The 112,258-nt window shown below is 65.6% G+C and carries 109 protein-coding genes and 1 tRNA gene (1 of these 110 running past the window's edge); 55 read left to right on the top strand and 55 right to left on the bottom strand.

Translation table 11 applies throughout. The annotated features are described in order from the left end of the window. Positions 1 to 201 precede the first annotated feature (201 nt). The gene (locus P0M04_RS09705; RefSeq protein ID WP_259451906.1) at positions 202 to 1,254 is read right to left on the bottom strand and encodes an MBL fold metallo-hydrolase; all 1,053 of its coding nucleotides are present in this window, start codon (positions 1,252 to 1,254) and stop codon (positions 202 to 204) included. 136 nt (positions 1,255 to 1,390) lie between these two features. Between P0M04_RS09705 and P0M04_RS09700 the strand changes: the two genes are divergently transcribed. From P0M04_RS09700 to P0M04_RS09665, 8 genes are all read left to right on the top strand, one after another. Next, entirely contained in the window at positions 1,391 to 1,792 is a 402-nt protein-coding gene (locus tag P0M04_RS09700) for a MerR family transcriptional regulator (RefSeq protein ID WP_259451905.1), read from the top strand. Positions 1,793 to 1,874: 82 nt separating this feature from the next. Beyond that, positions 1,875 to 3,059, top strand: a complete 1,185-nt coding sequence (locus tag P0M04_RS09695) for an isovaleryl-CoA dehydrogenase (protein ID WP_259451904.1) — start codon at positions 1,875 to 1,877, stop codon at positions 3,057 to 3,059. Positions 3,060 to 3,256: 197 nt separating this feature from the next. Then, positions 3,257 to 5,086 carry a bifunctional isocitrate dehydrogenase kinase/phosphatase gene (aceK, locus tag P0M04_RS09690; RefSeq protein WP_259451903.1) on the top strand — a complete coding sequence of 610 codons (1,830 nt, stop codon included), beginning with the start codon at positions 3,257 to 3,259 and terminating at the stop codon, positions 5,084 to 5,086. After that, positions 5,079 to 6,278 carry an acetyl-CoA C-acyltransferase gene (locus tag P0M04_RS09685; protein WP_259451902.1) on the top strand — a complete coding sequence of 400 codons (1,200 nt, stop codon included), beginning with the start codon at positions 5,079 to 5,081 and terminating at the stop codon, positions 6,276 to 6,278. The genes aceK and P0M04_RS09685 overlap by 8 nt, the downstream gene beginning before the upstream one ends. Positions 6,279 to 6,353: 75 nt before the next feature. Further along, the gene (locus tag P0M04_RS09680) at positions 6,354 to 7,022 is read left to right on the top strand and encodes an SDR family oxidoreductase (protein ID WP_259451901.1); all 669 of its coding nucleotides are present in this window, start codon (positions 6,354 to 6,356) and stop codon (positions 7,020 to 7,022) included. A gap of 27 nt (positions 7,023 to 7,049) precedes the next feature. Continuing rightward, complete coding sequence (locus P0M04_RS09675) at positions 7,050 to 8,177, top strand: acyl-CoA dehydrogenase family protein (RefSeq protein WP_259451900.1); 1,128 nt, start codon at positions 7,050 to 7,052, stop codon at positions 8,175 to 8,177. Positions 8,178 to 8,185: 8 nt separating this feature from the next. Then, positions 8,186 to 8,746, top strand: coding sequence for a GNAT family N-acetyltransferase (locus P0M04_RS09670; RefSeq protein WP_259451899.1), 561 nt, complete (start codon positions 8,186 to 8,188; stop codon positions 8,744 to 8,746). 45 nt (positions 8,747 to 8,791) lie between these two features. Next, positions 8,792 to 9,820, top strand: a complete 1,029-nt coding sequence (locus P0M04_RS09665) for an MORN repeat-containing protein (protein ID WP_259451898.1) — start codon at positions 8,792 to 8,794, stop codon at positions 9,818 to 9,820. Here P0M04_RS09665 and P0M04_RS09660 read toward each other — a convergent pair whose 3' ends face one another. Beyond that, on the bottom strand, positions 9,821 to 10,834 hold the full coding sequence (locus P0M04_RS09660) for a zinc-binding alcohol dehydrogenase family protein (protein ID WP_259451897.1): 1,014 nt from the start codon (positions 10,832 to 10,834) through the stop codon (positions 9,821 to 9,823). A gap of 96 nt (positions 10,835 to 10,930) precedes the next feature. Between P0M04_RS09660 and P0M04_RS09655 the strand changes: the two genes are divergently transcribed. Further along, positions 10,931 to 11,830 (top strand): LysR family transcriptional regulator, encoded by a 900-nt coding sequence (locus P0M04_RS09655; protein WP_259451896.1) that lies wholly within the window; start codon positions 10,931 to 10,933, stop codon positions 11,828 to 11,830. Here the strand turns inward: P0M04_RS09655 and P0M04_RS09650 are convergent, their stop codons facing one another. Then, the gene (locus P0M04_RS09650; protein WP_259451895.1) at positions 11,831 to 13,015 is read right to left on the bottom strand and encodes a thiolase family protein; all 1,185 of its coding nucleotides are present in this window, start codon (positions 13,013 to 13,015) and stop codon (positions 11,831 to 11,833) included. 100 nt (positions 13,016 to 13,115) lie between these two features. After that, positions 13,116 to 13,556, bottom strand: a complete 441-nt coding sequence (locus P0M04_RS09645; protein ID WP_259451894.1) for a MarR family winged helix-turn-helix transcriptional regulator — start codon at positions 13,554 to 13,556, stop codon at positions 13,116 to 13,118. Positions 13,557 to 13,688: 132 nt separating this feature from the next. Here P0M04_RS09645 and P0M04_RS09640 point away from each other — a divergent pair, with 132 nt between their 5' ends. Beyond that, a complete protein-coding gene (locus tag P0M04_RS09640; protein WP_259451893.1) occupies positions 13,689 to 14,231 on the top strand; it encodes a PaaI family thioesterase in 543 nt (180 codons plus the stop codon). 4 nt (positions 14,232 to 14,235) lie between these two features. On the opposite strand, the gene P0M04_RS09635 is transcribed toward P0M04_RS09640, so the two are convergent. From P0M04_RS09635 to P0M04_RS09625, 3 genes are read right to left on the bottom strand one after another with little or no spacing between them, the layout of a single operon-like run. Further along, positions 14,236 to 15,036, bottom strand: coding sequence for an SDR family NAD(P)-dependent oxidoreductase (locus P0M04_RS09635; RefSeq protein ID WP_259451892.1), 801 nt, complete (start codon positions 15,034 to 15,036; stop codon positions 14,236 to 14,238). Positions 15,037 to 15,085: 49 nt separating this feature from the next. Then, entirely contained in the window at positions 15,086 to 15,508 is a 423-nt protein-coding gene (locus P0M04_RS09630) for a MarR family winged helix-turn-helix transcriptional regulator (RefSeq protein ID WP_259451891.1), read from the bottom strand. Between the two features lie 49 nt (positions 15,509 to 15,557). After that, positions 15,558 to 16,469, bottom strand: a complete 912-nt coding sequence (locus tag P0M04_RS09625; protein ID WP_259451890.1) for a LysR family transcriptional regulator — start codon at positions 16,467 to 16,469, stop codon at positions 15,558 to 15,560. A gap of 113 nt (positions 16,470 to 16,582) precedes the next feature. Here P0M04_RS09625 and P0M04_RS09620 point away from each other — a divergent pair, with 113 nt between their 5' ends. Further along, positions 16,583 to 17,182 (top strand): FMN-dependent NADH-azoreductase, encoded by a 600-nt coding sequence (locus P0M04_RS09620; RefSeq protein WP_259451889.1) that lies wholly within the window; start codon positions 16,583 to 16,585, stop codon positions 17,180 to 17,182. A 4-nt stretch (positions 17,183 to 17,186) separates the two neighbouring features. On the opposite strand, the gene P0M04_RS09615 is transcribed toward P0M04_RS09620, so the two are convergent. Both P0M04_RS09615 and P0M04_RS09610 read right to left on the bottom strand, forming a co-directional pair. Then, the gene (locus P0M04_RS09615; protein WP_259451888.1) at positions 17,187 to 17,981 is read right to left on the bottom strand and encodes an SDR family NAD(P)-dependent oxidoreductase; all 795 of its coding nucleotides are present in this window, start codon (positions 17,979 to 17,981) and stop codon (positions 17,187 to 17,189) included. Between the two features lie 11 nt (positions 17,982 to 17,992). After that, positions 17,993 to 18,514 (bottom strand): ester cyclase, encoded by a 522-nt coding sequence (locus tag P0M04_RS09610; RefSeq protein ID WP_259451887.1) that lies wholly within the window; start codon positions 18,512 to 18,514, stop codon positions 17,993 to 17,995. 95 nt (positions 18,515 to 18,609) lie between these two features. Here P0M04_RS09610 and P0M04_RS09605 point away from each other — a divergent pair, with 95 nt between their 5' ends. After that, positions 18,610 to 19,512, top strand: coding sequence for a LysR family transcriptional regulator (locus tag P0M04_RS09605; RefSeq protein WP_259451886.1), 903 nt, complete (start codon positions 18,610 to 18,612; stop codon positions 19,510 to 19,512). A gap of 93 nt (positions 19,513 to 19,605) precedes the next feature. Here the strand turns inward: P0M04_RS09605 and P0M04_RS09600 are convergent, their stop codons facing one another. From P0M04_RS09600 to P0M04_RS09590, 3 genes are all read right to left on the bottom strand, one after another. Next, positions 19,606 to 20,562, bottom strand: coding sequence for a S66 peptidase family protein (locus tag P0M04_RS09600; protein WP_259451885.1), 957 nt, complete (start codon positions 20,560 to 20,562; stop codon positions 19,606 to 19,608). Positions 20,563 to 20,744: 182 nt separating this feature from the next. Then, entirely contained in the window at positions 20,745 to 23,507 is a 2,763-nt protein-coding gene (locus tag P0M04_RS09595) for a TonB-dependent receptor (protein ID WP_259451884.1), read from the bottom strand. A gap of 136 nt (positions 23,508 to 23,643) precedes the next feature. Next, positions 23,644 to 25,449, bottom strand: a complete 1,806-nt coding sequence (locus P0M04_RS09590; RefSeq protein ID WP_259451883.1) for an ABC transporter substrate-binding protein — start codon at positions 25,447 to 25,449, stop codon at positions 23,644 to 23,646. A 210-nt stretch (positions 25,450 to 25,659) separates the two neighbouring features. Between P0M04_RS09590 and P0M04_RS09585 the strand changes: the two genes are divergently transcribed. Together P0M04_RS09585 and dacB are read left to right on the top strand one after the other, a co-directional pair. Then, complete coding sequence (locus P0M04_RS09585; protein ID WP_259451882.1) at positions 25,660 to 26,898, top strand: spore maturation protein; 1,239 nt, start codon at positions 25,660 to 25,662, stop codon at positions 26,896 to 26,898. A gap of 29 nt (positions 26,899 to 26,927) precedes the next feature. Next, positions 26,928 to 28,517 carry a D-alanyl-D-alanine carboxypeptidase/D-alanyl-D-alanine endopeptidase gene (gene dacB, locus P0M04_RS09580; protein ID WP_259451881.1) on the top strand — a complete coding sequence of 530 codons (1,590 nt, stop codon included), beginning with the start codon at positions 26,928 to 26,930 and terminating at the stop codon, positions 28,515 to 28,517. 6 nt (positions 28,518 to 28,523) lie between these two features. Here the strand turns inward: dacB and P0M04_RS09575 are convergent, their stop codons facing one another. The 9 genes from P0M04_RS09575 to murQ all read right to left on the bottom strand — a co-directional run bounded on the left by P0M04_RS09575 (position 28,524) and on the right by murQ (position 37,749). After that, positions 28,524 to 29,198 carry a hypothetical protein gene (locus tag P0M04_RS09575; protein WP_259451880.1) on the bottom strand — a complete coding sequence of 225 codons (675 nt, stop codon included), beginning with the start codon at positions 29,196 to 29,198 and terminating at the stop codon, positions 28,524 to 28,526. 126 nt (positions 29,199 to 29,324) lie between these two features. Beyond that, complete coding sequence (locus P0M04_RS09570; protein ID WP_259451879.1) at positions 29,325 to 29,933, bottom strand: M15 family metallopeptidase; 609 nt, start codon at positions 29,931 to 29,933, stop codon at positions 29,325 to 29,327. After that, complete coding sequence (locus tag P0M04_RS09565) at positions 29,930 to 30,835, bottom strand: LysR family transcriptional regulator (protein WP_259451878.1); 906 nt, start codon at positions 30,833 to 30,835, stop codon at positions 29,930 to 29,932. The genes P0M04_RS09570 and P0M04_RS09565 overlap by 4 nt, the downstream gene beginning before the upstream one ends. A 14-nt stretch (positions 30,836 to 30,849) precedes the next feature. After that, positions 30,850 to 31,788, bottom strand: coding sequence for an N-acetylmuramoyl-L-alanine amidase (locus P0M04_RS09560; protein WP_259451877.1), 939 nt, complete (start codon positions 31,786 to 31,788; stop codon positions 30,850 to 30,852). Next, a complete protein-coding gene (locus tag P0M04_RS09555; protein WP_259451876.1) occupies positions 31,785 to 32,741 on the bottom strand; it encodes an N-acetylglucosamine kinase in 957 nt (318 codons plus the stop codon). The genes P0M04_RS09560 and P0M04_RS09555 overlap by 4 nt, the downstream gene beginning before the upstream one ends. A gap of 73 nt (positions 32,742 to 32,814) precedes the next feature. Then, entirely contained in the window at positions 32,815 to 34,347 is a 1,533-nt protein-coding gene (locus P0M04_RS09550; RefSeq protein ID WP_259451968.1) for a glycoside hydrolase family 10-like protein, read from the bottom strand. A 69-nt stretch (positions 34,348 to 34,416) separates the two neighbouring features. Next, entirely contained in the window at positions 34,417 to 35,559 is a 1,143-nt protein-coding gene (locus P0M04_RS09545; protein ID WP_259451875.1) for an acyltransferase family protein, read from the bottom strand. Then, positions 35,556 to 36,821, bottom strand: coding sequence for an MFS transporter (locus tag P0M04_RS09540; protein ID WP_259451874.1), 1,266 nt, complete (start codon positions 36,819 to 36,821; stop codon positions 35,556 to 35,558). The genes P0M04_RS09545 and P0M04_RS09540 overlap by 4 nt, the downstream gene beginning before the upstream one ends. Positions 36,822 to 36,867: 46 nt before the next feature. Beyond that, positions 36,868 to 37,749 (bottom strand): N-acetylmuramic acid 6-phosphate etherase, encoded by an 882-nt coding sequence (gene murQ, locus P0M04_RS09535; protein ID WP_259451873.1) that lies wholly within the window; start codon positions 37,747 to 37,749, stop codon positions 36,868 to 36,870. A gap of 181 nt (positions 37,750 to 37,930) precedes the next feature. Between murQ and P0M04_RS09530 the strand changes: the two genes are divergently transcribed. Then, on the top strand, positions 37,931 to 39,220 hold the full coding sequence (locus tag P0M04_RS09530; protein ID WP_259451872.1) for a serine hydrolase domain-containing protein: 1,290 nt from the start codon (positions 37,931 to 37,933) through the stop codon (positions 39,218 to 39,220). Between the two features lie 100 nt (positions 39,221 to 39,320). Next, positions 39,321 to 40,553: a D-amino acid dehydrogenase gene (locus P0M04_RS09525; RefSeq protein WP_259451871.1), complete on the top strand. Its 1,233-nt coding sequence runs from the start codon at positions 39,321 to 39,323 to the stop codon at positions 40,551 to 40,553. A 44-nt stretch (positions 40,554 to 40,597) separates the two neighbouring features. Here P0M04_RS09525 and P0M04_RS09520 read toward each other — a convergent pair whose 3' ends face one another. From P0M04_RS09520 to P0M04_RS09490, 7 genes are all read right to left on the bottom strand, one after another. After that, complete coding sequence (locus P0M04_RS09520; RefSeq protein ID WP_259451870.1) at positions 40,598 to 40,945, bottom strand: hypothetical protein; 348 nt, start codon at positions 40,943 to 40,945, stop codon at positions 40,598 to 40,600. A 66-nt stretch (positions 40,946 to 41,011) separates the two neighbouring features. Then, on the bottom strand, positions 41,012 to 41,278 hold the full coding sequence (locus P0M04_RS09515; protein WP_259451869.1) for a PAAR domain-containing protein: 267 nt from the start codon (positions 41,276 to 41,278) through the stop codon (positions 41,012 to 41,014). Between the two features lie 2 nt (positions 41,279 to 41,280). Further along, positions 41,281 to 43,326 (bottom strand): T6SS phospholipase effector Tle1-like catalytic domain-containing protein, encoded by a 2,046-nt coding sequence (locus tag P0M04_RS09510; protein WP_259451868.1) that lies wholly within the window; start codon positions 43,324 to 43,326, stop codon positions 41,281 to 41,283. A gap of 1 nt (position 43,327) precedes the next feature. Next, positions 43,328 to 43,825: a hypothetical protein gene (locus P0M04_RS09505; protein WP_259451867.1), complete on the bottom strand. Its 498-nt coding sequence runs from the start codon at positions 43,823 to 43,825 to the stop codon at positions 43,328 to 43,330. Positions 43,826 to 43,867: 42 nt separating this feature from the next. Then, positions 43,868 to 44,782, bottom strand: a complete 915-nt coding sequence (locus P0M04_RS09500) for a DUF4123 domain-containing protein (RefSeq protein ID WP_259451866.1) — start codon at positions 44,780 to 44,782, stop codon at positions 43,868 to 43,870. Further along, positions 44,779 to 47,316 carry a type VI secretion system Vgr family protein gene (locus tag P0M04_RS09495; RefSeq protein WP_259451865.1) on the bottom strand — a complete coding sequence of 846 codons (2,538 nt, stop codon included), beginning with the start codon at positions 47,314 to 47,316 and terminating at the stop codon, positions 44,779 to 44,781. Before P0M04_RS09495 ends, P0M04_RS09500 begins: the two co-directional genes overlap by 4 nt. Before the next feature lie 216 nt (positions 47,317 to 47,532). Beyond that, entirely contained in the window at positions 47,533 to 47,856 is a 324-nt protein-coding gene (locus P0M04_RS09490) for a hypothetical protein (RefSeq protein WP_259451864.1), read from the bottom strand. A gap of 275 nt (positions 47,857 to 48,131) precedes the next feature. On the opposite strand from P0M04_RS09490, the gene P0M04_RS09485 reads away from it, so the two are divergent. From P0M04_RS09485 to P0M04_RS09440, 10 genes are all read left to right on the top strand, one after another. Further along, the gene (locus P0M04_RS09485) at positions 48,132 to 48,575 is read left to right on the top strand and encodes a YchJ family protein (protein ID WP_259451863.1); all 444 of its coding nucleotides are present in this window, start codon (positions 48,132 to 48,134) and stop codon (positions 48,573 to 48,575) included. A gap of 41 nt (positions 48,576 to 48,616) precedes the next feature. Continuing rightward, on the top strand, positions 48,617 to 50,224 hold the full coding sequence (locus P0M04_RS09480) for a carboxyl transferase domain-containing protein (protein WP_259451862.1): 1,608 nt from the start codon (positions 48,617 to 48,619) through the stop codon (positions 50,222 to 50,224). Between the two features lie 10 nt (positions 50,225 to 50,234). Continuing rightward, positions 50,235 to 51,020 carry an enoyl-CoA hydratase/isomerase family protein gene (locus P0M04_RS09475; RefSeq protein WP_259451861.1) on the top strand — a complete coding sequence of 262 codons (786 nt, stop codon included), beginning with the start codon at positions 50,235 to 50,237 and terminating at the stop codon, positions 51,018 to 51,020. Between the two features lie 21 nt (positions 51,021 to 51,041). Further along, on the top strand, positions 51,042 to 52,385 hold the full coding sequence (gene bioA / locus P0M04_RS09470) for an adenosylmethionine--8-amino-7-oxononanoate transaminase (RefSeq protein WP_259451860.1): 1,344 nt from the start codon (positions 51,042 to 51,044) through the stop codon (positions 52,383 to 52,385). Next, positions 52,385 to 53,575 carry an 8-amino-7-oxononanoate synthase gene (bioF, locus tag P0M04_RS09465; protein WP_259451967.1) on the top strand — a complete coding sequence of 397 codons (1,191 nt, stop codon included), beginning with the start codon at positions 52,385 to 52,387 and terminating at the stop codon, positions 53,573 to 53,575. Before bioA ends, bioF begins: the two co-directional genes overlap by 1 nt. A 97-nt stretch (positions 53,576 to 53,672) precedes the next feature. Next, entirely contained in the window at positions 53,673 to 54,377 is a 705-nt protein-coding gene (gene bioD / locus P0M04_RS09460; protein WP_307734395.1) for a dethiobiotin synthase, read from the top strand. Positions 54,378 to 54,396: 19 nt separating this feature from the next. Then, entirely contained in the window at positions 54,397 to 55,425 is a 1,029-nt protein-coding gene (bioB, locus tag P0M04_RS09455; RefSeq protein ID WP_259451858.1) for a biotin synthase BioB, read from the top strand. Between the two features lie 109 nt (positions 55,426 to 55,534). Beyond that, positions 55,535 to 57,544 (top strand): acetyl/propionyl/methylcrotonyl-CoA carboxylase subunit alpha, encoded by a 2,010-nt coding sequence (locus P0M04_RS09450; RefSeq protein ID WP_259451857.1) that lies wholly within the window; start codon positions 55,535 to 55,537, stop codon positions 57,542 to 57,544. Between the two features lie 82 nt (positions 57,545 to 57,626). After that, complete coding sequence (locus tag P0M04_RS09445) at positions 57,627 to 58,568, top strand: 2-hydroxyacid dehydrogenase (RefSeq protein ID WP_259451966.1); 942 nt, start codon at positions 57,627 to 57,629, stop codon at positions 58,566 to 58,568. A 9-nt stretch (positions 58,569 to 58,577) separates the two neighbouring features. Continuing rightward, a complete protein-coding gene (locus P0M04_RS09440) occupies positions 58,578 to 59,492 on the top strand; it encodes a hydroxymethylglutaryl-CoA lyase (protein ID WP_259451856.1) in 915 nt (304 codons plus the stop codon). Positions 59,493 to 59,536: 44 nt separating this feature from the next. Here P0M04_RS09440 and P0M04_RS09435 read toward each other — a convergent pair. Continuing rightward, positions 59,537 to 59,613, bottom strand: a tRNA-Pro gene (locus P0M04_RS09435). An 80-nt stretch (positions 59,614 to 59,693) separates the two neighbouring features. Here P0M04_RS09435 and P0M04_RS09430 point away from each other — a divergent pair. Beyond that, on the top strand, positions 59,694 to 60,326 hold the full coding sequence (locus P0M04_RS09430) for a hypothetical protein (RefSeq protein WP_259451855.1): 633 nt from the start codon (positions 59,694 to 59,696) through the stop codon (positions 60,324 to 60,326). A gap of 6 nt (positions 60,327 to 60,332) precedes the next feature. On the opposite strand, the gene rsmI is transcribed toward P0M04_RS09430, so the two are convergent. Further along, positions 60,333 to 61,241, bottom strand: coding sequence for a 16S rRNA (cytidine(1402)-2'-O)-methyltransferase (rsmI, locus tag P0M04_RS09425; RefSeq protein ID WP_259451854.1), 909 nt, complete (start codon positions 61,239 to 61,241; stop codon positions 60,333 to 60,335). Positions 61,242 to 61,254: 13 nt separating this feature from the next. On the opposite strand from rsmI, the gene P0M04_RS09420 reads away from it, so the two are divergent. The 7 genes from P0M04_RS09420 to P0M04_RS09390 all read left to right on the top strand — a co-directional run bounded on the left by P0M04_RS09420 (position 61,255) and on the right by P0M04_RS09390 (position 65,650). After that, complete coding sequence (locus P0M04_RS09420) at positions 61,255 to 62,496, top strand: penicillin-binding protein activator (protein ID WP_259451853.1); 1,242 nt, start codon at positions 61,255 to 61,257, stop codon at positions 62,494 to 62,496. Position 62,497: 1 nt separating this feature from the next. Next, a complete protein-coding gene (locus P0M04_RS09415) occupies positions 62,498 to 62,857 on the top strand; it encodes a YraN family protein (RefSeq protein WP_259451852.1) in 360 nt (119 codons plus the stop codon). A 56-nt stretch (positions 62,858 to 62,913) separates the two neighbouring features. Further along, positions 62,914 to 63,510, top strand: a complete 597-nt coding sequence (locus P0M04_RS09410) for a phosphoheptose isomerase (protein WP_259451851.1) — start codon at positions 62,914 to 62,916, stop codon at positions 63,508 to 63,510. Next, complete coding sequence (locus P0M04_RS09405) at positions 63,500 to 64,156, top strand: BON domain-containing protein (RefSeq protein ID WP_259451850.1); 657 nt, start codon at positions 63,500 to 63,502, stop codon at positions 64,154 to 64,156. The genes P0M04_RS09410 and P0M04_RS09405 overlap by 11 nt, the downstream gene beginning before the upstream one ends. 25 nt (positions 64,157 to 64,181) lie before the next feature. Then, positions 64,182 to 64,694, top strand: coding sequence for a peroxiredoxin family protein (locus P0M04_RS09400; RefSeq protein WP_259451849.1), 513 nt, complete (start codon positions 64,182 to 64,184; stop codon positions 64,692 to 64,694). Between the two features lie 80 nt (positions 64,695 to 64,774). Further along, positions 64,775 to 65,407 (top strand): hypothetical protein, encoded by a 633-nt coding sequence (locus P0M04_RS09395; protein WP_259451848.1) that lies wholly within the window; start codon positions 64,775 to 64,777, stop codon positions 65,405 to 65,407. 36 nt (positions 65,408 to 65,443) lie between these two features. Then, a complete protein-coding gene (locus tag P0M04_RS09390) occupies positions 65,444 to 65,650 on the top strand; it encodes a hypothetical protein (protein ID WP_259451847.1) in 207 nt (68 codons plus the stop codon). A gap of 21 nt (positions 65,651 to 65,671) precedes the next feature. Here P0M04_RS09390 and P0M04_RS09385 read toward each other — a convergent pair whose 3' ends face one another. The 8 genes from P0M04_RS09385 to P0M04_RS09350 form a co-directional block, all read right to left on the bottom strand. Further along, entirely contained in the window at positions 65,672 to 67,660 is a 1,989-nt protein-coding gene (locus tag P0M04_RS09385) for a helicase-related protein (protein WP_259451846.1), read from the bottom strand. A gap of 103 nt (positions 67,661 to 67,763) precedes the next feature. Then, positions 67,764 to 68,759 carry a lipoyl synthase gene (gene lipA, locus P0M04_RS09380; protein WP_259451845.1) on the bottom strand — a complete coding sequence of 332 codons (996 nt, stop codon included), beginning with the start codon at positions 68,757 to 68,759 and terminating at the stop codon, positions 67,764 to 67,766. An 8-nt stretch (positions 68,760 to 68,767) separates the two neighbouring features. Continuing rightward, entirely contained in the window at positions 68,768 to 69,463 is a 696-nt protein-coding gene (lipB, locus tag P0M04_RS09375) for a lipoyl(octanoyl) transferase LipB (protein WP_259451844.1), read from the bottom strand. A gap of 69 nt (positions 69,464 to 69,532) precedes the next feature. Then, positions 69,533 to 69,799 carry a DUF493 family protein gene (locus P0M04_RS09370; protein ID WP_259451843.1) on the bottom strand — a complete coding sequence of 89 codons (267 nt, stop codon included), beginning with the start codon at positions 69,797 to 69,799 and terminating at the stop codon, positions 69,533 to 69,535. Between the two features lie 60 nt (positions 69,800 to 69,859). Further along, positions 69,860 to 71,836, bottom strand: coding sequence for a DUF6600 domain-containing protein (locus P0M04_RS09365; RefSeq protein WP_259451842.1), 1,977 nt, complete (start codon positions 71,834 to 71,836; stop codon positions 69,860 to 69,862). Between the two features lie 130 nt (positions 71,837 to 71,966). Continuing rightward, entirely contained in the window at positions 71,967 to 72,602 is a 636-nt protein-coding gene (locus P0M04_RS09360; RefSeq protein WP_259451841.1) for a LysE family transporter, read from the bottom strand. 90 nt (positions 72,603 to 72,692) lie between these two features. Further along, a complete protein-coding gene (locus P0M04_RS09355) occupies positions 72,693 to 72,977 on the bottom strand; it encodes an HU family DNA-binding protein (RefSeq protein ID WP_036239618.1) in 285 nt (94 codons plus the stop codon). 108 nt (positions 72,978 to 73,085) lie between these two features. Beyond that, on the bottom strand, positions 73,086 to 73,295 hold the full coding sequence (locus P0M04_RS09350) for a BrnA antitoxin family protein (protein WP_036239616.1): 210 nt from the start codon (positions 73,293 to 73,295) through the stop codon (positions 73,086 to 73,088). 201 nt (positions 73,296 to 73,496) lie between these two features. Here P0M04_RS09350 and P0M04_RS09345 point away from each other — a divergent pair, with 201 nt between their 5' ends. The 3 genes from P0M04_RS09345 to P0M04_RS09335 all read left to right on the top strand — a co-directional run bounded on the left by P0M04_RS09345 (position 73,497) and on the right by P0M04_RS09335 (position 77,788). Further along, positions 73,497 to 74,426, top strand: coding sequence for a DUF808 domain-containing protein (locus tag P0M04_RS09345; RefSeq protein ID WP_259451840.1), 930 nt, complete (start codon positions 73,497 to 73,499; stop codon positions 74,424 to 74,426). Between the two features lie 162 nt (positions 74,427 to 74,588). Continuing rightward, complete coding sequence (locus P0M04_RS09340; RefSeq protein ID WP_259451839.1) at positions 74,589 to 77,069, top strand: TonB-dependent receptor plug domain-containing protein; 2,481 nt, start codon at positions 74,589 to 74,591, stop codon at positions 77,067 to 77,069. 68 nt (positions 77,070 to 77,137) lie between these two features. Further along, complete coding sequence (locus P0M04_RS09335; RefSeq protein WP_259451838.1) at positions 77,138 to 77,788, top strand: glutathione S-transferase family protein; 651 nt, start codon at positions 77,138 to 77,140, stop codon at positions 77,786 to 77,788. Positions 77,789 to 77,827: 39 nt separating this feature from the next. Here the strand turns inward: P0M04_RS09335 and P0M04_RS09330 are convergent, their stop codons facing one another. Next, on the bottom strand, positions 77,828 to 78,295 hold the full coding sequence (locus tag P0M04_RS09330; RefSeq protein WP_259451837.1) for a hypothetical protein: 468 nt from the start codon (positions 78,293 to 78,295) through the stop codon (positions 77,828 to 77,830). A gap of 33 nt (positions 78,296 to 78,328) precedes the next feature. Here P0M04_RS09330 and P0M04_RS09325 point away from each other — a divergent pair, with 33 nt between their 5' ends. The 4 genes from P0M04_RS09325 (at position 78,329) to P0M04_RS09310 (ending at position 83,009) form a co-directional block, all read left to right on the top strand. Further along, positions 78,329 to 79,630, top strand: a complete 1,302-nt coding sequence (locus tag P0M04_RS09325) for an SDR family oxidoreductase (RefSeq protein ID WP_259451836.1) — start codon at positions 78,329 to 78,331, stop codon at positions 79,628 to 79,630. After that, positions 79,630 to 80,094 (top strand): DUF2269 family protein, encoded by a 465-nt coding sequence (locus P0M04_RS09320; RefSeq protein WP_259451835.1) that lies wholly within the window; start codon positions 79,630 to 79,632, stop codon positions 80,092 to 80,094. Before P0M04_RS09325 ends, P0M04_RS09320 begins: the two co-directional genes overlap by 1 nt. A gap of 37 nt (positions 80,095 to 80,131) precedes the next feature. Beyond that, complete coding sequence (locus P0M04_RS09315; RefSeq protein WP_259451834.1) at positions 80,132 to 81,898, top strand: DUF885 domain-containing protein; 1,767 nt, start codon at positions 80,132 to 80,134, stop codon at positions 81,896 to 81,898. A 94-nt stretch (positions 81,899 to 81,992) separates the two neighbouring features. Beyond that, complete coding sequence (locus P0M04_RS09310) at positions 81,993 to 83,009, top strand: zinc-dependent alcohol dehydrogenase family protein (RefSeq protein WP_259451833.1); 1,017 nt, start codon at positions 81,993 to 81,995, stop codon at positions 83,007 to 83,009. A 3-nt stretch (positions 83,010 to 83,012) separates the two neighbouring features. Here P0M04_RS09310 and P0M04_RS09305 read toward each other — a convergent pair whose 3' ends face one another. Continuing rightward, a complete protein-coding gene (locus tag P0M04_RS09305) occupies positions 83,013 to 83,783 on the bottom strand; it encodes a glutaminyl-peptide cyclotransferase (protein WP_259451832.1) in 771 nt (256 codons plus the stop codon). Between the two features lie 71 nt (positions 83,784 to 83,854). On the opposite strand from P0M04_RS09305, the gene P0M04_RS09300 reads away from it, so the two are divergent. Beyond that, positions 83,855 to 84,286, top strand: a complete 432-nt coding sequence (locus tag P0M04_RS09300) for a DUF7684 family protein (RefSeq protein WP_259451831.1) — start codon at positions 83,855 to 83,857, stop codon at positions 84,284 to 84,286. Here the strand turns inward: P0M04_RS09300 and P0M04_RS09295 are convergent. Beyond that, positions 84,271 to 85,335 (bottom strand): NAD(P)H-dependent flavin oxidoreductase, encoded by a 1,065-nt coding sequence (locus P0M04_RS09295; RefSeq protein WP_259451830.1) that lies wholly within the window; start codon positions 85,333 to 85,335, stop codon positions 84,271 to 84,273. The two genes, P0M04_RS09300 and P0M04_RS09295, sit on opposite strands and share 16 nt — an antisense overlap. Before the next feature lie 186 nt (positions 85,336 to 85,521). Between P0M04_RS09295 and P0M04_RS09290 the strand changes: the two genes are divergently transcribed. After that, on the top strand, positions 85,522 to 86,511 hold the full coding sequence (locus P0M04_RS09290; RefSeq protein WP_259451829.1) for an XdhC family protein: 990 nt from the start codon (positions 85,522 to 85,524) through the stop codon (positions 86,509 to 86,511). Here P0M04_RS09290 and P0M04_RS09285 read toward each other — a convergent pair. Beyond that, positions 86,508 to 87,125 carry a LysE/ArgO family amino acid transporter gene (locus tag P0M04_RS09285; RefSeq protein ID WP_259451828.1) on the bottom strand — a complete coding sequence of 206 codons (618 nt, stop codon included), beginning with the start codon at positions 87,123 to 87,125 and terminating at the stop codon, positions 86,508 to 86,510. The genes P0M04_RS09290 and P0M04_RS09285 overlap by 4 nt on opposite strands. Positions 87,126 to 87,223: 98 nt before the next feature. On the opposite strand from P0M04_RS09285, the gene P0M04_RS09280 reads away from it, so the two are divergent. Beyond that, positions 87,224 to 88,126 carry a LysR family transcriptional regulator ArgP gene (locus P0M04_RS09280; protein ID WP_259451827.1) on the top strand — a complete coding sequence of 301 codons (903 nt, stop codon included), beginning with the start codon at positions 87,224 to 87,226 and terminating at the stop codon, positions 88,124 to 88,126. Here P0M04_RS09280 and P0M04_RS09275 read toward each other — a convergent pair. Continuing rightward, on the bottom strand, positions 88,042 to 88,515 hold the full coding sequence (locus P0M04_RS09275; RefSeq protein ID WP_259451826.1) for a hypothetical protein: 474 nt from the start codon (positions 88,513 to 88,515) through the stop codon (positions 88,042 to 88,044). The two genes, P0M04_RS09280 and P0M04_RS09275, sit on opposite strands and share 85 nt — an antisense overlap. Here P0M04_RS09275 and P0M04_RS09270 point away from each other — a divergent pair. The 3 genes from P0M04_RS09270 (at position 88,514) to P0M04_RS09260 (ending at position 90,159) form a co-directional block, all read left to right on the top strand. After that, positions 88,514 to 88,972, top strand: coding sequence for a MerR family transcriptional regulator (locus P0M04_RS09270; RefSeq protein ID WP_371877374.1), 459 nt, complete (start codon positions 88,514 to 88,516; stop codon positions 88,970 to 88,972). The genes P0M04_RS09275 and P0M04_RS09270 overlap by 2 nt on opposite strands. A 10-nt stretch (positions 88,973 to 88,982) precedes the next feature. Further along, a complete protein-coding gene (locus P0M04_RS09265) occupies positions 88,983 to 89,396 on the top strand; it encodes a hypothetical protein (RefSeq protein ID WP_259451825.1) in 414 nt (137 codons plus the stop codon). Between the two features lie 91 nt (positions 89,397 to 89,487). Further along, positions 89,488 to 90,159 carry a beta/gamma crystallin family protein gene (locus P0M04_RS09260; protein ID WP_259451824.1) on the top strand — a complete coding sequence of 224 codons (672 nt, stop codon included), beginning with the start codon at positions 89,488 to 89,490 and terminating at the stop codon, positions 90,157 to 90,159. Between the two features lie 18 nt (positions 90,160 to 90,177). Here the strand turns inward: P0M04_RS09260 and modC are convergent, their stop codons facing one another. The 3 genes from modC to modA are packed head-to-tail and all read right to left on the bottom strand — an operon-like array spanning position 90,178 to position 92,677. Beyond that, complete coding sequence (modC, locus tag P0M04_RS09255; RefSeq protein ID WP_259451823.1) at positions 90,178 to 91,257, bottom strand: molybdenum ABC transporter ATP-binding protein; 1,080 nt, start codon at positions 91,255 to 91,257, stop codon at positions 90,178 to 90,180. Next, on the bottom strand, positions 91,254 to 91,940 hold the full coding sequence (gene modB / locus P0M04_RS09250; RefSeq protein ID WP_259451822.1) for a molybdate ABC transporter permease subunit: 687 nt from the start codon (positions 91,938 to 91,940) through the stop codon (positions 91,254 to 91,256). Before modB ends, modC begins: the two co-directional genes overlap by 4 nt. Further along, the gene (gene modA, locus P0M04_RS09245; protein ID WP_259451821.1) at positions 91,937 to 92,677 is read right to left on the bottom strand and encodes a molybdate ABC transporter substrate-binding protein; all 741 of its coding nucleotides are present in this window, start codon (positions 92,675 to 92,677) and stop codon (positions 91,937 to 91,939) included. Before modA ends, modB begins: the two co-directional genes overlap by 4 nt. A 63-nt stretch (positions 92,678 to 92,740) precedes the next feature. Here modA and P0M04_RS09240 point away from each other — a divergent pair, with 63 nt between their 5' ends. Continuing rightward, complete coding sequence (locus tag P0M04_RS09240) at positions 92,741 to 93,553, top strand: TOBE domain-containing protein (RefSeq protein WP_371877373.1); 813 nt, start codon at positions 92,741 to 92,743, stop codon at positions 93,551 to 93,553. Between the two features lie 47 nt (positions 93,554 to 93,600). Further along, complete coding sequence (locus P0M04_RS09235) at positions 93,601 to 95,445, top strand: patatin-like phospholipase domain-containing protein (protein WP_259451820.1); 1,845 nt, start codon at positions 93,601 to 93,603, stop codon at positions 95,443 to 95,445. A 3-nt stretch (positions 95,446 to 95,448) separates the two neighbouring features. On the opposite strand, the gene P0M04_RS09230 is transcribed toward P0M04_RS09235, so the two are convergent. After that, the gene (locus P0M04_RS09230; RefSeq protein WP_259451819.1) at positions 95,449 to 95,796 is read right to left on the bottom strand and encodes a GFA family protein; all 348 of its coding nucleotides are present in this window, start codon (positions 95,794 to 95,796) and stop codon (positions 95,449 to 95,451) included. Positions 95,797 to 96,129: 333 nt separating this feature from the next. Between P0M04_RS09230 and P0M04_RS09225 the strand changes: the two genes are divergently transcribed. Further along, complete coding sequence (locus P0M04_RS09225) at positions 96,130 to 96,318, top strand: hypothetical protein (RefSeq protein ID WP_281042397.1); 189 nt, start codon at positions 96,130 to 96,132, stop codon at positions 96,316 to 96,318. A 4-nt stretch (positions 96,319 to 96,322) separates the two neighbouring features. Here the strand turns inward: P0M04_RS09225 and P0M04_RS09220 are convergent, their stop codons facing one another. Both P0M04_RS09220 and tssK read right to left on the bottom strand, forming a co-directional pair. Beyond that, positions 96,323 to 97,648, bottom strand: coding sequence for a hypothetical protein (locus P0M04_RS09220; RefSeq protein ID WP_259451817.1), 1,326 nt, complete (start codon positions 97,646 to 97,648; stop codon positions 96,323 to 96,325). A gap of 115 nt (positions 97,649 to 97,763) precedes the next feature. Beyond that, positions 97,764 to 99,104 carry a type VI secretion system baseplate subunit TssK gene (gene tssK / locus P0M04_RS09215; RefSeq protein ID WP_371877378.1) on the bottom strand — a complete coding sequence of 447 codons (1,341 nt, stop codon included), beginning with the start codon at positions 99,102 to 99,104 and terminating at the stop codon, positions 97,764 to 97,766. Positions 99,105 to 99,315: 211 nt separating this feature from the next. Between tssK and tssE the strand changes: the two genes are divergently transcribed. The 3 genes from tssE to tssG are packed head-to-tail and all read left to right on the top strand — an operon-like array spanning position 99,316 to position 102,751. Then, on the top strand, positions 99,316 to 99,819 hold the full coding sequence (tssE, locus tag P0M04_RS09210; protein ID WP_259451815.1) for a type VI secretion system baseplate subunit TssE: 504 nt from the start codon (positions 99,316 to 99,318) through the stop codon (positions 99,817 to 99,819). Between the two features lie 2 nt (positions 99,820 to 99,821). Continuing rightward, positions 99,822 to 101,678 carry a type VI secretion system baseplate subunit TssF gene (gene tssF, locus P0M04_RS09205; RefSeq protein ID WP_259451814.1) on the top strand — a complete coding sequence of 619 codons (1,857 nt, stop codon included), beginning with the start codon at positions 99,822 to 99,824 and terminating at the stop codon, positions 101,676 to 101,678. Then, positions 101,642 to 102,751 carry a type VI secretion system baseplate subunit TssG gene (tssG, locus tag P0M04_RS09200; protein WP_259451813.1) on the top strand — a complete coding sequence of 370 codons (1,110 nt, stop codon included), beginning with the start codon at positions 101,642 to 101,644 and terminating at the stop codon, positions 102,749 to 102,751. Before tssF ends, tssG begins: the two co-directional genes overlap by 37 nt. A 9-nt stretch (positions 102,752 to 102,760) precedes the next feature. On the opposite strand, the gene P0M04_RS09195 is transcribed toward tssG, so the two are convergent. From P0M04_RS09195 to P0M04_RS09175, 5 genes are all read right to left on the bottom strand, one after another. Then, positions 102,761 to 103,480 carry an MOSC domain-containing protein gene (locus tag P0M04_RS09195; protein WP_259451812.1) on the bottom strand — a complete coding sequence of 240 codons (720 nt, stop codon included), beginning with the start codon at positions 103,478 to 103,480 and terminating at the stop codon, positions 102,761 to 102,763. Positions 103,481 to 103,574: 94 nt separating this feature from the next. Beyond that, on the bottom strand, positions 103,575 to 106,709 hold the full coding sequence (locus P0M04_RS09190) for an efflux RND transporter permease subunit (protein WP_259451811.1): 3,135 nt from the start codon (positions 106,707 to 106,709) through the stop codon (positions 103,575 to 103,577). A gap of 10 nt (positions 106,710 to 106,719) precedes the next feature. Then, entirely contained in the window at positions 106,720 to 107,904 is a 1,185-nt protein-coding gene (locus P0M04_RS09185) for an efflux RND transporter periplasmic adaptor subunit (RefSeq protein WP_259451810.1), read from the bottom strand. 10 nt (positions 107,905 to 107,914) lie between these two features. Next, entirely contained in the window at positions 107,915 to 109,120 is a 1,206-nt protein-coding gene (locus tag P0M04_RS09180; protein WP_259451809.1) for a TolC family protein, read from the bottom strand. A gap of 66 nt (positions 109,121 to 109,186) precedes the next feature. Beyond that, positions 109,187 to 109,525: a hypothetical protein gene (locus tag P0M04_RS09175; protein WP_259451808.1), complete on the bottom strand. Its 339-nt coding sequence runs from the start codon at positions 109,523 to 109,525 to the stop codon at positions 109,187 to 109,189. A 171-nt stretch (positions 109,526 to 109,696) separates the two neighbouring features. Here P0M04_RS09175 and P0M04_RS09170 point away from each other — a divergent pair, with 171 nt between their 5' ends. Both P0M04_RS09170 and P0M04_RS09165 read left to right on the top strand, forming a co-directional pair. Then, positions 109,697 to 110,284: a C39 family peptidase gene (locus P0M04_RS09170; protein ID WP_259451807.1), complete on the top strand. Its 588-nt coding sequence runs from the start codon at positions 109,697 to 109,699 to the stop codon at positions 110,282 to 110,284. 1 nt (position 110,285) lies between these two features. Beyond that, a complete protein-coding gene (locus P0M04_RS09165; protein WP_259451806.1) occupies positions 110,286 to 110,906 on the top strand; it encodes a hypothetical protein in 621 nt (206 codons plus the stop codon). A 16-nt stretch (positions 110,907 to 110,922) separates the two neighbouring features. Here the strand turns inward: P0M04_RS09165 and P0M04_RS09160 are convergent, their stop codons facing one another. After that, positions 110,923 to 112,258, bottom strand: partial view of a beta-barrel domain-containing protein gene (locus P0M04_RS09160; RefSeq protein ID WP_259451805.1) — the 3' portion only. 53 nt of this gene lie beyond the right edge of the window; 1,336 of the gene's 1,389 nt are visible here — the last part of the coding sequence; its start codon lies beyond the right edge, outside the window; its stop codon occupies positions 110,923 to 110,925.

Here is a 112,258-nt window from a genome sequence, read left to right as displayed (position 1 = left end):
ATTGTGTTCAGCGTTCTGTGAGATATGTGTGAAAAATATCCTACAGGAAAAGGAAAACGTTTGCTCGTTCAATTTCCTACTAAAAATTGGAACGTTTCTTCCCCTTAGCATGACAAATGATGCCAAGAGTCAACAAAGTGCTGAGAAGTCCAGTTAGATTGTCGTGATTTTTACGACATACATTGGTCTTAATATGTTGTTTTAAGTCAACTTAAAACGCATGACCCCATCGTTGGCAGTTACACGCACGAGGTTACCGTTGTACCAAAGATAATGAAGATGGGCTAACGCCTCGCCGATCGCAAAACTGAGCTGGTGCGCGTCGAGTTGTCGCTTGAACATCAACGGAACAATGTCAACTGCCGACTTCGGCTCAGCACACACGGCGCGGACTTCCTCCAGCCGCGCTACATGGTGCGCGCGCAATTGCGCGATGCGGGTGTGCAAGCCACGGAACGGTTTGCCGTGGGAAGGAAGGACGAGGGTGTCGCCGGGCAGGTCGGCGAACTTGTCCAGAGAATCCAGGTACAGCTGCAGCGGGTTGCCTTCGGGCTCGACGGCGAACACGGAGACGTTCGTCGAAATACGCGGCAACACCATGTCACCCGAGATCAGGATCCGGTCCTGGTCGTTGTACAGCGAGACGTGTTCCGGCGAATGGCCGAAACCGGTAATCACGCGCCATTCCCGTGCGCCAATAACGACCCGCTGGCCATCCTGCAGACGGGTGTACGCCGCCGGCACGGCCGGCACGAGCGACGGGTAGTAATTTTTGCGGCTCTGCATCTGCTCGAGCATGCCCGCGTCGACGAGGCCATGGCGCTGGAAATGCGGGATCGCCGACGGGCCGTCGACGCCGGGCAGCGCGGCGGCCATCATGCGCGCGAAGCCGAACTCGCCGGTACTCGTCCAGAACGGCGCGCCGAACCGGTCGCACAGCCAGCCGGACAGGCCGACGTGGTCGGGGTGACAATGCGTCGCGAACACGCGCAGCAATGGCCGGTTCGCCATTGCGTCCGTGAACAGCCGTTCCCAGGCGGACCGGGTCGCATCGGTGCCGGCGCCGCAGTCGACGAGGGACCAGCCGCGCTTGTCCCCTGCCGTATCGTCCAGCAGCCACAGATTGATATGGTCGAGGGCGAACGGCAGCGGCATGCGCAGCCACGACAGGCCGGGCGCCACGTCCGTGACCGTGCCGAGTGGAGGAATGGCATCGCCGAATGGATAGCTGAGCTGGGCTTCGAGGAGGTTCATGCGGTGGACTTTCGTATTGATACTGGGGCGGGTCGCGTTACAATGCCGCAAACGCTTTGACGTAAACGTAAACGGAAGGCGCAGGCTGTGATTCTAAGCGATTCCGCACCTCGCCACTTTTGACCCGCAGAACACCATGGCCACCACCTACACCATCGCCGAACTGGCACGCGAATTCGACATCACCGCACGTGCGATCCGCTTTTACGAAGACCAGGGGCTGCTCAGCCCGATGCGCGAGGGCCAGGGCGGACGCAACCGTGTCTACACCCCGCGCGACCGCACCCGGCTGAAACTGACGCTGCGCGGCAAGCGCCTGGGTCTGACTTTGTCGGAGATCAAAAGCATCATCGACATGTACGAGACGCCGAAGGACACGGTGGCCCAGATCAACCGTTTCCTGGGCGTGCTGGCGCACCAGCGCGAGACGCTGGAACAGCAGCGGGCGGATATCGAGATGTCGCTGGCGGAAATTTCCGTGCATGAAGAAGAATGCCGCCGACTGCTGGCGGAAGCCGGCGAGAAGGATGCTGCTTGACGTTTACGTTAACGTCACTCCGCGCTATCATCCAGTCTGGCCACGAGCCATCCACCAGACAGACGACGAGAACGAGGACGACATGCTGCATCTCCCTGGCTTGACCTTTGACCATGGCGAAGACATCGCCGCCCTGCGCGAAGCTGTACAACAGTTCGCCGCGAGCGAAATCGCCCCCCGCGCGGCCGAGATCGACCGCACCGACCAGTTCCCGATGGACCTGTGGAAAAAGATGGGCGAGCTGGGCCTGCTCGGCATCACCGTCAGCGAGGAATACGGCGGCGCCAACATGGGGTACCTGGCGCACATCGTCGCCATGGAAGAAATCTCGCGCGCATCGGCCTCCGTCGGCCTGTCGTACGGCGCGCACTCGAACCTGTGCGTCAACCAGATCAAGCGCAACGGCAACGAAGAGCAGAAGCGCAAGTACCTGCCCAAGCTGATCTCGGGCGAGCACGTCGGTGCCTTGGCCATGTCCGAACCGAACGCCGGCTCCGACGTCGTCAGCATGAAGTTGCGCGCCGACCTGAAGGGCGACCGCTACGTGCTGAACGGCACCAAGATGTGGATCACGAACGGTCCGGACGCGGACACCCTCGTCGTCTACGCCAAGACCGACATCGAGGCCGGCCCGCGCGGCATGACCGCCTTCCTCATCGAAAAAGGCTTCAAAGGTTTTTCCATCGCGCAAAAGTTGGACAAACTGGGCATGCGCGGTTCGCACACGGGCGAGCTGGTGTTCCAGGATTGCGAAGTGCCGGTGGAAAACGTGCTGGGCGGCGTGGGCAAGGGCGTGAACGTGCTGATGTCGGGCCTGGATTTCGAACGCACCGTGCTGTCCGGCGGCCCGCTGGGCATCATGTCGGCCTGCATGGACGTCGTCGTCCCGTATATTCACGAGCGCAAGCAGTTTGGCCAAGCAATTGGTGAGTTCCAATTGATGCAGGGCAAGATCGCGGATATGTATTCGACGATGATGGCATGCCGCGCTTATGTGTACGCGGTCGGCCAGGCCTGCGACCGCGCATCGAACCCGGAACAGGTCCGCGCCCTGCGCAAGGACGCGGCCGGCGCCATCCTGTACAGCGCGGAAAAGGCAACATGGATGGCCGGCGAAGCGATCCAGACACTGGGCGGCAACGGCTACATCAACGAATACCCGGTGGGCCGTCTGTGGCGCGACGCCAAGCTGTACGAGATCGGCGCCGGTACAAGCGAAATCCGTCGCATGCTGATCGGGCGCGAGCTGTTCGGCGAGACGATGTAAGTTTGTGGAGAAGAGGAGACCGGGCGAACAACAAGATCGGCACAAGCCGGCAGAACAACAACTCCACGTAGCCCGAAAAATAGAGACCGTCATTCCCGCCCTCGGCGGGAATGACGGATCTTACGACAGCGGGTCATCCCAGCACATCATTCGCCGACTACAATGACCGCTGCCCCGTCCACCGCGCGAGCCGCCCGATGACCCAGGCCACCTTCCCCAAGCTGCTGTCGTCCCAGATCGCCTTCGACATCGCCCGCACCATCCTGGACGGCTTCGACCGTCACTACACGTTGTTCCGCCAGGCCAGCAAGACGGCCAAGACCCATTTCGAACGCGCCGACTGGACGACGGCCCAGCAGGCCGCGCGCAAGCGCATCGATTTCTATGACAAGCGCGTGCAGGAATGCGTGCATGCGCTGGAAGACGAATACGCGCCGGAAGATCTCGACGACGAGACGTGGCGCGAAACGAAGCTCCACTACATTGGCCTGCTGACGGACCACAAGCGCCCGGAGCTGGCGGAAAGCTTCTTCAATTCCGTCTGCTGCCACATCCTGCACCGCAGCTACTACCGCAACGACTTCATCTTCGTGCGCCCGGCCGTCTCCACCGAGTACATCGAGACGGACGAGCCGGCCCCGACCTACCGCGTGTATTACCCGGCGGCGGACGACCTGCGCTTCTCGTTGCGGCGCATGGTGACGAATTTCCAGCTCGACTGCCCGTTCGCCGACCTCGACCGCGACATCGCCCTCGTCGAAGCGCGCATGATCGAACATTTCGGCCTGCACGAGCGCGAGCCGAACCAGCAGTTGCACGTGCTGTCGAGCCTGTTTTTCCGCAACAAGGCCGCCTACATCGTCGGCCGCGCCATCAACGGCGCCCGGGAACATCCGTTCGTCGTGCCGATCCTGCACGACCGGGCCGGCCGGCTCGTCCTCGACGCGGTGCTGACCGATCCCGAGCAGGTGATCCTGCTGTTCTCGTTCACGCGCGCCTATTTCATGGTCGACATGGAAGTGCCGTCGGCCTTCGTGCAATTCCTGCGCAGCCTGATGCCGAAGAAACCGCGCAGCGAGATCTACACCGTGCTCGGCCTGCAAAAGCAGGGCAAGACGCTGTTCTACCGCGACTTCCTGCAGCACCTGAAGCACAGCTCCGACGCCTTCCGCATCGCGCCCGGCATCCGCGGCCTCGTGATGCTCGTGTTCGAACTGCCCTCCTTTCCGTACGTGTTCAAGGTGATCAAGGATTTCTATCCGCCGCCGAAAGAGACGACGCGGGCGCGCATCAAGGAAAAATACCTGCTGGTGAAGCACCACGACCGCGTGGGCCGCATGGCGGACACGCTGGAATACTCGGACGTGGCCTTCCCGCTGTCCCGCTTCGACGAGGAACTGATGGCCGAACTGCGCCGGTTCGCACCTTCGCTCGTCGACATCGAAGGCGACCACATCGTCATCAGGCACCTGTACATCGAGCGGCGCATGGTGCCGCTAAATATCTACCTGGACCGTGCACAGCGCAGCGGCGACGACGAGCTTATCGAACACGGCGTGTTCGAGTACGGCAATGCGATCCGCGACCTCGTCGCTGCGAATATTTTTCCGGGCGATATGCTGTACAAAAACTTCGGTGTGACCCGACACGGCCGCGTCGTGTTCTACGACTACGACGAGATCGAGTACCTCACCGACTGCAACTTCCGCGACATCCCGCAGCCGCGTAACGAGGAAGACGAGATGGCCGCCGAGCCCTGGTACCCCATCGGCAAGCACGACGTCTTTCCCGAACAATTCGCGCGCTTCCTGCTCGGGAATCCAAAGATACGCGCCGCGTTCATGAAACACCATGCCGCACTATTGACGCGCGTCTGGTGGCAGTCGCACAAGGACCGCATCCTCGCGGGCGAACTCGAAGACATTTTTCCGTATCCGCAGCACATCCGGTTCCACCTCGCGGACCCAGCGAACCCGGCGACACCCTCGCCGCAATCCCATTACTTGGAGACCTTACACAATGAATGATCCAATCGTTATCGTCGGCGCCGCCCGTACCCCGATGGGCGCCTTCCAGGGCGACTTCTCTTCGAAATCCGCGAGCGACCTGGGCGCCGTGGCGATCAAGGCGGCCGTCGAGCGCGCCGGCGTCGACGCGAGCCTCGTCGAGCACGTCTACTTCGGCAACTGCCTGATGGCCGGCCAGGGCCAGGCCCCGGCGCGCCAGGCGCTGATCAAGGCGGGCCTGCCGCTGTCGACGGGCGCCGTTACCCTGTCGAAGATGTGCGGCTCGGCGATGCAGGCCGCGATCTTCGCGCACGACGTGCTCAAGGCCGGCAGCGCGGACGTCGTCGTGGCAGGCGGCATGGAGTCGATGACCAATGCCCCGTACCTGATCCCGAAGGCGCGCGGCGGCTACCGCATCGGCCATGGCGTCATGTTCGACCACATGATGATGGACGGCCTCGAAGACGCCTACTCGCGCAACGAAAAGACGGGCGAAGGCCGCTCGATGGGCACGTTCGCCGAGGAGTGCGTGGCCAGGTACGGCTTCTCGCGCGAGCAGCTGGATGCGTTCGCGATCGAATCCGTCAAGCGCGCGCAGAATTCCACCGAGTCCGGCGATTTCCAGTGGGAGATCGCACCGGTGACCGTCGCAAACCGCCTGGGCGAAACGATCATCGAGAAGGACGAAGGCCCCGTCAAGGCCAAGGTCGACAAGATCCCGACGCTGCGTCCGGCGTTTAAAAAGGATGGCACGATCACGGCCGCTTCGTCGTCGTCGATCAACGACGGCGCCGCGGCCCTCGTCATGATGCGCGAATCGACGGCGAAGGAACTGGGCGTCACGCCGCTCGCCCGCATCGTCGCCCACACGACGCACGCGCAGGAGCCGGACCAGTTCTCGACCGCGCCGATCGGCTCGCTGCAAAAGCTGTTCAAGAAGACCGGCTGGTCGCCGAAGGACGTCGACCTCTTCGAGATCAACGAAGCGTTCGCCGCCGTGCCGATGGCCGCGATGCACGAGCTGGACATCCCGCATTCGAAGGTCAACGTCCACGGCGGCGCGTGCGCGCTGGGCCACCCGATCGGCGCATCGGGCGCACGCATCATCGTCACCCTGCTCGGCGCGCTGAAGAAGACGGGCGGCAAGCGCGGCGTGGCGTCGCTGTGCATCGGCGGCGGCGAGGCGACCGCGATGGCGATCGAGATGGTGTAACGCGCCACGCACGCGTTTTTAAAACACGGTATGGTGACGGATTGTCATTGTCATCCATACCGTGAAGGAATTCCCATGCCAACAGCTCTCATCATCGGCGCATCGCGCGGCATCGGCCACGAACTGGCCCGTCAATACCGCGCAGACGGCTGGCGCGTCATCGCCACCGCGCGCAAGGCCGCGGATTGCGATGCGCTGCGCCGGCTGGGCGCGGAAGCGCACCAGGTCGACGTCACCAATGCCGAATCGATCGGTGGCCTGGGCTGGAAGCTGGACGACGAAAAGATCGACGCCGCCTGGCTCGTCGCGGGCGTGTACGGCCCGGACCACGCCGGTTTCCCGACCGAACAGGAATTCGACGACGTCATGCACACGAACGTGCTGGCCGCGATGCGGTTACTGCCCATCGTCGCGCCGCTGGTCGCCACGACGCGCGGCAAGGTGGCCGTGATCTCGTCGCGCATGGGCTCCATCGGCGAGCGCAAGAGCAACCAGGGGTCGCTGTACCGCGCCAGCAAGGCCGCGCTGAATTCCGTGCTGGCCGACGCCGCGCTGACGTACGGCCCGCAGGGTGCCACGTGTCTGACCTTTCACCCGGGCTGGGTGCAGACCGACATGGGCGGTCCGGGCGCCACGCTCACCGTCGAGCAAAGCGCGGCCGGCCTGCGTGCCACGCTGGCCAAGGCGACGCCGGCGCAGAACGGCGCCTTCCTCAATTACGACGGCACACCGATCCCGTGGTGAGCCGTCCACGATAAAAAACGAGACAACATGATTTTGACCGAAGAACACCAGATGATCCGCGACGCCCTGCGCACCTTCGCGCAGGAGCGTCTTGCGCCCAACGCCGCGCGCTGGGACCGCGAGCACCATTTTCCGAAGGACGAGCTGAAGGAACTGGCCCGGCTGGGCGCGTTCGGCGTGGCCGTGCCCGAGCAGTACGGCGGCGCGGGCCTCGACTACGTCGCGCTGGCGCTGGTGCTGGAAGAGATCGCGGCCGGCGACGGCGGCACCTCCACCATCATTTCGGTCAACAACTGCCCCGTGTGCTCGATCGCGATGACGTACGCGAACGCGGCGCAGAAGGAACGCTGGCTGCGCCCGCTCGCGCAGGGCGATTTGCTGGGCGCCTTCGCGCTGACGGAACCGCACACGGGCAGCGACGCCGCCGCCCTGCGCACGACGGCCGTGCGCGACGGCGACCACTACGTCCTGAACGGCACCAAGCAGTTCATCACGAGCGGCAAGAACGGCGACGTGGCCATCGTCATGGCCGTCACCGACAAGGCGGCCGGCAAGAAGGGCATCAGCGCGTTCTGGGTGCCGACCGATACGCCCGGCTACATCGTCGCCGGCATCGAACAGAAGATGGGCCAGCATTCGTCGGACACGGCGCAGATCGTGTTCGACAACTGCCGCGTCCCGGTTGAAAACCTGATCGGCGAAGAGGGCCAAGGCTACAAGATCGCGCTGTCGGGCCTGGAGGGCGGACGCATCGGCATTGCGTCGCAATCGGTAGGCATGGCGCGCGCCGCGTTCGAGGCCGCGCTGGCGTATGCGAAGGAGCGCGAAAGTTTTGGTGCGCCGATCTTCGACCACCAGGCCGTGCAGTTCCGCCTGGCCGAGATGGCGATGCAGATCGAGGCCGCGCGCCAGCTGATCCTGCACGCCGCATCGATGAAGGACGCGGGCCTGCCCTGCCTGAAGGAAGCCGCGATGGCCAAGCTGTTCGCGTCCGAGATGGCCGAGCGCGTGGTATCGTCGGCGATGCAGGTGTTCGGCGGCTATGGCTACGTGGCCGACTTCCCCGTCGAGCGCATTTACCGCGACGTGCGCGTATGCCAGATCTACGAAGGCACGAGCGACATCCAGAAGATTTTGATTGCAAGGGCTTTGTGACCAGATTGATGGACAACACGGAGGCGTTGACGATCCGCCCGGCCAATGAAGCCGACCTGGCGCCGTTCTTCGCCTACCTGGACGACCACTTGCGCGACAACGGCGCCGACGGCACGCCGCTGTTCCAGCCGATCGCGCCGGGCCAGCCTCGCCTGCCCGCCGGGCTGCGCATCGCGTTCATCAAGGGCATCGACATCCCCGTCGGCCAGCCGGGCTGGCGCCGCCTGTGGCTGGCCATCGACACGTACGGCGATATCGCCGGCCACGTGGACCTGCGCGGCCGTCCCGAACCGGCCGCGACGCACCGCGCCATGCTCGGCATGGGCGTGCACCGCGTGTGGCGGCGGCGCGGACTCGGGCGGCGCCTGCTCGAAACGGCGGCCCAGTGGGCGCGGGCCGGGACGGACGTCGAGTGGATCGACCTCGAGGTCTTGTCCGACAACTTGCCTGCCGTCGAATTGTATGCGCGCGCCGGTTTTACCACTGTCGCGCGCGTGGCGGATATGCTCAGGATCGCAGGGGTCGGCCACGACCTGAATTACATGACGTACAGGTTGCGCCAGGGGTGAGAATCGGTGAGCATGCGGTCCCTATCTGCATGCTAGAGTTGTACGATGAAAACCGCCCCGCCCCTCCTCCTGGCTGCCTGCATCGCACAAGCGGCCCACGCCGGCGACTGCCAGGTCGGCAAGCTCCTCCCGGCACCGAACGACCAGTCCGTGCACTGGACCGGCCCCTGCAAGGATGGCTATGCGGACGGCAAGGGCGTGCTCGAATGGACGGCGAAGGACGGCACCACGCGCCGCATCGAAGGCACGTTCGCGCACGGCGCCGTCAGCGGCGAAGCGAAGCTGAAGGCGGGCGATAAATTCACGTATATCGGCTCGCTGACCGACGGCGTCCCCGACGGCGAAGGCTACCTGCGCTTCGCCAGCGAGCTGCGCTACGAAGGCGGTCTCAAGATGATGCGGCGCGAGGGCAAGGGCGTGCAGATCTACCCGAACGGCGACGTCTACCAGGGCGAATTCCGCGCCGACCGTCCGAACGGCCAGGGGCGCCTCACGTATGCGCTCGGCGGCATGGTCGAAGGCGAGTTCCGCGATGGACGGCCGGTCGACGGCGACCGCATCACGTATGCCGGCAGCGGCCGGACCGGCACGCTGGATGCGGCCGCACGCAACGCAAAACAGGCCGGTCCCAAGCCGGAGAACACGTTCCAGCAGCGCCAGGCCGAGCCGGACACGGGCACGCTGCTGGCGAAGACGGACGTGCGGTCGCCGCTGCCGACCAACGTCGGCTGGGACGGTCTCACGCCCGAACAGAAGGACATCGTCCGCAACGGTTATCCGGCGCTGGAACCGGGCGACGATCCGCCGTATCCGCTGAACGGCACCGTCGAATTCAACCGGCTCGCGGTGGCTGTCGCCGGCAAGTACGACGCGCGCGGCCTGCTGCGCCTGCACGTGCTGGTCGGCGCCGACGGCAAGGCGAAGGAAGTACGCAAGGTGGGCAGCTTCGACGACGACGTGATCCGCTACGTCGCCAGCGCCGCCATGGCCATGCGCTACAAGCCCGCCGTCTGCCACGGGCAGCCGTGCGAGATGGTGTATCCGATCGCGATGGAATTCACGCGGCGCTTGTAATCAGAACCCCGCCAGCACGATCTTGCCCTGTGCGCGGTTCGACTCGATCAGCGCGTGCGCACGCTTCAGGTTCGCCGCGTCGATGCGGCCGAAGTTCTCGTTGGCCGTCGAGCGGAGCGTGCCCGCGTCGATCAGGTCCGCCACGCGGTTCAGGATCTCGTGCTGGCGGATCATGTCCGGCGTCGAGAACAGCGAACGCGTGAACATCAGTTCCCAGTGCAGCGACACGGCCTTGCGCTTGAACTTGCGGACGTCGATCGGGGCCGGGTCGTCGATCAGGCCGAATTTACCCTGCGGCGCGATGATCTCGACGATCTGGTCGAAGTGCTGCTCCGTGTGCGTGAGGCTGATCACGTAGTCCGGTGCGCTCAGACCCGCACGCTGGATCTCGTCCGTGAGGGGCTTGCCGTGGTCGATCACGTGGTGGGCGCCGTGCTTCAGCACCCAATCGCGCGTTTCGGGACGCGATGCCGTGCCGACGACCATCAGGCGGGTCAGCCGGCGCGCCAGTTGCACGAGGATCGAGCCGACGCCACCCGCCGCGCCGATCACCAATAACGTCTTGCCCTCGCCGCGCTCGTCGGTCGGCACCTCGAGACGGTCGAACAGCAGTTCCCACGCCGTGAGGCTCGTCAGCGGCAGCGCGGCGGCGGCGCCGAAGTCCAGCGATTGCGGCATCCTGCCGGCGATGCGCTCGTCGACCAGTTGCAGCTCGCTGTTGCTGCCGGCGCGGGCAATGGAGCCGGCGTACCAGACGCGGTCGCCCGGACGGAACAGCGTCACGTCCGGCCCGACGGCCTTCACGATGCCGGCCGCATCCCAACCCAGCACTTTCCACTCGCCGTCGGCAGGTTTCGAGCCGGCGCGCACCTTCACGTCGACGGGGTTCACGGACACCGCCTGCACCTCGACCAGCAGGTCGTGGCCGGTCGCGACCGGGTCCGGCAGGGTGATGTCGACGAGGGCGTCGGCGTGGGCTATGGGCAGGTTGTTCTGGTAGGCGATGGCTTTCATGGCGGCTCCTTGGTGATCGATGGGTCTCATTCTGGGCGCCCTGACCTTTTTGATAAACTGCGCAAATACGAAATCAATTTCAATCTTTCTTTGAAAATGAACCTGCGCGACCTCGAACTCTTCGTCACCACGGCCGAGCAAGGCGGCCTGTCGGCGGCCGCGCGTCTGCTGGATCTATCTCCGGCCGTCGCCAGCGCGAGTTTGAAGCGGCTGGAGGCGGACCTCGGCACGGCGCTGTTCGTGCGCACGACACGCAGCATGCGCCTGACGGTGGCCGGCGAACGCCTGCTCGCCCGCTGCCGGCCGCTGCTGGACGGCCTGCGCGATGCCGAGACCGAAGTGCGCGCGGGAGAAAACTCGATCGAGGGCCAGCTGCAGATCTCGATGCCGTCCGACCTCGGTCGCCACGTCGTGCTGCCGTGGTTGAACGCGTTCCAGGAGCGGCACCCGGGCGTGCGCCTGCGGCTGCAGTTGACGGACCGCCTGGCCGACATTTATCGGGAACCCGTCGACATCGCGCTGCGCTTCGGCAAGCCGCGAGAGTCGAGCATGGTGGCGCTGCCGCTGCTGGAGACGAACCGGCGCGTGCTATGCGCGTCGCCGGCCTACCTCGCGCGGCACGGCGTACCGGCGACCCCGCATGATCTGGCGGCACACAACTGCCTGTGCTTCATGCTGGACGAGACGGTCAACGACCGCTGGCGCTTCTACAAGGACGGCGCGGAGATCGAAGTGACGGTGCGCGGCGACCGCGTGGCCGACGATTCCGAGATCGTGCGGCGCTGGGCGCTGGACGGCCTCGGACTGTGCTACCGCTCGCGCATCGACGTGCAGGCCGACCTCGCGAGCGGCGCGTTGCGCACCGTGTGTACGGACTGGGAGGGCAACAACCAGCCGCTGTACATGGTGCTGGCGAACCGGCGCCAGGTGTCGCCGGCCGTCAGGGTGCTCAGGGAGTTTTTGGTGGAGCGGATGAACGCGTTCGTCGCCGCGTGATCACACCTGCTCCAGCGCCAGCGCGATCCCCTGCCCGCCCCCGATGCACAGCGTGACCACGCCGCGCCGCGCCAGCCCGCGGCGCATCGCATGCAGCAGCCGCACCGTCAGCACGGCACCCGTCGCGCCGATCGGGTGACCGTGCGCCACCGCGCCCCCTTCGACGTTGATGACGTCTTCCGCCAGCGACAGCCTGCGCGCCACGGCCAGCGGCACGGCGGCGAAGGCTTCGTTGATTTCGAAGCGGTCGACGTCGCCGATGCTCCAGCCGGCGCGCGCGAGAGCCTTCTGCACGGCCGGCACGGGCCCGAGGCCGAACATGCCCGGCTCCACGGCCGCCACGCCTGAGGCGACGAGGCGCGCGATCGGCTGCAGGCCCAGGCGCTCGGCCGTCGCGCGGTCGGCGACGATGACGGCGGCCGCGCCGCTGTTCAGGCCCGGCGCGTTGCCGGCCGTGATCGTGCCGTCCGGGCGGAATGCCGGTTTCAGTTTCGCCAGCGTCTCCAGCGTGGTGTCGGGGCGGTTCGCCTCGTCCGTGTCGAACAGCTGCACGGCGCGCTTGCCCGCGATCTCGATCGCCACGATTTCATCCTTGAACGCGCCGGCCGCCTGGGCTTCCGAGAAACGGCGCTGCGAGCGTTCGGCCCAGCGGTCCTGCGCAGCGCGGGTGATATCGACGTCCTTCACGAGGTCCTCCGTGTGCCAGCCCGAGTGCTGGGCCGAGAAGGCGTCGTTCAGGCCGTCGTGCAGCAGGCTGTCGTAGATCTGCGCGTGGCCCATGCGCGCGCCCCAGCGGGCCTGCGGCATCAGGTACGGCGCCTGGTCCATGTTTTCCATGCCGCCGGCCAGCACGACATTCGATTCTCCAGCCAGGATCTCGTGCGCGGCCGACGCGATGGCCTGCGCGCCCGAGCCGCATACGCGGTTCAGGGTCATCGCGGGCACGCTGACGGGAATGCCGCCATGGACCGCGGCCTGGCGCGCCGGGTTCATGCGGTTGCCCGCCTGGATCACGTTGCCCATCAGGACGGCGTCGATGGCGTCCGGAGAAATGCCCGCGCGCTCGACGGCGGCGCGCACGGCGGCCGCGCCCAGTTCGACGGCGGGGATGGATTTCAGGGAACCGTTGAACGCGCCGATGGCGGTACGCACGGGGGCACACAGGACGATGTCGCGGGCAGACATGATGACTCCTTTCGGGTTGGATGACGGGATCACGCAAATAGGAGTATATACACGTATTTTGAAAAACGCATGACGTGCGGCCTGGCGCAGGTCAGGATAATCAGGCGTCGGGTTCGTGGATGCCCGTCTCGACGACGGCGCGCAGCAGCACGCGCAGTTCGAGTGCGCGTTCGCTGCCGAAGTTCTCCTCGAAGGTCTGCTGGGCGCGGCGCCACAGCGGCAGCACGGCTTTCACCTTGGCCTTGCCGGCCGGCGTGAGGACGATCACGCGCTCGCGCTTATCGTGCTCGCTGGGACCGGTCGTGACCAGCGCATCGCGCTCGAGCGGCTTCAGGTTGCGGGTGAGAGTCGTGCGGTCCATGACCAGTTCGGCGGACATCTGGTTGACCGTCATCGGTCCGAGCCCCAGCAGCTTGTACAGGATGGAGAACTGCGTGACGCGCAGGCCGGCCTCGCTCAGGACCTGGTCGTACACGCCGGTGATGTAACGCGACGCCTGGCGCAGGGCGAGGCAGTTGCACAGGGGGTCGTTCGATGTCATGTACAGTGTTCCATTGCCGGGATGGCGTTAGTGCCCTCCCTCTAGCGAGTATAACCCCGGGGGTGCAGGAACCTGTGCATAATCGGCACCGGATAGTTGCATATACACTCAATCACACGACAGGAGGATCGCATGGACAAGCAGCCGACGGTGGCGGCGCAATGGGAAGAACAGCTGCGCGCGGTGCGCGCACGCATCGAGCAGGGCGGCGGACGTCCGGGCGTCGTGCCGGCGCAGGAAGCGCGCGGGATGGCGGGTCTCGCCATCATGGAAGCGCTGCTCGACGGCCGCTTCCCGTACGCGCCCATCGCCGAGACGCTCGACTTCTACCTCGTCGAGGTCGAGAAGGGCAAGGCCACCTTCCAGGGCACGCCGCAGGCAAAACACCTGAACCCGATGGGGACGGTGCACGGCGGCTGGTACGCGACCCTGCTCGACTCGGCCGTCGGCTGCGCCGTGCAGACGGGTCTGGAGCCGGGTTACGCCTACACGACGGCGGAGCTGAGCGTGAACCTCGTGCGCGGTGCGCGGCTCGACAGCGGGCCGCTGCGGGCGATCGGCACGGTGCTCCATTGCGGCCGCCAGTTGGCGACGGCCGAAGGGAAGATCGTCGATGCGCAGGGCCGGCTGTATGCGCATGCGACGACCACGTGCCTCGTGTTCGAAGCGCGTTGATCCATCAAGCCGCGACGGCGTAGCGGCTCGCCGGCTTCGTACGCGACAGTTCCGGGTGCATCGCGCGCCGCGCCGCTTCGTACGCGTTCCACTTGGCGCCGTCTTCCAGCGCCGGGATCGTGGCGAATTCGCCCTGGTCGTAACCGGCCAGCGCGGCATCGACGAGATCCTCGGCGCGCATCACGATCTCGCTGGGCAGATGCTCGACGGGCGTGCCGGCGATCTGCCAGAAATCCGTCGCCGTGGCGCCCGGCAGTACCACCTGTACGCGCACGCCCTTGTCGGCCAGTTCGTGCTGCAGCGACTGGCTGAACGCCACCACGTACGCCTTGCTGCCGCCGTACACACCGTTCAGCACTTCCGGTGCGATGGCGACGATGGACGCGATATTGATGAAGGCGCCCTGCCCGCGCGCCACGAAGCCCGGCGCGGCGGCATACGTCAGGCGCGTCAGTGCGGTCACGTTCAGCGCGATCATGTCCTGCATCTTGTCGACGTCGGAACCCAGCAGCGGGCCGGTGCCGCCCACGCCGGCGTTATTCACGAGCAGCGTGATGGCGTCGTCGTTCCGCAATACCTCTTCCACGCGGCGCAGGTCGGCGTCGCGGGTCAGGTCGGCGACGATCGTGTGCACCGTGATGCCATAGGCGGTGCTCAGGCGGTCGGCCTGCGCCTGCAGGCGTTCGCCATTGCGGGCGACGAGGACCAGGTCGTAGCCGCGGCGGGCCAGGCGGTCCGCGTAGAGGGCACCGATCCCGGTGGATGCGCCAGTGACGACTGCCGTACCGAGGTTTGCGTTGCTCATGTTCTTCTCCTTAGTGTGTGTACGCACATATAAGTGCAAAAATTTTTTGCTACGGTGCCAGCGTCGACAACGACTGGCGCAACTCCCCGGCCAGCCCGGCGCCGAACCTGCTCTCGAACTCCGCCTGCGCCGTCTGCCACACGGGCAGCGCTTCCGCCAGCTTGGCGCGGCCCGCGTCGGTGAGGCGCACGACGTTGCGGCGCGCGTCTTCCTCGTGCGGACCGATGGCCACGAGGCCGTCGCGTTCCAACGGCTGCAGCGCGCGGATCACGCTCGTGCGCTCCATGACCATCGCCTCGACCAGGTCCTTCATCGAGGCCGCGCCAATCTCGTCGACGTAGACCAGGATGGAGAACTGCGTGCTCGTCAGGCCTACGCGCGCCAGGTGGTCTTCATACATCTTCGTAATCAGACGCGCCGCCTTGCGGGAGGCGAAGCAGTTGCAGGCAATGAGTCGTTCGGAAGCAGTCATGGGCACAGTATTATGTGTGTACGCACACATGTCAAGCGCTTTCGAAAGATTACCCGCCGAGGATGGTGTCCATGTGCGTCTTCAGCATGTCGACGAACACGCGCGTGCGCGCCGGCATCAGGCGCCGCCCCGGCATCACGCACCACAGGCCGGCCGTGGGCAGCCACCAGTCCGGCAACACGCGGCGCAGGCGGCCGTTGCCGGTCCAGTCGCGCAGGGCGGCGTCGGCCGGCAGTATGGCGATGCCGGCGCCGAGCAGCGCCATCTCGCGCTGCAGCCGCGGCGAGTTGCACACGAGCGGCCCCTGCACGACCTGCTCCCAGCGCACGCCGTCGCCGCGCGTCAGCGCCCACGGCAACGTATCGCCATCGTTCGCGGCGAGCGCCAGGCAGTCGTGGTGCACGAGATCGTCCGGCGTCTGCGGCGTCCCGTGCGCGGCCAGGTAATCGGGGCTGGCATACAAGGCCTGGCGCAGTTCGCACAGCTTGCGCGCGACGAGTGTCGCGTCGTCGGGCAGGTGGTGGGCGGCGCGCACGGCCACGTCGAAGCGCTCGCCCCCGAGGTCGACCCGGCGCGGGGACAGGTCGACGCGCAGCCGGACGTCCGGATAGCGCGCACTGAACGCCCGGCAGAAACCGGCCAGGTCGAATTCGACGAGATCGGGCGGCATCGACACGCGCAATTCTCCGCGCGGCGTCTCCTGCCGGTGCTGGGCCAGCGCGGCCACTTCCTCCGTCTCGTCGACGAGGCGGCGCGCATGCTCGAGGATGCGCTCGCCGAACGCCGTGATCGCCACGCGCCGCGTGCTGCGCACGAACAGCTTTTCGCCCAGCGCTTCTTCCAGCAGGGTCAGGCGGCGCGACAGCGTCGACTTGGGGAGATCCGCCCGTTCAGCCGCCTGCGAAAAGCTGCCGGCGTCGACGACACGCACGAACAGGATCAGGTCATTCGCATCCACCATGGTTCCCACCTCCGTTCCATAAACGGAACAATGATATCCGGAAACCCGGCTTAATCCCGACGGAAGGACTCAATAGAATGTTCTCCATCGACCCAACACTTCTGGAGAACACGATGAACATCCTGCAAATCAACGGTAGCGCCCGCCTGAACGGTTCGAACTCCACCCGCGTCGCCGACGCCATCACGGCGCGCCTGAAAGCACGTCATCCGGAAGCGGCGGTCGAGCTGCGCGACCTGGCGCGCGACCCGCACCCGGTGCTGGACGAAGCCGCGCTGTCCGCCCTGTTCACACCCGCCGAACAACGCACGCCGGAGCAGAGCGCACGCGTGGCCCTGGACGACGCGCTGATCGCGCAACTGAAAAACGCCGACGTGATCGTGCTGGGCGTGCCGATGTATAACTTCAGCGTGTCCGTGCAAATCAAGTCGTGGATCGACGCCGTCGCCCGCGCCGGCCAGACCTTCCGCTACACGGCGAACGGTCCAGAAGGCCTCGTCACGGGCAAGAAAGTCTACGTGGGCCTCGCCCGTGGCGGCATCTATCGCGACACGGAGCGCGACTCGCAGGTGCCGTACCTGAAGGGCGTGCTGGGCCTGATGGGCATGACGGACGTCGAGTTCATCTACGCCGAGGGCGTCAACATGGGCCCGGACCGCGCCACTGCCGCGTTCGACGAAGTGGCCACGCAGATCGACGAGATCGTCGCGTAAGTTCTTATGCGATGGTGTCCACGACACCGCCATCCACCCGCAGCGCCGCGCCCGTCGTGGCCGACGCCTGCGGCGAGCACACGTAGACGATCATGTTCGCCACCTCGTCCACGCTCGCCGTGCGGCGCAGGATGGAGCTCGGGCGGTGCGTGCGCACGAAGTCCGTCGCCGCCTGTTCCACCGAAACGTGCGCCTCCTGTGCCGCGCCTTCCAGCATGGCGCGCACGCCTTCCGACAGCGTCGGCCCCGGCAGCACCGCGTTGACGGTGACGCCGCTGCCGGCCGCCAGCTTCGCCAGCCCCCGCGAGACCGCCAGCTGCGCCGTCTTCGTCATCCCGTAGTGGATCATGTCGGCCGGGATGTTCAGCCCCGATTCCGACGAGATGAACACGACGCGGCCCCAGTCCCGCTCCAGCATCCCTTTCAGGTAGTGCCGCGCCAGGCGCACGCCCGACATCACGTTCAGCTGGAAAAAATGCTCCCACGTGGCGTCGTCGATCTCGAAGAAATCCTGCGGGCCGTACGTGCCTGCGTTGTTGACGAGGATGTCCACGTGCGGCTCGGCTTTCAGCAGCGTGGCAGCACCTTCCGCCGTCGCGAGATCGGCCGCAACGCCGCGCAGGTTTGCATGCGGCACCCACGCCAGCACGGCTTCGCGGGCGCGTTCGATGGCGTCGTTGGAGCGTCCGTTGAGGATGACGGTCGTACCCGCGCCGGCGAGGCCGATGGCGGTCGCCAGGCCGATGCCCGCGGTGGAAGCGGAGACGAGTGCGGTCTTGCCGGTCAAGTCGATATGCATATTGATTCCTTTCAGCGGGCGACGAGGCCCAGTTGCTGCATCAGCGTGAGGTTGTCCTCGATATGCCAGTTGTCGGCGATCTTCCCGTCCGCGACGCGATAGATGTCGGTGGCGATGAAGTCGATCGCCTGCCCTTCCCCCCTCTTGTCCGCCCAGCGTCCCGTGAAATGGCCGTGGAAGCGATAGTGCACGGTGACGCGGTCGCCCGCAACGATCAGTTGTAGCAGGTCGGCCTGCAGGTCCGGGATTGCCGTGCGCACGAATCTTGATGCGGCCAGCGGCCCCGACACGCCTTGCGCGCGGCCCGGCGGCAGCGTGCGGTCCGTGAAATCGGCTGCGAGCGCGGCGCGGGCAAAGCGCTCGTCGCCAGTGTGCCAGAACGTGGCATAGCGGCGCGCCGCCTGCATCTCGGCATCGCGCTGTGCCGCCGGTAGCGACGGATCGGCGATCACTTCCTGGGCTTTCACGAGGTCGTCGGCGGCGAAGGCCGGCAGCGCTACCAGCAGGGCGGCGAGGATGGGGAAGGCTTTCATGTCAAGGCTCCTTGGTTCGATGAGCTCATCATAGATTTCACGCTCGCCGAAAAATAGCGGCAGAATACGAAATCATTGTTTCCAAAAAGCGCAAGATGGACACGCTCGCCAACAACTTCCCCGCCCTCGTCGCGTTTGCCCGCATCGTCTCGGCCGGCAGCCTGTCGGCCGCCGCGCGCGAGCTGGACGTGCCCGTGTCCGTCGTCAGCAAGCGTTTATCGCTGCTGGAAGCGAGCCTGGGCACGCGCCTGCTGCAGCGTACGACGCGGCGCCAGACCTTGACGGACGAAGGCCGGCTGTTCCACGCGCGCGTGCTGCGCATCCTGGACGAAGTCGAGCAGGCCGAAGCCCTGCTGGCGCAGCGCCGCGACGGTGTGCATGGGCTGCTGCGCATCACGGCGCCCGGCGAATTCGGGCGGCGCTGGCTGGCACCCGTCGCGGCCGCATTCCAGGAACTGCATCCGCAGGTGACGATCCAGCTGGAGCTCCTGGATGCCGTTGTCGACCTGCTGGACAGCGGTCACGATCTCGGCATCCGCTACGGTGCGCTGGCAGACTCCTCGCTCGTCGCGCGCGAACTGGCGCCGAACTACCGCGTGCTGTGCGCGTCGCCCGCCTACCTGCAGCGCCACGGCGAACCGCGCACGCCGGCGGAACTGGCGGGCCACCGCTGCATCGTGATCGGAGATCAACGCCGCACGGACTGGAAATTCGACGGCGACGAGACGGCCCCCGTGCGCGTGGACACCGCCTTCCTCACGAACGACGGCGGCGCCGCGCAGCAGCTGGCGCTGGCCGGCAGCGGCATCGCGCTGAAATCGATCTGGGACGTGGGGGATGACCTGGCAGCGGGCCGTTTGCGGCGCGTGCTGCCCAATCATGCGATGGCGGCGGCGCCGCTGCATGCGGTGTATCCGCACCAGAGGAATCTGGCGCCGCGGGTAAGGGTGTTCGTGGAGTATCTGAAGGAGAGGCTGCAGGATGCGTGGCGATGGTGAAAAATACCGTCATTCCCGCGCACGCGGGAATCCATGCTGAGCGTCCGTAGCATACTCACTATGGGTTCCCGCTTTCGCGGGAACGACGGCAGTTCAGCTAACGGCCGCCTCCAGCAACGTCACCGTCCTCGCCTCCGTATCCAGCCGCCCCCTGATCCCGACCGGCATCGTAAACTGGTTGCGGATATGCCCGAACGAATACCCCGTCACCGCCGGCACGCGCAGCGGTTGCAGGTGCACGTCCAGGGTCTCGTCCAGCGTCAGCGACGGCCCGTCGCCCTGCGGCCCGCAGTTCTCGCAGATGCCGACCATGACGCCGGCCGCCTTGTCGAAACCGACGGCCAGGTCGAGCTGCGTCATCCAGCGGTCGATGCGGTACGGCTCCTCGTTGACCTCTTCGAGGAACAGCAGGCCGCCCGTGAAATCGGCCGCGTACGGCGTGCCCGCCAGCGCGCTCACGAGCGACAAATTGCCCCCGATGAGCGGGCCCTCGGCCACGCCGTCGTGCACGGTGCGCGTCGCGTACCACGGCTCGTCCAGCGCGCGGCGGTCGTTATCAAACGACATCGGGATCGTGTAAGACGCTCGCGGATCCGTCAGCACGGCCAGCAGGTGCTCCGTCGAATAGTCCGACGGCGTGCTCGATGCGACCGGGCCGTGGAAGGTCACGAGGCCCGCGTGGCGGTGGATGGCGAGGTGCAGCGCCGTGATGTCGGAGTAGCCGAGTAACACCTTCGGATGCGTGCGGATCAGGTGGTAGTCCAGGTGCCGCAGCAGCGAGATGCAGCCGGAGCCGCCGCGGATCGCCCAGATGGCTTTCACGTCGGGATCGCGGAACATTGCGTGCAGGTCGGCGATGCGCGCCGCGATCGTGCCGCCGTAATTGCCCCACACGTCGCGCAGATACGTGCCCAGCTTGACGCGAAAGCCCAGCGCCTCGATGTGCTGCACGGCCTTCTCGATGGAAGGATCGCTCGTGTAGCCGCCCGGCGCGATGAGGCCGACGACGTCGCCGCGGCGCAGGCGCGGTGGTTTGATCAGTGGTGTCATTGTTCTGGATGCGGACCGCGCAGGCGCGAACGGAAGCAGCAGCGCCGCCGCCATCATCGCGTTGAACCTGCGTCTGCTGCCGTTCATGTGGAAGGGATCATGTAAAACGGCCCGCGCCGCGGAAGCTTGTGGCTTCCATGGACGCGGGCCGCAGGTAGTGCCAAGGATACAGGCAATACCGGTTAGAAGAAGCGGTACTTGACGTCGAAGCTCAGCGAGCGGCCGCGCGGGTCTGCCACGCGCGGATCCCAGCCGGCGCCCACGACTTCGTCCACGTTGTGCGCCGTGAACGGCGGGTCGCGGTCGAACAGGTTCTGGATGCCGACGGTGATCGTCGTGTTTTTCAGGCCCGTGTACGTCGTCGACAGGCCCCACGTCGTGTAGCTGGCGACGTGCGGATTGAAGCCGGCCGGCGGCGTGCCCTTGCCGCCGTTCGGCAGCTGGTCCTTGTACCCGTCGCGGTACAGGTTACTGAGCAGGACGCTCCACGGGCCCTTGGCGACGCTGAACGTGGCGTTGTGCTTCCAGCGCAGGTAGATGTCGCGCGTGTAGAAGTTGCCGACGTATTCGACGTACGGCTGGCCTTCGAATTCCGCGAACTGGTAGCTCTGCGTCCAGGTGCCGTCGAGGGTCGCGTTCCAGCGCCAGCCGTCCGGCAGGTTGCCGCGGCCGCGCAGGCCCACGTCGGCACCGCGCGTCTTGAGGCCGGCCGCGTTGATCCAGCCCGCGTCGACGTAGTCGATGGTGCCGTCCGCGTTGCGGTGGATGTACTCGCCCAGCGACGCCGCGTTGGCCAGCACGACCTGCGGGGTGCGGTTCAGGATGCGGTCCTTGACGTTGATCGCCCAGTAGTCGACCGACGCCGAGAAGTTCGCGTTCGGCTCGACGATGAAGCCCAGGGTGCCCTGCTTTGACGTCTCCGGACGCAGGTTCGGATTGCCGCCGCTGAAGTAGTTCAGGCGCTCGATCGCGCAGAAGCGCGGGTCGCCCGGGTGGGACGCGCAGCCGACCGGGTCGGACACGCCGTTCGGCAGTTCCTGGTCCAGGCGGCCCGAGTACAGCTGGGCGAAGCTCGGCGCCAGGAACCCTTTGTTGGCCGAGCCGCGCAGCATCAGCCAGCTCGTGGGACGATAGCTGAACGCGATCTTCGGATTCGTCGTCGCGCCGATCAGGCTGTAGTCGTCGCGGCGCAGCGCAAGCTGCAGCTCCAGGTTCTTCATGACCGGGACCACGAGTTCGGTGTAGATCGCCTTCACGTTGCGGTTGACCGTGTTCTGGTTCGCATTACCCGGCGCCAGCAGGATCTTGGTCGCGTCGACGTCCTGTGCGAAGCCATAGCCCTCGCGGCGCAGGTCGGTGCCGATCGCGCCCTGCAGCGGGCCGGCCGGCAGCTGCCAGATCTCGCCCGAGATCGAGGCGTTGAACTGCGTGAGCGTCGTCTTGCCATGCTGGAGGCGGCCATAGAACTTGGTCCCTTCCAGCGCCTGCATCGCGGCGGCGCTCTGGCCTTGCGACGGCGCGGCGAACGGATTCACGACGCCGCTGCCCAGCACCTGGTACAGCGCGCTCGTGTAGGCATAGCCGTCGACGAGGTCCGTCTTCGTGTGGCTCTCGCTGTGCGACAGGTCGATCTTGTAGTCCCACTTGCCGGCAAGCAGGCCCTCGGCACCCGTCATCAGGCGCACGGTGTCGGTCGTGTAGTTCTGCGTGCGGTTACCCAGCGGCCAGGCGCGCCATTTGTAGATGATCGGCTTGGTCTTGTCGAAAGAAGCGATGTACGGCGACAGGTCCTGGTAATACGGACCGCCCACCGGATACGCGTTGCCGTTCGCGAGCGACGTGGAGATCTGCGCCGGCGTCAGGATGGCCAGCGAATTCGTATGCGCGCCCACGGCTTCGGCGAACACGCGGTGGTCCGGCGTGATCTGGAACGTGGCGCGGGCGACGCCGTTCGTGCGCTCCGTCGGCAGCTGCATCACGTAGTCGCCGCCGTAGTCGTACGCGCATGAATAGGTCGTGCGCAGCGGCGACGTCACGTCCTTCCACAGCGCCGTCGCGTACTGGTTCATGCCCGTCACGCTGTCGCACTTGCCCTGCAGGCTCAGGAGACCGGCCTGCAGATACTTGTTCGGATCGCCCGGCATCTGGAAGTTCGAACCCAGCGCGGTGCCGGCGCCCGTCAGCTGGTTGGCGACCGGAGTGCCGGTGGTGTCCGGCGACAGGCCGCGCGCCGGCTGGTAGCCGTTGGCGAACCCGCGCTGGTGCGAATCCAGTTCGTTGTTCCTGTCGTAGCCGATCGCCGCCATGATGTTGAAGCGGTCGGTATCCAGGTTGCCATGGCCGGCCACGACCTGCAGCCTGCGCGTGGCGCCGCCGCCGTGTTCCGTCCAGTTGCCGGAGGCAGTCGCCTGCACGCCTTCGAAATTCGTCTTGAGGATGAAGTTGATGACGCCGCCCACGGCATCCGTGCCGTAGATCGCGGATGCGCCATCCTTCAGCACTTCGATGCGCGCGACGGCCGCCAGCGGGATCGTGTTCAGGTCGACCGCCTTGCCGGACAGGCCGTAGCCGGAAATGCGGCGGCCGTTGATCAGCACGAGGGTGCCGGTCGGGCCCAGGCCGCGCAGCGACGCGAACGAGCCGCCGCCGCTGACGCGGTCGGCATCCGCGCCGAACACGTTATTACCTGAAGTCATATTGTCCGCGCCCGTGCCGTTGGCCGAAATCAGGCGCATCAGCTGTTCCGCGTTCGTGACGCCCTGCTTGTCCAACTGGTCCAAGGTGATCGTCTGCACCGGCAGCGCGCCTTCGGTGGCGATGCGCTTGATGCTGGAACCCGTGATCTCGACGCGCGCGATCGGCTTGTCCGTTTGCGCTTGCTGTGCGACCGCCGGGACGGCGGTACCGATCACGGCGATCATGGCCGCTAGCTTCTTTAACTTCACGTGGCTCTCCTTGGTGCACGATGACGTTGGCATAATGATCAAAGGTAAGCGCACTGACGCGCGCCCATCCAATGAAAATTCCGGCGCTGACTATAACTGCAGGGAATATTTCACACAGTCAATCTAGCAAAAAGCATCACTTCCCTCTTGCAGCACGTGTCCTTTTCGCAACATCGACATCCAGATAACGCCATTGCGTGAATTCGACAGGGTGGCGTTTGTAGTTTTTGAGCCACGGTTGTCGGATATCCGCCGAGAGCACATGCGTCAGCGGCACCCACGGGTTGTAGGCGTGGATCAGCTGGTTCATCTCGACGTACAGTTTCTGACGCTCGGGACCGTCCTTGAGCGCGTGCGCCTGCTCGTAGCGTTCGTTGTAGGCCGGCAGGTTGAAGCGGGCGTAGTTGGCGCGGCCCGCGTTCGGGCCGTACAGCAGCTGGTAAAAATTGTCGCCGTCGGGGAAGTCGGCGATCCAGTTACTCTCGAACATCTGCACCTTGCCGAGGCGCGACGCCTTGATGATCTCCGTCTTTTTATCGGACTTGAACACGACGCGCAGGCCGACGGCATTCAGGCATTTGCGCCAGAGTTCGTCGCGCAGGCGGCCGCCGACGGTCGCTTCGCTGCTCATCTGCAAGGTCAATGGCTCGGTGCCGCCGCCGTTCGGCTTCGGCTGGCGCCGGAATCCGTCCGGGTCGCGCTTGTCGTAACCGAAGCGGTCGAGTAAGGCGTTCGCCATTGCGGGGTCGTACGGGACGGGGCTGCGGTAGTTCGGGTCATAGCCCAGCACGCCCGGCGGCAGCGGCGATTCGGCCTTGATCGCGAATCCTTGTTTCAGCAGGGCGATGTCCTCGGCGCTGTTGTAGCTGAGCGAGATCGCACGGCGCAGCGCCACCCTTTCCTTGGAATAGCCGCCCAGGACCGGATCTTCCATGTTCATCCACATGTAGTAGGTCTGCAGCACGGGGAAGCGGTACAGCTGCATGCCCCGTGCGGCGAGCTCGGGCTTCAGCTTGCCGTTGCGGATGACCATGTCCGTCATCGATTCCGGTACCTGCTCCAGGTAGTCGTATTCGCCGTTCAGGAAGCCCAGCATGCGGCCCTGGAATTCCTCCGCGATCTTGATGTCGACCTTGTCCACGCGCGGCAGCTTTTGCCCTTCGAGCGCACGCGCGATGGCGCGGTCGCCGGGATCGGCCGCCGGGTCCGTCGCCACGCTGGAGTGAAACACGGACGTCGACGTCGGATTCGCCACGAGGACGATGCGGTCGCTGCGCTTCCAGTCCCCCAGCATGAACGGTCCCGTGCCGACAGGGTGATTGCCGGCCTGGCCCGGGTACGCCTCGATCACTTCACGTGCGACGACACCCGTTGCCGGCGTGGCCAGGTAAAACAGGAAGTTATTGTCCGGCTTCGACAGGCGGATGCGCAGCGTGTACCGGTCGACGGCCTGCAGGCCGGGGATGCCCGTCGCGTAGCTGAAGCGGTCCTTCCACGCCGCGTCGCCCAGCAGTTTTCCTTCGAACATGAACGACCACGGCGATTTCAGGGTCGGGTCGTACAGGCGCTGGATGCTGTAGACGTAGTCGGCCGCCGTCACCTCGCGCGGCGGGCCCTTGAAGGCCGGGTCCGGCGTGAAACGCATGCCGGGGCGGATGTGGAACGTGTACGTGAGGCCGTCGGCGGAGATCTCGGGCAGGTCCTTCGCGCCATTCCCCTGCAGTTTGACGGGGCGCGCGAGGTAGTCGTAGCGCAGCAGCGGATCGAACAGGTTTTCCAGCAGGGACAGCGTGGCGATGTCGGAGGCGACGGCCGGGTCCATGCCCGTCTCGCTCGTCGACAGGAACATGTGCAGGACCTTGGGTTCCGTGTCCTGCGCGGCGGCGAATGGAGCGAGAGCGGTGAACAGCAGGGAAGCGAGGAAAGAACGGCGAGTCGGCATGGCGGGGTCCTGGAAGCGTTGCGTATCATAGGCTCAGGCCTTGGGCGCAAGCAATACGGTACGCGATGACAGAACACTAAGCTTCCCAGCGGCGCATAACTTTTTTACATATCCCCGGCCCATACTTTCATCAGTGCAGCTTGCTCAGCGCCTATACTCTCCGCTGCACAATCGAGCTCAGGCAAAAACCTTGCCTGCATCTACGACACCATGGCTTTAAATTACATCTGGATCGGCTTCTTCCTCGTCGGCTTCGTTGCGGCACTGGCCCAATGGATCTTCCTCGGGGATACCGAGATTTTTAAACGCATCATCGATGGCACGTTCGACGCGGCCAAGATGGGCGTGATGGACATCGCCCTGCCGCTGGCCGGCGTGATGACCCTATGGCTCGGCATCATGAACGTCGGCGAAAAGGCGGGCGCCGTCGGCTGGCTGGCGAAAGTGATTTCTCCGTTCTTTTCCCGCATCTTCCCGGAAGTGCCGAAGGATCACCCGGCCACGGGCCACATGGTAATGAATTTTTCCGCCAATCTGCTGGGCCTGGACAATGCGGCGACACCGTTCGGCCTGAAGGCCATGGAAAGCCTGCAGACGCTGAACCCGAACAAGGACACGGCGAGTAACGCGCAGATCATGTTCCTCGTGCTGCACACGTCGGGCCTGACGCTGATCCCGCTCGCGATCATGGCGCAGCGCGCGATCCTCGGCGCGAAAGACCCGTCCGACATCTTCATCCCGTGCATGATCGCAACCTATGTCGCCACGGTCGCGGGCATCATCGCCGTGTCGATCCGCCAGCGCATCAACCTGATGAACGGCGTCGTGCTGGGCTGGCTGGGCGGCATGACGGCCGCCATCGCCACGCTGATCTGGTACTTCACGCAATACCTCACGAAACCGGAAATCGAGACCGTCTCCAAGGTCGCGAGCAACCTGATCCTGTTCTCCATCATCGTCGCGTTCATCGTCGGCGCGATGATCAAGCGCGTGAACGTGTACGAGGCGTTCATCGAAGGGGCCAAGGGCGGCATCCAGACCTCGCTCACGATCATCCCCTACCTCGTCGGCATGCTCGTCGCCATCTCCGTGGTCCGTAATGCCGGCGTACTCGGCTTTGTCGTGCAGGGCCTGGAATGGCTCATCCGCCTCGCCGGCCTCGACACCGCGTTCACGCCCGCCCTGCCCACCGCGCTGATGAAGCCGTTGTCCGGCAGCGGCTCGCGCGCGCTGATGATCGACGCCATGAAGACCTACGGCGTGGACTCGTTCGTGGGCCGCCTGGCCTGCATCTTCCAGGGCTCGGCGGACACCACGTTCTACATCGTCGCGCTGTACTTCGGCTCCGTCGGCGTGCGCAAGACGCGCTATGCGATTTCGTGCGGGCTGATCGCCGACTTTGCCGGCATCGTCGCGGCCATCTCGGTGGCCTACGTGTTCTTCGGATAATGGCTATAGCAAGAACAAAAAGGACAGGCATGCTTCGTCGTCACGCACTTACTCTCCTCTCCGCCGCCCTGCTGGGCATCGCCAACCCGGCCGCGGCCCAGCTGCAAGCCTCGCCGCCGGCGTCGATGACGACGCCGCTGCCGATCCCGGTCACGGACGCCCTGCGCGCGGCGGCGATTCCCGAAGATGCAGTGAGCGTGCTCGTCCTGCGCGGCGACAAGACCGTGCTGTCGCACCTGGCCGACCGTCCGCTTCACCCGGCGTCGACGATGAAACTCGTCACGACCCTGATCGCCCTCGAGCAGCTGGGCCCCGTTTTCCGAGGCCGCACCGAGATGCGCTCGACGGGCGAGGTCAAGGGCGACGTGCTGCACGGCGACCTCGTGCTGCGCGGCGGCGCCGACGTCGACCTGTCCACGGAGACGCTGACGACCATGCTGCGCGCCCTGCGCTACCAGGGCATCCGCACCATCGCCGGTAACCTCGTTGTCGACCGCACGCTGTTCAACCCGGCCCGCGCCGACCTCGGCGTACCACCGTTCGACGAAGCGCCGGAGGCCTACTACAACGCCATTCCGGATGCGCTGTTTGTCAACCGCAATATGCTGCAACTGGACATCCGCTCGACGCCGCGCCTAGACGGCAAGCCGGCCACCCGCGTGCGCGTCGCGATGCAGCCCGAGCTCGACGGCGTCACGGTCGACACGGACATGAAGCTCGTCGATGCCGACTGTGCCACCTGGGAAAACGGGTGGAAGATCCCGGAGGCCGTGCCGCGCCCGGGCGGCGGCATCAAGGTCGTGCTGCACGGCACCTTCCCGAAAAACTGCGTGGCCAGCGAGTCGATCAACGTGATTGACCGCCAGGAATACGTCGCCCGCCTCGTGCGCCGCCTGTGGAAGACGCTGGGCGGCATCATCACGGGCACGGCCGTCGAAGGTGCCACGCCGCCGGGTGCGCGCCTGCTGGCCGAGCACGTGTCGCGCCCGCTGCCGGAAGTCATCCGTGACATCAACAAGCCGTCCGACAACACCCTTGCCCGCCTGCTCTTCCTGAGCCTGGGCGCGCTCGAACCCGACCCCGTGCTGGGCAGCCACCCGCAACCGGCTACGTCGGGCACACCCGGCACGGCCCTCGCGACGCTCGCCCGCAGCGAGGCAGTCGTGCGCGCCTGGATGCGCACGCACGGCATCGACGACACCGGCTTCGTGGTGGAAAACGGCTCGGGCCTGTCGCGCATCGAAAGCATCACGCCCATCCAGATGGCGGGCCTGCTGCAAGCGGGCCTGCGCAGCAACTGGGCGCCTGAACTCCAGGCCAGCATGCCGATCGCGGCCGTGGACGGCACGATGCGCCGCCGCCTGCACGACAGCCCCGCCGCCAACCGCGCGCGCCTGAAGACGGGCACGCTGTCCAACGCCGCCGCGCTGGCCGGTTACGTGCCGGATGCGGACGGCAGGCAGTGCGTGCTCGTCGCCTTCGTCAACAGCGACCGCGTCAGCAACGGGCGCGGCCGGGCCGTGCTCGATGCGCTCGTCGATTGGGTCGCGCGCCTGGATGGGACACCGTCGGCCGTGCCCGCCGTCACGAACGCCGCGAACGGCACCGCGACGCCGTAATCACCATCACGGCTTGCTCGCCTCACCCGGCGCCGCCTGCGTCGAGGCGAGCGGCGCATCGCCCCCCTCCATCCATGGCGTGCCCGGCAAATTCGGCTTCGCTTCCACCAGCGACACCTGCGCCTTGGTATTCGCGCGGATCGAACGCACGATGTCCAGCATCGTGGTCTCGGTGAATTTTTCCGGTGTGCCCAGCATCATGCCGCCCACCCGGCGCGGCCAGGACAGCCAGCCGCCCTCGGGCTTCGTGAAGACGGCATACATGTCGAGGTGGTAGCCGTTCTTGTACGGGAACAGGCAGGCGACCATGTTCATGTTGTCGCCACCGCGCACTTTCGGGGCGGCCTTCGCGGTCCAGGCCGCACCTTCGCAACTCGGGCTCTTGTCGACGGCGGTGCCGGGTGCGGCGCTCGTGGGATCGGCCATCTTGAAGTGGCCGGGAAAATCGGTCGCTTCCACGCCGGCCGGCGTTGCGATGGAGGCTTCCTTCACGTTGCGGTTGAGGCCTTCCGTGGCGGCGGTGGCCACGGCCTCGCGCGCGGCGTCGGTCTTGATGTCGAATACGCGGTAGTACTCGACCGTCGTGTCGCGCGCGGCGAACCGGCTGCCGGCATCGGTGCCGCAGCCGGCCAATGCGGTCATCGTCAACAGGATAAAACAGGACAACAGCGAGCTCTTCATCTCTTTCTCCTTCGCGTAGGCGTGGGTCAGTGGACCGATTGTCCCGGCGGAGAAATGCAGGAGAATGAGCTTGCTCAAGCGTGCACGGGGCCCGTCAGTGGGGCGCGACAGCGCCGTGCGACGGGGTCAGAGCACGCGGCGGAAAGTCTGGCGTACAAGGTTGCGGTCGCCGCAATCGAAGTGCCACCACTCCGTGTTGATGCCGACAAAGCCCGCCTGGAACATGGCGTCGCGCAGCAATTGCCGGTTGGCGGTCTGCGCCGCCGAAAGTTCCCCGCGGGCCAGGAAACGGGCTTCCAACGCGGGATGCGACAACTCCGTCATGTCGTCGAAACCCGTGCCCATGTCGAGCTCGCGGCCGTCCTCGTCGAGGATCGTGATGTCCAGTGCCATACCGAACGAGTGGATCGAGCCGCGCTGCGGATTCGCGAGATACATCTGCAGGTCGGTGCCGGCCAGCGCATCCCACAGTTGCTGCTGCACGCGCTGCGGACGCAGGGCATCCAGCACGAGCGGCGTGCAGCCGGGACGTCGATCCTTCAGCCATGCAACGACGCGCTCCAGCGCAAACGCCGCGTCGCGGTGCAGCCACGCGCAATCGTAGGGAGAGTACAAATCGCGGCCGACGAAATTGTTCGGGGTTGCGTAGCGCAAGTCGACGGCGATGCCGGCGATGGTGGAGAGGTGCCGGAACTCCGGGTGGCCGGCGATGTCCTCGCTGGCGATGGTGTTCATGAGCACCCCTTGTCCAACAGGTTGCGCGCCGTGGCGCCGATGCACATGGCCAGTTCGCGCGCGCCGTGCGACAGCGGCGCGTGGCTGGCGGTCAGCAGGTACAGCTGGACGGGGATCGTCGGCGCCCACGGGCGGCACTGCACCTTGCCGGGCGCGGCGGACGCGGCCGTGAATGGATCGAGCACCGCTGTCCCCGCCCCCGCCTCGACGAGAGACCGTGCGATCTGGTACGTCTGCACGACGGTGTGGAAGACCGGGTGCACGTCCTGCGCCTCGCATGCGGCCACGACCATTTCGCCGAGCGGATCGCGGTCCGCCAGGCCGATCAACTCGCCGCTGAGGCCGGCCGGGGTGATCGGTTGCGCGCACTCCGCATCGGTCCACGTGCCGGCCGGCGCCATCACCGTCAGCGCGCCCTGCGCGATGGGTTCCGCTTCGATGCCGGGGTGGCGCGGGTCCTGCAGCGACAGCGCGAGGTCGGCTTCGCCCAGACGCAGCGCATTCACGATCTCGCTCGTGTGGAACGTGGCCAGCTCGCAGCGGGTCTGCGCGAAATCGCGGCGCCACACCGTCAGCGCGGCGGGCAACACGGAGACGGCGATCGTCGGCGTGGACACGAGCCGCACGGTTTCTTCGGCGCGGTTTTTCAGGCTGGCGGCCAGGCGGCGGATGCCCTGCAGGTCGCGGTTCAGCTTTTCCGTCTCGGCGAACAGGCGGTGCGCTTCCGGCTTCGGAATCAGCTTGCCTCGCACGCGCTCGAACAGGGGCATGCCCAGCTGCAGCTCAGCGTGTTGCAGGACTTTCGTCACGGCCGGCTGCGAGATGTGCAGGACCTGCGCGGCGCCGCTGATGGTGCCGACCTGCATGATGGCGTGGAAGACTTCAATATGGCGCAGGCGCATCGTTCAATTCCTGATCACTGCTGCACGGGCACCGGCGGCACAGGCGCCGGAGGAACAGTCTCCGGCACGGGCGGTACTGGCGGCGCAGGCGGCACCGGCGTCTCGCCCGGAATGATGACAGGCGCCGTGATCACCGGCGCCGGCAGCGGCTGCGGCAGCGGACCGGTCGGATTCGTCAGCGCTTCCAGCAGCGCCGCCGTCTCGATGTCCGGGTTGCCGTCGATGTTGGCCGGACGGTATTTCATCTGGAATGCCGACAGCACGGCGCGCGTCTGCTCGTCGAGCACGCCCGACTGCACGAGGCCATAGCCCCACGTCGCCAGCTTCTTCTGGTACCACGCGATGTCCGGCAGCTGGACCTGGAAGATCGGCACGAGCATGGCGACGCGATTCGCGTCCGGCCATGCGACGAGACCCGCGGCGGCCAGCTGGCGCCACGGGAACATCGGGCCCGGGTCCTGCTTGCGCAGCGGCGCGATGTCGGAGTGGCCCAGCACGTTTTCCGGCGCGATGTGGTGGCGCGTGACGATGTCGCGCACGAGCGGGATCAGCGCGTCGACCTGCGCTTGCGGGAACGGCGCGTAGACGCGACCAGTGGGGGTATCCTGCCAGCCCGGGTTGACGATCTCGATGCCGATCGAACTGTTGTTCAGCTGCGTGAAATTCTTCCAGCTCGAATTGCCCGCATGCCAGGCCGCGTTCTTCTCGTCGACGAGGTTGTAGATGACGGGAACGGGATCGTCCGTGACGAGGTAGTGTGCGCTGACTTCCTGCTGGGTCAGGATCTTGATCGAATCCGCGCGGTTGCTGACGGTGTAGTGCAGCACGAGGAAGCGCGCGCGGCTGCTCTGGCCTCGGGCCGTGTACGTGTGGTCGTATTGCGGTCCGGTGGGCGGCGGCGTGGCGCAGCCGGCCAGCAGGGCGAGGAGCAGGGTCGCGACGAGTGTCTTCATGTCGATGTCATGGGGTTGAGTAGGTCGGCGGCGAGCGCCATGCGCGCCGCCGCGTGATGGGCCTGGCCCGGTGTCTGGGTCAGCTCGATGCCGGGCAGCGCCGCGCGCATCGTGTCGACGATGAGCGGATGCAGCTCCGCCGCCCGCCCGGACACGGCGACCGGACGCGGCCCGAAGCGCCCCGTCAGCGCCAGCGCGAGGCGCGCGAGTTCGCGGCCGGCCGCGCGCAGGATGTCGGCTGCGACGGGATCTTGATCGGCCGTCGCGGCCACCGCGAGCGCGAGCTTGCCGACGGCGCCCCGTTCCTGGCCGTAGATGAACTGGCGGGAATATGCCCAGTCGGCGCCGCCGACGTAGTCGAACACGGCTTGCGCCAGCGGCGATTGCTCCCAGCTGCCGGGCCGCTCGTCTTCCAGGCGCCAGATGTGGCGCAGCGCTTCCTTCGCGATCCAGAAACCGCCGCCGCCATCGTCCAGCACGACGCCACGTCCGCCCGCGCGGTGGAACTGGCCATTCGCATCGACGAAGGCGCCGATGGAGCCCGTGCCCGCGTACACGAGATAGCCCTCTCCCGGCGCGAAGCTGGCGCGGTAGGCGATTTCCATGTCGCTGCAAAAGTGGATGCGGGCCGGGTCGAGGTGCAGTTCTTCCGCGAGCCAGCGCTGCAGCAGTTCGCTGTCGCCGCCGAAGCCCGTCAGTCCGGCTTCCACACGGCCCGGCACGCCGTGCACGAGGGCATCCATCGCCAGTTGGGCGAAGGTCGCGCGGACCGTGTCGCGGCCGTGCGGCGTGCCCATCTGCAGGGCGGACAGGCCGGCGACGCGGCCCTCGGCCACGATGGCACCGCCGGGCGCGGCGAGGGCCCAGCGCGTCTCGGTACCGCCGGCGTCGATGCCGAGTCCCAGGCTGTCAGCCGGACTCGGCGGTATAGGTTCGGGTTGCGAATCGATCATGATCGTCCGCCAGTGTACGCCGTCAGGCGCTCATCGGGCGAATGAATGGTGGCGTGCGATGCATGAGCCAAGGTTATGCCTTGCGCCATGCTTCGATTCTGGAACTTTCATTACCCAACCGGTCGACCGCGCTGACGACGATGGCATCCGCCGCACCCAGCTTCGCATCGTCCGGCACGGCCCAGTCCACGCGCGACGCGGGCGCCACGGCGAAGCGCCACTGGTTGCCGAAGCGCGACCAGATCGCGTACATCGCGTTGGCCTTGCCCGCCACGAGTTTCAAATACACGGACGGGCCCTTGCGCACGGCCGCGACGGATGGCGCACCGGGCCCTTCGTTGCCGAGCCACGGCGTCGCGGGTACGAGGGCGGGGCCCGGATAGGACACGGCGCGCAGCTGGTCGCTGATCCCTTTGCGGTTTTCCATCAGCGGCGCCATGCTGAAGTGCACGTGGCCGTTCGCGTTCGGACGAGATCTCGTGTGGTCGATCTGGTCGAGGATTTCCTGCGGCGGATAATCCTTCGTCGGCGCACCGATGCGGCTCGTGAACAGGCCTGGCCACACGTGGCGGCCTTTCGCGTTCTGCGTCAGCCAGTAATCCAGCAGCACGTCGTACGCCTGGCCCGGCTGGCGGATACCCCAGTACAACTGCGGCGAGAAGTAATCGAGCCAGCCATTTTGCAGCCACGTCTCGGCATCCGCATACAATTTATCGTACTGCGAGAAGCCGACGATGCCGCGCGGGCGGCGGTCCGGGCGGCCCAGGCCGAACGGGCTGATGCCGAAGCGCACCCAGCTCTTTTCGCGGTGGATGCCTTCGTACATGGCCTCGATCAGGCGGTTGACGTTCTGGCGCCGCCACGACGCGCGGTCGAGCCGCCCGCCGCCGGCCACGTAGCGCTGCCACGCGGGTTCGTCCGGAAAATCCAGCTCGGCCTTCGCGCTGCGGCCTTCCAGTGCGGCGCCTTCCGCGCCGGTGGCCGTCGGGGCTTCGATCGGGTATGGATAAAAATAATCGTCGATGTGGACGCCGTCGATGTCGTAGCGGCGCACGACGTCCAGCACGACGTCCAGCGTCTGCTTGACAGCGGCTTCCTCGCCCGGATCCATCCACTGGTATTTACCGTAGGTTTTGACGGCGGCCGGATTCGTGCGCGTGATGTGGTTCGGCGCGGCCGGCGAGCGGGCGCCGTTGTGGCGGGCGCGGTAGGGGTTGAACCACGCGTGCAGCTCGAGCCCGCGCGCATGCGCCTGCGTGACCCAGAATTTCAGCGGGTCGTACCACGGCTGCGGCGCCTGGCCCTGCAGGCCCGTCAGGTATTCCGACCACGGTTCTAGTTTCGATGGATAGATGGCGTCCGCGGCCGGGCGAACCTGCAGCACGATGGCATTCAGGTTCAGTGCCTTGGCACGGTCGAGGATCGCGATGGCTTCGGCCTGCTGTTTCTCGGCGGAGAGATTCGGCTTGCTGGGCCAGTCGATGTTGGCGACGGTCGATACCCACGCGGCACGGAATTCGCGGGGCGCGGGCGGCGGCTCGTCGCCGGCGGGTATGTTGCTCACCAGCGGAGGCGTCGAACTGCAGCCCGACATGAGGCCTCCCATCGCCAGCGCACCGGCGACTCCCGCGAACGCAAATGCGCGTCGTTTTTGATCAGGTTGCAACACCAACTCCTAGACTTTGACGAACCACCGTTTGCGCCACATGCCCCACGCGACGAGGAACATGCACGCATCGAACAACACGGCATGCAGCAGCGACGTATTGACGGCGCCGATAGTCAACGCGGCGATCGGTGCGTACAACACCTGCCCCAGCGTGTGCAGGCTGCCGTCCGGCTGCGCGAATTTTACATAGCCCAGCATTTTCGCGACAAATCCGGAAAACGCAAAGATGAACAATGCGTTCATGCCGTAGATGACGAACGGATGCGTCCAGCGCGCCGCCAGCGTACGTACGCGCGCGGACGGGCTGACGTCCAGCGTCCAGTAAAACGCGGAAAATGCCAGGCAGGCCAGGCCGGTCATCAGGAAGCAGTATGACGGTGTCCACAGGCTCTTGTTGATCGGCATGAGAATGATATCGAGAAACATCCCGATCGCGACGCACGCGATGCCGGCGACGATCAATCCCGCGACCTGCCGGGTGCGTTCCACGCTGGATGCGAGCCAGCGTCCGGCCAGCACGCCGAACAGCTGGCTGCACAGCGCGGGCAAGGTCGAGACGATGCCTTCCGGGTCCCACGTCTTCGACTGCACCCACAGGTGATTGCCCAGCAGCGTGCGGTCGACCCACGCGCCGAAGTCCTGCCCCGGCTCCAGTACGCCGGCGCCGATGCCCGGCACGGGCACGTACAGCATCAGCACGCTGTACAGCGCCAGCACGCCCGCGATGACAGCCAGTTGCGCGCGCCAGCCGCAATACACGACGATGGGCGCGGCCAGCAGGGTGCACAGCGCGATCCGCTGCAGCACGCCGGGGATGCGCACTTTGTCGATATTGAAGTACGGCATGAAGTTCAGCAGGAAGCCGATCAGGAAGATCAGCATGGCGCGCCTGGCCAGCTTGGCGAGCAGCCGCGGCCTGTCGGCACCGGCTGCCGCGAGCCGTCCCAGCGACAGGGCCATCGCCACGCCGCCGATGAACAGGAAGAACGGGAAGATGCAATCGGTGAACGTCCAGCCGTTCCACCTGGCGTGTTCGAGCGGTCCGTACAGATGGCCCCAGTCGCCCGGATTATTCACCAGCACCATCGCGGCGATGGTGAAGCCGCGGAAGGCGTCGAGCGATATCAGGCGCGTGGCTGCGTTGCTCACTTCTTCCCGAACTCCGGATCGATCTTGACCAGGGCCGCCATCGCGAAGGCAGGAATCGTCGCGAGACAGGTCCAGATGAAGAAATGCTGGTAGCCGATCATCTCCTGCAGCTTGCCGCTCCACATGCCCGGCACCATCATGCCGAGCGCCATCAGGCCCGTGCAGATCGCGTAATGCGCCGTCTTGTACGGGCCTTCCGACACCATGATCATGTACATCAGCATGGCAGTAAAACCGAAGCCGTAGCCGAACTGCTCGATCGCGAGGAAGCCGCAGATGACGCCGAAGTTCTGCGGCTGCGCGGACGACAAGTACACGAACACGAGGTCCGGCAGGTGCACGGCAAAGACCATCAGCCACAGGCAGCGTTTCAGGCCCAGACGCGAGATCAGATAACCGCCGAACAGGCCGCCGATGGTCAGCGCGATGATGCCGATGGTGCCGTACGCGGTGCCGTACTGCTCGGTCGTGAGGCCCAGTCCGCCCGCACTGACCGGATCTTTCAAGAATGGCGCGACGAGTTTCAACAGCTGGGACTCGCCCAGGCGGAACGTCAGGATAAAACCGAGGATCAGCCAGATGTCGCGCTTGCGGAAGAAGCTGGCGAAGGTGGCGAAGAAGCTGGCGAGCGGATTGGTGCCCTCGGCCGCCTTGTGATCCGTGTCCGGCCGGGGCAGCACGGCCTGGTGCCACGCGCACAACGCGAAGAACAGACCGCACAGCACGAAGAACACGATGCTCCACGCCTGGTGCACGTCGCCCAGCGATGTCGAGAGATGGCCGGCCAGGATCACGAGCGGTCCCTGCGCGGCCAGTGTCGCGAGCCGATAAAACGTCGAGCGCACGCCGACATACGCGGCCTGCTGCTGCTGGCGCAGGCCCAGCATATAAAAGCCGTCGGCGGAAATGTCGTGCGTGGCGGACGCAAACGCCATCACCCACATGACGGCCAGGCTGATCATGAAGAACGAGGGTAGGTGGAGCGTCCCGCCGACGGCCCCCAGCGCGGCCGCCAGCACCAGTTGCAGAGACACCGTCCAGCCGCGCTTGGTGCCGAACAGGTCGACCACGGGCGACCACAGCGGCTTGATCACCCACGGGAGGTATAGCAGGCTCGTATAGAAGGCGATGTCGGTGTTGGACAGCCCCATGTCCTTGTACATGATGACGGACAGGCTGTTGGCGACGATGTAGGGGATGGCCTGGCCGAAATACAACGAGGGCACCCACAGCCACGGGTTCTTGGATTGCGTAGTCTGCATGTTCTTTCGTCGTCGGCCGGCGGGCGTTGCTGGGGCCCGCGCCGCGTCAGCCGGCCAGGGCGGCGCGCACGCTGCCGCGCGCGCGCTCCAGCAGGTCACGCGCCTGCTCGACAGGGATGTTCTTGGACAAGGCCACGATCGCGACCTTGACATGGAAGTCGCACTGCGCCAGCACCGCGCGGGCCGCCTCTTCATCGGCCCCGGTCGCGAACGACGTCAGGCGGATGGCACGGCGGACCAGCTTGGCATTGGTCGCCTTCAAGTCTACCATCAGGTTGCCATAAACCTTGTTCAAACGCACCATCAAGGCGCTGGAGAAGGTGTTCAGCGCGATCTTCTGCGACGTGCCCGCTTTTAAACGCGTGCTGCCGGAGATGGCTTCCGGGCCCGTGTCCAGCGTGACGCCGATCTCGGCCTCGCCTGCGACGGGCGCCTCCGGATTGTTGGCGAAACCGATCGTCAGCGCCCCGGCCGCGCGCGCGGCGCGCAGGGCGCCCAGCACGTATGGCGTCGCGCCCGATGCGGCGATGGCCAGCACGACGTCGTCCGGCCCCACGTTCGCTTGGCGGACGTCGGCCGCGCCCTGCTCCACATCGTCCTCCGCGCCTTCGACGGCGACGAACATCGCATCCGTTCCGCCCGCCAGCAGCGCGACGGCGCGCTCGTGCGGCCAGGAGAACGTCGGGTACAGCTCGACGCTGTCCAGCACGCCCAGCCGGCCCGACGTCCCGGCGCCCACGTACACGAGGCGCCCGCCCCGCTCCATCCGGGGCAGCGCGGCGGTGACGGCTGCGGCGATGCGCGGCGCGGCGGCGCGGACGGCCTCGACGGCCTTGAACTGGTCGTCGACGAGCACGTTCACCAGCTCGGCGGTGGGATATTGATCGAGGGACGCGTGTTGCGGGGCGGGGGTTTCGGTGTTCAGCATCGCGTTGTTGTTCGAGTCGGATGTGCGGGCATGACCAGTGTAATCCCAATGCCGCCGGGTCTGTCATGAAAGGATCGGCCGTTGTCATTCCGAAAAGTTATGCGGGATTGACATCGCTGTATTTGCCCGGCGCGGGCCGAGTCCGTATTCTCGCCTGCATAGCCATCATATGGGGATGACGATGAACAGAGCGCGACGGAATATGCTGGGCATGGCGTTGCTGGGGGCTGCCGGACCGTTGCTGGCCGCGCCGCCCCGCCGGCTGGATAGGGAACTCGCCGCCATCGCCACGGATCCGGCGTGCGAACTGGCGAGCCTGTCCGTGCTGGCGATCCGCGCCGGGCAGGTCAGCTACGCGTATCAATCCGGCCGGCGCTTCATCGGGCACGACGGTCTGCCGGACAAGCCCGTCGGGCCGGATACGCTGTTCCGCATCGCGTCGATTTCCAAGATGATGACGACGCTAGGGCTGATGCGCTTGCTCGAAGACGGCAAGGTGAATCTGGACGCCGACGTCTCCGGCTATCTCGGTTTTACGTTGCGCAATCCCCATTTCCCCGAGCGGTTGATTACCCTGCGCCACCTGCTCACGCACACTTCATCACTGCGCGACGATGCCGGCTATTCATGGGGCGCGGACGTCGCGCTGAAGGATGTCATCGACGCCCGGATGTTCGCGGCCAACGCGGGGCCGGGCGAGTACTTCACGTACTGCAACCTAGGCTGGGGGGTGATCGGCACCGTGATGGAGAGAGTCACGGGCGAACGCTTCGACCGCCTGATGCGGCGCCTGCTGATCGAGCCACTGGGCTTGCAGGCGGGCTATCTCCCTTCTGAACTGCCTCCGGCGGCGCTGGCCAATCTGGCGACGCTGTACCGCAAGCGCACGGTCGACACGGAAGTGTGGGACCCGGCCGGGCCGTGGATCGCCCAGGTCGACGACTACAGCGTCAAGCCGCCTCCTGCGATCGACCGTTACGTCATCGGTACGAACGCCACGCCGTTCAGCCCGACCGGCGGCTTGCGCATCAGCGCGCGCGACATGGGGATCGTGATGCGTATGCTGATGGGGCAAGGCCCGCAGCTGTTGAAGCCGGCGACGCTGTCGCTGATGTTCAGCCGTCAATGGACGTATGACGGCCGCAACGGCGACACGGCGGATGGGCTGTTTCACTGCTGGGGTCTCGGCAATGAACAGTTCCCGGACGAAACGGAGACGCGGTTGGTCGAGGGTGGCGGCTTTCCGGCCGTCGGCCATCTGGGCGATGCGTATGGACTGATGTCGGTGTTCGCTTTCGATCCGAAGCGCCGCAACGGGATGATCGTGCTGGTGGGCGGCACGTCGACAGATCCGTTCGGGCCCGCCAACAAGGGCAAGTATTCGTCGCTGGCGCGGTTCCAGGAGCGCATCCTGACTGCCCTGTATCGGGGCGCAAATCGTGCCCAACTCGTGCCCAACAACAGTGCATAACATGAACACCGGTTATGCCCGGCCGCTCTACATTCATTAGCCGAGCGTAAGGCCAGCCCCTTAAGCTTCTTCGCATGTCCATGATCAAAAGCGTGCTCGGATGCAACAAGTAATCGTCATCGGCGGCGGCGTCGTCGGCCTGACCTCGGCATGGTGGCTCCTCGAAGCCGGCTACCGGGTCACGCTGCTGGAACGCGCACCGGGCGTGGGCACCGGCACGAGCTACAGCAACGGCGGGCAACTGAGCTACCGCTACGTGTCGCCGCTGGCGGATGCCGGGGTGCCGCTGAAGGCCCTGAAATGGCTGTTCCAGGAACACGGCCCGCTGCGTTTCCGCCCGCAATTCGACGCGCACCAGTGGCGCTGGCTGGCCGCCTTCCTCGCCAACTGCCGCGCCGACATCAATCGCAAAACGACGAATAAATTGCTGCAACTGGGCGAGCTGTCGCGCCGCGCGATGGCATCGCTGGAACCCGTCGTGCCGCTGGAGGCGTTCGAATGGCGCGACGCGGGCAAGCTGGTCGTCTACCGCACGCGCGCCGCGTTCGACGCGGCCGCCGCGAAGCCGAATGCCGGCGCCGTGTGGGAGGCGTCCGAATGCGTCGCGCACGAACCCGCGCTGGCCGCGATGGAAGACAAGCTTGCCGGTGGCATCTACAACGGCGGCGAAGCGGTGGCGGACTGCTACGCCTTTTGCGTGGCGCTGGCCGAGCGCATCGGTGCGCATCCGCGCTTCTCAGGCTTCGTGCATGGCAAGGCGCAGCGCTTCGTCGTCGGTAACGGTCGCATCACCGGCGTGCGGACGTCGGACGGGATGCTGTCGGCCGACGCGTACGTGCTGGCGGCCGGTATGCAGAGCCGCATGCTTGGGGAATCGGCGGGTCTCTCGTTGCCGATTTATCCGCTGAAGGGCTACAGCCTGACGGCGCCGATCCGTCAGGACGACGTCGCGCCCGAGATCAGCGTCACCGACTTCGAACGCAAGGTGCTGTATGCGCGCATCGGCGACAAGCTGCGGGTGGCGGCCATGGTCGACATGGTCGGCGAAGACCTGAGCCTGAATGCGCATCGGCTGGACAGTCTCACGCGCCAGGTGAAGGAAACGATGCCGCGCGCGGCCGATTACACGCAGATCACGCCGTGGGCCGGGCTGCGGCCGGCGACGCCGAACAGTGCGCCGATCATTGGGGCGACACCGTATTCGAATCTATGGCTGAACGTGGGGCATGGGCCGCTGGGGTTCACGTTTGCTTGTGGGACGGCGAGTTTGCTGGCGAATCTCATGCGGGGGCAGGCGCCGCCGTTTGGGTTGGATGGGTTGATGCTGTCCTAACTGCTGTCGACCCGCATTACACTCCTGCATACGCAGATGGGTCGCTACACCCGAAACGAACCGGCAAAATAACTACTTATTGCCGGCCAAACGGCAAGTGCAATCGCCATAGGAATCAAGCCAAAAACGCGTGCAAGTATGGGGAAGCCTTGAAAGTAGGCGACCGCTTTTTTATAACAACGGAAAGCGAAGTAGAGGGCAAGTGGGAACAACACAAGAATCGGAAGCATCAACCACCAAGTAAAGAACAGTAAGAACGTAGACAGCAGAGAAATTGCAGCCTCAAAAATCATGAATTGATTTTGACGATACACGTTGCGTGTGAAATATAAAAATAGCAGCAACGCCCAAAGAACTGGAGCAGCCAGCCAGATGAATTGGAAAAACACCATAGCATTTATCGTCAATAAAAATTCAATTTTGCACAACGTACACCGATTACGCCGGCTGATGCCAGGCTATCCTTGAGTCGCATCTATGGCACTGGCGATCAGCGAGCAGCCGCACGCAGTTTTGTGTCCGTGCAGTGCGACACTGCGGCCGCCGACACTAAATACAGGGCAACCTTCGACGATCTCATTAGTGCCGTGTCCCGGTAGCGGACACGAGACCATATCTCCCTTGCGTGCAATGCCAATGCCACGCAACGTATGCACCGGTGATGCGGTGATCACGACACCGCCATGCGTCGTTTGATCTCCAAGCCGGACAATTGCTAGCGTCATTTTTAGATGCCAATCACCGAACGCACGGAATGCCAGCCGTCTTCCACCGCCTTCATGCCGGCATCTACAGCGTGACCAACACTTTTTGCAGTTCCTGCAGTACCGTTGTATATCTGATTGCCGACATCGTTAGCCATTTTTTGAGATGCATCGGCCAATTCCCCAGCCTTTCGCTGGGTGGCATCCGCCAACTCGGCCGCTTTTTTCTGGGTGGCCTCGGCAACGGCGCTGGCCTGTTTCTTGGCCGTATCGATCGACGTAACCACTATCTGCTTGCCTCGCTTGACCGTTGAAATGATCACCTGCTTACTGCTCTGATAAACCTCAACCGTATAATTGACGCCTACATGGACCGTATCGACAACAAACTTTTCGCCAACTCGATAAGTACGTGTCGCAATTAGCTTGCCCTCTTCCCAAGTCTCGACAACGACACCCTCAGCGCGGTGGTACACCTTGATGACGCCATTTTTGATAGTGGTAAGCGTATCGTTTATCCAGCCAAGTCCCTGCGCCAACACGTTCCTTGACGATTCGGCCATACCACGTGCGGTAAAGTAGCTGAATGGTTCAAGAGTGTGTATGAACCCGGCTTTCGAGTCATGCACATAGTGCCGTATGAAATTGAGTACTGATTCCGGGGCAGTCGCGTTCCATGCGTCCAGTCGCCATCTCGCGGAACGGACCTGCATACCATACATTTTTCCCTTTATGAATACTGCCCCACAAGGACTATCTGCGGGAATCCCAGGATCACTTGCTTTCGCATTTTTTTCCTGAGCCATATGTAAAGCGGCTTCGAAAGCAATTCCCCGGTGACCCCATCCTTTATACCCCTCTGTTTCATTTTCTAACTGCACAAGATCTGGCGTTTTAACTTTTCGTCGCGTCATCGTACCCCATGCAGAATACAACGCCTTCATGTGAGCTGTTACGGCTTGCTCGACGGTTTCGTGCACACCTACTGAGCTCATGTATTTTGTGTATGCGATAAGAGTATCAGGCTTGATCTCGAAACACGCTTTGAAGGCCACGGCATCAATTTTACTAATGTCATCATAGTCGGCCATGCGAACACCGCTTTTACAAGCTTCTCGCATCATGTCCCGCATCGGGATGCGTGCATAATTGTTTGAAATTCCTTGGCAGACGGGTTCATATCCTCCCCCAACATCAGAATGGGCACCGGGGTAAACCGTCTCCGTCCAATTTGGCTCGAGTTTGCCGTTCTTTCGAATAAGATCAACTGGAAACGAAAAACGCAGCTCATGTGCTGCGACAAAATGCACACAACGGTCAACGGCATGCGGAACAACAAGGTTTCTTTCATCAAATAGTTGATCGACGTTTTTCGCTGGCACCCCAAATGAAGCGACTGTATCAAATAGTCCCATAAAATTGAAACGAATAGGCACACCGTTATAACGAAGTACCTCATCTGAGCCACGAGTGGTTTCGTTTAATATATTGTTGCTAAATGCACGAGCCAACGAAGCCCCGCGCGAAAACCCAAAAATCGAAAGGTTAATTATCTTGATGAGACCGTGTGCCTCCAGCGCCTTGGCAAAGTCCCGGATATTAGCAGGCTTTCCTTTCTCGATATAGGGCGATAATGAAAGGTTTAATTTTTCGACGCTTTTCGAAAGCACTGTACGCAGACGGTCATTGACGCTTGCTTCACCATAATCCGTTCGATGGCTGCCTCCGGCGCCCAAGCCCATTCCAAATGTATCGCCGTCTTGGATCTCAATTAATTTCTCATCCATCCAATCTGTCGCCTTACCGTTAAACTGAGTCCCTACGCCGGAAATATAAATTGCATAATTCGAATTGTCGTCGTCATCGACAAGATACTGTGCTGCGCGCCATAGATGCGCGAGATTGCTCCACCTCATTAAGGGCTCGTCAACGGTTTTGTTGTTTCCAGTGCCATCAAAGAATATGCTAATGTTAATCACATCGGAGCAATCCTGTTTTGTGTCCGGTTTCGTTTTTGGTGCATCGCGATTTGCGCTTCGGGCAGCAGCTAATTTGGCATTTTTTTCCACTTTATTTCCTCGTTGCCTTTATTTTCTTTCCACGCACAGTTCGCTCTGGCATAGTTTCGGAAAAAGTAACCTCAGCGGTATCATCTGGGTAAAGATGCAGGCCCAAGTATTTAGTCCCTTTGGGAATTTGTTCAGGCGAAATTACTAATGTATTTCTAACTTTCATGTTTTCGCCATTTCGAGGAGTTCCTTCTGGCCCACCCAGAGTCCAAGTCAACGTCTGCACGCCAAAAGGAATACGCACTCCTGTAATGAGTCCCGTGCCACCATAGCTGTTCATGACCCCGAGGTCTTCTCCGTTGAACATGATGTCGCTGATCGGACGGTCAAGATTTGAAAACATTTCAACGTCTAACACAATATATTTTTGCATTGTTTTCGCCCCATTTCCGCATGCAACTAACGGCATCAAAAGACCCGTTCCAATTATCGCAAGTGCGCTTCGCCTACGAAGAAGCCCGAATTTCGATTTATTAATTTTTTTCTTATGCTCACTCATAAAAAAACCCCAAATTCATCTTGATTATTTTATCTGTTCTGATCACGGAAACTGTTCCATTGCCACATCAAAACTGATTGCCCCGACCTTAACTTGCTCTAACAATGCAGCAATAGTTGCATTGGTTTGAAGCGCGTCTCCATAAATCAATGCCGTGCATATGCAGTTCAAAATGTCTCGCATCCCAAACAATTTCAGCTTCCGGGCTTCAAAGAGATGTTTTTCGATTACCTTGTACTGCTGCGATGGTGGAATCTCCCAAAGCAGCTGCGGCTGATTTTCCTTGATCATGTCTAGCAGTTGGTCAGGCACACCTGCCTCCACTAGCATATCTACCTGCACTTGGGTAAATTTGAGCGGCAAAGTGACCAGGTGCGCAGCAACTGCCTCGACGTTATCCCTCGGCAGGATTTGTTGAGGATTGCCGTCGCGATCCCAATACCACCACGCGACTATCCCATGCATCAGACGCGAGCGTTGGCGCTCGCTCAATACCGGTGCCGGCACGTGCAAGGTGAAGTCGCTTGCTTGCCCAGTCAAAGTCCCGAGCACGGCAGGATCCCAAAACGCAAAGATCATGTCGGTATCGTCGGGCAGGAGGATCTCGGAAAATGCTGCCAAATGGTCCCATAAGGTGTCGAAGGAGAGCCCGCTGGCCAACAACGTAAAACTGGCCGGGTGCTGGGCTCCGCCGCGAAGAATGACCGGCCAAATGTCTGCGTCAGCGGCAAGTGGTGAGAGCTCCAGCAAATGTGGGGCGTAGTCCTCGATGTCTGAATCCAGCGCTGCCGGCAGCAGACATTTGCTACGCACACCGATGCCATGGTTTTCGAATTTCTGGAGCAGTGACTTGTCCTGAGCCTTGTCGATGATTGCGTAGCAGGTAAGGTCCTGGTTATCGAAAGCCGTTGCCAGATTCAATTCGAAAGTAGCCGCTTCCAGCGGAGCGATCTTCATTGCTGGGCTCCCTTATTGACGAAAGCGCTTCGCTGCTTCGCACGTTTTTTCAGGCATTCCAGACAAACTTCCTTGGGAAGCGTCGGCAGTGAGTAAGCCATGGTCTTTGGCCCCGGCACGGAGAAATCGGAAGTGTGGCTGATGCGTTTACCGCTTGTCATGTCCGTAATTCCTGAGCCATTGATCTTGATGGCAGAGCCGTCGGCGCCAATCACGATCTCCTTTTTTGCGAAGATTTCGATCCGGTCGGTGGCCGACAGGAGCCGCAACACCTTCTCCGCGATAATGTCGATATCTCCGTTTTGGGCCTGGATTTCGACTTTTCCTTTGGCAGCAAACAGCTTGATGCCGGCGTTGTAGGCGAACAGGCTGATTTTTTCCTTGATGCTGGCAATCAGGCTTTTGCCCACGGCCAAGTTGGTGTCGGCACCCGAAGACACCGTCATCTGGTCACTGCTGTGGATATGGGTGCTTTTGGGCGTGCTCAGCCCTATGCCGGCAGGCGAGGCGATCAGCAGCACGGGATCGGCAAAACGATTGGCCTGCTCTTGGCCGGGCCCGCTGTACTGCGCCTGCGTGGCGCCGATGAATTCCTGGAGTGCTTCCTGTCCCGGTAGCGCCGAAGCATTAGACTTCTCGGCAACTTCCGACAAGTTGTTCGTGAGCTCCTGTGCTTCTTTTAACTGATCGCGCGCTTCACGTACGTCCAGTTGCGTACCTTTCGGGCCTGGGCGACCATAGGTGCTGATGTACAGCCCCTGTTGCGCCGTAATGGCCCCGTAGGCATCCGAGCTGAGCGCAAAACCAGAGCCATAAAAACCAGAACGATAATTCCCCTGTTGGCCAATCAGATAGCCGAGACTGAGCTGCGCATTCGTGTGACTGCTGAACAGCTGCGCCCGGTTCTGTTCGGATGTGTCATCCATGACCAGCTGGTTAAACCCGGCGCCTTTGTATTCTTTTGATTTGTAACCGGACAGGCGGCCGTCGCTATGCCAATGCGGCGCCTGCTCGCCGTTGTAGATACGTCCCGTAATGATCGGCCGGTCCGCGTCCCCGTCGAGGAAGGTGATGATCACTTCTTGACCGATGCGCGGAACATGCACGGCACCCCACCCCTCGCCCGCATTCGGATAGCTGACACGTACCCAGCAGGATGCCTTTTCGTCACCAGGGGTGAGCCGGTCCCAATGAAAGCGTACTTTCACCCGGTTCAGGTTATCGGTATAGATTTCTTCATCGGCAGGGCCCACAACGGTCGCCGTCTGCGCATGCATGGTCGGCTTGGCGTGGGTGAACGGGCTGCGGTATTCGACGATACGGCGTTGCACCTCGAAACGATTAAAACAGTGACCGGTACGGCTATTCTCTGCACCCAGCACTGCATTTTGAGGGTCGGCCAGCCCTGCTTCTGCAACAAATTTGAGCAGCTGGCCCTTTAGACTGTCCGAAAACTCTTTCTGGGTCTTAGACAGGGGCAAGTTGTTTTCGATAGACCATTCAACATTTAAGACAACAAACTGACGGTCCTCGTCGGCAGTCTCTTTATGGCTTGGGTGGTTGGTGAGCGTGAACCATCTGCCTACTGGCAAATGCCGTACACCTGATGTGCCGAAAAAGCGTTTGGCGCGGGACTCCCACTCCTGCACGCGCACGCGCGACTGGTCGGTGCCATGTGCTACACCCGAGCTCGTGTAGGCACCAGTGTATTCGTAGACCTCCAGCTGTGACGGAATGCAGCCGTGGTCCGGAAAAATCTGCATGCCGTTCTCGTTATTATTGCGCGGCGCTTTGTAGTCGAAAGTCCTTGTTGAAAGCTGGCTGTTCAGGAGCGTGCGTGCCGCGCCCCACTGGACAATCTTGTTGATCTCATCGGTGATGCCGGCTCGATGGAAGGCGATTTCTTTGGGCTGAAGCGGCCTCAGGTTGTACACGGAATCGGTGATGACCCACTCGTGGCCGCGACCGTCCGGCGCCTGCTCGATATACCCGTACCAGCCTTCGCTCTCCAGCATGCGCATGACGAAATGCCAGTCAGTTTCGTACTGTGTGCAATAGGAGCGAGACCGTGCCGTCTGGTTCAGTTCGAATTTGAACCGGCCGCGACATTGAGGATGGCCATTCAATACGGCCGAGATGATCTGCTCTGCATTTTTATCCTGCCAAATGCGTGCGTCTTTTCGAAACTTGAGGAAGTGGAAACAGCTCGAAAAACCGATTTGGTACGCTGTGAGCTGCCCATCACTGCCAAGCTTTTTGACAGTATGGACGTATCCATGCACCGGCAGATAGCTCGCATCAATCTGCAACGTCCAAAGGGTGACTTCTTGGGCGATAAGCTGCTTGAGCTCGATATCAGGGTTCAGCGACAGTAGATCTACGGTGTAATCAAATCCTTCGCTGATGCGGTCAACACCATGAGCCCGCTGTGGAAGCAAGGTGTTGGCGCCAAGGAGAGTGTCCAGCTTCAGCAGCCGTCTTTCCTGGCCGATTTTTCCAAACAAACTGTCTGCAAGCTGCCTCGAGTCACCCATATGATCCGACTCCTGTTCAACTCACCCATCGAAAAATAATCGATAATGATGCTTTACAGAAAGATTGAACTCATCGAAATAATTCGGTATAGCAACGATGAGACGAGCAAATGTAAATCATTGCTCTGGGTATACTTTGACGAGGGTCACATCCACGGCCAAACGACTAGCACCGAGAATTTGAAAGAAGATTAGCGCTCCGGGGAAGACTGAACTTTAGTGGCTATCGACCTGCACCCCGCACTCGTGCAAGCGCAGTCGGGTCTTACTGTTGTCATCAATGGTGACAGTAATATCGGCAAAACTCCCCAGCTTCATGCTGTCGCACGGCACCCGCAAGTGATACTTGCCCGGCTTGAGGTCGACAGGCTGACCGCGATGAACAACAGCGTCGGCCAGTTCCCCCGCCTGCACCCGCTCAAAAAACCGCGCCTTCGCCCGCTTCGGCACATCCTTCTCGACCGTGACTTCCGCCGCTACAGCCGTGGCCAGAACGTTCAACAGGGCAGCGGTGAGGACAACACTGCGGATTGCAGACATGGCTGTCTTCTTAAAGCACCAAAACGTTGCCAATATACAACCACTTAGGCGATTTGTGCCATTCTTACATCACTTTCCGGCGCTATCTCAGGTAAAAGATGTGGAACAGCCATCGCGGGCACCCACAAACAAAAAATTTCTCCGCCCATTTAATAGGCAGTTCATTTATTTTCGGCAAAAGATCTGGGCAGATGCATCAAATGCGGTCCATCTGCCGTTATCCCACATGACAGCCCCGCTCACCCTGCCCCCGGAAATGGCGGATAATTGCCGCCATGTCTACTCCTGCGAAGCCTCTCCCCTGTCCTTGCGGTGGCCCGTCGATCATGCGCTGCTGCGGCCCGTTCATCGCCGGCGCGGAACTGCCGCCGACGGCCGAGGTGTTGATGCGCTCCCGCTACACGGCCTTCGTGATGCGGGACGAAGCCTACCTGCGCGCCACCTGGCACCCCAGTACGCGGCCGACGGAACCCATCATCGACCAAAAGCAACCGGTTCAATGGCTCGGACTTGAGATAAAATCTGCTTTACGTTTACGTCAACGTAAAGCAGACCTGCCGGAAAACCCCAACGAAGACACCGTCGAATTCGTCGCCCGCTTCAAGGTCCACGGCCGCGCCCACCGGTTGCATGAAGTCAGCCGGTTCCTGCGCGAGCCGGACCCTGCCGTGGGTGGCAAGATGCGGTGGTTCTATGTGGACGGCAGTTTCCCTGAATAAAACCGCGCCACAAGCCGCGACACAGCAGGAGACAGGATCCGATGCCCCAGATCGACACGAAACTCAACCCGCGCAGCGAAGATTTCAAAGCCAACGCCGCCGCCATGCAAACCCTCGTCGACGACTTGCGCGCCAAGGTGGCGCAGGTCGCCAAGGGGGGCGGCGAGGCCGCATGTGCGAAGCACGTCGCGCGCGGCAAGCTGCTGCCGCGCGAGCGCGTGCAGATGCTCCTCGATCCGGGAACGCCCTTCCTCGAATTTTCCCAGATGGCCGCTTACGCGATGTACGAGGATGCTGCCCCAAGCGCGGGCATCATCACGGGCATCGGCCGCGTGGCGGGCCAGGAATGCGTGATCGTCTGTAACGACGCCACCGTCAAGGGCGGCACGTATTACCCGATGACGGTCAAAAAACACCTGCGCGCGCAGGAGATCGCCGAGCAGAACAACCTGCCCTGCATCTACCTCGTCGACTCGGGCGGCGCCAACCTGCCGAACCAGGACGACGTGTTCCCCGACCGCGATCATTTCGGCCGCATCTTCTATAACCAGGCGAATCTGTCGTCGAAAGGCATCCCGCAGATCGCCGTCGTGATGGGTTCCTGCACGGCCGGCGGCGCATACGTCCCGGCGATGAGCGACGAGTCCATCATCGTCAAGGAACAGGGCACGATCTTCCTGGGCGGTCCGCCGCTGGTGAAAGCGGCGACGGGTGAAGTCGTCACGGCCGAGGACCTCGGCGGCGGCGATGTTCATACGCGCCTGTCCGGCGTCGCGGACCATCTGGCGCAGGACGACACCCACGCGCTGGCGCTCGCGCGCACGATTGTCTCGAACCTGAACCGCGTGAAACCCCAGCAGGGCGCGCTGCGTGAAAGCAGCGAGCCGAAATATGCGCCGGAAGAGCTGTACGGCGTCATCCCCGTCGACACGAGAAAACCGTTCGACGTGCGCGAAGTCATCGCGCGCATCGTGGACGGCAGCGAGTTCGACGAATTCAAGGCGCGCTACGGCTCGACGCTCGTCTGCGGCTTCGCCCACATCTTCGGCATGAAGGTGGGGATCATCGCCAACAACGGCATCCTGTTCTCGGAATCCGCGCTGAAGGGCACGCACTTCATCGAACTGTGCTGCCAGCGCAAGATCCCACTCGTCTTCCTGCAGAACATCACCGGCTTCATGGTCGGCCGCAAGTACGAGAACGAAGGTATCGCCCGCAATGGCGCCAAGATGGTGACCGCGGTCGCGACGGCCTCCGTGCCCAAGTTCACCGTGATCATCGGCGGCAGCTTCGGCGCCGGCAATTACGGCATGTGCGGCCGCGCGTTCTCGCCGCGCTTCCTGTGGATGTGGCCGAATGCGCGCATCTCCGTGATGGGCGGCGACCAGGCGGCGTCCGTGCTGGCGACCGTCAAGCGCGACGGCATCGAGGCGCGCGGCGGCCAGTGGAGTGCGGACGAAGAAGCCGCGTTCAAGCAGCCGATCAAGGAACAGTACGAACACCAGGGCCACCCGTATTACGCCACCGCGCGCCTGTGGGACGACGGCGTGATCGATCCGGCCGATACGCGCATGGTGCTCGGCCTGGGCCTCTCGGCCGCGCTGAACGCGCCGATCGAGGACACGAAGTTCGGCGTGTTCCGCATGTGAGGAGACAGACATGGACTACCAGACCCTCACCGTCACGATCACGGACCGCATCGGCCAGGTCACGCTGAACCGGCCCGACCTGCGCAACGCGTTCAACGAACAAAGCATCGCGGAACTGGCTCTCGCCTTCGACGAACTGGGACGCAATGAGCTCGTACGCGCCATCGTGCTGGCCGCGAACGGCCCCGCGTTCTGCGCCGGCGCGGACCTGAACTGGATGAAGAAGATGGCCGGTTATTCGGACAGCGAAAACCGCGCCGACGCCATGCGCCTCGCCGACATGCTGCGCACGATTTATGTCTGCCCGAAGCCTGTCGTGGCCAAGGTGCAGGGCGACTGCTACGCCGGCGGCATGGGCCTCGTGGCCGCGTGCGACGTGGTCGTCTCGGTCGATACGGCCAACTTCTGCCTGTCGGAAGTGAAGCTTGGACTGATCCCCGCGACGATCTCGCCGTACGTGATCAAGGCGATGGGAGAACAGGCCGCGCGCCGCTGGTTCCTCACGGCCGAACGCTTCGACGCGAAGGAAGCCCACCGCATCGGCTTCGTGCACGAGATCGTGCCGGCCGCGGACCTCGACACGAAGGTCGCCGGCATCGTGCAGGCGCTGGCCAACAACAGCCCGAACGCCGTGCGCGAAGCGAAGACGCTCGTGCGCGAGATCGCCGGTGCACCCGTCACGGAAGCGCTGCTGGAAGACACGGCGGGCCGCATCGCGGGCATCCGCGCGTCGCTCGAAGGGCGCGAGGGCGTCGCCTCATTTCTCGAAAAACGCCGGCCTTCATGGCTGGACTAGCTAGACCAAACAGGACGTAGATTGAAACCCACCACCACTTCCTCCGACTGGATCGCGCGCAGCCTGCGCAGCGTCTGGCATCCATGCACGCAAATGCAGCACCACGAAGAGGTGCCGCTGATCGCCGTCAGCCACGCCAAGGGGCCGTGGTTGTACGACCATGAAGGCCGACGCTACCTGGACGGCATCAGCTCGTGGTGGGTCAATCTGTTCGGCCACGCGAACCCGCGCATCAACGCGGCGTTGAAAGACCAGCTGGACAAGCTGGAACACGCGATGCTCGCGGGTTTTACGCATGAACCGGTGATCGAGCTGTCGGAACAGCTGGCCGCATTGACGGGTCACCAGCTCGGCCACGCGTTCTATGCATCGGACGGCGCATCCGCCGTCGAAATCGCGCTCAAGATGAGTTTTCATTACTGGCGCAACGCGGGCTATGCGGACAAGCAGGAATTCGTCTGCCTGCAGGGTTCCTACCACGGCGAGACCGTCGGCGCGCTCGGCGTGACCGATGTCGCGCTGTTCAAGGATGCCTACGGCCCGTTGCTGCGCGCCGCGCGGACCGTGTCGTCACCGGATGCGCGCAACGCCGTCGACGGCGAGTCCGCGCAGGACGTCGCGCTGCGTGCGGCGAAGGATGTCGAGGCGCTGTTCGCGGAGCGCGCCGACCGCATCGCCGCCATCATCGTCGAGCCGCTCGTGCAGTGCGCGACGGGCATGGCGATGCACGACCCGCTGTACCTGCAGCGTCTGCGCGAGCTGTGCGACAAGTACCACGTGCACCTGATCGCCGACGAGATCGCGGTCGGCTGCGGCCGCACCGGCACGTTCTTCGCGTGCGAACAGGCCGCGATCTGGCCGGACTTCATGTGCCTTTCCAAAGGCATCAGCGGCGGCTATCTGCCGCTGTCGCTCGTCCTCACCACCGACAAGGTGTATGAGGCGTTCTACAGCGAAGACATCACGCGCGGCTTCCTGCACTCGCATTCCTACACGGGCAACGCGCTGGCCTGCCGCGCCGCGCTGGCGACCCTGCAGATCTTCCGGGACGACGACGTGTTGAACAGGAACCGCGAGACGGCCACGCGCCTGATGGTGGAACTGGCGCCGCTGCTGGATCACAAGCGCGTGACGAACTTCCGCCAGCGCGGCATGATCCTCGCGTTCGACGCGGTGGAGCCGGACACGCAGCGCGCCTCGACGTTCGCCCGCCGCTTCTTCACGAGCGCCGTGGAAAACGAGCTGTTATTGCGGCCCATCGGCCGCACCGTGTACCTGATGCCGCCGTACGTGCTGGACGAGGAAGAGATCGTGGGCCTCGCGGCGCGCACGCGCAAGGTGTTCGAAGAAGTGATCGCCGAATGATGACGAACCTGATCGACAACGTCCGCGCCCAGCTGGACGAGCTGGCAAGCCGCAACTTGACCCGCCACCGCCGCACGGCGGAGACGCCCTGCGCACCGCGCCAGGTCGTCGACGGCCGGGACATGCTCGCATTCTGCAGCAACGATTACCTGGGTCTCGCCGCGCACCCGCGCGTCGTGGCAGCGCTGCGTGAAGGCGCGAGCCTGTATGGCGCCGGCAGCGGCGCGTCGCACCTCGTGTCGGGCCACAGCCGCGCGCATGCGCTGCTGGAAGAGCGACTGGCCGCGTTCGAAGCGCCGCACCTCGAATCCGCACGCGCACTGTACTTCTGCACCGGCTACATGGCGAACCTCGCCGTGCTGACGGGGCTGGGCAGCGCGCCCGATGCGATGATCTTCTCGGAAGCGCTGAACCACGCGTCCCTGATCGACGGTGCCCGCCTCGCGCGTGCGGGCGTGACCGTGTATCCGCACGGGGACGTGGCCGCGCTGGAAGAGAAACTGGCCGCGAGCGAAGCGCCCACCAAAATCGTCGTCACGGACAGCGTGTTCAGCATGGACGGCGACCTCGCCCCGCTGCCGCAATTGCTGGCCCTGTGCGAACGCCATGGCGCGTGGCTCGTCGTCGACGATGCGCACGGCTTCGGCGTCCTGGGAGATCGCGGACGCGGCGCGCTGGAACATTTCGGCCTGCGCTCGCCGAACCTCGTCTACATCGGCACGCTGGGCAAGGCGGCCGGCGTGGGCGGCGCGTTCATCGCCGCGCACGAGGACGTGATCGAGCTGATGATCCAGCGCGCGCGCCCGTACATCTATACGACGGCCGCCGCGCCCGCGCTCGCGCACGCGCTGCTGGCCAGTGTCGATATCATCGAGGGCGACGAAGGCGAAAAACGTCGCGCCGACCTGCGTGCGCGCATCGCGCAACTGGACGCGGGCCTGCGTCTGGAACGCTGGCAGCGTCCCGTGTCGACGACGGCGATCCAGCCCATCATCATCGGCGCCAACGACGAGGCGATGGCCGTGGCGGCGCGCCTGCACGAACAAGGCCTATGGGTGCCGGCGATCCGTCCGCCGACCGTGGCGGTGGGCACGGCGCGTTTGCGCGTCACGCTGTCCGCCGCGCATACCGAACAAGACGTCGCGCAGTTGATTACTGCGCTCAACCAGCTGGAAAGGACCTGGGCATGAGCCTCAACGAGCCCGAACAATCCGTCGGCGCCATCGACGTGGCGCCGACGGCCACCGCGGTGCCGGCCGCCATCCCGCGCCCTTGGCCGCGGAAGGCGTGCCGACGCGCTTCGCCTGCTTCGTGACGGGCACCGACACGGAGATCGGCAAGACGCTGATCTCCAGCGCCATCCTCCATAAACTCGTGCAACACGGCGTGCGCGCGTGCGGCATGAAGCCCATCGCGGCCGGCGCCGAGGAACGCGACGGTATACTCCACAACGACGACGCCGCCATGCTGCGCGCGGCCGGCAACGTGCAGCTGCCGCAATCGATCACGACGCCGTACCTGCTGCGCGAACCGTGCGCTCCGCACATCGCGGCCGCGCTGGAAGGCGTGACCATCGAACCCGTGCCCATCCTGACGGCGTATGCCGAAATCCTGGGCGCGTCCGACGCGACCGTCGTCGAAGGCGTAGGCGGTTTCTGCGTGCCGTTCTCCGACGATTTCGACAGCGCCGACTTGGCCGTACAATTCGGGTTGCCCGTCGTCCTCGTCGTCGGCATGCGCCTGGGCTGCATCAACCATGCTTTACTGACGGCCGAGGCGATCGTCGCGCGCGGCCTCGTGCTCGCGGGCTGGGTCGCCAACCAGGTGGACCCGGACATGCGTTTCGCGGACGAAAACGTCGCGGAACTCGAACGCCGCCTGCCCGCACCACTGCTCGGCCGCGTGCCGCGCCTGGACGAACCGACGGCCGCCGCGGCGGCCCCCCATATCGAGCTCGCGAGCCTGCCGGGATGGCCGGCCAAGCGCGCCTAACCAAAACAAGGAATCCGAAATGACCCAAGTCGTTACTCTCCACCCGCCGGTCACGCCGGCCTCCCTGCCGAAAGACGCCACCTGGCCGCTGGCCGACGTGCTCGCGCTGTTCGAACTGCCGCTGCCGGACCTGATGTTCCGCGCCCAGCAGGCACACCGCGCCGAGTTCCCCGACGGCGACGTCGAACTCGCGACCCTCCTGTCGATCAAGACGGGCGGCTGCGAGGAAGACTGCGGCTACTGCCCGCAGGCCGCGCGCTACGACACGGGCGTCGAGGCGAAGAAGATCCTCGACCTCGACACCGTGCTGGACGCCGCGCGCGAAGCGAAGGCCAAGGGGGCGACCCGCTTCTGCATGGGCGCCGCATGGCGCAGCCCGAAAGAGCGCGACATGGAAAAGGTCGAAGCCATGGTGCGCGGCGTGAAAGCGCTGGGCATGGAAACCTGCGCGACCCTCGGCATGCTGGAAGAAGGCCAGGCCGAGCAACTGAAGCAGGCGGGCCTGGACTATTACAACCACAACATCGACACCTCGCCGGACTTCTACGGCGACGTGATCTCCACGCGCGAATACCGCGACCGCCTGGACACGCTGGGCCGCGTGCGCACGGCCGGTTTGAAGATCTGCTGCGGCGGCATCGTGGGCATGGGCGAGACGCGTGCCCAGCGCGCGGGCCTGATCGCACAACTGGCCAACATGAACCCGTATCCGGAATCGGTGCCCATCAACCACCTGGTGCAGGTCGAAGGCACGCCGATGCACGGCCTGCCGCCGCTGGACCCGATCGAATTCGTGCGCACGATCGCCGTCGCCCGCATCACGATGCCGAAGGCGCGCGTGCGTCTGTCGGCCGGCCGCCGCGAGCTGGGCGAAGCCGTGCAGGCGATGTGTTTCATGGCCGGCGCCAATTCCATCTTCTACGGCGACAAGCTGCTCACCACGGACAATCCGGAAGCGGACGACGACCGCAAGCTGCTGGAAAAGCTGGGCCTGAAAACCCGCTCGGCGATGCTGGAGTCGGTGCAGAAGGAAAGCTGCGGCTGCTGATCCCACGGCCCCCTCGGGGGCCACAACGCTGTCGGGCCACAAGCCAGGTTTTATCGAAGTCACAGGCCACAAGCCGAGTTTCACAACATATAAAACAGACGAGACACCCATGTTCACGAAGATCCTCATCGCCAACCGTGGCGAAATCGCCTGCCGGGTCGCCGCCACCGCGCGCCGCCTCGGCATCAAGACCGTTGCCGTCTATTCGGAAGCCGACGCCGGCGCGAAACATGTAGCGGTCTGCGATGAAGCGATCCTGCTCGGCCCCGCCGCCGCCAAGGACAGCTACCTGCGCGGCGACAAGATCATCGCCGCGGCGCTGGCCACCGGCGCGCAGGCGATCCACCCGGGCTACGGCTTCCTGTCCGAGAACGCGGAATTCGCGGAAGCCTGCGCGGCCGCGGGCCTCGTGTTCATCGGCCCGCCGGGATCGTCGATGCGCGCGATGGGATCGAAATCGGCCGCCAAGCAGCTGATGGAAGGCGCGGGCGTGCCGCTCGTGCCGGGCTATCACGGCGATGCGCAGGATCCGGAACTGTTGCAATCGGAAGCGAACCGCATCGGCTACCCGGTGCTGCTGAAAGCCAGCGCGGGTGGCGGCGGCAAGGGCATGCGCGTGGTGGAACGGTCCGAGGATTTCCAGGCCGCGCTCGCGTCGTGCAAGCGCGAAGCCATTTCGTCCTTCGGCGACGACAAGGTGCTCGTCGAAAAATATCTTACGCGCCCGCGCCACATCGAGATCCAGGTGTTCGCGGACACGCACGGCAACTGCGTCTATCTGCATGAACGCGACTGCTCCGTGCAGCGCCGTCACCAGAAGGTGCTGGAAGAGGCACCGGCCCCCGGCATGCCGCCCGAGCGCCGCGCCGCGATGGGCGAAGCGGCCGTCGCGGCCGCGCGCGCGGTGGGTTATGTGGGCGCGGGCACCGTCGAATTTATCGCCAACCAGGACGGCACGTTCTACTTCATGGAGATGAACACGCGCCTGCAGGTCGAGCACCCCGTGACCGAGATGATCACGGGGACGGACCTCGTCGAATGGCAGCTGCGCGTGGCCGCTGGCCAGCCGCTGCCGAAGCAGCAGCATGAACTCACGATCCACGGCCACGCGATCGAGGCGCGCGTGTATGCGGAAAATCCGGAGAAGGGTTTCCTGCCCTCGATCGGGACGCTGCAGTGCATGGATACGCCAAGCCACGTGGCGTTCGAACTGGGCGACGTGCGCATCGATTCCGGCGTGCGCGCCGGCGATGCCATCTCGCCGTTCTACGATCCGATGATCGCGAAGCTGATCGTGTGGGGCGCGGACCGCGCACAGGCGCTGGCGCGTATGGCGCAGGCGCTGTCCGAATTCCACATCGTCGGCCTCGCGACGAATATCGCGTTCCTGAAACGCCTCGTCGAAGGCGATGCCTTCGCGCATGCCGACCTGGACACGGGCTTGATCGAACGGAACACGGCAACGCTGTTCCCGCCGGCAGGTCCGGCACCGTTGCCCGCGCTGGCGCTGGCGGCCGTTGCCCTCGTCGCGGCGGAAACGTCGACCAGCAGCAACGCGGCCGACCCGTGGACCAGCACCCACGGCTGGCGCATGAACGGCACGTACCGCCGCCGGCTGGCATTCGGCGACGAGTACGCGGCCACGACCCAGGCCAAGGTCTATGCAATCGACATGGCCTATCATGCGCACGGGTGGACGCTCGAAGCGGACGGCAAGCCGCATCCGCTGGCGCTTGTCTCGCAGCATGACAGCCGCTACGCGATCCGCCTGGACGGCCAGGCCATCCAGGGCACGGTGCGGCGCGACGGCGAAACGCTGCACGTGTTCACCGGCGGCCTGCACCACGTGCTGGATTGGCACGACCCGCTCGCGCATGCCGGCGAGCACGAAACGGCAGACGGCCGCCTGACGGCACCGATGCCGGGCAAGGTGGTGGCGGTGATCGCATCCAGCGGGCAGCTCGTCAAAAAGGGCGAGCCGCTCGTGATCATGGAAGCGATGAAGATGGAACACACGATTGCCGCACCGAGCGATGGCCTGGTCGAGGAAGTCTTGTACCAGGTCGGCGACCAGGTCGCGGATGGCGCACCGCTGCTGGCCTTCAAGGCGGCAGCGTAATACACGCCGTGGCGGAGACCACGGCGCAGAAACACCAACGAGACAGCACACGCAATCCATAACAATTATCAGGAGACGAATGATGCGGATACTGCTGTACAGGGGTGACGGTGTCATCGAACCGTGGGCCCGTGATTTTGCTGATGCATTGCCGCACGCGGAGACCGTCGTGTGGCGCGAGAACATGTCGCTGGCGTCGCAACCACCTTGCGACTACGCCGTCGTGTGGGCGCCGACGCCGCAGCTGCTCGACCAGCTGGCTCACGTGAAGGCGATCTTCCTGATGGGCGCCGGCGTCGACGCGCTGCTGAAGTTCGGCGACGCGCTGCCGCCCGTCCCCATCGTCCGCCTGGGCGATGCGGGCATGGCCGAGCAGATGGCGGAGTACGTGGCGTATGCGACCCTGCGCTACTTCCGCCGCTTCGACGATTACGAACAGCAGGCGCGCCAGGGCATCTGGAACCCGCTGGAAACGCGCCGTCGCAAGGCCGACTTCACCGTCGGCGTGCTGGGCCTCGGCAAGCTCGGGATGCCCGTGCTGCGCACCCTGCGCCAGCTCGGGTTTCCCGTGCGCGGCTGGAGCCGGTCGCCGAAGGACGTGCCGGGCGTGCCATGCTTTGCCGGCATGGACGAACTGGGCGATTTTTTGTCCGGCACGCAGGTCCTCGTCTGCATGCTGCCGCTCACGCCCGAGACGACGAACCTGCTCGACCGCGCGCACCTGTCGCAGCTGCCCGAAGGCGCCTACGTGATCAACGTGGCACGCGGCGCGCTGCTGGCCGAGCCGGACCTGCTGGCGTTGATCCGCGCCGGCCACATCGCGGGCGCCACCCTGGACGTGTTCCGCAACGAACCGCTGCCGGCCCCGCATCCGTTCTGGAACGAGCCGCGCATCACCATCACGCCGCACATCTCCGCGCTCACCCTGCGCGAGGAAGCGGTGCGCCAGATCGCGGCGAAGATCGAGAAGCTGGAACGGGGCGAGGCCATCGACGACATCGTCGACCGCGCCCGCGGCTACTAGGAAACCACCATGCACAATTCACTCCCCAAACACGTCAGGATCGTCGAGGTCGGCCCGCGCGACGGGCTGCAGAACGAAAAGGAAGCGGTGTCCGCCGCGGTCAAGATCGAACTGGTCGACCGCCTTTCCCGCGCGGGCTTCCGCAATATCGAGGCGGCGTCGTTCGTCTCGCCGAAGTGGGTGCCGCAAATGGCGACCAGCACGGAGGTCATGGCCGGCATCGCGCGCCGTCCCGGCACGCTGTATTCCGCGCTGACGCCGAACATGCAGGGCTTCGAGGCGGCGCTGGCCGCAAAAGCGGATGAAGTCGTGATCTTCGGCTCCGCGTCGGAAGCGTTCTCGCAGCGGAACATCAACTGCTCGATCGCGGAATCCATCGCGCGCTTCGAACCCGTGGCGAAAGCAGCGAAGGACAACGGCCTGCGCCTGCGCGGCAGCATCAGCTGCGCGTTCGGCTGCCCGTACCAGGGCGACGTGCCGCTGGATGCCGTCGCCGACGTCGTGGGCCGCATGCGCGACCTCGGCTGCGATGAAATCGACATCGCCGACACGATCGGCGTCTCGACCCCACGCAAGACGCAGGCCGTGATGGAAGCGGCGGCGCGCGCGTTCGCGCTGGACCGCATCTCCGGCCACTTCCACGACACCTACGGCCAGGCACTCGCCAACATCTACGCCAGCCTGGAACTGGGCGTCACGATCTTCCACTCGTCCGTGTCGGGCCTGGGCGGTTGCCCGTATGCAAAGGGGGCGACGGGCAACGTGGCGACGGAGGATGTGGTCTACATGCTGAACGGACTGGGTATCGAGACGGGCATCGACCTCGATCTCGTCGTGGAGGCGGGCGCGTTCATTTCGCAGCATCTCGGCCGCAAGGGCGCGAGCCGCGCGGGCAATGCGTTATTGGCGAAGAAGAGCTTGTAACAAATGAAAAAGGCCGACGATCTCTCGTCGGCCTCTTGCTATACTGGTCGGAGTACAAGGATTCGAACCTTGGACCCTCTGGTCCCAAACCAGATGCGCTACCGGGCTGCGCTACACTCCGAAGACAGCCATCATACCGTCCGGGTACTGTCCAGGTCAAGGAAAGCCCGTGAATTCGTGGTTTTCCGTACAGGTGAAGACGTGACGTTTGCAATCGACAACATCGACGGCGCCCTCCCCGACCGCAAGCAGGTCAACCGCATCGCGGCGGGCATTGCGCTGTCGGTGCTCGCGCACGTGGTGCTGCTCGCTGTCTATCGCCAGCCCGCAACGACGTTGCCCGCCGCGCCGCCGGAACGGCTCACGATCCGTTTACAAGCCGCGCCGCCGCCGCCAGCGCCGCCCGTCGAAGTGAAACCGGCCGAGACGCCGGCCAAACCGATCCCGCGCGCGCAGCCTCCCGCCAAGAAAACCCGCCCCGTGATCGCCGTGCCAGTGGAAAAACGCCAGTCGACCGAGGAAACCTATGCCGTGAAACCGGCACCGGACACGCCCGCGCCGCCGCCGGAACCTGCGACGACGCGGCATTTCGACGTCGACGCCGCCCGCAGCATGGCGCGCGGCATGGCGTCGAAGCTGGCCAACGAACCCGATCCGGACAAGGTGGGCACGGCGCTCGAACGCTTGCCGAAACCGCAACTGCAAACGGAAAGCAAGTTCGAACGGGCGATCAAGCAGGCCAAGCGGCCGGACTGCAAGGATGGCGTGCCCGGGGGCTTGCTGGCGCCGATCTTCCTCGCGATGGACAAGAAGGACAGCGGGTGCAAGTGGTAACGATGCCTACTCGGCGCCCTTGATCTGCAATGCCCGCTCGTACAACGCGTTCTTCTTTTTCCCGGTGATCTGCGCCGCCAGCGCGGCGGCCTGTTTCACCGAACACTCTTCCAGCAGGATGCGCAGCACGCGCTCCGCTTCGACATCGCCTTCATCGTCCTCCGTCTGCGCGCCCTCGACCAGCACGACGAATTCGCCGCGTTCGCGGTTGGCATCGGCCTTCACCCAAGCCAGGGCGTCAGAAAGCGGGCAGCGGTGGATTTCCTCGAACAATTTCGTAAGCTCACGCGCAAAGACCACCTGGCGCGTCGGCTCGAATGCGGCGACGAGAGATTCCACACAGTCCATGATGCGATGCGGTGCCTCATAGAACACGAGCGTCGCCGGCACGGCCTTGAGCGTGGCCAGTTCCGCTTCGCGCTGCTTCGTCTTCGCGGGCAGGAAGCCGACAAAATAGAAGCGGTCGTTCACGAGGCCACTTGCCGACAGCGCCGCGATGGCAGCCGATGAGCCGGGCACGGGGACGACGTGCAGGCCGGCGTCGCGCACGGCGTCGACGATGCGCGCGCCCGGGTCGGACACGGCCGGCGTGCCCGCATCCGACACGAGCGCCACGCGTTCGCCCGCGCGCAGGCGCGTGATGATTTTCTCGGCGACTTCGCGTTCGTTGTGCTGGTGCGCAGCGATCATCTGCTTGTTCAAGCCGAAGCGCGTCAGCAGCGCGCCGGTCTTGCGCGTGTCCTCGCAGGCGACGACGTCGGCCAGCAGCAGCACGTGCAGCGCGCGCAGCGTGATGTCGGTGACGTTGCCGATGGGTGTGGCCACCACGTAAAGCGTTGCGGTAGGATAGGACTGCTGGGCGGCCTCGCCCATGACGGGCAGTTGGGCGATCTGGCTGGACTGGGTTTCTGTCATGTTGGGGATACGGATGAAGATTCTCGAGGCATTGTGCGCCCGGCTGGCCTGGCTGCTCATCTTGATGAGCCTGGGTGGTTATGCCCTGGCCGGCACGCCATGTGCCGGGCCGCAGCGATTGTGCGCGTCCGTGGACACTAACACAAGTGCGCCCGCTCCCCTTCTCGCCATGCTGGATCCGGCCATCCAGCCGAGACCTGCCCGACCGCCACCGAACGAACCCGCTCCACCGCCGCCACCGTCCGCTGTGCCGATCCGCATCGCCCTGCTGCTGCCGATGCGCTCCGCCACGCTGGCGACAGCGGCCGAAGCCGTCCGCGCCGGCTTTATGGCCGGCATGGAACGGGACGGCACGGGCTTCAAGGCCGAGGTCGTCTCGACGGGCGACGCGCCGCGCGACGTGCTCGACGCCTACGCGCGCGCGGCCGTGGCCAGCGACATCATCGTCGGCCCGCTGGCGCGTTCCGCCGTCGCGGCGCTGGCCGACAGCGACGCCGTCACGCGGCCGACCGTCGTGCTGAGCGTGCCTGAAGGCCGGACAGGCGTGTCCCGGACGACAGTACCGCGCGGAATGCTCGTGGTCGGGCTGTCGATCGAGGATGAGGCGCGCCAGGTGGCGGACTGGGCCGCGCGCGAGCATCCGCACGGCCGCGCCCTGATCCTCACGGGCGGCGCGGCCTGGGCGCAGCGGGCGGCCGGTGCGTTCGAGGGGCGCTGGGTCCAGTTGGGCCACACGAACCAGCGCTTCGCGGTACCGTCCGGCGAAGGGGGCAAGGCGGCCATCGAGGAACTGAAGCAGAAACTGGAGATCGACCCACCGGACCTGCTGTTCGCCGCGCTCGACAGCACGGCGTTACGCCCCGTACGCGCGCTGGCCGCCGCGCTCCCCTGCTACGGCGGCGGGCCGGCGAATCCGGGGCGGTCGGCGGCGCCGGACGTCCCTGGCCTCGACGGCGTGCGCCTCCTCGACCTGCCGTGGATCGTGCTGCCCGACCACCCGGCCGTGATGGTCTACCCGCGGCCGCTGAATACGGAACAGCCGCTCGACATGGACCGTCTGTACGCCCTCGGCATCGATGCCTTCCGCGTCGCGCGCGAACTGGCGCTGCGGGATGGCGCGCCGTTCGGCGTGGATGGCGTCACGGGGCGGCTCGACGTGGTCGCCGGCCCCGGCGGCCAGTTGCAGCTGCAGCGGGTCGAAGCGGCCGTCGTCGTCCGCGGCGGCGCGTTCGAGCCCGTCGACAAGGGCCGCTGACATGTGGCCGACCCGGCTGTCGCGCAAGCAGGAGCAGGGGCGGGCGTGGGAAGACGTGGCGCTGGCCTGGCTCGAACGCCACGGTCTCGTCCTGGTGGAAGCGAACTTCCAGTGCAAGCTGGGAGAAATCGACCTGATCCTGCGCGACGGCGCCACCCTCGTGTTCGTGGAAGTGCGCCAGCGCGCGGCCGGGGCCCCAGTCGGCGCGGCGGAAAGCATCACGCCGGCGAAGATTCGCCGCATCATCCGCGCCGCCCAGTTTTATTTACAACGTTTCAATCGCCTGCCGCCCTGCCGCATCGACGTCGTCGCCATCGACGGAGCTCATGTCGAATGGTTAAGGAACGCCATTGAAGTGTAAGCATTTTTTGCTGACCTTGATCGCCGGGCATTGCCACTGCACTATAATCTTTGACTATGAATACTCAACGCATCCTCGCCCACTTCCAGGAAAGCGCCGAACTCAAGATGAAGTCGGCGAATCTCCTCGCACAACCGATTTCTCAAGCGATTGAGCTGATGTTCAATGCGCTTTCCAACGGCAACAAGATCCTCGCCTGCGGCAACGGCGGCTCGGCCGGCGACGCGCAGCACTTCGCCGCCGAACTGGTCGGCCGCTTCGAACGCGAGCGCTTCCCGCTGCCGGCGATCTCGCTGACCACCGACACGTCGATCATCACGGCCGTCGGCAACGACTACAGTTTCAACGAAATCTTCAGCAAGCAGGTACAGGCGTTCGGCCAGGCCGGCGACATCCTGCTGGCGATTTCCACGTCGGGCAACTCGGGCAACGTGCTCGCCGCCGTCGAAGCCGCGCTGGAACGCGAGATGCGCGTCGTTGCCCTGACCGGCAAGGATGGCGGCAAGATCGCGCAGATGCTGACCGACGCCGACGTCCACATCAACGTGCCGCATTCCCGCACCGCCCGCATCCAGGAAGTCCACCTGGTCGCGATCCACAGTATCTGCGACGGCCTCGACGTCGCCCTGTTCGGAGAAGAAGATGCAAATTAACGCCGGCGCCGTGCTGCGTCCCCTGTCGAAGGCCGTCCTGTGCGTGGCCCTGCTGTCGTCCCTGCAAGGCTGCGTCGCGGTCGTGGCGGGTGCCGCCGTCAGCGGCGCCGTCGCGACGGCCGACCGCCGTACGCTGGGCGCACAGACCGAGGACAAGGGCATCGAACTGAAAGCCGCGACCCGGATGGGCAACATCGTCGGCGACGCCGGCCACGTCAACGTCAACAGCTACAACCGCAAGGTGCTGCTGACCGGTGAAGTGAAGGACGAGGCGATGAAACGTGCGGTCGAGAACGAAGTGCGCGGCATCACCAACGTCGATAACGTCATCAACGAACTGCAGGTCGCCGGCCCGTCCAGCTACACGTCGCGCGCCAGCGATGCCCTCATCACCAGCAAGGTCAAGCTCAGCCTCGCGGACAAGAAGACCGTGTCGGCCACCTCGTTCCAGGTCGTGACCGAGGGCGGTACCGTGTACCTGATGGGTCTCGTCACCCAGCGCGAAGGCAATATCGCCGCCGACGTGGCCCAGGGCGTATCGGGTGTCATGCGCGTGGTGAAAATGTTCGAGTACATCAGCGAAGAAGACCTGCGCTCGATGTCGCCGCCGCAACAGCAGCAAGCCGAGCCCCGCGGCACGTCGTAACACACCGGCTGATGGGGATGAGACCATGACCACTTCACAACGCACCTGGATCAAGCCGGCCGCCATCGGCGCGGCCGTGCTGGCGATCGCCGGCATCGGTTTCGCCACGTTCAGCCAGCAGCAGCAGGCGCCCGACGTCACGTTCATCACCATCGCCGGCCAGAAGATCAGCTCGCAGGACTTGCGGGGTAAGGTCGTGATGGTCAATTTCTGGGCGACGTCGTGCACTACCTGCGTGAAAGAAATGCCGCAGATGGTCGAGACGTACAACAAGTTCAAGCAGGACGGCCTGGAATTCGTCGCCGTGGCGATGAGTTACGATCCGCCAAACTATGTCTTGAACTACGCCGAGACGCGCAAGCTGCCCTTCAAAGTGGCGCTCGATTCGGGCGGCGACCTGGCGAAGCAGTTCGGCGACGTCAACATGACGCCGACCACCTTTGTCATCGGCAAGGATGGCAAGATCCTCAAGCGCTACCTGGGCGAGCCGGATTTTGCATCGCTGCACGCATTGCTGCAGAAATCTCTGAAATCGTAACGGTTCCGGCACACCGCTGACCTCCCGCAAACGCCGAGGTCTTGTTCGGCACAAGCTTGATGCCGGCAAAGGAGGATGCGATGCGCAAGCTGATCAAGTACGCCCTCGTTGCGGGCCTGCTGGCGGCAGCAGGCTGCAGCAGCGTGGACACCGGTCTGCGCAACACCGTGGTGTTGCATTACCAGCACGTTGCCAACGTCCACCGGATCGATTTCACCAGCCCGGTCGGGCTGCCGAACCACGCGCCCGTCCAGTTCGTGCTGCCGCTGGACTCGCACGGATTCTGGGCCGTGTTCCTGCTGTGCGACCTGGACGTCACCGGCGCCAATATCCCCAGTTTTTATTTCGACGCTGACCGTCTCCGCGTGCAATACGGCGACCAGCGCTACGGGCCGCTGCGGCCGTACACGCTGCGGCTGGAAGACACGGCCGACATCAACAGCCGCTTCGACACGGACGCGCTCGCGGATGCGATCGCGGCCGAACTCCAGCGCGGGCCGTCGAGCAAGGTCTTCCGGCACGGCTATTATGCGCAGCTGAATTACCGCTTCGCCGTCTATGTCCCGCGCGCGCTGGCCGACTATTCCGGCGACCAGTTGAGACTGCGCTACGAAGGCGGTCGGACGCTGGCGCTGGGCAATGGCTATCCGCCCGCCGACATCGCAAATGCCGGCCCCGGGGGTTCCGGCATCGCCGCGCGCTGCCTGCCGTGAACGGCGTAAGCTGGCGTCATCGACACGGAGACGATCATGGACGCGAGCAACCAACCATTGACGGTCGAGCAGGCCTACCGCGCCATGCTCGCCTTCCTCGAACGCGAAGTCGACTTGACGGAGTCCAGCGACTTGGCCGACCTGCTGGCCGGCTACCGGCTGGATAAAGACGGCCGGACGAGCGATCCGACCCTGTGGGAAGAATGGCTGGAAGCCGTCGGGCGGGCCCGGCAGCTGCCTTGAATCGAGCTTACCTGCGCCGGCTCACCAGCGCCCCCGCTCCTTCTTGGCCTGCCGCTTGCGCGTGGCCGCATTCTGCTGCTGCAGCAGCGCATCGACGCGCTCGGATGCTTCGCGCGCCAGCGTCTGCGCTTCCTCGATGCTGGGGAAGAATTCCGGCATACGGTAGCCGAGCCAGGCATAGGCCGAGTACATGCGGCACGTGTCCTCGACTTCCTGCAGGTTTTGCCAGAACAATTCCTGTGGATGGGGCTGGAGCTTGCAGACCTTCCGTTTCGCCAGCGACTGCGCCCAATGCGACCACGCGCTTTCCAGCGTGGGCACCCTGGTCGAGATGGGCACGAGCGACATCGTGAATTTTTCCGCCACGCTCAGGTCCAGCGTATCGAGCCATTCCGCGCGCTCGTTCTGTTCTTCCGTGATGCGCGGGTAGAAAAAGCCGTCCGGCACGTCGATGTTGTGCACGAACCGTTTGAGCAGCTTCACCAGCGACGTCTCGCCCGTCACCGACGAGATGCGATGCAGTTGCTCCAGCGACGGGGCCACCGCGAAACCGCTGGCCGGTACGGGCGGAATCTTTTCCTTCATCAACGAGCGCATGACCTCGTGCGTGTCGTCGTCGTAGCCGGCCACGAAACCTTCCTCGTGGACGCCGTAGCGGCCCGCGCGGCCGGCGATTTGCTTGGCGAGCGCTGCCGAGATTTCTTCTTCCTCGACACCGTTGTACTTGACGGCCGTCGTCATCACGATGCGCTGGATCGGCATGTTCAAACCCATCGCGAGGGCATCGGTGCCGACGACGATGTCGGCCTGCCCTTCGCGGAAGCGCTCGGCCTGCGCACGCCGCACTTCCGGAGACAGATTGCCGTAGACGGTGGCGACGGACAGGCCCATCTCCGTGATCATGTCGCGCCACATCAGCACCTCGCGCCGCGAGAAGGCGATGACGGCGTCGCCCCGCTTCAGGTTGCGTAGCTTGCGCACGGCGCCGGGTTCCATCGACAGCGGTGCCTTGCGTTTCAGCACGTGCACTTCGAGCGGACATTCCAGGCGCTCGGCCAGCGCCTCGATTGCGCGCCGCGCTTCCGGTGCGCCCACGAGGTAAACGGTCGACGCCGGCGCACCGCATACGGCGGCCGTCCAGGCGGCACCGCGGTCGCGGTCGGCCAGCATCTGGATCTCGTCGATGACGGCGACCTGCACGGGCGTTTTCGTGTCCAGCATCTCGACGGTGCTCGCGACATGCGTGGCGCCTTCCGCCAGGCGGCGTTCCTCACCCGTGATCAGGCTGACCTTGATGGGCTCGCCGTCCTTGCCCTCGGCATTCTGCAGGCGCTCGTAGTTTTCCAGCGCCAGCAGACGCAGCGGTGCCAGGTAGACGCCACTGTCGGCCTGGGCCAGGTGTTCCATCGCGCGGTGCGTCTTGCCGGAGTTGGTCGGGCCCAGCAGCGCGATGAAGCGGCGCGCCATCTTGCTGGCCACCTCGAACGACGCCGGGTACTCGGCCAGGTTGATGCTTTCCTTGGTGCGCGCGGCGTGGCGCTCTTCCTGCTCGCGCTCGCCGGCGTGCAGCAGGCGCTGGCGGATGCGGTCGAACACGAATTCGGCCGGCTCGGACGTCTCCAGCTCTTCCAGCACGTGCAGGAACAGCATCGGGTCGAAGCCAAACTCGTCTGCCTGGTCGGCGATTTCGCGCACGAATTCCTCGACTTCCTGGTTCAGGTCGTCGACGGCATCGCGCGTGGCCCGTTCCTCGACGAGCTCGCGCCGGGCCAGCAGATCCATCTTGCGCCACTTGCTCGGCTTGGCCAGCACGCCGCGCGACGGCACGAGGCGGTACTCGACGTGCAGGCCGTCCACGCGCACGGCGCCGGCAAAACGCAGGAAGACGCGGCCTTCCATACGGACGAGCTCGACGCCGCGCGCGTGCAGCCCGAGCTCGCGTTCGAGGAACGCGTCGTCGTCCAGGGTGTCGTCGTCGGAAGGAGAAAGTCGGGAGTGGTGTTCGCTCATGTGTCCAATATAACGCGAGTGGTGCGGGCGCACCGTTCGGCAAGCCACGAATGAAAAAAGCGGTGGACGGAAGCCGCCCACCGCTTTTTTTCGTTGCTTGAAATTACGCTGCGACGCCTGCTTCGTGCGCCTGCTGGTCCGCGTGATACGACGAGCGCACCATCGCGCCGACGGCCGCGTGCACGAAGCCCATCTCGTACGCCTTCTCTTCGAACATTTTAAAAGTGTCGGGGTGGACGTAGCGGCGCACCGGCAGGTGCGAGTTCGACGGGGCCAGGTACTGGCCGATGGTCAGCATGTCGATGTCGTGCGCGCGCATGTCGCGCATGACTTCCAGGATTTCCTCGTCCGTCTCCCCCAGGCCGACCATCAGGCCGGACTTCGTCACGGCGTTCGGGTACTTGGCCTTGAAGTCGCGCAGCAGCACCAGCGAGTGCTGGTAGTCGGCGCCCGGGCGCGCTTCCTTGTACAGGCGCGGCACGGTTTCCAGGTTGTGGTTCATCACGTCCGGCAGGCCGTCGGCGAAGATGGCCAGTGCCTTCTCCAGGCGGCCGCGGAAGTCCGGCACCAGCACTTCGATTTTCGTGTTCGGCGACAGCGCGCGCGTTTTCTGGATGCACTCGACGAAGTGGCCGGCGCCGCCGTCACGCAGGTCGTCGCGGTCGACGGAGGTGATCACGACGTACGACAGGCGCAGGTCGGCGATGGTCTTGGCAAGATTCCCCGGCTCGTTCACGTCGAGCGGGTCCGGGCGGCCGTGGCCGACGTCGCAGAACGGGCAGCGGCGCGTGCACTTGTCGCCCATGATCATGAAGGTCGCGGTGCCCTTGCCGAAGCATTCGCCGATGTTCGGGCAGCTCGCTTCCTCGCACACGGTAACGAGGTTGTTGGCGCGCAGGATGTCCTTGATCTCGTAGAAGCGCGACGACGGGCTCGCGGCTTTTACGCGGATCCAGTCAGGCTTCTTGAGACGCTCGTGCTGTTCGAGCGGCACGATCTTGATCGGGATGCGCGACGTCTTGCTTGCGCCTTTCTGCTTTTCGCTCGCGTTGTAAGAAGCTGCTGCTGCTGCGGTGCCGGTGTCGATTTCGGAAGTCATGTGCGTAGTCAGTTGGTTGCGGCCTGCGCGACCGCTGCGGTTGAAGAGGGTGCCGTGGACAGATGGTCGATCAGCGCGGCGGCGAGGGCTTGCTGCACGTCGGCCAGCGGCGCATCCACGCCCATCGTTTTCATGTCCACCGTGGCCAGGCCGGAATAGCCGCACGGGTTGATCCAGGTGAACGGAGACAAGTCCATCGCCACGTTCAGCGAGACGCCGTGATAGGTGCAGCCGTTGCCGCGTACCTTCAGCCCCAGCGCGGCGATCTTGGCGCCCTTGCGCGGACCGTCGGCGATATAGATGCCGGGCGCGCCTTCGACGCGTTCACCCGCGAGATTATACGCCGCCAGCACATCGATCACGGCCTGCTCGATCTTGTTGACGAACTGGCGCGCGTACAATTTGCCGCCCGGCTTGTTGCGGCGCAGGTCCATCAGCAGGTAGATCACGACCTGGCCGGGGCCGTGGTACGTGACTTCGCCGCCGCGGTCGGTCTGCACGACGGGCACGTCGTGCGCCCCGACGCTCAGCAGGTGGCCGTGGTCGGCGCCCAGCCCGAGCGTGAACACGGGCGGGTGCTCGACGATCCACAACTCGTCGGGCGTGTCGGGCGTGCGCGCATCCGTGAAGGCGCGCATCGCGGCAAAAACGGGTTCGTAGTCGGCGCGGCCAAGCTCACGGATAGCCGGCTGGTTCGCTTGCATGGATAGGGTCTTTGAAGGGATACCCCGTCATTATAAGCCAGCCTGATCGCTGGCGTCCTGAACCCGGGTTTACAAAACGATCTTCACCATCGGATGCGACGACAGTTCGCGGTACAGGTTGTCCAGCATCTCGCGGCTCGTGGCGCGTACGATCACGGTCAGGCCCGTGTAGGCGCCCTTGGCCGACGGCCGCACTTCCATCTTGCCAACATGGAAAGTGGGATCATGGATGGTGACCACTTCGACGATGGTGTTGGCGAAATCATCGTGCGTCGGGCCCATGACCTTGATCGGGAAATCGCTCGGGTATTCGATGAGGGAATCTTTCGGGTCCATGATGGCCACACTCCTTTTGTAAAACAGCATTGTAGCCAAACCGCTTCGTTTCCGCCCGGATCAGCGCTCCTTCTGGTCCCGCCCGCGCTGGTCGACGTGGCGGCGTTCTTCCGACCTGGCCGGCGCGGGCGCGGGTGCCGGGGCCGGCGCAGCGGCCGGCGCCGGGCGCGGCGCCATCTGCACGGGCGGTGGCGCCGGTGCCGCGATGGGGGCCGGACGCGGCGCCATCTGCGCGGGGGCGGGAGCCGGGCGCTCGAAGCGCGGCTGCGGTTGCGGTTGCGGCTGCGGTGCCGCCATCATCGGCTGCGGCTGCGGTTGGACCTGCGGCTGCATCTGCTGCCGGTTGCGGCGCATCTCTTCGAACTGTTCGCGGCGCTCGTCGCGGCGGGCGTCGCGCTCCATCCGGTCGCGCAGCCAGATGCGGGAGTCGCCCGCAGGCGGTACCGTCTGCGGCTGCTGGATCGTCGGGCTGGTCGTCGACAGCGGTTGCGGCGGCAGGTGCGGCGTCGGGCTCGTCACGGTGCTCAGCGGCTGCGGCGGCAGGTGCGGGGTGGGACTCGTCACAGGCAAGCCCTGCGACGGCGGCGCGGTGATCACCTGGCCCTGCTGGCGCCGGGCAATGAATTCATCGCGCTCGGCGCGTGCCCGCTCGGCGCGTGCCGTCTCGATACGGCGCTCGCGGCCCGGATCCACGTGACGGCCTTCCATGCGGGCGATGCCGACGGGACCGCGGATGCCGTCCCCGTCGCGGTCCGGGCGATCCGGACGATCCGGACGGTTCGGCCGGTTCGGTAGCACCGGGGCGGCAGGCGGCGTGCCGGCCGGCACGTTGTGCACCAGCACCGGCGGCACGGTCGTGATGGGCGTGCGCGGGACGTTCACCCGGCCCGGCCGGTCGAAGCGGTCCTGGGGCACGACCGTGAGACCTTGCGGGCGGTAGTCGCGCGGGCGGCGCGGGTTGTCGCGCACGTGCTCGTTCAGCCAGCGCAGGTGGTGGTCCGGCGCGCGCCAGGTCGGCACGTAGCGGTCGTGCGGCGTCAGCGGATACCAGCCGGCAGCCGGCATCGGCCGGTTACGGTCGCGGAACGTGACGTTCCAGCCGCTGCCGCCGACCCAGCCGACGAGCGCCGGCGCCCACACGAGGTGTTCGTGGCGGCGCCCCGGTGCCCAGGCCCAGCGGTTACGTACCTGCACCCAGCGGCCGTAGTGGAACGGCGCATAGCCCCACGGCGCGTTGTCGACCCAGGTCCAGCCCCACGGATCGAGCCAGGTCCAGCTGCCGTCGCGGTACGGCACCCACGTGGAGGCCACGGTCGGGATCCACAGCGGGCCGTATTCCGGGTCTTCGCGCCAGCTGCCGTAGCGGTCGAGGTCTTCGTAGCCCGTCATCTCGGTCGTCACGTAGCGGGACGACGCGGCATTGTCCTCGTAGCGGTCGCGTGTAAGCGCCCACTCGTCGAACGAGTCGCGCACGGCGGCCATGGTACGCACGTCGGCATCGCCCACTTCGGCGCGGCGGCCGGCGCGCAGGGTCAGCTGCGAATCGCCGTCCTCGACGAGCGCCGTGCCGTCGAACACGGTGACGAAGCTGGTATCGCGCACGCGCTCGGCATCCACGCGCAGGCGGCCGGGCTGCTGCAGGCGCACGCGCGCCTGCGGGGTCTCGAGTTCGAAGCCCGCGACGATATCCGCGTTCAGCACGCGCACGCTGGCGCTGCCGTAGTGCAGGCGCAGGCGCAGGCCCTCGTCATCCATCTGCAGCACTTCCATTGACGAGTCGCCGTCCAGGCGGATCGACGTCGAACCGACGCGCAGTTCCGTGCGGCTGCCGGCCGCCGTGCTGATCGTGTTGCCCGACGTGACGGGCCAGTTGACCTGTGCCGCCATCATCTCGGCGCCGACGTCGCTGCCGATGGTGACCTGACCCTGGGCCAGCGCGACGCGGCCCACGCGCGCGGGCGGATCGGCCGCCACGGCAAGCGCCGTCAGGGTGGAGAAGGCAAGGAGGACGGCGGTTTTCGCGACGCGGTTCGGCATGATGTCTCCAGGGCGGGAGTGGGCTCGTATTGTTATTGGTAGACGCGGCGGATTGCGTCTCCTGCATTACAACGCACGAGCGTACGAAACGACGACACGAATTACAAATGGTTGCGAAATGTTTCCGCGCTCAGGCGTGGGCAGGCTTCACGAAGAACATCAGCGCGCCGACGGCCATCAACACGGCGCCGAAGAAACGGTTCTGCACCTTGACGGCGCGCGGATCGCGGAACCAGCGCTGCATCGTCGATGCCAGCAGCGCGTAGCCGTGCATGACCGTGGTGTCGATGGTGACCATCGTGACGCCCAGGATCGCCAGCTGCGGCAGCACGGGTGCCGCGTTCGAGATGAATTGCGGCAGCACGGCGACCATGAAGATGATGCCCTTCGGATTCGTCGCGTTGGTGAGAAAGCCGGTCAGGACGCGGCGGCCGAACGACGGGTGCGCCGCGAGGCCGGCCGTCGAGACGTTCGACGCTTCCGCCTTCGCGCGCCACTGGGCGATGCCGAGCCAGATCAGGTACAGCGCGCCGACGATCTTCACGATGGTGAATGCCGTTTCCGACGCGACCAGCAGCGAACCGACGCCGGCGCCGGCGATCACCAGCACGAGCACGAGGCCCAGTTGCAGGCCCAGCACGGTGGCGCTGGCCTTACGCAGGCCGTAGGCGAGGCCGTGCGACATCGACAGGATGGCGCCGGAGCCGGGCGAAATGGCGATCAGCGTGCCCGCGATGACGAAGGCGATCCAGGTGGCGAAGCTCATGGGAGAAAGACGGAAGGGGGGAATAAGGACGCAGGCATGGCGCACGGCGCCGGCGATTGCCGGACGGCCGCGGCCAGCCGCGGGTACTGCTTACTTCTTCTTCGGGTTGACGGCGGCCTTCAGGGTCGCGCCGGCAGCGAAGCGCGGCGTCTTCGACGCAGCGATCTTGATGACTTCGCCGGTAGCCGGGTTGCGACCCTTGCGGGCAGCGCGCTTGGTGACCGAGAACGTGCCGAAGCCGGTGATACCAACCGTGTCGCCTTTTTTCAGACGCTCGGTGATGATGTCGATGATGGTGTTCACTGCGTCGTTCGCAGCGGCGCCCGACATCTCGGTACGCTTCGCAAATTCAGCGATCAGTTCGCCTTTTTTCATAAATCCTCCGGGTTGAAAGAGCCGGAAGATTAGCATAATTAATTGCTGCGTGTAATCTTCTTACACGTCAGACACCCTGTATTGGCGGGGTTTCTTGCGTTTTACGCCTCAGGCCGCGGCCGGATTTGCGTCGCCGCTGGCCAGACGCAGGCGCAGCGCCGCGTTGATCAGCGTCTGGTAACCGGTGCCGGTGCGCTCGGCGCGCGAGCGGAATTCGTCCAATACTTCGTCGTCGAGGTAGATGGTGATGCGGGTCTTGCGCTTCGGAGGACGCGCACGGCGGCGCGGAACGGACGGCAGGTCGAGGTTCTGGTTCATGGGCATCTCCTTCAGGTCGGAAAGGCTGCTGCACCGCAGCCAATGTTGTCACTATACGTATGGCCCGGGATGAACTGCATGGGAAAGCGACGAGATGCAGATTTTCGGGTTTGAAACGCAGAAAACGCGCCTGAACCGTGTGCCGGGGCCGGCAGGCCGCGTCGGTTAAGATGTGAGCATATTGATATTGGGGAGTGGTACATGGCTGCAGGAAGTTTATTGGCACTCATCGACGACATCGCCACCGTGCTCGACGACGTGGCCCTGATGAGCAAGGTCGCCGCCAAGAAGACGGCTGGCGTGCTGGGCGACGATCTCGCCCTCAATGCCCAGCAGGTGACAGGAGTGAACGCGGACCGCGAGTTGCCCGTCGTGTGGGCGGTGGCGATGGGCTCGCTGCGCAACAAGGCGATCCTCGTGCCGGCCGCGCTCGCCATCTCTGCCTTCCTGCCGCAGGCGATCACGCCGATGCTGATGGTGGGCGGCGCCTACCTGTGCTTCGAAGGCTTCGAGAAAGTCGCCCATAAGCTGCTGCACAGCGCCGCCGAGGACGCGGCGCACGAAGAAGAACTGGCGACGGCGCTGGCGGCCAATGCCGACATGCTCACGGTCGAGAAGGACAAGATCAAGGGCGCGATCCGCACCGATTTCATTTTGTCGGCGGAAATCATCGTGATCTCGCTGGGCGTCGTCAACGAACAGGGCGCGTCGTTCGGCGCGCAGGTGGCGGCCCTCGTCGCGGTGGCGGTCGCGATGACGATCGGCGTCTACGGCATCGTCGCGGGCATCGTCAAGATCGACGACCTCGGCCTGTACCTGAGCCGCCGCGCGAGCAGTGCCGCGCGCGCCATCGGCAACCTGCTGCTGGCGGCCGCGCCGCGCCTGATGAAGTCGCTGTCCGTGATCGGCACGGTGGCCATGTTCATGGTCGGCGGCGGCATCATCGGCCATGCGTTCGAACCGCTGCACCACGTGGCCGAAGCCGCCGCCGCGGCGGTCGCCGGCGTCCCGGTCATCGGCAGGCTGCTGGCGGCCGTGGCCCCGGCCGTGGTCGATGCCGCGGCCGGTGTCGTCGTCGGCGCGGTCGTGCTGGCGGTGGTGACGCTGGTGCAGAAAATCCGCGGAAAGTAACAAAGTCCGGTCCACCGCGGTGCACCCATGCACCGCGCATGAGCAACTGTTGCGTCCTTACATCTATTGCGGGTTAGCACAATTGACAACGATAACAATCAAGCTCCACTATCAGTCGAGCTTGCCGTTGTACCCACGTAGATCAAGAATAAGGACAAGAGAATGCAACAACGATTTGTGCCGGAAAAAACCGTACTCGCCCTCTCCATCGCCACCCTGTTCGCCGGCACGCCGCTGCTGGCCCAGTCCCAGGACAGCACCGCCACCGTCGTCGTGACCGGTACCCGCGTCGCCAACCGCACTGCCCTCGACACCGCCTCCCCCGTCGACATCATCTCGGCCGAGACCCTCAAGACGACGGGTTCGACCGAACTGAACCAGGCCCTGTCGGTGGCGCTGCCGTCGCTGAACTTCCCGCGTCCCACGCTGACGGACGGCACCGACACCGTCCGCCCGGCCACCCTGCGCGGCATGGCGCCGGACCAGAGCCTCGTGCTGGTGAACTCCAAGCGCCGCCACACCTCATCGCTCGTGAACCTGAACGGCTCGATCGGCCGCGGCTCGGCCGCCGTCGACCTGAACACGGTGCCGTCCGCCATTGTGAAAAGCATCGAGGTGCTGCGCGACGGCGCGGCCGCGCAATACGGTTCCGATGCGATCTCGGGCGTGGTCAACGTCCGCCTGCGCACGGACCGCACGGGCGGCGAAGGCACGATCACGTACGGCGCGCACATCTCGGAATACGACCTCCTGAATGCCGCGCCGCCGGCCGGCGCCACGTGGACCGGACCCAACTCGCGCAAGCGCACGGATGGCCAGACCACGACCGTCAGCGCCTGGAAAGGCCTGCCGCTGGGCGAGACGGGCTACATCACCATCGCGGCCGAATACAAGGACCAGAACCACACGGAGCGCAGCGGCTACGACATGCGCCAGCTGTACGCGAAAGTGAACGGCGCCTACGATCCGCGCGAACTGACCATCAACCGCTTCGACGCCTGGTACGGCGACCCGGAGATGCAGCAGAAGACGGTGTTCGTCAACGTGGGCAACAACCTGGGCCCCGACGTGAAGGTCTACGGCTGGAGCAGCTACCAGCTGCGCGACGCCCGCTCGGCCGGCTACTTCCGCATGCCGCAGGACAGCCGTAACGTGCAGTCGATCTACCCGAACGGCTTCCTGCCGATCATCGCCCCGACCGTCGAAGACTTCAGCGCCGCCGCCGGCATGACCTGGAGCCTCGGCGACTGGGACATGGACACGTCGCTCGTGTACGGCCAGAACGGCATGAACTACGACATCCAGAACACGCTGAACGCGTCGATCGGCCCGACCAGCAAGACGTCGTTCGACTCGGGCGGCTTCTCGTACAACCAGATCGTGTACAACCTCACGGGCGTGCGCAAGTTCGACGTGGGCGGCCTCGCCTCGCCGCTGAACGTGGCGGTCGGCGCCGAGGCGCGCCGCGAAGGCTACGAGCTGCACGCGGGCGAGCCGGATTCCTGGCGCAACGGCGGCGTGATCCTGCCGAGCGGCATCCCGGCCGCATCGGGCGCGCAGGTGTTCCCGGGCTTCCGTCCGGCCAACGCGTCGCACACGTCGCGCACCGCGATCGGCGTGTTCGTCGACGTCGAAGCGAACGTCACCGACAAGCTGCTCGCCTCCGCCGCCCTGCGCGAAGAGCACTACAACGACTTCGGCAGCAACCTGTCCGGCAAGCTGGCGGGCCGCTACGACTTCACCAAGAACTTCGCACTGCGCGGCGCCGTGCAGAACGGCTTCCGCGCGCCGTCGCTGCAGCAGCAGAGCTTCACGTCGACGTCGACCAACTTCGTCAACGGCATCCCGTACGAGATCACGACCTTCACGCCGAACGATCCGGTCGCCGTCGCGCTGGGTTCGAAACCGCTGAAGGCCGAGAAGTCGACCAACTTCTCGCTGGGCGCCGTGATGCGTCTCGCCCCGGTCAGCCTGACGGTGGACGCCTACCGCATCAACGTGCGCGACCGCATCGTGCTGTCGGAAAACCTGTTGTCGCCGGCCGTGCGCAACTACATCGTGTCGCAGGGCTTCACGGGCGTCGGCGGCGGCCGCTTCTTCATCAACGGCGTCGACACGAAGACCCGGGGCGTGGACATCGTGGCCAGCGCGCCGTGGAACGCGGGCGCCGCCGGCCGCTTCGACTTCACCCTGGCCGGCAACTTCAACCGCACCGAAGTGACCAAGGTCCCGACCACCGCCCAGCTGGCCGCGCTGAATCCGGCGCCGGTGCTGTTCGACCGCGTGAACGTGCTGACGCTGGAAAAGGGCCAGCCGAAGAACAAGATCACGGCCAGCGCCACCTGGAAGCTGAACCAGTGGGGCATGACGGCCCGCGCCACCCGCTACGGCGAAGTGCTGTCGCCGGGCACGACGGAAGCCTTCGACTTCACCCTGAAGGCCAGGACGATCGTCGACCTGGAAGCCCGCTATGCCTTCTCTCGCCAGATGAGCCTGGCGATCGGCGCGGACAACCTGTTCGACCAGTACTCGGAAACCCTGCCGCCGGCGCTGAACACGACCAGCAACACGCCGTTCTCGAACTACACCCCGTTCGGCAACAATGGCCGCTACGTGTATGCGCGCGCGACCTACAGCTTTTAATTAAGCTTGACTCGACAACGGCGTATCGTGACACTTCACGGTACGCCGTTTTTCTTTGGAGCCGCGCCATGACGATCACGATCACCGCCTTCGAACGTTCGCCCGACGGCGGCAAGGGTCTGGCGCGCGACACACGCGTGCGCTGGGCACTGGAAGAAGCGGGCCTGCCTTACGACGTCCGCCTCGTGTCGTTCCGCGCGATGAAGGAACCGGCGCACCTGGCCCTGCACCCGTTCGGCCAGATCCCGACCTACGAAGAAGACGGCCTCGTGCTGTTCGAGACGGGCGCCATCGTCTTTCATATCGCCACCCACCACGGCGCCCTGCTGCCGGCCGACGACCACGCGCGGGCACGCGCCATCACGTGGCTGTTTGCGGCGCTCAACACCGTGGAACCGCCCATCCTGGAACTGGTCACGGCCCGGATCTTCGAAGGCGACAAGCCCTGGAGCAAGGAACGCATCCCGCTCGTCGAAGAGCGCGTGCGCGACCGCATGAAGCCGCTGTCCGCGCGGCTGGGCGACGCCGACTGGCTCGACGGCGATTTCAGCGCGGGCGACCTCATGATGGTGTCGGTGCTGCTCCGGCTGCGGCCGTCCGGCATCCTCGACGAATTCCCCGTCCTGGCCGCCTACGTCGCGCGCGGCGAGGCACGGCCCGCCTACCAGCGCGCGTTCGCGGCGCAGTTGGCCGTCAACGCGCCGTTTTCCCATCCTTGACGCCACGATTTCGCCGTCTCCCGTAGACTAGCAGCGGGATCATGACCGGCGGGTGAGCATCGCACCGAGCGCCAGCCCGACGCCGAACGCGCCGTAGACAACCGCCAGCGACGGCCGCGACAAGTGGGCTTCGAAGCCGGGCTTGAAGCGATCGGGCGTCAGCTGGTAGTCGGCGAAGCAGGCCACGGCCGAGGCGGCGGTCGCCACGCCGAGCGTCGTCGCGGGGTTCTTGCGGTCGAGCAGGTGGCCGCACAGGCGCTCGAACAGCACGGCCCAGAACATCGCGCTGCCGTGGTGGATCAGGTAGCCGGGCACCGTGTGGCGCAGGGTCGGCGTGTGTTCATGCAACGCCTCGTCGCCATGGATCCAGTGGCTGACCGCGTTGGTGGGTGCGTAGGCGCTGCCGGCTTCGCGCCGGCCGAGCAGGGCCAGCGCCGCGGTCGACAGCAGGCTGGAGGTGGCGCCGCCGACGACGCCGCGCCTGAATGCCGTGTTCCATGATTCCATGAAACCCTCCTGGAAAGTGGAGAAAGGAAAAGTATGCGGATCCTGCTCACGGGGGCCAGCGGATTCATCGGGAAACACCTGCTGCACGCGCTGCTGGCCGAGGGCCATGACGTCGTGTGCGCGGTGCGGCATCCGGAACGATTGCCCGCTCATCCGCACCTGTCCGCGATCCGCGCCGACTTCGCCAACGATACCGACAAATCCACCTGGCTGGCGCGCCTTTCCGGGGTGGAAGCCGTGATCAATACCGTCGGCATTTTCCGCGAGCGCGGCACGCAGACGTTCGAGAACCTGCACACGAGAACGCCGCGCGCCCTGTTCGCCGCCTGCGCGGAGTCCGACGACGTGCACATGGTCGTGCAACTGTCGGCGCTGGGCGCCGACGAGCAGGCCGACACGGCATACCACCTGTCGAAGAAGGCCGCCGACGACTATCTCGCGACACTCCCGATCCGTGCCGCCATCGTGCAGCCGTCGCTCGTCTACGGCGCGGACGGTGCCAGCGCGCGCGTGTTCAAGGCGATGGCGTCGCTGCCGTTCGCCGTGCGCCTGGGAGATTCCCCGCAACTGGTGCAGCCGATCCACGTGGACGACGTCGTCGCCGCCATCGTGACGCTGCTGCGCCAGCGGCTCCATGCAGACAGGGCCGAGAGTGGCCCCGTGCGCCGCATCGCCCTCGTCGGTCCGCAGGCGCGGCCCTTCGTCGACTACCTGGCGACCTTGCGCCGCGCGATGGGAATGGGAAGACTGCGCGTGCTGCCGCTGCCGGGCGGCGTAGCGAAGCTGCTCGCGCGGATCGGCGCGTGGTTGCCCGGCGCCCTGCTCGACCCCGACGCGCTGCGCATGCTCGACCGCGGCAACGCGGCCGATCCCGGCCCCACGCTGCGCCTGCTGGGCCGCCCGCCGCGCGACATCGCCTCGTTCGTCGTCGACCCCGGCGCCGAGCGGGCGCGCGCGAAGCTGGACTGGCTGCTGCCCGTGCTGCGGCTGGCCATCGCCATCGTGTGGATCGCTACCGCCATCGTCTCGGCGTTCCTATATCCGGCCGCCGCCAGCTACGAGCTGCTGGCGCGCTCAGGCATCCCCGAGCAGCTGCGTCCCGTGATGCTGTACGGCGCGTCGGTGTTCGACCTGGTGCTGGGCTTCGCCACGCTGTTCCTGCATCGGCGCCGCTGGCTGTGGCTGATGCAGCTGGCGCTGATCGGCTTTTATTCGGTCGTGATCGCCGTCCGGCTGCCGGAATTCCTGATCCACCCCTACGGCCCGCTGACGAAGAACCTGCCGATGCTGGCCGCGATCTGGCTGCTCTACGAACTCGAGAAAGAGGAAACGTGATGGACTACGTCGTCGTGAAATGGGTGCACATCCTGTCGTCGACCTTCTTGTTCGGCACGGGCATCGGGTCGGCCTGGTACATGCTGTTCGCGAACGTGAGCCGCGACGTGCGCGCGATCGCCGTCGTCAGCAAATACGTCGTGATCGCGGACTGGCTGTTCACGGCCACCACGGCCGTCGTGCAGCCCGCGACCGGGTACTACATGGTGCGCCTGGCCGGCTATCCGATGAGCAGCCGCTGGATCATGTGGTCGCTGATGCTGTACGTGCTGGCAGGGGCCTGCTGGCTGCCGGTCGTGTGGCTGCAGATGCGCCTGCGCGACATGGCGGCGGCGGCCGCGCGCGACGGCACGCCGCTGCCGCCCTTGTACTGGAAGTACTTCCGCACGTGGGTCGCGCTCGGCGTGCCCGCGTTCATCGCGTTCGTCTTCATCTTCTGGTTCATGGTGGCCAAGCCGATCTAGCTCTAGAATGCCTGCTTCACCACTGAAAGGCAGCATCATGATCCGTCTCGGCCTCGTCCTCCTGTTCGCATCCGGCGCCGCCTGCGCAGCCGCACCCGCATGGGTCGCGCGCAGCGACGCCTACACCCAGCCGGTCCTGAAGGACACGGGTAAATACGTGCCGGAGGAATCCACGGAACTGGGCGACGAAAACTACGACACTCAGGTCGCCGACCTGAAGCCGCGCGTGTACGAGCGCGAACTGGCGGACACCGAAAAACGCCTCGCAGAACTGCGCCGCCAGCGCGCGCAGGAAAAGGATGTAAAAGTGCGCCAGGACCTCGACATCCTGATCGACTCGCGCGAAAAGAAGATCGCGACGATGAAGCTGGAGCACCAGTACCTGCTCGAATACGTCAACGTGGGCGAAGTCGTGTACGGCGGCCTGCGCGCCCTGCTCGATCCGCGCAACAAGCCGGAACGCCAGAAGCTCGCACTGGTGCGCCTGAAGCGCTACGCCGGCAAGGAAGCCGGATACTCGCCGATCGCCGCGCTGGCGCGTGCCCGCGGCGAGGAACGCCTCGCCAGCAAGACGCTGATCGGGCCGTACGTGGGCGAGGTCGAGGAAGGCCTGAACAACAACGCGACCTACATGGACGGTATCGAGGAGCTGTTCAAGAAAGCGAACGTCACCGGCTGGGAAAGCGACTTCGCGGCGCTGAAAGCGCAGGTGAAGGAGTACGACGACTGGGTCAAGAGCCGCCTGATGCCGCGCACGCGCAAGGAAGTGCGCCTGCCGGAGGCGATCTACGTGAACCGCCTCGCCAACGTCGGCGTCGACATCGCGCCGGAACAGATGATCGAGCGCGCCGGCTTCGACTTCCAGGAGGTGCGCGACGAGATGCAGGTCGTGGCGGGCGTCATCGCCGCGCGCAACCAGCTGCCGTCGTCCGACTATCGCGACGTGATCCGCGAGCTCAAAAAATCGTCGATCGCCCCCGACCAGCTGATGCCGTACTACCGCGAGCGCTTAAAGGATATCGAAGGCATGGTGCGCGCCCACGACCTGGTGACGCTGCCCACGCGCGAGGCGAACATCCGCACCGCGACGCCGGCCGAAGCGGCCCGTTCGCCGGCGCCGTTCATGAGCCCTCCGCGCATGATCGGCAACACGGGAGAGTATGGCGAATTCGTGATCCCGCTGGCGAACCCGAACGCGAAGTCGAAAGAGAAGATGAACGACTTCGACTTTGCCGCAATGGCCTGGACCCTGACGGCGCACGAGGCGCGTCCGGGCCACGAGCTGCAGTTCGCGTCGATGGTGGAGCAGGGCATGTCGGTGGCGCGCGCCCGCTTTGCCTTCAACAGCACGAACGTCGAAGGCTGGGGCCTGTATTCGGAAGCGATGATCCTGCCGTACATGCCGCCGGAGGGCCAGCTCGTCTCGCTGCAGGCCCGTCTGCTGCGCATGGCGCGCGCCCTGCTCGACCCGCAGATCAACCTGGGCCGCATGACGCCCGCGCAGGCCAAGGACTTCCTGATGCGCGAAGTCGTGCTGTCCGAACCGTTCGCGCAATCGGAAGTCGACCGCTATTCGTACCGCATGCCGGGCCAGGCGACCGCGTACTACTACGGCTACGTGAAGCTGCGCGCGCTGAAGACGCAGGCCGAGATCGCGCTGGGCGACCGTTTCAGCCTGAAGGCGTTCAACGACTTCATCATCGCCCAGGGCATCCTGCCGCCGGCGCTGATGAAACAGGCGGTGCTGGAGGACTTCATCCCGAGCCAGCGGGGCAAAGTAGCGGGCAAAGTAGCGGGCAAATAAGCTGCCAAATAAGCGTGCGCCACGCGCGCCGGTCTTGTGGTGACAATATCGTCCCGCCCGGCGTGGGCGGCCGATCAACCGATGGAGGACAGCGATGCGGGCATACCAGATCTTACCCGGCGATGGCATCGACGGGCTGCAGTGCGTGGATTTTCCTCACCGTGAACTGGGCAATGGCGAAGTGCGCATCCGCGTGCACGCCGTCTCGCTGAACTACCGCGACCTGATGGTCGCCAGCGGCAACTACCTCGTCACCGTCGACGACCCCATCATCCCCTGCTCGGACGGCGCCGGCGAAGTCGTCGCCACCGGTCCCGGCGTCACGCGCGTGCAGCCCGGCGACCGCGTCGCGGCCTCGTTCTTCCCGTACTGGCAGGATGGCCCGACGAGCCCCGATAAAGTCCGCCATGCGCTCGGCGGCGACGTCGACGGCATGCTCGCGGAAGAAGTCGTGCTGGACGAGGATGCGCTGGTCAGGATCCCGGACGCCATGAGCTTCGTCGACGCGGCCACTTTGCCCTGCGCGGGCGTGACGGCGTGGAATGCCATTTTCGAGTCCAGCAACGCCGTCCGCCCGGGCGATACCGTGCTGCTGCTGGGGACGGGCGGCGTCAGCATCCTCGGCCTGCAGCTGGCCCGGGCGGCCGGGCTGAATGCGATCATCACGTCGTCCAGCGACACCAAGCTGCAGCGCGCCAGGGAGCTCGGCGCGCGCCACCTCATCAACTACCGCACGACACCGGAATGGCAGGAAGAGGTACTGCGCGCGACGGACGGCGCGGGCGCGCAGGTGGTGCTGGAAGTGGGCGGCCAGGGCACCGTGAACCGTTCGATCGCGTCCACGGCGATGGGCGGCAGCATCGCCATCATCGGCGGCGTCAGCGGCTTCGGCGGCGAAGTCAATCCGGCCACCCTGCTGGCGACGGCCAAGCGGCTCGTGGGCGTCTACGTCGGCAGCCGCGCGATGCTGGAAAAGGTCGTGCGCTTTGCCGAGGCGACCGGGCTGCAGCCCGTCGTCGACCGTGTGTTCACGTTCGACCAGGCGCGCGAGGCATACCGGCACATGGAATCCGGCTCGCACTTCGGCAAGGTCGTGATCGCGGTGACGTAACCGTCAGCGGCGCTGGACGGGCACGAGCTCGATCTCGAACAGCTTGGGCCACAGCTTGCCCGTCACGTACAGGCGGTGCTGCTTCGGCTCGTACGCGATGCCGTTCAGGACCGCATCCGGATTCGTCGTCCCGCGCTGGTCCGGCGGCAGCAGGTTCGTGCAGTCGATCCAGCCGACGACGTTGCCGGTCTCGGGATCGATACGGGCGATGACATCGGTCCCCCACACGTTGGCGAAGATCTGGCCGTCGACGATTTCCAGTTCGTTGAGCTGGGTGATCGGCTTACCCTCGGCCGTCACGCGGATGCGGCGCTGCTCGTCCAGCGTCTTCGGGTCGAGGATGCGGATCTCGTTCGTGCCGTCGCTCATGTAGACATGCTTCGCGTCGCTGGCCAGGCCCCAGCCTTCGCCCTTGTAGTTGAAGCGGCCCTTCAAGGCGAACGTCTTCGCGTCGAACAGGAAGCCGACATTGGACTGCCACGTGATGTTCACGATGGTGTCGCCCACGGCCGTGGCGCCTTCGCCGAAGTACTCGTCCGCCAGGTCCTTCTTCTGCAGCACCTTGCCCGATTTGAGGTCGACCTTGCGCAGCGACGAGTGCCCTTTCTGGCCCGTGGATTCGTACAGCTGGCCATCCCTGAAGAACAGGCCCTGCGTGAAGGCTTGCGTGTCGTGCGGATAGGTGGCCTTGACGAAGAACCCATACACGGGAATGGCCGCCTGGGCGGACGTGACTGAAACGGCGGCGAGCGCGAGGGAAGCAAGGATTTTCATGGGACTCCACGGATCGGGCCGGACCGTCCCGGCGCGAGCAAGATAGTAACGCAGGATGGTAAGCTATTGCCATGCAACGAAAGACTCTTACATATCTGCACCTGCCGCCCGACGCCGACCTGCCCGACCTGGGCGCGCGCCCGCCCTTCCTCGCCATCGTGCTGGCCGAGGACGAGGTCGCGGAAATGTGGCTGTGGGACGTCGCGCGCTGGCTCGTCGCATCCGGCGCGCGCTATGTGCAGGCCTGGGGCAAGGATGCCGAGGCCTGGATCGAGGCCGTCGACGATGCGGCGCTGGAAGCCGTCGACTACGAAGATGCGCCCGAGGACCGGCGCGTGCTGGCCACCGCCCACGATGCGGGGGACGAGGACGTGGACGAGGTGTTCTGGTTCACGAAGCACCGCGCCGCGCACCCTGCCCTGCCGCTCGACGCGGTGCTGGTCGTGCACATCGCGTCCAGGCCGCGCAAGGAAGCCATCGAGACGGCTTACGCGGACGCCTGAGCCAGTTCCTCGCCCAGCAGGCGCACCAGTTCACCTGCCGGCAGCGCCCGTGCGAGCGCAAACCCCTGTCCGGCCCAGTTGACCGAGAAATCGTTGTTGCCGGCCTTCGTGGCCGCCGCGTTCAGCGCCTTCACGGCATCGTAAGCGATCGGATAATCCGGCAGCGGCGGGTGGCCCGGCGCGCCGATCTCGCTGAACAGCCGGTTCACGAACCCGCGCGCGGGACGGCCGGAGACGACGTCCGTCACGGCCGTGATCACACCCTCCCCCGCCTGCATCAACGCGCGGTGGTGCTGGGGTGCCGACGACTCCGGGCACAGGATGAACGCGGTGCCCATCTGGACGGCGCTCGCGCCCAAGCGCAGCGCGGCGGCGATGCCGTTCCCGTCCATGATGCCGCCGGCCGCGATCACCGGAATGCGAACGGCGTGCGCCACCAGTTGCGTGAGCGCGAACGTGCCGATGGCGGGATCGCCCCGCTCCGGATCGAACAGCCCGCGGTGGCCACCAGCTTCGTAGCCCTGCGCGACGACGGCGTCGATGCCGGCCGCCTCCACCTGGCGCGCTTCGTCCACCGACGTCGCGCTGGCCAGCAGCACGATGCCCGCATCCTTCAGCGCCTGGATACGGCGCGCGTCCGGCAAGCCAAAATGAAAGCTGACGACGGCGGGCCGCGCTTCCAGCAGCACGTCCAGCATCGGATCGTCGTCGAGGAAGCTCTTGTAGATTTCGCGTAAAGACGCCGGCGGCTGCGCGCCGTTGGCGGCGAAATGCGGAGACAGGTAGTCGAGCCAGGCCGCTTCGCGCGCGGCGTCAGCCTGCGCGGGGCGGTGGCAGAACACGTTGACGTTGAACGGCCGGTCGGTCAGGCGGCGCACGTCGGCGATGGCGGCGCGGCCCTGCCCGGCGTCCCCGGCGCCGACGGAGATCGAGCCCAACGCACCCGCCCGGGACACGGCCGCCGCCAGCGCGGCCGTCGAGACGCCGGCCATGGGGGCCTGGATGACGGGAAGGTCGATGCGGAGCAGGGACAGCAGGTCTGGCTTCATGATGGTCTCCAACACGGGTCGCAGTCCGACGAGTATAGCGCCGTCGTGCGCAAAAACGGTATAAACCGTTTTTGCCCCCCTACACTCTTGTCGGGTATCCGGGCCCGTCGCGGTTCGCGTTTTTGCGTTAGGATGCATGCTGCCCTGTGGGCTTAAGAATTATCGATTGGCAACAAAAGGAAGGCAATGGACAGTATCGACCTTGAAGTGCTGCACGCCTGCGACCAGTGGCTGCGCGCCGGCTGGCGCTGCGAGTACGTGACCGTCGTCAGGACGTGGGGCTCGAGCCCGCGGCCGGAAGGCGCCACGATGGCGATCCGCGCCGATGGCGTCGTCGTCGGCTCGGTCTCGGGCGGCTGCATCGAGGACGACCTGATCGCCGCCGTGCGCGAACAAGGCATCGTACGTACGGCGCCCGAAGTCATCACGTACGGCATCTCGGCCGACGAGGCGCACCGCTTCGGCCTGCCCTGCGGCGGCACGATCCAGCTCGTCGTCGAGCCGCTCGGTGCGCACAGCCGCATGGACGAACTGCTCGCGCTGGCCCAGCGCCGCGTGCTGACGCGGCGCACGCTCGACTTGACCACCGGCACGGTCGAACTGGCGCAGGGCGAAGCGGACCAGCAGCTGCGCATGGACGGCGAGACGCTCGTCACGATCCACGGCCCGCGCCTGCGCATGCTGATCATCGGCGCCGGCCAGCTGTCGCAATTCCTGGCGCAGATCGCCGTCGGCCTGGAATACCAGGTGACCGTGTGCGACCCGCGGGAAGAATACCGCGCCAGCTGGGCCCTAGCGGGCGTCGACGTCGTGCACGCGATGCCGGACGACCTCGTGCTGGAGATGAAACTGGACAGCCGCAGCGCCGTCATCGCCCTCACCCACGACCCGAAGCTGGACGACCTCGCGCTGATGGAGGCGCTCAAGACGGACGCGTTCTACATCGGCGCCATCGGCTCGCGCGCCAACAATGCGCGGCGGCGCGAACGCCTGCGCGAATTCGACCTCACCGAGGACCAGATCGCGAAGCTGCACGGCCCCATCGGCCTGTACATCGGCAGCAAGACGCCGTACGAGATCGCAGTCTCCATCCTCGCCGAACTGACCGCGGTGAAGAACGGCGTCGCGCTGCCGGCGCAGATGTCGGTCGAACACGGCAAGGCGCTCGCGGCCTAGTGTTCGACAAGTAGCAGCGCGGCCAGCACGAGCATCGTCGTCCCCGTAAAACCTTCGACGGCGCGCCAGACGGCGGGCCGCGCCAGCACGAACGCGCAACGGCGCGCGCCCAGGCCCAACGCGGAAAACCACAGCAGCGACGCCGTCATCGCGCCGGCTGCGAACGACACGCGGTGATTCGCCGCGAGACTGCTGCCGACGGCGCCCAGCAGCACCACGGTATCCAGGTACACGTGGGGATTGAGCAGCGACATCGCCAGCACGATGCCCAGTGCGCGGGATGCCGTCGCCGCGACCTGCCCGTCGCCCGCATTCGGCGCCGCCGCCCCGCGCCAGCAGCTTTTCAGACAGCGCAGTCCGTACCACAGCAGGAAGGCGGCGCCGCCCCAGCGGGCCGCGAGCAGCAGCGGGGGCGCGCTTTCGATCAGGGCACCGAAGCCGGACATGCCCAGCGCGATCAGGGTGACGTCGATCAGCACGCACGTGAGCACCGTCAGGACGACGTGGCGGCCGGCGACGCCCGTGCGGATCACGTGTGCGTTCTGGGCGCCGATCGGCATGATCAGGCTGGCGCCCATGCCGAGGCCTTGCAGGAAAATCGGTTGTGAAAACATGCTACCTCCTGTTGTTATTGCGGAGCAGCATGCCGTTTTCGGACGGCCACATCAATTATATTAATGACTTCTAAAGTTTATTAAGCTGGGCTAATCCAATGAAAATCGATCCGCGCCGCAGCGAGGCGTTCGTCGCCGCCGTCGACAGCGGCAGCCTGGAGCAGGCAGCCGCGCTGCTGAACGTGACGCCGTCCGCCATCTCGCAGCGCATCGCCGCGCTGGAACACGACCTGGGCACGCCGCTGCTCGTGCGCGCCCGTCCCTGCCGGCCGACAGCGCCCGGCATGCGCCTGCTGCAATTCCTGCGCCGCCGCGCGCTGCTGGAAGACGAATTCTTCGCCGAGCAGCAGGCCGATCCGGGCCCGGTGCGCGTCGCGCTGGCCGTCAACAACGACACCCTCGCCACGTGGCTGCTGCCCGTGCTGGCGCCCGTCCTGATCGAGGAAGGGCTGCTCGTGGAATTCGTCACGGGCGACCAGAGACATACGTTCGCGCTGCTGGAACAGGGGCTTGCCCTCGCCTGCGTGTCCGGCGAGACGGAGCCGATGCGCGGCTGCACCGTGAGTCCGCTCGGCGTGATGCGCTACCGGATGGTGGCGGCGCCCTCCTTCGCGTCGCGCTGGTTCCCCGGCGGGATCACGAGAGAAGCGGCGCGGCGGGCGCCGGTGATGGTCTTCGACCGCAACGACCGGCTGCAGACGGCGTTCCTGCTGCAGCACTTCGGTCTGCCGGAAGGGTCTTATCCGTTCCACTACGTGCCGTCCAGCGACCCGTACGTGCAGGCGATCCGCCTGGGTCTCGGCTACGGCCTGCTGCCGCTGGAACAGTGTGCGGACATGCTGGCGAGCGGCGCCCTCGTCGACCTGACGCCGGATCTGTTCGTCGACGTGGCGCTGTACTGGCACGCCTGGCGCATTCAGCCGCCGCGGCTGGAGCGCATGGGCGCGGCGCTGGTGAAGGGCGCGCGTGCGGCGCTGCTGCCGCCTTCATGCTCGCTCTGAGCAACCGGCAGCCACTGCGCCACGCCCCAGCAGAATTCCGGCACGAGGAACAGCCATAACAAGGGCGCACCGCTGGTGGCGAGCGCCCACGCCATCCAGATCGAGAACAGGAAGCGGCCGACGCCATCGTAGCGCCCCAGGGTGACGCTGGCGGCGCGCAGGCGCAGCACGGACCACACGAGCACGATGCTGCCCATCAGGCAGGCGAACAGCACGTGGAACGGGCCGAAGTCCGGCAAGGCGTCGCCGCCGAGGTACTGGTTGACGGTCGAGAGCTGCGCGTGCGCGAAGGCGAACGTCCACGGCGTGGCGAAGGGCGCCGTGAGCAGCAGGTCGTACGCGGCGCTGGCACGCACGACGGTGAGAAAAGCGGATCGGCTGAGTTGCATGGAAATCTCCCGGAATGAAGGTTCCGACATCATCGACCCTGGAGTACACTCCAAGGTCAAGGTATTTATCGCACCCACCGCCATGCAGATCGGAGAACTCGCCGCCGCCACCGGCCTCACCCGGGATACCCTGCGCTTCTACGAGAAACGCGGGCTGCTGCTGTCGCGCCGTCTCGCCAACGGCTACCGCGACTATCCGCCCGAAGCCGTGCAATGGCTGTGCTACCTGCGCGCCGCCCAGGCGCTCGGTTTTACGCTGGCCGAGATCGAGACCGGCCTGCCGCTGCTGGACGATCCGGCCGCCGCCGCGCCGCTGCTGCGTGATGCGCTGCTGCGCAAGCTGGATGACATCGATGCGCGCATCGCCGGCCTGTCCGCCCTGCGTGCCGATTTGACGCGCGAACTGGCGCAGCCGGGGTTCGGCTGCCCGGTACTGGAGGAGCAAGCCGCCGCGTGAGGAGGTCTTGATGACCTGGGGTATCGAATTCTCATCCGACCGATTCCTGCCGACCTTGCCGGAAGGCTGCCAGGCCAACCCGGGCGTCTATGGTTTCGAGCTGGCCCTGTGGCTGGCGCAGGCGTTGAACCGCCAAGGCATCGTGACGGGCTACCCGAGCGCGGAAGACTGGGGCTGGTGCTTCGACTACGCGCCGGCGGACGACCTGCGGCTGACGATCGCCTGCGCCAGCCTGTGCAAGGCCGACGCGGGCTATGACGGCCGTCCGATCGGCTGGGCGGTCTCGATCCACGAACAACGCAGCCTGGAGCAGCGCCTGCACAACATGTCGAACCACGCAGCACTGGAAGACCTGGGCCGGCAGATCGTCGACCTGCTGCGGGCCGAACACATCGACGCCATCCACGTGCGGCCGGTCGGGTAAAATTTTGTTACAAGGAAACTGTCAGCCGTCCGTACGGCGCCGGCGTTAACAGCACAGGCGCCGACGGAAGGCGCACACCCATGGAGAAATCATGAAACGCCTGCTTGCCGCCGCCGCCGTGCTGGCCACCTTCACCCACGCAGCCTTTGCCGGAGAACTGACGCTGTTCTCGGACAGCAATTTCCGCGGCCAACGCGTGACCATCGACCGCGACGCCGCCAGCCTGGGCGATGTCAACTTCAACGACCGCGCGTCGAGCGCCGTCATCCGCTCGGGCACGTGGCTGCTGTGCGAGCACGCCAACTTCGGCGGCCGTTGCGAAGAGTTCGGTCCGGGCGAGTACCGCGAGCTGTCGGGTTTTAATGATGCCGTCTCCTCGGCGCGCCAGCTCGACCGCGACCGCGGTGGCCGCGGCCGCTGGCGCGATCACGACCGTGACGACGACCGTGGCGCCTGGCGTGGCGAAGACCGCGGGGATCGTGGCGACCGCGGCGGCTGGCGCGGTGACCGTGGCGGCCCCGACGTCGTGATGTTCGCCGGCCCGCGCTTCGAAGGCCAGCAAGTGGAACTGGCGCAGGACGTGCGTGCGCTGAGCGACGTCGGCTTCAACGACCGCGCCACCTCGCTCATCATCCGCGAAGGCCGCTGGGAATTCTGTGAACACGCCGACTTCCGCGGCGAATGCGTCGTCCTGGGCCCGGGCCGCTACGACATGCTCGACCGCATGAACAACCGCATCTCGTCGATGCGCCGCGTGCGCTGACCCCGGTTTGAGGCAAGTTCAACTTAGCAACGCCACGCCCTTGATCTGCACCCACAGCCGCAGCCCGGGCGCGATGCCCAGCTCGCGGCGCGAGCGTTCGGTGATGCGGGCCAGCAGCGGCGACTCTCCCATCCGCAATTGCACGAGCACGTGGCCCGGCGTATCGGTGGCGGCCACGGCCGTCACCACGGCCGGCAGCCGGTTGACGATGCTCGTGCCTTGCGGGCGCTCCAGCGCCAGGCTGACGTCGCGCGCGTGGATGCGGCAGCGCAGGTGCGTGCCGACGGCTTCGCGGCGCCGGCCCACGAACAGCGCGCCGCCTGCGAATTCCAGCCGGGATAACGCGTCTTCCTCGTGGCCGGCCAGGATCGTGTCCAGCACGACCCCGGCGTCGTCGGCAAAGCTGGGCGGCAGGTCCACGCGCGCCAGCGTCTCCGACAGCGGCCCGCTGGCGACCGCCTTGCCGTCGTCCAGCAGCACGAGGTGATCCGCGAGCCGCGCGACCTCGTCCGGCGCGTGGCTCACGTAGATAATCGGGATCGCCAGTTCCGCATGCATCCGTTCCAGGTAGGGCAGGATCTCCTGCTTGCGGCGCAGGTCGAGCGCGGCCAGCGGTTCGTCCATCAGCAACAGCCGCGGCGACGCGAGCAGGGCGCGTGCGATCGCCACGCGCTGGCGCTCGCCGCCCGACAGACCGTCCGGCCGGCGCTCGAGCAGGCTTGCTATCCCCAGCAGGGCCGTCACGGGCTCCAGCGCGAAGCGGCGTTCGTGCACGGGCACGCGCTTGCGGCCGAACTCCAGATTGGCGCGCACGGACAGATGCGGGAACAGGCTCGCTTCCTGGAACACATAGCCGATGGCCCGTCGATGCACGGGGACGAACACGCCGCGCGCGTCGTCCTGCCAGACGTCATCGCCGAGCGCGACGACACCGCCGGGCGCGCGTTCCAGGCCGGCGATGGCGCGCAAAACCGTCGTCTTGCCGGAGCCGGAATGGCCGAACAGCGCGCTGATGCCGCGCTGGGGCAGGTCGAGGTCGACGTCCAGGCAAAATGCGCCGCGGTCCATGCGCAGGCGCACGCGCAATCCGTCCGTCATCGGCGCCGTCCTTTCATCGCTTGCGGATAAAAGGTGTACAGCGCCAGGAGCACGAGGAAGCTGAAGACCAGCATGCCGCCCGCAAGCCAATGCGCCTGCGCGTATTCGAGCGCTTCGACGTGGTCGTAGATCTGCACGGAGACAACGCGCGTCTTGTCCGGGATATTCCCGCCGATCATGAGCACGACGCCGAATTCACCCACCGTGTGCGCGAACCCGAGCACGGCGCCGGACAGGAAACCGGGCCGCGCCAGCGGCACCGCCACCGACCAGAACGTGTCCCATGGACTCGCGCGCAAGGTGGCCGCCACTTCCAGCGGCCGCGTGCCGATCGCCTCGAACGCATTCTGCAGCGGCTGCACGACGAACGGCAGGGAATAGCACACGGACGCCAGCACGAGACCACCGAACGAGAACGGCAATAATCCGATGCCGAGCGCCTCCGTCAGCTTGCCGACCGGGCCGTTCGGCCCCAGCAACAGCAGCAAATAAAAGCCGATCACGGTGGGCGGCAACACGAGAGGTAATGCCACGACGGCCCCGACCGCGTGACGCAGGCGCGAGCGCGTGCGCGCGAGCCACCACGCGACCGGTGTGCCGATCGCCAGCAGCAGCAGGGTCACGACGGTCGCCAGTTCCAGCGTCAGGCGGACGGCCGCGAAGTCGGCGGCGTCCAGCATCACAATGCGTAGCCGTACGAGCGGATGATCTCCCTGGCTTTGCTCGATTTCAGATAGCCTGCCAGCGCCTTCGCAGCCGGATTGGCGCCGCCCTTGGCGAGGATGACGGCGTCCTGGCGGATCGGGCCGTGCAGGTTGTCCGGCACGATCCAGCCCGAGCCGGACGTGAACCTGCCGTCACGATAGACCTGCGACAGCGCGACGAAGCCGAGCGGCGCATTGCCCGTGCTGACGAACTGGTGCGTCTGCGCGATGTTCTCGCCCTGCACGAGCTTGCCCTGCACGCGGTCGTGGACGCCCAGTTTGTTCAGCGTCCCGATGGCGGCCGCGCCGTACGGGGCCGTCTTCGGATTGGCGATGGCGAGATGGGCGTAGTCGCCCGTTTTGAGGACCTGGCCCTGGCCGTCGACATAGCCGTCCTTCGCGGACCACAGCGCCAGCTTGCCGGTCGCGTACGTAAAACGCGTGCCGGGCACGGTGCGGTGCTCCGCTTCCAGTTTCGCGGGTGTCTCGTCGTCGGCCGCGAGCAGCACCTCGAACGGGGCGCCGTTGACGATCTGGGCGTAGAACTTGCCGGTGGCGCCGAAGGCAAGGACGGCCTTGTGGCCCGTGTCCTGTTCGAATGCCGCCGCGATTTTCTGCATCGGCGCGGTGAAATTGGCGGCGACTGCCACCTGCACCTCGTCCGCCTGGGCGGCGTGGCACGCGATCAGGGCCAGCAGGCCGGCGAGTTGCTTCATGGTCGACTCCAGTTCATCATCGCTATATAGTAGAGTATATAACGAAACGGAACAGGACAGATCGTGGAAAACGACAACACAGGCTTCGCGTTGCAGGGCGCCGTCTGGATGACGGTCGACGGCGAAAAATTCGGCGGCCAGGGACGGGTCGAGCTGCTGGCCGCGATCGCTCAAACGGGGTCGATCAGCCAGGCCGCGAAAGCGATCGGCATGAGCTACAAGGGTGCGTGGGACGCGATCGACGCGATGAACAACCTGGCCGGCGAAGCGCTGGTGGAACGCGTCGCCGGCGGCAAGGGCGGCGGCGGCACGCGGCTGACGGCGCGCGGCGAACAACTCGTCACGAACTTCCGGGCGCTCGAGCAGCTCCACCGGCAATTCGTGGAACAACTCAACGGGCAGGCCGGCAACCTGTCCGCCGACCTTACCCTGATCAGCAGGCTGAACATGAAAACGAGCGCACGCAACCAGTTCTTCGGCACCGTCTCCCGGGTCCAGTCCGGCGCCGTCAACGACGAGATCGAACTCGACATCGCCGGCGGCCACAAGATCGTCGCCATCGTCACGCACGAGAGCACGGCGAGCCTCGGCCTCGCGCCGGGCGCCCAGGCGTTCGCGCTGGTCAAGGCATCGTCGATCATCCTCATGACGGCAGGCGAGGGCGCGCGCTTCTCGGCCCGCAACCAGCTCGCCGGCACGATCTCTCGCCTGGTGCCGGGCGCCGTCAACACGGAAGTCGTCCTCGACCTGACGGGCGGCGGCAGCATCGCCGCCATTATCACCAACGAGAGCGCGCGATCGCTCGAGCTGGCCGAGGGCAGGACGGCCACGGCCATGTTCAAGGCATCCAGCGTGATCGTGGGTGTACCGGGGTAAGCGCTAATCGCTCATAATCGACGCATCATGCATGAGCGTCGAAAGCGATGAACGATTTCTTACCGAAAGAATGCGATATCGTGATGGAAGGCGGGGTGACCTCCGGCGTGGTCTACCCGGCGTTCGTGGCGCGGCTGGCCGACAAGTTCACCTTGCGCTCGATCGGCGGGACGAGCGTCGGCGCGGTGGCGGCGATCGCGGCGGCGGCGGCCCAGTTCAAGCGCAACCGCGTGCGCAAGGACGGACAAGGTGAGGACGACGGTTTCCATCTGCTGGCCCGGCTGCCCGGCAGCCTGCAGGAGGCCGTCGGCAGGTACACCCGCCTGTTTTCCCTGTTCCAGCCTTGTGCCGCACTGCGTCCGCACTTCCGCGTGATCGCGGCGGCGCTGAACGAAACGAGCAGGACGAAGGCGTGCGGCTACCTGTCGTTCGCCATGCTGTGGAATTTCCCGCTCGGCGCCGTGGTGGGCGGGGGCATGTGGCTGCTGGGCTTCCTGATCAGCAGCAGCCTGCTCGGCGGGCACTGGCCAACCGTGCCCCTCGTCGGTCTCGCCAGCGTCCTGTGGTTCGGCCTGTGCATGTTCGTGGGCGCACTGGCCGGGGCGCTGCTGCAGGCCACGTGGTCGGCATGGCGCGGCCTGCGCGCCAACCGCTGCGGCATCTGCTCCGGGCTGCGCACGGACGCCGACAATCCGCCTGCCCTGACGGAATGGCTGCATGGCCTCGTGCAGGACATCGCCGGCCTCCCGCTCGACGCGCCGCTGACGTTCGGCCAGCTGCGCACATCCGAGCCGCCGATCGAACTGGCCCTGATGACGACGGGCCTCTCCGAACTGCGCGCGCACCGCCTGCCGCATTCGAGCGCCGACCTCGTGTTCCGCGCCTCGGAAATGGCCGCACTGTTCCCGCCCGCGATCGTCGACTGGATGAAGGCACGCGCGCGCCACACGCGCCACGGTGCACGCACGGTGACCGTCCTGGAACGCATGAACGCCGCCGGCGAGGATTATTACTTCATGCCCGATCCGGACGACCTGCCGCTCGTGGTGGCCGCGCGCATGAGCCTCAGTTTTCCCGTGCTGCTGCAGGCCGTGCCCCTGTACCGCCTGCGCGCGCTGCCGGTGCACGGGGAAGGCGTCGACCTGCTGCGCGTCTGGTTCTCGGACGGCGGCCTGACCAGCAATTTTCCCATTCACTTTTTCGACAACATCCTGCCGACCCGCCCGACCTTCGGCGTCACCCTGCAGGGCGACTTGGCCGACGACGACCCGTTCGCCGCGCGCGTCTCGCTCCCGACGAACAACAACACCGGCGTGACGGCGGCGTACATGCCGGTCGACGAGGCCGACGGCCATCCCTCGCTGCCGCGCTTCGCGGGCGCCATCCTGCGCACGATCCGCACGTGGCGCGACGAAGCGCTGAAGCGCACGCCGGGTTACCGCGACCGCGTCGTGCAAATCCGCCATACCAAAAAGGAGGGTGGCCTGAACCTGAACATGACGCGCGCCGCCATCGACGTGATGAGCCGCAGCGGAGACGAGGCGGCGCGCCAGGTGATCGAACGTTTCCTGCATCCAGTCGAGAAGGAAAACGGTTGGCTGAACCACCGCTGGGTGCGCATGCGGAGCACGGCGGCCGTCCTGCAGGAGACATTCGCGCCCCTGTCCGAAGCCTGGCACGACGCGCGCCTGACGCCATCGTACGAGGCGCTGTGGATGGCCCACGGCGTAGAGGCCTTGCCCGCCTACCAGCTCAGCAAGGCAAACCGCACGGCCGGCTTCGCGCTGTGGGAACGCATCGTCGCGCTGCCGCAGGACGTGGCGCCGGCGGAGTTGTCGGCCCACGCACCGCGGCCGCAGCCGGAACTCGTGATCGCGCCGCGCCTGAACTGACGGTCAGGAATCGCGGCCGTCGTAATGCTGCACCGGGATCGCGTCGAGGTCGATGCCCTCGATGCAGCGCAGGTTGATGGCCGCCATCGGATTCCCCTTCGGATCGACCCCTTCCGCATACGGATGGATGCCGCACGTGGGACAGAAGCGGTGCTTGATGACGTGCTTGTTGAACGTATAGGTGGCGGCCGCGTCCTCGGGCGTGCGCAGGCGGAACTGCGCGCGCGGCACGAACCAGAGCAGGGAGCCCTTGCGCTGGCACATCGAACAATTGCAGGCGAGGGCGCCCTGGATTTCTCCCTCCACTTCGTATGCCACCTGGCCGCAGTGGCAGCTGCCTTGATAAATCATGTGTCGTCTCCTCCGTGCGTTGAGCTACGGGGCCCATGGTAGCGCAGGATTTTTGCAAGCGCATGTGTCGGGGCTCGCGCCCGACACAATCGGACACCAACCGCTGCGCGCAACCCGCTAGAGTGGCCGTATCGTCATCGACAAGGTGCAGACCATGACCTCCGGTTTGATCAGGAAGCTCCTCCCGCTGGCAGCCGCCGCGCTTCTCGTACCGCTACCGGCATTTGCACAAGGCGTGAACGTCTGCGCGCTCGTCTCCTGCAGCGCCAGCGGCCAGCGCGCCGCCGTGCTCGACGAACCGGTGCCAACGCCCCCGCCGCGCGACCTTCCATCGTGGCACGCCGCCCCGCGCAGGACGCCACGACGCGCGATCCGTGGGCACGCCGCTTCCAGGGACGGGAAAACGAGGACGAGGATGTCTGCCTGCTGAACGTCGGCATCGGCGGCCAGCTGGCCAGGAAGGGATCGATCGACAGCCACGTGCTGGGCCGCACGCAGGCATGGCGCGCGCCGGCCCGTTGAGAGTTCAACCGACGGGCCGCACGACCGTGGCGATGCGGCGGCCGGGCACCTCGCTGGCGAGGCACAGCACCGGCGCCTGGCGCACGCCCGCGTAGTGCGCACCCAGTGCAAGCGCCGTCACGAACGTAACCACGCCGCAAGCGCCACTTCCCGTCCCCACGTGCACGACGTCCTCGCTGCCGTCGAGTTGCCGCATCGTCGTGGCGGCATATTCCATCAACTCGACCACGGGGCGCGACCGATGGCCGGTATCGGCGACGATCATCGCCACATCGCCGGCATTGCCACCCGCATCGACCAGCGTGCGTTCGACGAGTCCCGCGAGCACGCGATCGGGTCCGCGCCGGCGTGCGCCGGCCGGCGCCGCGACCTGCACTTCCGCGAGGGGCGCCAGCAGCGCGGCCGCCTGGCCATCGGACGCCCCCGCCAGCGCTGCACCGCCCAGCAACAGCCCGGCGGCGCCTTCGCCCGGCATCATCCCCTGCGGCTGCGCGGCCGTAAACAGGATCTGTTCCGACGCCCAGCGCGCGACCGTCGCCTCGCCCACATGCGACGCTGCCGCCACCACGAGCGTGACACCGGGCGCTGCAGCGGCCGCAGCAATGCCGGCCACGGGATCGCCACGGCCAGCCTCACACGCGGCCGCGCCGATCTCGCCGCGCCATCCCGCCTGCGCCGCCGTATGCCGCAGCCACGCGGCAGCCGCATCACGCTGTCCCTCGGACCAATCCGCCGGCAGCAGCGGCGACACCTGGAGCCTGGGCGCGGCGTCATCGCGCACGCTCCACTCGATCGAAGCGCGTCCTGCGAGCTCCGCCACCACGCTGCTTGCCAGCGTCAGCGCGCGCCATTGCTCGTCGCTGAAGTTCGGCTCGATGCCGCCGTGCGCCGCCAGCCAGTCGGTGACATCTTCCCGCAGCGCGTTGTCGCGGGCGTCCTCGCAGCGGGCGCACATCACCGGGAAGCCATCGTCGTCAACGAGTTCCCGGTCCAGATCCGGCCGCGCCTTGTCGTTCGCGATGGCGGCCGCCAGTTCTTCGGGCGACGCGCCTTGCGGGGCGCGCAGTGCCGTCGCGAGGATCGCCAGGGGCTGTGCGTGCGCCGGACTTGCGGCGGTCGTGGCCGGCGCCGCCTGCTGGGGAGGCGTATCCGCCTGGACGGCGCTGCGCTGCGCGATCCATTTATGTCCGATAAAGCCCGCCAGCAGCAGGGTCATGGGCAGGCCGAACAGCAACAGCATCCATTCCGGCGTAGCGGGCACGCGCGCGCTCGTGCGCCACCAGAAGATCGTGCCGCCCCAGCAGGCAACGAAGACGGCGGCGGCGATCATGGCTTGTTTGATCCACCCGGGGACTGAATGAGAAGCGGGGAGCGGTTCGGCGGTGAGGGGTGTCGACATGATGGTGTGCAGTCAAAGGTTGTCAACGGGGAACATTGCTGCGGGCTCAGGCGGCAACAGCCATCAGTTCGAGCTTCAGCCCCTTCATCCCCGACGGCACGTAGATCGCCATCGATTGCGCCTGCAGCATGCGTTCGTACATCTGTCCCTTGGCATCGAGGATGAAATAACACGTGTCGGGGCGCACCGGTATGGCGGCGGGCAGTTGCGGCGCGTATTGCAGGCGTACGCCGGGCAGGGCGGACAGCACGCATTTCTCGACGTCGTCCGGCGCGCCGACCTTGAAACGCAGCGGCACGGTGTCGACGAGTTCCAGGGTCGGGATGTCGGCCGAGACGGCAATGTAAAAGGTGGTCTTGTCGTCGATCTTGCCGGAGTCGAGCATGCCGTGGTGGTACGACGGCCGCACTTCGTTCAGGACGATGGCGAAGTACTTCGACGAGATCACGGTGTCGAGCAGTTCGCGGATGATCTGGAACAGCTTGGCGAAGCCGGGGCCAGGGTCGGCGTGCTGGTAAACCGGCAGGTCGGTCAGCGTCCAGCTTTTCGAAAACGTCATCAGCGCACCGGCTACGCCGAGCAATTGTTCGTGCAAGCGTTCCGGGTGCAGGTCGGGATGGTGAAGGTAGTGGGATAGCGATGCGCAGGCGGAGCTGGCGGTGTGCAAGAGCCAGAACGACGACATGTCGCCGGAACGGAATTCGATCACGTTGCGGCTCGGCTCGCGGTGGTGGCCGTACAGCGAGCTCACCTTGGCCTGCAGCGCCTCGAGCAGGCGGCGCACTTGCTGGAACAGGGCGGGTGCGGCACCCACCGACAGGCTCGGCGACAGGAAGGACGGGTCCAGCTCGAAGCCGCCGGACGGGGCGCGGCGCAGGCGCAGCACCGGAAAGCTGAGATAGGCGTCGCGTGGCTCGAATTCGGGGACGAGGCGCACGGTTTTCCTGAGGTAAGACACGGACGCCGGCGCTGCCTGGGTGTAGAGGTCGGGCGTTTCCTCGTTTGTCTGCACGAAGCGGACCGTCTTGGTCGGCTGGCCCGGCTGGGCGAAATTGCCGCTGAAGGGTTTCAGGCCGGGCAGGGCGGCGTAATACGTGATGGTTTGCTGGGACTGCGGAAACTGGCTGAGGTCGACGGTGTCGGGCAGTTCGTCGGCACCCGGTGCATCGACCAGTTCACCATCCTGGAAGCGCAGCGCCAGCTCGAGGATGCGTAACACGTTGCTGGACAGCGCCTCGCGGTCGATCTGCAGCGCTTCGATGCCCCAGGCATACGGGTGTACGGCCCGGATGCTCTTGTACAGGCGGTGTTCATGGTACTGGTCCTGGCGCTGGAAATGCTGCGGACGCAGGAGCAGGCCTTCGCCCCACAACACCTTGCTGGCCATGTTGCCGATCATCGTGCTCGTCATGCATGTCCTCCAGTCAATGACTTGTTCCAAGTCGATCACCTTAGTCCTTCACGGCACATTTTTTTTCGCAACGACCTGCAGTTTTGCTACTGCTCAAAGTAACCGTGGGTCATTCCCAACTGAACTATTTTTTCGCGCTCGACTGTGTGAAGATGCCGGCTTGCGCTGCCGGCATGGAGGAGCTTCGATGGAAGGGTTCACGCCTGGATTTTTCGACCGTCTGCTGGGCACGTCGGTGCGCGGCGTCGGCAACGCCACCATCTCGCGCATGACCGCCGAGGATTTCAAGGATGCCGTCGCACGCGACCTGGAGGCGTTGTTGAACACACGCTCTGTCATCCCGGAAAATTCACTGCAGGGTTTTCCCGAGTGCAGCGACTCACTCGTCACCTATGGCTTGACGGATTTCGCCGACCGCTCGCTGTCGAGCCCGAGCGACCGCGCCTACATCTGCGAGTGCCTCGAAAAGACCATCGCCCGTCATGAACCGCGCCTGCGCAATGTAAAGGCGGTACTGGAAGTGCGCGACGAGAATGCGGTGAACCGATTGAAATTTTCGATCACGGCGGTGCTCGTCGCCAGCGCATCGGAAGAACCGGTCAATTTCGATGCGCTGCTGCAGCCGTCGACCCTGCAGTACAGCATCAGCAAGGCGGCCAGGGCGTCGCTGGCCGCGTCCGCGCGAGGCTAAGCTTGGAACAATTGCTACCGTATTACGAGCGCGAGCTCGGCTACCTGCGCCGCCACCTACGCGAATTCGCCGAGCGCTATCCCAAGATCGCGGGCCGCCTGCTCATCAGCGGCGAAGTGTGCGAAGACCCGCACACGGAACGCATGATCGAATCGTTCGCGCTGCTGAACGCACGCATCGCCAAACGGCTCGATGACGACTATCCGGAATTCACGGAAGCGCTGTTCGACGTGCTGTACCCGCATTACCTGCGGCCATTTCCCCCCTGTTCGATCGCCTGCATGGACTTCGGCGGCACCGCCGAGCAGCAGACGGGCGTCAGCGTCATGCCGCGCGGCACCGCGCTCAGTACGCGGCCCGTGCGCGGTGCGGCCTGTACGTTCCGCACCGTGTATCCCGTCACCGTCGCACCGATCGCGCTCACCGGTGCCGCGTTTTCCGCCATCATCGACCATCCCGAAGCCGTGCGCCTGCCGGAAGGCGCGGGCTCCGGCCTCAGCCTGACACTCACCGCCACGGCCGACCAGCTGCGCCTCGGCCGACTGGCCCTGCCGCGCCTGCGCGTGTTCATCGACGGCGAGGCGTCGTTCTGCGCGGCGCTCCGCGACACCCTGTTCATGCGCGCGGCGGGCGCATACGTCGAGGCGGATCGCAACGGCCGCTGGTTTCCGCTGGACGCGATCCCGATCGAACCCGCCGGCTTCGCCGACGACGAAGCCCTGATCGATTTTCCCGCCCGCTCGCACGCCGCCTACCGCCTGCTGACCGAGTACTTCTGCTTCCCGGACAAGTTCAACTTCTTCGACATCGACCTGGCCGCGCTCATGGCCGCGCTGCCAACCGCGCTGGCGGCCGGAGCGACGACCGTCACCTTGCACCTGGCGCTGTCGGGCCTGCGCGCGGATTCGAACACGGCGCGCATGCTCGGCACGCTGTCGACGAACAACCTGTTGCTGGGCTGTACCCCCGTCATCAACCTGTTCAAGCAACGCGGCGAACCGATCCGCCTGACCCACGCCAGCGCCAGCTATCCCGTACTGGCCGATGCGCGCCGCGCCTTCGCGTACGAAGTGCACTCCATCGAATCCGTCAACCTCGTGCGCCAGACGCCGCAGGGAGAAACGGTCGTCGAATTCCACCCGTTCTATTCTCTCAAGCACGCCCAGACACCCGAGCAGAACGGGCATTACTGGGTCTTGCGGCGCGACGAGACGCTGGCCGAGCGCAGCCCCGGCTACGAGACGCAGATCGCCATCGTCGACATCGATTTCGACCCCGCCGCCGTCGAGACGCAAACGCTGAACATCGAACTCATCTGCAGCAACCGCGACCTGCCGGCCTTGCTCTCCTATGGCCAGCGCGGCGGCGATTTGTTCCTCGAAGGCGGCTCGAACGTGAAGACGATCAACTTCCTGCGCAAGCCCACGATCACATACCGCTTCGAGAGTGCCCGCAGCGCCCACTGGCGCCTGATCTCGCACCTGACACTGAACCATTTGTCGCTGGCAAATGGCGGCGTCGATGCCTTCCGTGAAATGCTCGCCTTGTACGACCTGCCCCGTTCGCCGTCGTCGCAGCGCCAGATCGGCGGCATCGCCGGCATCGAACAGCGCACGGCCAGCGCCTGGATGGAGGGCAATCCGTTCACCTGCCTCGTGCGCGGCGTCGAGGTGCGCATCCTCATCGACGAGGAAGCCTTCGTCGGCAGCGGCATCTACGCATTCGCCCACATCATCGAACGGTTTCTCGCCCTGTACGTGCACGCCAACAGCTTCACGCAACTGGTGGTCGTGTCCAATAAAACCGGAGAGGAATTATTGAAATGCCTACCGAGAAGCGGCGATTTGAGCCTGCTGTAATCGAACGCCTGTTCAGGGAACCCTATCGTTTCGAGTACTTCCAGGCCGTGCGCATGCTCGAGCTCTGGCTCAAGCGGCACGGCCGGCCCCAGCACGACGCCAACGCCCACGACGTTATCTCCCATTACGTACGCTTCCAGAACTCGACGTCGCTCGGCTTCCCGGCCAGCCAGCTGGAAGCCATCCAGCCCGAGCCGCGCGACCTCGAATGCGGCGCGCACGCGCTCGGCAAGGCGCTGCAGGAAGCCAGACTCAGCTACATCCGCGTCACCCCATCCTTCATGGGCCTGCTGAGCGCCACCGGCGTGCTGCCGGCCCATTACACGGAGCGCATCGCCGAACACCAGCAGCGCCAGTCCGACGAGGGCCCGCGCGCCCTGCTGGACACCTTCTCGAACCGTTCGCTGGCGCTGTTCTACGCGGCCTGGCGCAAGTACCGGCTGCACTTCAAATACCAGCTCGACGGCCAGGACACCTTCCTGCCGCTGCTGCTGGCGCTGGCCGGGCTCGGCCAGAATGCGCTGCGCCGCCGCCTGACACACGACAGGGACGGTGCGCTGCTGGACGAAACGATCGGCTATTTCGCCGCGTCGATCCGCCAGCGCCCACCCTCGGCCGTGCAGATGGGGCGCGTGCTGTCCGAGTACTTCGGCCACCCGGTGCGCATCGAGCAATTCGTCGGCGCCTGGTACGACGTGCCGCCGGCCCAGCAGACCGTCCTCGGCCACGCCACCGCCGTGCTGGGGACGAGCGCGATGGCCGGCGTCCGCGTGTGGCAGCGCGACCTGCGCCTGCGCGTCGTCGTCGGTCCCCTGGACCACGCCGGTTTCACATCGTTCCTGCCGGGCGGCCTCGCGGCGCGTGCCCTCAAAAGCATGCTGGGCCTGCTGGCCGGCGTCACGCTCGAATACGAAGTCGAACTGATCCTGCGCGGCGACGAGGTCCACAGCACCATCCTCGGCCCCGCGCAGGGCGGGCACCTCGGTTGGGACGCCTACCTCGTCACCGGGCCGCAGGCGGATGACCGCGGCGACGTCCGCTACGCCCTGCAGCCGATCGACCAGCCGGCCTGACGAGCGTTCCTACGGCACCACCTCGGCGGAAAACAAGCGCTCGGCCGGCGCGGGATCGAACAACCCGTGCCCATCCCAGCGCGGCAGGGCAATATCCGATTGCGTCGGCACCGCCCTGCCCGCATAGAACGGCCCGAGCCGGGCGATGATGCCCGGGAAGGCGCGGCAATAACTCGACGCGACGCCCGCCAGCTGGGCCAGCCGTTTATAGGTGATCACACTCTTGGGCGGCAAGGTGTCGAGCACGTGGACGATGCGCTCGCGCCAGTCGTCGGACCACGCCGGCAGCGTCGGACCCGCGATGCTGATCCGGTCGCCCGGGCGGATCCCGCCGCCGCGCAGCACGCGCGCCAGCATGCCGCGCCGTGTGCCGATGCGTGTCGACAGGCCGGGGTGGTGCGCGTCCAGGTGACCGCAGGCTTCGCACTGGAACATCAGCCGCAGCAGGACGCCATCGCCGACCTGCAGCACGGTGCCGGACGCGAGCCGCGACGTGTCGACGTCCACGAGCAGGTTTTCGCGCAGCGTGTGGGGCGGCAGCGCGAGCGCGTCGTACGCATCCGTACCGGCCAGCAGCAGCTGGCGCGGCGACAGCGGGTCGGCGTACACGTCGCCCTCCAGTCCCTGGTAGGCGATGGCCCTCACGCCATCCACGCGCACGGGCGGCGCGGCCAGGGTGGGACGCAGGGCCAAGGCTTCGATCCGTCCGATGCTCATCTGCTTGTTCATGTGCGTGTCCGTGTCAGTAAGCGATAAGCGATGACAAAGTCTGCCACAGGTGCGGCCGGTCCGGATGGCGTACCGGACGGCCGCACCATGACGCTCAACGATAGGCCGGATCGCGGGAACTTCGGTGCGCCCACGTGTACAAGGCGGGCAGGATCAGCAAGGTCAGCGCCGTCGACGACAGGATGCCGCCGATGACGACCGTCGCCAGCGGCCGCTGCACCTCGGCCCCGGTACTCGTCGCCAGCGCCATCGGCAGGAAGCCCAGCGACGCGACGAGCGCCGTCATCAGCACGGCCCGCAGGCGCACTTGCGCGCCCTCGCGCATGGCGTCTTGCGCCGAGTGCCCCTGGTCGCGCAGCGAACGCACGAACGTCAGCATCACGAGGCCGTTCAGCACGGCCACGCCGGACAGCGCGATGAAGCCGACGGCCGCCGATATCGACAGCGGCAACCCGCGCAGCCACAGCGCCAGCACGCCGCCCGTCATGGCGAACGGGATGCCGCTGAAGACGAGCAGGCCATCCTTCACGCTGCCGAACATCAGGTACAACAGCGCGAACACGAGCGCCAGCGCGGCCGGCACGACGAGGGCCAGGCGCTGGCCCGCGGCCTGCAGGTTTTCGAATTGGCCACCGAGACTCAGCCACACGCCCGCCGGCAGTTTCAGCCTGTTCAAATCGGACTGCAGCGCGGCGACGAACGATCCGAGATCGCGCCCGCGCACGTTGGCCGTGACGACGATGCGGCGCTTGCCGTTCTCGCGGCTGATCTGGTTCGCTTCCGGCACGAAGTCCAGGGTGGCGATCTCGGACAGCGGAATGCTGGCGCTACGCCCGTCGCGTGCGGGCAGGGAGATGGGCAGGCGGCGCAAGGTCTCGACGTCGTTGCGCGCCCCTTCCGGCAGGCGCACGGTGATGGCGAAGCGGCGGTCGCCTTCGAACACCGTGCCGACGTCGCGGCCGCCGACGAGCGTGCCGAACGCTTCCTGCACGTCCGCCACGTTCAGGCCGTAGCGCGCGGCCTTGATGCGGTCGACGGCCAGGGTCAACGCGGGCAAACCTTCCGTCTGCTCGATTTTCACGTCGACCGCGCCCGGCAGCCGATCGAGAACCTGGGCGATGCGCTGGGCCGTCGCGAGCATGGTCGCCGTATCGTCGCCGAACACTTTCACGGCCACGTCGCTGCGCACGCCCGAGATCAGCTCATTGAAGCGCAGCTGGATCGGTTGCGAGAACTCATAGTTGTTGCCGGGGATGCGGTCGGCCGCTTCCGCGATCGCGGCCACGAGTTGCGCGTGCGTTCGGCGCGGCTTCGGCCACTGGCTTTCCGGCCGCAGGATCAGATAGCTGTCGGCCACGTTCGGCGGCATCGGATCGGTCGCCACCTCGGCCGTGCCGATGCGTGCGAACACGCGCTCGATCTCGGGGAATTCGCGCAGCAGCGCACCTTCCAGCTTCTGCTGCATCGCCACCGACTGCTGCAGGCTCGTGCCGGGAATCCGCAAGGTCATCACGGCGAGATCGCCTTCGTTCAGGTTCGGCGCGAACTCGGTGCCGAGCCGCGTCGCCAGCAGGCCTGTCAGCAGCACGGAGAGCGCGGCGAACGTCAACGCCACCGGGCGGTTGCGCAGGGTCCAGTCCAGCAGCGGCCGGTACCAGTCGCGCGCCTTGTGCATCAGGCGGTTGTCGTGTTCGGCCACGTCGCCGCTGACGAACAGCGCGACGGCGGCCGGCACGAACGTCACCGACAGGATCATCGCGCCGACCAGCGCCATCACGACCGTGAGCGCCATCGGATGAAACATCTTGCCTTCGATGCCGGACAGCGCGAGCAGGGGCAGGTAGACCGTCATGATGATCACCTGGCCGAACAGCAGCGGCCGGCGTGCTTCCGCCGCGGCGAGCGCCACCTCCGTGCGGCGTTCCGCGCCGGTCAACGGCCGCCCGACCTCGGCCTGGGCGATCCCGAGCCTTCGGATGCAGTTCTCGACGATGACGACGGCGCCGTCGACGATGATGCCGAAGTCGAGCGCGCCGAGGCTCATCAGGTTGGCGCTGACGCCGGCCCCCACCATGCCCGTGAAGACGAGCAGCATCGTGAGCGGGATGACGAGCGCGGTGACGAGCGCCGCGCGCAGGTTGCCCAGGAAGGCGAACAGGATCGCGATGACGAGCAGCGCCCCTTCGACGAGGTTGTTGCGGACGGTGCGAATCGCCTTGTTGACCAGCACGGCGCGGTCGTACACGGGCAGCGCCTGCACGCCGGGCGGCAGCGAGCGGTTGACCTCATCGAGCTTGCGGCGTGCACTGTCCGCGACGGCGCGGCTGTTCTGGCCGATCAGCATGAAGACGGCGCCCAGCACCACTTCTCTCCCGTTTTCCGTGGCGGCGCCGGTGCGCAGTTCGCGGCCCGGTTCGACGTCGGCCACGTCGCGCACGCGCACGGGCGCGCCATCGACGACGTCCAGCACGATGTTGCGGATCTCTTCCAGCGTTTTCACCTGGCCCGGCGTGCGCACGACGAACTGCTCGCCGCCCCGCTCGATATAGCCGGCGCCCGCGTTGACGTTGTTGCGGTCGATGGCGTTCACCAGCGTCGCCAGCGACAGCCCGTGCGCGGTCAGCTTCGCCATGTCCGGCGCAACCTGGAACTCCTTCAGGTAGCCGCCGATGGTGTTCACTTCCGTCACGCCCGCGACGCCGCGCAGTTGCGGTGCCACGATCCAGTCCTGGATCTCGCGCAGGTCGGCCGGAGAATAGGGCGTGCCATCCGGTTTCAAGGCGTCGGGGCGCGCTTCGACCGTCCAGTAAAAGATTTCGCCGAGGCCCGTCGCGATCGGGCCCAGCGCCGGTTCGGCCTTGTCCGGCAGCCGGCTCTTCGCCTGCTGCAGCCGCTCGCTCACGAGCTGGCGGGCAAAATAAATGTCGGTGCCTTCCTTGAAGACGACGGTGACCTGCGACAGGCCGTAGCGCGACAGCGACCGGGTCTGCTCGAGCCGGGGCAGGCCGCTCATCGCCGACTCGATGGGGAAGGTGATGCGCTGCTCGACTTCCAGCGGAGAATATCCCTGCGCGGCCGTGTTGATCTGCACCTGCACGTTGGTGATGTCGGGCACGGCGTCGATCGGCAGGCGCTGATAGTTCACGACGCCCAGTCCGGCGAGGGCGAGGACGGCGAGTACGACCAGCCAGCGGCGCGCGATGGCGAATGCGATAAGTTGTTCGAACATGGGCGCCTCGTCAGTCCTCGTGCCCGGCTTCGCTCTTGCCGAGGTCCGCCTTCAGCAGGAAGCTGCCGCCGGCCGCGACGACTTCTCCCGCAGCCAGCCCGCGCACGATCTCGATCCGCTTGCCGTCCGAGCGCCCGGGCACGACGTCGCGCAGCGCGAATCCGGCCTTCGTGCGGACGAATACGACGCTGTGCTCGTGGATCGTCTGGATGGCATCGCCGGACACCGTCACCGGCACCTGCGCCTGCTGCCCCATCAGGTCGACACTGGCCAGCATGCCCGGTCGCAGGCGCGCATCGCGGTTCGGCAGGACGATGCGTGCCGTCGCCATGCGCGTCGTCTCGCCGAGCACGGGGCCGACGAATGCGACGGTGCCGTCGATCTCGCCCGGCTGCGTGCCCACGCTGATCTTCGCCGCCATGCCGGTGCCGACCTGGCCCAGGCTGTCGGCCGGCACGGCCGCTTCGATCCACACGTGCGACAGGTCGGCGATCGCGAGCAACGGTTTGGATTCGTCGACGGCCTGGCCCACGACGGCAGGCTTCTCGACGACGACGCCGGCGATCGGCGCGCGTATCGTGACGCTGCCGGACACGGTGCCCGCATCGATGCCGAGGGCGGCCAGATGCTGCGCCGCGGCCTGCGCGGCGATCTCCGCTTCCTTCATCGCCGTCGCAGCGGCGTCCAGGTCCTGGCGGGCCGAGATGCGCTCGTCCCACAGCGTCTTTTCACGCTGGTACGTCGTGCGGGCGAGCTGCAGGCGCTGGCGCGCGCTGGCGGCGTCGGCGCGCCACTGCGCGACGGCCGGGCTCTGGATCGTCACGAGCGCCTGCCCTTTGCGCACCAGGGCGCCCGGCGACACCAGCACGGCCTGCACGATGCCCTGCGCGGGCGCGGCCAGCGCAACGGTGCGTTCCGCGTCGGTTTTGACTTGCGCGGGCAGGTGCAGCCGCTGCCGCAAGGTGGCCGGGGCGGCCGTGTCGAGGGCGATGCCGTTGGCCTTGATCTGCGCCGCCGTCATCGCGATGCCGCGTGCGCCCGCATCTTCCGCTGCGCCGGTTTCCGCGCCGCGGTCGTCATGGCCGTGCGCGTCCTTCGTGGGCGTCGTGTCCTGACGCGTGAACAGCATCAGGCCAGCCAGGAGGAGGGCGAACGCGCACATCAGCGCGATCGCCAGGGTCTGTTTCTTCGTCATGGTGTTCTCTTCAATCCTGATCGGTGCCGGCGAGGCGTTCGATGTCGGCCCAGGCGCGCCAGGCGGTTTCCAGGCTGTCCCACTGGCGCGTCTGCACCTGGAACCACGTGCGCTGCGCGTCGAGCACGTCCAGGAAGGAAAACTTCCCGTACTCGAATCCTTTCAGCGTCTGCTCGTACGCGGACTTCGCACCCGGCACGACGTCGTCGCGCAGCAGCCGGGCCTCTTGTTTCGCCGTTGCGTACCGCGTGTGCGCGGCCGTCAGCGCCGCCGCCGTCGCGACCCGGGCAGCAGCCAGTTCGTCGTTCGCTGCATCGGTACGGCGCAAGGCCGCGCGCAACGCATCCTCGTTGCGGTTGAACAGGGGCAGCGGCACGGACAGGCCGACGACGGCCTGGCGCCGGCCCACCTGGTCATCCTTTTGCGTGCCCACGGACAGGGTCACGTCCGGGACGCGCGCCGCCCGCTCGACGTCCGCCTGGGCCTGGCGCGCCGCGAGCTGGCCGCGTGCGCGGTGGACGGCGGCGGATTCACGGGCCAGCAAGGTAGCGATGGGGGCGGCGTCCGGCAGCCGCTCGCTGTCGTCGTCCAGTGCGAGGGTGTCCGAAGGACGGCCAACCAGCGCGCCCAGCGTCGTGCGGGCGATGGCCAGCGCGGCCGTCGCCTGGGTCAGCGCGGTCGACGCGTCGACCGCGGCCAGGCGGGCCCGCGTCTCGTCGATGGGCGAGATTTTTCCGGCCGCCACGCGCTTGCCGGCCACGTCGACGGTCCGGCGCGCGAGGTCCGTCAAGGCTTGGGCGAGGGCGAGCCTGTGTCCGGCGATCAGGACGTCGTGGTAGGCGGCGATGACGTCGGCGCGGATGGCCAGTCGCTGCGCCAGCCGGTCGCCGCGCGCGACGTCGGCCGCACCCTGGGCGAGGGCAACGCGGGCCCGGCGTTTGCCGCCGAGCTCGATCGGCTGGTTGATTTGCACGGTGGTCGTGCGCGTACCTGCCTGCTGGCCTTCGCGCAGCCAGGACAGCTCGGGATTCGGCAGGCGGCCGGCCTGGCCGACCAGTGCGTCGCTTGCCGCCACCTCGTGCGCGGCCGCGCGCGCGGCGGGCTGGTCGAGGGCGAGCCGGATCGCTGTGGATAAATCGATGGGGGCGGCGCCGCAGCGCCAGGCGAATGCGGATGCGAAAACAAGCACCGCCAGCTTTTGTCTGGATGTGTTCATACGTGCTCCTGAAAATGGTCGATTCAGGCGCGCGGGGATTTGTGAGGGATCAACGCCGCGCGCGGGTCAGGCGGCGACAGGCCATTGCGGCCGTTCGGGACGACTTGCGGGAGGCGCTTTGAGGTAGGGCGGGTAGAAGGCAATGTTTGAAGCGTGCCGGCGCTCGGCCGGGATGACGACGCTTGCCGCGGGCAGGCAGGCCGTGTGGCCGAACGTGCAGGCCGCGCAGTGCGGATCGGCGAGGGCCGCGCCATCGTCATCGACTACGAACACGGGTCCGGCATCCGCGGCGACGCTGTGATGACTCACGCCGGCAGGCGTCATCGCGCAGCACTTGTCCGCCACGGCCAGGGCGACCTGGAATGGATAGACGACCAGCAGCAGGATGAGGATCAGGCGGCGCATGACGCAATGATACCGCATTAAAAGATGGCTTTATTCATCAATGAGCGGCCTCAACCAATCGGGGGAATATGGTTGGGTTCGCAACCGATCTGCATATACCTTTAGCAGAAGGGTTTATCCATCATGGATTTTTCCCGACATAAATGATTGAACTCGCTGGAGGTCGCCGTAATGAAAATCGCACATGTTCTTGGCGGAATTTTTTTATTGGGAACTTTATCCGCCTGTTGTAATCCACCGTTGGTAGCCACGATCGACGTGCCGAAATTACCGCAACAGGCGTCGAACTGGTGCTGGGCAGCGAGCGGCCAGATGACCATGCGCTTCCTGGGCCATGACGTCGCCCAATGCGTCGAAGCCAATAACCGTTTTGGTCTCACGACGTGCTGCGAAAATAATTCCGGAAGCTGCAATAACGGCGGCTGGCCGGAATACGAGAAATACGGTTTTACGGCCGACCAGACCTCCGATACCGCGCTCACGTTCAGCCAGATCAAATCGCAGATTTACTGCAAAAAGAAACCCATCGCATTCAGCTGGCACTGGCCCGGCGGCGGCGGCCACATGATGGTCGTAAAAGGTTATTTCACCGTGAATGGCGTGCAATACGTGGACGTCAACGATCCCGAGCCTTATACGGATCTGAATACGCTGGTCGGCGGCACCGAAACGATCATGACGTATGCCGATTACGTCAGCCGCGCGGGCGACCATACCCACTGGAACGACTATTACAACATCACGTACAAAGGTGACTGACATGCGCAAATTTCCTTTCGCGGTGATCGTTGCGCTGGTCCTCTTCCTCGGCGGTTGCCAGACGAGCCAGCCACGCCCCAACCACAGCCAGGACACCGCCGCCCAGCATGGCCTGGCCACGCTCAGGCAGATCGTCAATGCCGGCAACTATGCGTCGCTCGGCTTCGAGTCGGAGGCCGAGGTGCGCCAGGCCACGCTCGGCGAACCGCTGCAGGTCTACCGGGTCCAGCTCGACGCCCTGCGTGCCTTCACCGGGAACACCGATCCGGAGACGCTGCTCGTCGACATCCGGCGCAGCCTGTACCCCGTCAAGGTCGGCGACCGCGTGGCCACGTCGATCTTCGTCACCGGATCGCGCGAAGGCTGGCGGGCATCCGAACTGGGCAACGCGGCCGTGGCACGGCTCGTCAGCCGCTATCGCCACGGCGCCGGCGATTTCGTCGTGCACGTGCCTGCGATGAAATCCTGGTTCGTCGCCGACCGGGTCGAAGGCAAGCTCATGCTCACGCCCGTGATGGACGACCCGCGTACCAAGCTCCGGGCGGGCGAGACCCTGCCGGCCGACGTCGTCTTCCTGCAGCTCAAGGCGGCGTCCGAAGGCTACAACGGCTTGCCGCAGTAGCCCGCAGTAGAAGCTCTCAGCCGCCGAGCTGGCGGAACGGGTCGAAGGCCAGATCGATCAGGCGGCGCTTGCGCACGACGATTTCCGCGCTCGCCGTCATGCCGTAGCGCAGCGGGTACGAGGTGTCGCCCACGGTGTAGTGATCGCGCTCGAGGGCGACGCGGCCTTCGTATACGGGCAGCCGCGTCTGCGGCGACGCGCGGGTCGCGGGCGCGATGGTCTGCAAGGTGCCGTTGATGATGCCGTAGCGCTGGTAGGGAAAGGCATTGAATTTCACCTGCACCGGCAAGCCCTCGCGCAGGAAGGCGCGGTCCTGTTCGGGAATCTCGATCTTGAGCAGGGGCCGCGTGTTCTTCGGCACGATGCCGCCCAGCGGGGTATTCGCCTGGATCTTGTCGCCGGGCTGCGTGGACGTCACCTCCGTGATCACGCCATCCACGGGCGCAAGGATGCGCAGGAAATTGTCCTTGTCGATGTTCTCGAACTGGATGCGCGATGCCGCATCCGCCACCAGCCGCGCCGTCTGGACCTGCAGCCGCAGCTTTTCCTCGACATTGGTGGCCTCGCGCGTCGCCGCTTCGTATTGCAGGCGCAGGCTGGCGAGCTGCTGGCCGCTCGTCTCCAGTTGCGAGCGGGCCTCGGTGGTTTCCAGGCTCTGGCGCGCCGACAGTTCGCTCACGCGCGATTCCGCCACGCGCACCGCGTTCTCGGCCGCCTGCACCGCATTCTTCTTGCCCTCCACCTGCAGTTGCGAGACCCCGCCGCCGCCCGGCAGCGCGAACAGGCGCTCGTACTTGGCCGCCTCGTCGCGCGCCGCATCCCGTGCGCGGCGCGCGTCTTCCAGGTTCGTGCGCGCTTCCTGCGCCTGCGCGCGCTGCCCGGCGGCGAGGCGGCTCGTGCCCTCGGCCTGGCGGCGCTCGTGCTGGCGTTCCTCCGTGTCCATCGCTTCCTTGAGCGCGGCCACCCGCTGGTCCAACAAGGCTTTCTTTTGCGGGAATTCCTTCCATTCGCGTTCCGCGTCTTCCAGCTTCAGGCGCGCCTCGAGCGCATTGCGCGCGGCCTCGATGGCACCCCGTGCGTACAGCCGCGCCACCACGTCGCCCTTGAGCACGGGCTGGCCATCCGCGATATAGATGTTGGCCAGTTCGCCGTCGATGGGCGCATACAGCCGGCGCACCTCCGATGCCGGCACGAGCGTGCCCGGCGCCATGACGAGCACGTCCGCCCGGCCGAAGAACGACCATGCCAGCCCGACCAGCACCAGCGCCACCATCACGTAGATGGCCAGATGGGTAAAACGCGCCGGCGTCGCGGTCAGGATGCCGATGCCCTCGTCGCTGTGGTCTTCCAGC

Origin of the sequence: Telluria mixta, assembly GCF_029223865.1 — a bacterium.
In the GTDB taxonomy this organism is placed as follows: domain Bacteria; phylum Pseudomonadota; class Gammaproteobacteria; order Burkholderiales; family Burkholderiaceae_D; genus Telluria; species Telluria mixta.
This window is presented reverse-complemented; position numbering and strand designations above follow the sequence as displayed.

Excerpts from the sequence above, each read along its gene's own strand:
- P0M04_RS09175 (WP_259451808.1), bottom strand. The coding sequence starts at position 109,525 with ATGCGCCGCCTGATCCTCATCCTGCTGCTGGTCGTCTATCCATTCCAG.
- bioF (WP_259451967.1), top strand. The coding sequence starts at position 52,385 with ATGACGAACCTGATCGACAACGTCCGCGCCCAGCTGGACGAGCTGGCA.
- P0M04_RS09420 (WP_259451853.1), top strand. The coding sequence starts at position 61,255 with ATGAAGATTCTCGAGGCATTGTGCGCCCGGCTGGCCTGGCTGCTCATC.
- P0M04_RS09310 (WP_259451833.1), top strand. The coding sequence starts at position 81,993 with ATGCGGGCATACCAGATCTTACCCGGCGATGGCATCGACGGGCTGCAG.
- P0M04_RS09230 (WP_259451819.1), bottom strand. The coding sequence starts at position 95,796 with ATGATTTATCAAGGCAGCTGCCACTGCGGCCAGGTGGCATACGAAGTG.
- P0M04_RS09565 (WP_259451878.1), bottom strand. The coding sequence starts at position 30,835 with ATGCGCCTGCGCCATATTGAAGTCTTCCACGCCATCATGCAGGTCGGC.
- aceK (WP_259451903.1), top strand. The coding sequence starts at position 3,257 with ATGACCCAGGCCACCTTCCCCAAGCTGCTGTCGTCCCAGATCGCCTTC.
- tssK (WP_371877378.1), bottom strand. The coding sequence starts at position 99,104 with ATGGCCAGCAAGGTGTTGTGGGGCGAAGGCCTGCTCCTGCGTCCGCAG.
- tssE (WP_259451815.1), top strand. The coding sequence starts at position 99,316 with ATGGAAGGGTTCACGCCTGGATTTTTCGACCGTCTGCTGGGCACGTCG.
- P0M04_RS09235 (WP_259451820.1), top strand. The coding sequence starts at position 93,601 with ATGAACGATTTCTTACCGAAAGAATGCGATATCGTGATGGAAGGCGGG.
- P0M04_RS09265 (WP_259451825.1), top strand. The coding sequence starts at position 88,983 with ATGACCTGGGGTATCGAATTCTCATCCGACCGATTCCTGCCGACCTTG.
- P0M04_RS09340 (WP_259451839.1), top strand. The coding sequence starts at position 74,589 with ATGCAACAACGATTTGTGCCGGAAAAAACCGTACTCGCCCTCTCCATC.
- murQ (WP_259451873.1), bottom strand. The coding sequence starts at position 37,749 with ATGCTGAACACCGAAACCCCCGCCCCGCAACACGCGTCCCTCGATCAA.
- P0M04_RS09600 (WP_259451885.1), bottom strand. The coding sequence starts at position 20,562 with ATGACACCACTGATCAAACCACCGCGCCTGCGCCGCGGCGACGTCGTC.
- P0M04_RS09700 (WP_259451905.1), top strand. The coding sequence starts at position 1,391 with ATGGCCACCACCTACACCATCGCCGAACTGGCACGCGAATTCGACATC.
- P0M04_RS09305 (WP_259451832.1), bottom strand. The coding sequence starts at position 83,783 with ATGAAAATCCTTGCTTCCCTCGCGCTCGCCGCCGTTTCAGTCACGTCC.
- P0M04_RS09480 (WP_259451862.1), top strand. The coding sequence starts at position 48,617 with ATGCCCCAGATCGACACGAAACTCAACCCGCGCAGCGAAGATTTCAAA.
- P0M04_RS09165 (WP_259451806.1), top strand. The coding sequence starts at position 110,286 with ATGCGCAAATTTCCTTTCGCGGTGATCGTTGCGCTGGTCCTCTTCCTC.
- P0M04_RS09350 (WP_036239616.1), bottom strand. The coding sequence starts at position 73,295 with ATGAACCAGAACCTCGACCTGCCGTCCGTTCCGCGCCGCCGTGCGCGT.
- P0M04_RS09415 (WP_259451852.1), top strand. The coding sequence starts at position 62,498 with ATGTGGCCGACCCGGCTGTCGCGCAAGCAGGAGCAGGGGCGGGCGTGG.
- modC (WP_259451823.1), bottom strand. The coding sequence starts at position 91,257 with ATGACGGACGGATTGCGCGTGCGCCTGCGCATGGACCGCGGCGCATTT.
- P0M04_RS09320 (WP_259451835.1), top strand. The coding sequence starts at position 79,630 with ATGGACTACGTCGTCGTGAAATGGGTGCACATCCTGTCGTCGACCTTC.
- P0M04_RS09575 (WP_259451880.1), bottom strand. The coding sequence starts at position 29,198 with ATGAAGAGCTCGCTGTTGTCCTGTTTTATCCTGTTGACGATGACCGCA.
- P0M04_RS09325 (WP_259451836.1), top strand. The coding sequence starts at position 78,329 with ATGCGGATCCTGCTCACGGGGGCCAGCGGATTCATCGGGAAACACCTG.
- bioB (WP_259451858.1), top strand. The coding sequence starts at position 54,397 with ATGACCCAAGTCGTTACTCTCCACCCGCCGGTCACGCCGGCCTCCCTG.
- P0M04_RS09635 (WP_259451892.1), bottom strand. The coding sequence starts at position 15,036 with ATGAGCAACGCAAACCTCGGTACGGCAGTCGTCACTGGCGCATCCACC.
- P0M04_RS09695 (WP_259451904.1), top strand. The coding sequence starts at position 1,875 with ATGCTGCATCTCCCTGGCTTGACCTTTGACCATGGCGAAGACATCGCC.
- P0M04_RS09300 (WP_259451831.1), top strand. The coding sequence starts at position 83,855 with ATGCAACGAAAGACTCTTACATATCTGCACCTGCCGCCCGACGCCGAC.
- P0M04_RS09645 (WP_259451894.1), bottom strand. The coding sequence starts at position 13,556 with ATGACATCGAACGACCCCCTGTGCAACTGCCTCGCCCTGCGCCAGGCG.
- P0M04_RS09605 (WP_259451886.1), top strand. The coding sequence starts at position 18,610 with ATGGACACGCTCGCCAACAACTTCCCCGCCCTCGTCGCGTTTGCCCGC.
- P0M04_RS09475 (WP_259451861.1), top strand. The coding sequence starts at position 50,235 with ATGGACTACCAGACCCTCACCGTCACGATCACGGACCGCATCGGCCAG.
- P0M04_RS09190 (WP_259451811.1), bottom strand. The coding sequence starts at position 106,709 with ATGTTCGAACAACTTATCGCATTCGCCATCGCGCGCCGCTGGCTGGTC.
- P0M04_RS09680 (WP_259451901.1), top strand. The coding sequence starts at position 6,354 with ATGCCAACAGCTCTCATCATCGGCGCATCGCGCGGCATCGGCCACGAA.
- P0M04_RS09485 (WP_259451863.1), top strand. The coding sequence starts at position 48,132 with ATGTCTACTCCTGCGAAGCCTCTCCCCTGTCCTTGCGGTGGCCCGTCG.
- rsmI (WP_259451854.1), bottom strand. The coding sequence starts at position 61,241 with ATGACAGAAACCCAGTCCAGCCAGATCGCCCAACTGCCCGTCATGGGC.
- P0M04_RS09385 (WP_259451846.1), bottom strand. The coding sequence starts at position 67,660 with ATGAGCGAACACCACTCCCGACTTTCTCCTTCCGACGACGACACCCTG.
- P0M04_RS09670 (WP_259451899.1), top strand. The coding sequence starts at position 8,186 with ATGGACAACACGGAGGCGTTGACGATCCGCCCGGCCAATGAAGCCGAC.
- P0M04_RS09285 (WP_259451828.1), bottom strand. The coding sequence starts at position 87,125 with ATGTTTTCACAACCGATTTTCCTGCAAGGCCTCGGCATGGGCGCCAGC.
- P0M04_RS09515 (WP_259451869.1), bottom strand. The coding sequence starts at position 41,278 with ATGACGCTAGCAATTGTCCGGCTTGGAGATCAAACGACGCATGGCGGT.
- P0M04_RS09520 (WP_259451870.1), bottom strand. The coding sequence starts at position 40,945 with ATGGTGTTTTTCCAATTCATCTGGCTGGCTGCTCCAGTTCTTTGGGCG.
- P0M04_RS09290 (WP_259451829.1), top strand. The coding sequence starts at position 85,522 with ATGGACAGTATCGACCTTGAAGTGCTGCACGCCTGCGACCAGTGGCTG.
- P0M04_RS09585 (WP_259451882.1), top strand. The coding sequence starts at position 25,660 with ATGGCTTTAAATTACATCTGGATCGGCTTCTTCCTCGTCGGCTTCGTT.
- P0M04_RS09335 (WP_259451838.1), top strand. The coding sequence starts at position 77,138 with ATGACGATCACGATCACCGCCTTCGAACGTTCGCCCGACGGCGGCAAG.
- P0M04_RS09330 (WP_259451837.1), bottom strand. The coding sequence starts at position 78,295 with ATGGAATCATGGAACACGGCATTCAGGCGCGGCGTCGTCGGCGGCGCC.
- P0M04_RS09550 (WP_259451968.1), bottom strand. The coding sequence starts at position 34,347 with ATGGGAGGCCTCATGTCGGGCTGCAGTTCGACGCCTCCGCTGGTGAGC.
- P0M04_RS09180 (WP_259451809.1), bottom strand. The coding sequence starts at position 109,120 with ATGAACACATCCAGACAAAAGCTGGCGGTGCTTGTTTTCGCATCCGCA.
- tssG (WP_259451813.1), top strand. The coding sequence starts at position 101,642 with ATGCCTACCGAGAAGCGGCGATTTGAGCCTGCTGTAATCGAACGCCTG.
- P0M04_RS09490 (WP_259451864.1), bottom strand. The coding sequence starts at position 47,856 with ATGTCTGCAATCCGCAGTGTTGTCCTCACCGCTGCCCTGTTGAACGTT.
- P0M04_RS09450 (WP_259451857.1), top strand. The coding sequence starts at position 55,535 with ATGTTCACGAAGATCCTCATCGCCAACCGTGGCGAAATCGCCTGCCGG.
- lipA (WP_259451845.1), bottom strand. The coding sequence starts at position 68,759 with ATGACTTCCGAAATCGACACCGGCACCGCAGCAGCAGCAGCTTCTTAC.
- P0M04_RS09560 (WP_259451877.1), bottom strand. The coding sequence starts at position 31,788 with ATGAAGACACTCGTCGCGACCCTGCTCCTCGCCCTGCTGGCCGGCTGC.
- P0M04_RS09355 (WP_036239618.1), bottom strand. The coding sequence starts at position 72,977 with ATGAAAAAAGGCGAACTGATCGCTGAATTTGCGAAGCGTACCGAGATG.
- P0M04_RS09315 (WP_259451834.1), top strand. The coding sequence starts at position 80,132 with ATGATCCGTCTCGGCCTCGTCCTCCTGTTCGCATCCGGCGCCGCCTGC.
- P0M04_RS09610 (WP_259451887.1), bottom strand. The coding sequence starts at position 18,514 with ATGAAAGCCTTCCCCATCCTCGCCGCCCTGCTGGTAGCGCTGCCGGCC.
- lipB (WP_259451844.1), bottom strand. The coding sequence starts at position 69,463 with ATGCAAGCGAACCAGCCGGCTATCCGTGAGCTTGGCCGCGCCGACTAC.
- P0M04_RS09495 (WP_259451865.1), bottom strand. The coding sequence starts at position 47,316 with ATGGGTGACTCGAGGCAGCTTGCAGACAGTTTGTTTGGAAAAATCGGC.
- P0M04_RS09395 (WP_259451848.1), top strand. The coding sequence starts at position 64,775 with ATGCGCAAGCTGATCAAGTACGCCCTCGTTGCGGGCCTGCTGGCGGCA.
- P0M04_RS09590 (WP_259451883.1), bottom strand. The coding sequence starts at position 25,449 with ATGCCGACTCGCCGTTCTTTCCTCGCTTCCCTGCTGTTCACCGCTCTC.
- P0M04_RS09640 (WP_259451893.1), top strand. The coding sequence starts at position 13,689 with ATGGACAAGCAGCCGACGGTGGCGGCGCAATGGGAAGAACAGCTGCGC.
- P0M04_RS09705 (WP_259451906.1), bottom strand. The coding sequence starts at position 1,254 with ATGAACCTCCTCGAAGCCCAGCTCAGCTATCCATTCGGCGATGCCATT.
- P0M04_RS09170 (WP_259451807.1), top strand. The coding sequence starts at position 109,697 with ATGAAAATCGCACATGTTCTTGGCGGAATTTTTTTATTGGGAACTTTA.
- P0M04_RS09675 (WP_259451900.1), top strand. The coding sequence starts at position 7,050 with ATGATTTTGACCGAAGAACACCAGATGATCCGCGACGCCCTGCGCACC.
- dacB (WP_259451881.1), top strand. The coding sequence starts at position 26,928 with ATGCTTCGTCGTCACGCACTTACTCTCCTCTCCGCCGCCCTGCTGGGC.
- P0M04_RS09620 (WP_259451889.1), top strand. The coding sequence starts at position 16,583 with ATGAACATCCTGCAAATCAACGGTAGCGCCCGCCTGAACGGTTCGAAC.
- P0M04_RS09555 (WP_259451876.1), bottom strand. The coding sequence starts at position 32,741 with ATGATCGATTCGCAACCCGAACCTATACCGCCGAGTCCGGCTGACAGC.
- P0M04_RS09270 (WP_371877374.1), top strand. The coding sequence starts at position 88,514 with ATGGAAATCTCCCGGAATGAAGGTTCCGACATCATCGACCCTGGAGTA.
- P0M04_RS09275 (WP_259451826.1), bottom strand. The coding sequence starts at position 88,515 with ATGCAACTCAGCCGATCCGCTTTTCTCACCGTCGTGCGTGCCAGCGCC.
- P0M04_RS09615 (WP_259451888.1), bottom strand. The coding sequence starts at position 17,981 with ATGCATATCGACTTGACCGGCAAGACCGCACTCGTCTCCGCTTCCACC.
- P0M04_RS09365 (WP_259451842.1), bottom strand. The coding sequence starts at position 71,836 with ATGCCGAACCGCGTCGCGAAAACCGCCGTCCTCCTTGCCTTCTCCACC.
- P0M04_RS09220 (WP_259451817.1), bottom strand. The coding sequence starts at position 97,648 with ATGATCGCCGCCGCCGTCTTCGTTGCCTGCTGGGGCGGCACGATCTTC.
- modA (WP_259451821.1), bottom strand. The coding sequence starts at position 92,677 with ATGAAGCAACTCGCCGGCCTGCTGGCCCTGATCGCGTGCCACGCCGCC.
- P0M04_RS09570 (WP_259451879.1), bottom strand. The coding sequence starts at position 29,933 with ATGAACACCATCGCCAGCGAGGACATCGCCGGCCACCCGGAGTTCCGG.
- P0M04_RS09530 (WP_259451872.1), top strand. The coding sequence starts at position 37,931 with ATGAACAGAGCGCGACGGAATATGCTGGGCATGGCGTTGCTGGGGGCT.
- P0M04_RS09405 (WP_259451850.1), top strand. The coding sequence starts at position 63,500 with ATGCAAATTAACGCCGGCGCCGTGCTGCGTCCCCTGTCGAAGGCCGTC.
- P0M04_RS09370 (WP_259451843.1), bottom strand. The coding sequence starts at position 69,799 with ATGGACCCGAAAGATTCCCTCATCGAATACCCGAGCGATTTCCCGATC.
- P0M04_RS09525 (WP_259451871.1), top strand. The coding sequence starts at position 39,321 with ATGCAACAAGTAATCGTCATCGGCGGCGGCGTCGTCGGCCTGACCTCG.
- P0M04_RS09505 (WP_259451867.1), bottom strand. The coding sequence starts at position 43,825 with ATGAGTGAGCATAAGAAAAAAATTAATAAATCGAAATTCGGGCTTCTT.
- P0M04_RS09630 (WP_259451891.1), bottom strand. The coding sequence starts at position 15,508 with ATGACTGCTTCCGAACGACTCATTGCCTGCAACTGCTTCGCCTCCCGC.
- P0M04_RS09665 (WP_259451898.1), top strand. The coding sequence starts at position 8,792 with ATGAAAACCGCCCCGCCCCTCCTCCTGGCTGCCTGCATCGCACAAGCG.
- P0M04_RS09655 (WP_259451896.1), top strand. The coding sequence starts at position 10,931 with ATGAACCTGCGCGACCTCGAACTCTTCGTCACCACGGCCGAGCAAGGC.
- P0M04_RS09625 (WP_259451890.1), bottom strand. The coding sequence starts at position 16,469 with ATGGTGGATGCGAATGACCTGATCCTGTTCGTGCGTGTCGTCGACGCC.
- P0M04_RS09260 (WP_259451824.1), top strand. The coding sequence starts at position 89,488 with ATGAAACGCCTGCTTGCCGCCGCCGCCGTGCTGGCCACCTTCACCCAC.
- P0M04_RS09410 (WP_259451851.1), top strand. The coding sequence starts at position 62,914 with ATGAATACTCAACGCATCCTCGCCCACTTCCAGGAAAGCGCCGAACTC.
- P0M04_RS09345 (WP_259451840.1), top strand. The coding sequence starts at position 73,497 with ATGGCTGCAGGAAGTTTATTGGCACTCATCGACGACATCGCCACCGTG.
- P0M04_RS09390 (WP_259451847.1), top strand. The coding sequence starts at position 65,444 with ATGGACGCGAGCAACCAACCATTGACGGTCGAGCAGGCCTACCGCGCC.
- P0M04_RS09400 (WP_259451849.1), top strand. The coding sequence starts at position 64,182 with ATGACCACTTCACAACGCACCTGGATCAAGCCGGCCGCCATCGGCGCG.
- P0M04_RS09540 (WP_259451874.1), bottom strand. The coding sequence starts at position 36,821 with ATGCAGACTACGCAATCCAAGAACCCGTGGCTGTGGGTGCCCTCGTTG.
- P0M04_RS09280 (WP_259451827.1), top strand. The coding sequence starts at position 87,224 with ATGAAAATCGATCCGCGCCGCAGCGAGGCGTTCGTCGCCGCCGTCGAC.
- P0M04_RS09295 (WP_259451830.1), bottom strand. The coding sequence starts at position 85,335 with ATGAAGCCAGACCTGCTGTCCCTGCTCCGCATCGACCTTCCCGTCATC.
- P0M04_RS09360 (WP_259451841.1), bottom strand. The coding sequence starts at position 72,602 with ATGAGCTTCGCCACCTGGATCGCCTTCGTCATCGCGGGCACGCTGATC.
- P0M04_RS09195 (WP_259451812.1), bottom strand. The coding sequence starts at position 103,480 with ATGAACAAGCAGATGAGCATCGGACGGATCGAAGCCTTGGCCCTGCGT.
- P0M04_RS09440 (WP_259451856.1), top strand. The coding sequence starts at position 58,578 with ATGCACAATTCACTCCCCAAACACGTCAGGATCGTCGAGGTCGGCCCG.
- P0M04_RS09685 (WP_259451902.1), top strand. The coding sequence starts at position 5,079 with ATGAATGATCCAATCGTTATCGTCGGCGCCGCCCGTACCCCGATGGGC.
- P0M04_RS09500 (WP_259451866.1), bottom strand. The coding sequence starts at position 44,782 with ATGAAGATCGCTCCGCTGGAAGCGGCTACTTTCGAATTGAATCTGGCA.
- P0M04_RS09650 (WP_259451895.1), bottom strand. The coding sequence starts at position 13,015 with ATGTCTGCCCGCGACATCGTCCTGTGTGCCCCCGTGCGTACCGCCATC.
- P0M04_RS09660 (WP_259451897.1), bottom strand. The coding sequence starts at position 10,834 with ATGAAAGCCATCGCCTACCAGAACAACCTGCCCATAGCCCACGCCGAC.
- P0M04_RS09445 (WP_259451966.1), top strand. The coding sequence starts at position 57,627 with ATGCGGATACTGCTGTACAGGGGTGACGGTGTCATCGAACCGTGGGCC.
- P0M04_RS09185 (WP_259451810.1), bottom strand. The coding sequence starts at position 107,904 with ATGACGAAGAAACAGACCCTGGCGATCGCGCTGATGTGCGCGTTCGCC.